We start from the raw sequence: 110,474 nt of genomic DNA on the forward strand, positions 1-110,474 counted from the left end.
GGTGCGCATGAACATGTTTGAGGGCGACACTCAAGACTATGAACTGAAGCTGGCCATGGCCTATCTGCAGGAATTGAAGCACGCAGAGAATATCCGCGCCATAGAAAAACGCGGATGGCGGACACGGTTTCTGCAAGCTGATGGGAAGGTGATATCAGGATAAATAAGGTCATCATCATCTCCGTAACCTAGGGCGCATTGCAATGCGCCTCCCGTTCCGGCTATGGTTACGACTACGCCTTTAGCATCATCACACCAAATCTCAAGAAGAGCTTACGGCACTATCGTCGTAAACAAATACACGGCAAAGATCACGCAATGAATAGTGCCCTGCATGATGGTGGTTCGTCCCGTCCCCAAAGACAAAGAAGTAATCATCAGCGACAACAGCAGCAACACCGTCGATTTCGCATCGATGCCGAGGTTCAGTGACCAGCCCGTGGTCAGTGAGATGACGGCCACTACAGGGATGGTCAGGCCTATACTGGCGAGAGCGGAACCCAGGGCCAGGTTGATGCTGGTTTGCAGGCGGTTGGCGCGGGCGGCGCGAAAGGCGGCAACACCTTCAGGCAATAGCACGACGATGGCGATGATAATACCCACCAGCGCCTGCGGTGCACCAGCGGCAGCAACCGCATTTTCCAACGTAGGTGCCAGGGCTTTGGCCAGCAACACCACCACGCCCAGGCATAGCATGAGCAGGCCAGCGCTGGCCCAGGCCACGCCATTGCTGGGCGGCTCTGCATGCGCCTCTTCATCACCGCTGGATGCAGCGGGCAGGAAATAGTCGCGATGGCGCACGGTTTGCACCAGTACAAAAGTGCCATACAAAACCAGCGACACGACAGCAATAAAAGCCAGCTGGCTGGCGCTATACACCGGCCCCTGTGCAGTCGAAGTAAAGTTAGGCAAGACCAGGGTCAGTATCGCCAGCGCAGCCAGGGTCGCCAGTGAAGTGCTGGCACCGCGCAGGCTGAAGCTTTGTTCCTTGTGCAGGCTGCCTCCGGCCAGCAGGCACAAGCCGATGATACCGTTCAGGATAATCATGATTGCCGCAAACACGGTGTCGCGTGCCAGGCCAGCCGTGACTTCACCACCGGCCAGCATCAAAGAGACGATCAGCGCCACTTCTATGAGGGTTACGGCCAGGGCCAGCAAGAGCGTGCCAAAAGGTTCGCCAATTTTATGCGCGACTACTTCAGCATGATAGACAGCCGTCAGCACACCACCAAACAGGGCGATGGTCAGCAAGATTGCATATAAGGGTGCGGTGATCAGCATGCCGCCGCCAAGGATGACCCAGGCAGCAAAAGGCATGATGATGGACCAGCGTGGCAAGATGTTGGAGATAGTCATGCTTTTCCCTTTGATAATGATTTACTGGCAGTCTAACCCAGGTTTGCCCGTATCTGCTTCGCCATAACGTGTTTGCACTACATGCATGTTCGGTCCCGCAGGCCGTAAAACCAGCATATGACTGAAACTGCTTTCACAAAATTCTTTCATCGCAGGCGCACCCAGCGCAGTGGCAATTGCGGGTACGGTATTGCCATGCCCCACGACCAGCACGGTGCCGCTGCTGGCACGCACGGCATCAGCCACCTCTTTGATATGTTCGGCCCCACGTTTGGCAGACAGCACCTGCGGCGTGATATTCCTGGCCTGCGCCAGCGGCTGTGCCGTTTCGCGGGTGCGCTTGAATTGGGTAGTGAAGATGCTGCTGACACCTGCATGCTGCAAAGCCAGCACCAGTGCCTGCGCACGCGCCTGCCCTGCTGCTGACAGGCTGGGGTCAGCAGGATTTTCTACTGCCTTTTCTGCATGGCGCACGAGGATGATGAGTTCAGGCTCGGCACTGGACATCATGGGGAATAACATCGTACAGAAAAAAGAAAAAGCGATCAGGGATTTTTGCATATAGGTTTCATGAATAAAAGAGGCTCTTCGTCTGCGTCAGTACAGCCATGGGGATTTTACTATGCTGTCATGTTCCGCCAGCGAACAGTACAATAAGCAACAGAATAAGCAACAGAATAAGCAGCACAATGCATAGAGTTCATTGCTCAACATATTGAGCAACATGTTGAGCCACCATCCCCATCACCGCTGCCACAGTCTGCTCTACGTTCGCCGCATCATCACCCAGCATTGCCCATAAGTCTGCAGGCACAATTGCTGGCTTGCTGATCTGGACATACGCATCACGGGCGCAAGCGCCTGATCTTGCAATGGGGATGACGAGTGCGCCGTTGCTCAGGGCGATCTGCACTTCATCTGCCGTCGCTGGCCCGCCTTCGATGACGATATACACAGGTGCCATGCGCGCCAGCACGGCGCGGCGTTCCTGCATGTCCTTGCCTGCATGCAGGGTCTGGCCATAATCCCAGGCAGGCATGCCTTGCGGCAGGATGTGGAATACCTGAGGCTGCATTTGCAATTGCAGGCGGCGCTGGTAAAAACTGCGGCCACAGGCCTCGCCTATACCACTGACGCCACCAGTTAATAACACCAGACCGGGGACAGATGCCAGAGCCTGCCCCAGTAATTGACAAGTCTGTTCACTGTCGGTATGCCAGAAGGCCGTGCTGCCTATGATGGCAATACGCGGGCCAAGTGGCAATGTGTGGAGCAGGGTTTGCAGGTTTTGATCTGTTTCGGTTTGCATAAATTTCTTGTCAGCGTTTATTCGGCATGAGCATAAAGCTGTATTAGAACACCTCACTGCGCCCCTTGTCCACGCTGCACAAATACATGCGCCTTGCCATCTGCCAGTCTGATATGCGATGCTCTCGCTTTATTCTGCCTGCCTCTTCGTAACACCCATGATCAAGTTCACGCGCTTTGCCAATTTGTCCCTGATGATATTGCTGGTTCTGATCTCACTGCTTGAGGCAATGGGCAAATTACCTCAGAGACTGGCGGCACTATTTGTCTCCTGGCCCGGATTGCTGGTGCTGGTAGTCATTTCCCTGATCCCCTGGTACGCTCTCCAGGATACGGCTAAACCGCGCTATCTGCGCTTTGCCAGAGGCTTCGCGGCCATCAACCTGATGCTTGCCATCATTTTCTGTACCCGCATAATAATGAGCCCTGAGCTCCTCAAAAACCAGAAAATAATGACGGGTATGTTGCTCATAGCGCTGCCCGCGCTTTTGAATTTCCTGGCATTGAATCAAAAGCAAAAACAATTCCAACTAGCTGCTGGCGTCCTACCGAAACAGCCTGCCAGGCTAGCGACCTGGGGTGCATATATGATGGCTCACTGGCGTGGCCAGTTGCCGCTAGCGCAATCATTCTGGGTCAATGGCCTTGGCATAGGTAATCTGCTGGCGGCATTGATGGTGACAGGCTTATCGAGATTGCTGGAAGTGACGGATGCCAGTTTGCGCATGCTGTCGGCGATCAGCATAGTGGGTTTCGTGATTTTTGGGATGTTATGGCTGTGGGCCGTCACTGGCATCATACGCTCTGCCGGTAAACATGCTGCACGCGGCGGTTCAGGATGGGTCGCAGGCTTGACGATGCTGATGGTTTTTTTCAGTGTGCTTGCCATGCTGTTCAGCGCCCAGTCGTATTATTTGCCGCAAATGAAAGAGTATGCCTTGCTGGCAACCGGGCATGACAGCATGAAAGCCGTAGAAATCAGCAGCCAGCCAAATGGCCATGTGCTGAACCTGCGCGGTACTCTGGGCGAAGGCAGTATGGCACGCTTTGCCGCTGCCCTGGAAAAAACACCGCAGTTGAAGACAATTTCGCTGAACTCCCCCGGCGGACGATTGCGCGAGGCCAAACAGATGGCAGCCTTGCTCAAATCGCGCCAACTCAATACCTATGTCGAAGGCGAATGCAGCAGCGCCTGTACTTATGTGTTTTTGGCAGGCAAAGACAGAGCTGCGACACCAAATGCACATATAGGATTTCACCAGCCCAGTTTCCCCGGCATAGGCAGCACTGAGCTGGCGATCGCTGCTTCTGGTATGGAAAAATACTACAGGGCAGCCAATTTGCCGGAAGATTTTATACGAAGAGTCTTGCAGATTCAGCCTGAGGGCATGTGGTACCCAAACCGCGAAGAATTGCTCAAAGCGAATGTCGTTAACCGCGTTTCACTTGGTAATGAAGGCCATACCATGTTTGACCTGGAGTCACGTGAAGAAGTCTTCGCCAGCCTTAATAACAGCGGCATCTGGCGTTATTACGAAAAACGCTCACCAGGAAAGATAGACGAAGTGACAGATCTGATCTGGAACATGAAACTGCAGGGTAAAAGCCGGCCGGAAATACAGGATGCAGTAAAAATGGCTACCAAAGAAGTCTATCTGCGCGCACAAAAAACTGCGCCCGATGATTTGCTAGATGAACACGCACAATTACTCACAGAAATGCTCGAAGCCGCCCGGAAAATCAGCCCACAAGCCTGTGGTCAGTTGATCAAGGGTACGCTGAACACACATCGCACCATGCCGGAAGAGCTGGTCAAGCGTGATACAGCCCTGATGGAAAAAATACTGGCGAGCAGCCCGCGCAGCGTCAGTCATTACATGGGGTCAAAAGAATTTTCCAGGAGCGCCAGCAAACTGCAGGAGCGCCTGAGCCCACTGCAGCGGCAAGTCACTGCCAATCTGGCTGCCTATGACGACCAGCCCATGTTCCAGTGCGATGCCATCCTCAGCATGTACCGGAACATCCTGCGCATGCAGGATACTGACCGGCATATCATCCTGAGCGCACTGATGCAGGCGAAGTAAAGGCGATTTCCGACATATCCCCGACATAACTGCCGGGGCAGATGTTGTGGCCGATGTTGTAGCAGTTGTCAGAGCAGACATCTGGCTTCAGCGCTACAATGTCGGCAGCCATCGCCAAATCTTAGAACTCATTCAGGAGCAGGTGTAAATGAAAACCGATACTACTGTCGCGCAAAGAACAGAGCGCGATACCTTTGGCGAAATCGCCGTCCCCGCTGCCGCCTTGTGGGGCGCGCAAACCCAGCGCTCGCTGCATCACTTTGCCATCTCTACAGAAACCATGCCACCAGAACTGGTGCTGGCACTGGCGCGTGTCAAACGCAGCAGTGCGCAAGTGAATAGCGACCTCGGCCTGCTCGACGGCAAAGTGGCTGGCGCGATTGCCCAGGCCGTGGAAGAGGTGCTGGCAGGCACGCATGCAGCAGAATTCCCGCTGTCGGTATGGCAGACTGGCTCCGGCACGCAAAGCAATATGAACATGAATGAAGTGCTGGCCAACCGTGCTTCTGAATTTTTGGGTGGCACGCGCGGCATGAGCCGGGTCGTGCATCCGAATGACCATGTCAACATGGGCCAGTCATCGAATGATGTCTTCCCTACGGCCATGCACGTGGCGGCCAGTATTGCCGTCATCAACCAGGTATTGCCATCACTGGCCAAATTGCGTGCCACGCTTGACGCCAAGGCCAAAGAATTTGCCGACATCATCAAGATAGGCCGCACCCATTTGCAGGATGCCACACCACTGACGCTGGGCCAGGAGATATCTGGCTGGGTCGCACAACTTGATTATGCAGAGCGCGCCATACGCCACACCCTGCCCGCCCTGCAAGAACTGGCCATCGGTGGTACGGCAGTTGGCACTGGTCTTAACACCCATGCAGATTTTGGCAAGCTGGTTGCTGCCAGTCTGACTCTCGATACCGGCATTGCCTTTGACGCTGCACCCAACCGCTTTGCCGCACTGGCCGGGCATGATGCCATGGTCAGCAGCCATGGTGCACTCAAGACCCTGGCTACCGCACTGATGAAGATTGCCAACGACATACGCTGGCTGGCATCCGGCCCGCGCTCTGGCCTTGGTGAATTACAGATACCAGAAAACGAACCGGGTTCATCCATCATGCCGGGCAAGGTCAACCCCACCCAGTGCGAAGCAGTGACCATGTTGTGCTGCCAGGTCATGGGCAATGACGTAGCACTGAGCATAGGTGGTGCCTCCGGCAATTTTGAATTGAATGTTTTCAAGCCGCTCATCGTCCACAACTTCCTGCAAAGCTGCCGCCTGCTCGCCGACGGCATGGCCAGCCTGGAAGAACACTGCGCCCGTGGCATGCAGGCCAACCGCACACGTATCAAAGAATTGCTCGACAATTCCCTGATGCTGGTGACCGCACTCAACCCTTACATAGGTTATGACCGCGCCGCTGCCATTGCCAAGCATGCCCACGCCAAAGGCACGACACTGCGCGAAGCGGCACTGGCTTTGGGTTATGTGACAGCAGAAGAATTTGATGGCTGGGTCAGACCTGAGGATATGGTGTAATCACTGTTTTAAGTATTGTTTTTGATGACCATGCATCGGACTTAAAATCCGATGCGTAATTTTGTAGGGTGCGCCGTGCGCACCGCATTGATTTTCGCATGCCCTAATTTTTGCACACACGACGGTGCGCACGGCGCACCCTACTATCCCCGCCCAACACGAAACACAGAACGGAACCCGCATGTCCGAACAACTCAAACTCGTCATCCTGATACAGACCAAACCAGGCCAGGCTGCCGAACAGATCGCCACCTTCACCAGACTCGCGCCGCTGGTGCGTGCCGAAGCAGGTTGCCTGCAATATGAAATGCATACCGTTGCTGGCGATGAAAACAAATTCGTCCTCATAGAAACCTGGACATCCCAGGCAGCGCTGGATGCACATGACGCCATGCCTTATATGATAGAGGCCGATGCCAATAGCCCCAGCTTTCGCGCCGGGCCAGCGACTGTGCTGTTTTTAGGACCTGTCATCGCGTAGTAAGACACTGATCTTAGAATGCATGCTGCCGCCGCGGGCACGATACCTTGTGCCTGGCCCCTAGCTATTGTTTATACCAAGAGTCACCATGATGAAACCATCTTACAAAAAAATCCTGAGCTACGGCTTGCTGAGTCTGACCATCGCTGGTTGCTCTTCCACACCACGGCAATCTGTCAGCAACGCTGACGACAACTACCATCCCGTCATCCTGGTATCGATAGATGGCTTCAAGCCTGACTACCTGACGCGCGGTGTGACTCCGACGCTGAACGCGCTGGCAGCAGATGGTGTGCGTACCGAGGCCATGCGCCCTTCTTTTCCATCGATCACCTTCCCGAATCACTACACCCTCGTAACAGGCCTGCGCCCTGACCATCACGGCATCGTCGGCAACACCATGGAAGACAGCAAGATACCCGGAGTACGCTTCAAGCTCAGCAATAAAGAAGCCGTGCTCGACAGGCGCTGGTGGGACGGGGCTGAACCAGTCTGGGTCACCGCAGAAAAGAACAAGGTAAAAACCGGCATCATGTTCTGGCCCGGCTCTGAGGCCGCCATACAAGGCGTGCGCCCCAGTGAATACCGTCCTTTTGATGACAAGCTGCCTCCTGCCACACGGGTCGATACCATGCTGAGTTGGCTCGACAAACCTGTGGCAGACCGCCCAGGATTTTTGACCGTGTATTTCGACCAGGTCGATCACGCAGGCCATGATTTTGGCCCAGATACCAAAGAAGTGACGGATGCCGCCGCAGGTGTAGATGCAGCGATTGACCATTTGATGAAAGGCCTGCGCGCCCGCAACATCAAGGCGAATGTCGTCATCGTCTCTGACCATGGCATGGCAGCCACCAGCCCTGAACGCACCATACTGCTGGACCAGATTGCTGACCCGGCCAGCTATGAAGTCGTCAATTATGGCAGCTATGCAGGCGTCAATCCCAAACCCGGGCAGGAAGAAGCAGTGGCAAAAGCATTGCTGAAAAAGCATGAACACATGCAGTGCTGGAAAAAAGAAGACATACCAGAACGCTTTCACTTCGGCCAAAACGCCCGCGTGCAACGCTTTGTCTGTTCAGCCGATGTAGGCTGGCTGGTCGTGCCAGATGCCAAAGCTGCCACCAAGGCCAACAAGGGTTCCCATGGCTACGACAACCTGAGCAAGGAAATGCAGGCCCTGTTCATTGCAAACGGCCCGGCCTTCAAGAAGGCGACAGTCTTGCCACCGTTTGACAATGTCAATGTGTATCCGCTGCTGATGAAGCTCATCAAGCTGCCTGCACTGGCGTCCGACGGAAACATCGATGCGACCAAAGCAGCCTTGACGGATTGAAAATATCGCCTCTGGTATCCATGCTAAAAATTACTAAATGAGGACTTATGCAAAATTGGCCTTGACAGTTCTTTTGTCGGCCATGCATGTATAGCAATGAGCACAATAAGTGCAAGCCATCCTATGCACCCCAAACCGTCATTCCCGCATGCTTTTAGCGGGAATCCATCGTTGATCAACCGCACAGGCTTAAGACAGGTGTGGCCGATCAGACATGGATACCCGCCTGCGCGCACTGCTGTCCGGAATAGTGTGCTTAAAAAAATAATGAGCAGATTCCCTCCCTTTCAAGGGGAGGGTCAGGGTGGGGATGGAGTTCGGTCGATAGGCAGTAAATGATTTTGCTACAGAAACCCATCCCCATCCCAACCTTCCCCTTGAAGGGGAAGGAGTTTCAGGCATGACTGCTGGCAGAAAATATTCAATTACAAAATCAAGTCTCCGACACAGAAAAAAGTGCCAAGACGTCGGCTATATATTGATTTCAGAACAAGTCAATATAATTATTCCGGACAGCAGTGCGCCTGCGCGGGTATGACGAATTGAGAAGTACGCTGAGCTGCAAGCTTTGGGGTAGTTTTGCGTAAGTCCAATCAATGAAACTGAACCCCGCCAATGCACTCTTGCTGATTTAGACCAGCAACTTCAGCACGGAGTCGAGAGAATTCATGTGGAAATACAAGCGCTTCACAAGAGGCCAGATATTTCTCGAAAACTTTCTCGCTTTTACTCGAAATCAATTTCAAAAGCTTCAGGCTTTCTTTCGATAGCACTTTACATCTCCCTCCTTTCAAAAAAAACCGTTGCTAATTTCCGTCATTGTTGTTTCGTAAACAAACTAAACTGAAAAGCACAAATAAGCTCTGATTGACTGAATTTTCCAGACAAAGTTAGGATGAGTTATCGCCAGGGCTTGCCTTTCATGATCCTGTTTAGTGAATTTTATCATTAATTATTTATATTATTTACATCATTAATTTTTACATAAATATGCCTGGACTTGATTGGAGCAAAGGGCTTCTCACTTGGCACTGTATCGAGTGTATGCAAAAGGCAGTTTGACACGACGGAAACAACGCACGCAATGGTATTTGATACTGCTCAAGGCATTGCTGATGCGCTTAAAAAATTGAAATACGGTCGAATACGGGCACTCGCCATATTCAAAGCCTGAAGCTCGCTTGCAAGGACGATCAGGTGCTGCGCTTGCCCGCCGCGCCGGCCTGGTGACGCGAACGACAGACAACACAAATTTGAAGCAGCCGGGCACGGCAATGGTTGGCACAAGGGTGTGCGCCGCCGTTAATCCGACCTCGTCAAAAAATCACGCATCAAGGAATTGGTCTGGCCATCGTTGCCGAGCGATGGCTGACCTGCATAGGGAGTAAACACGGAGACTCGAATAAACAAAAAAGGAATTGATATGACGAACAAATTGAAGGTATTACCCCAGGCAATTGCAACACTCGTCGCAGCCGGAGCATTTTCCGCTTCGTTCACCGGCGTCGCATTTGCACAAGAAGCTGAACCCAAGGCAAGCCCTGTAAATCGCGTCGAGATCACCGGCTCTTACATCCGCCGCGCTGACGCTGAAACCCCGAGTCCGGTGCAAGTGATTAATGCAGCGGATCTAAAAAATTCCGGTTACACCTCAGTATCCGAGGTATTGCAGCATATAACAGCGAACGGGGCGGGAACGCTGAGCCAGACATTTTCGGGCGGGTTTGCGGCTGGCGGCAGCGGCATTTCGCTGCGCGGTTTGAACAACAACGCTACTCTGGTACTGATCGACGGTCACCGTATGGCGGGCTACCCGCTGGCCGATGATGGCTCGCGCTCGTTTGTCGATATTTCGAATATTCCTTTTGATGCTGTGGAGAGAATTGAAATCCTCAAGGATGGTGCCTCAGCGGTGTATGGCTCCGACGCCATGGCTGGCGTGGTCAATGTCATTCTGAAAAAGAATCTGGTCGGCACTACGCTGTCAGCCGAGACAGGCACTACCAGCCAGGGAGGCGGCAGCACAACTCATGCAACGTTTAGCCATGGCATCGGCAAACTGGACCAGGACGGTTTTAATTCCTATATCAGCGTGGAATATCGCAAGCAGGACCCAATTTACTATACGCAGCGACGTGACGCAGGACTGTGGCAGGCCCTGGATATGTCAGCCTATGGCGGCGCGAACAAGGCGCTGGGTGTCGTGACCCCGCAATCAACGGCACCCACGGTGCTGTCGCCTTATCTGTTGAATCCAAACGTGAAGCGGGTAGCTGGCGCTGACAACAGTGCTGCTTTCGCCTTCTTCCCCGGTACGGTTTGTGGCAGCTATTCCCAACTGGCATCCGGTGGGTGCGCCTATGATGATCCGTTTAAACAACTACAACCGAAGACGGAAAACATCAATATCCTGGGCAGTTATACCAAAAATCTGGGCCAGGACTGGAAGGTCAATATCAAGGCCTCCCTGTTCGAAAGCAAGGCTACCTTGCCACAGGGTTTCAGCAACTTCCCGTCGTCCTATGCCACTCAATTGGAAATGGTGTCCGGCGTGGCACCTCATTATGTCGCTGGCACAGCCATTCCTTCCATCCGCGTGCCCGCCGACTATCCGGGAAATCCGTTTGGCGTTCCTGCCATTGTGCGCGGCCCCATCCCGGGTGCGCCGGCACGTAACATCACCACCGATTCCAAGGCTTACCGCCTGGTGGCAGATCTTAGCGGTACCTTTGGTGCGTGGGACATCGACGCGTCGCTCGGCTATACCCGCAACAACCTGAACCGGGTAAGTACAGGTAATGTGAATGTGCCGGCGATGAATGCTGCCTTGAATCGCAGCAGCAATCCATATTCGGTGATGGGAACAAATAGCGCAGCCGATATGGCAAGCATCTTCAGGACAGTTTCCTCCTTCGACACCTCAGAGCTCACCTTTGGCGAGCTGCGTGCCGCGCGTGCGCTGACAAAACTTGACGGTGGCGATCTGATGGTAAGTATGGGCCTGCAGTCTTTCCATACCAAGTTGTCGGCACCTTCGATGCCACAAGCAGATGGGTTGACCAACGGCGCGTATGCCTTTGGTTCTGAGACGGCTACGTCTACCTATGCGGAATTTATCGCGCCGGTATTGAAGGGCCTGGAAATCGACGGCGCCGTCCGTTTTGATCATTATGGCCTGGCTGGCAATTCGAGTACGCCCAAGCTGGCGTTCAAATGGACGCCAAGCAACGCTTTTGCGCTGCGCGGCACAGTGGCTAAAGGATTCCGGGCGCCAGGTCCGGCCGAGAACGGTAATTCGGCAAGCAGCGGCGGCGTCGGTAATGCGAATGATCCTGTGCTGTGCCCAGGCGGCTATCTGGCCAATGGCATGTATCCTAAAGGCACTGTCGTCGCCTCTTGCAACGAGTCGCTGATCGGTTTGACGACGACCAATCCGGCGTTGAAACCAGAGAAATCGACATCGGCCACCCTGGGCGTGATACTGGAACCAATCAAAGGCTGGAGCACGGCGATCGATCTTTACCAGATCACCGTCAAGGATCAGATTATTGGTGGCCCGCTTTCTGGCACACCAGTGCGCAACTCCCCTGAACTCAGCGACTGCGCTGACGGTAATGGCGGCACCACTTCGTGTACGCCCCCTGTTGGCCGGATCGCCTACTATCCAGCTACCCCGGTCAATGCCAACAGCACGCGCACCCGCGGTATCGAATTCGACACCCGCTACACATTCAAGCTGGGGGAATATGGCAGCCTGAAGGCCGAGTTTCAATATACGCACGCCTTCAGCTATGCCATGACTATCGACGGCAAGACCTACGAACTGGCAGGTACCCACGGGCCGGCCGGTATTGGTGCTGATACCGCCAATCCAAAAGACCGGGCGCAGGTGGACCTGACATGGAATATGGGCCAACTGGAGGTCGCTACCAGCCTGCACTGGATATCTGGCTACGACCTGACTGATCCTACCCTGGGACAGACCACATGTAGTGAGGGTGGCAAAATGAATGGTGTATTCCCAGAAGGAAACACACCTGCACGTTTCTGCCGGGTATCACCCTTCCTGGAAACTGATTTGTCGCTTAACTATAAGATGAGCAAACAATGGACCTTGCATGCATCGGTCTCTAATTTGTTCAATCAGGCCCCACCTGTTGACGTCAGCACCTACGGCAGTGGGCGTCCATACAATCTGTCCTTGCACTCGGCAGGCGCGGTTGGCCGTTTCATCAATATTGGGGCGATTTACAAGTTCTGATTTGATCAACACTTTGCATGTTGAAGTGGTGTAGAAGCTAGCGGGTGTCCCGGATGATCGTGACACCCCTTGGTTTTAGCTCGTGCTGACCATCTTGCTGCCCAGCGCAATGCGATTCCACGCGGGCCTCATGCGAGCGTCGTACACGGCAAATTTATTTCTCCCGGAAATCCGATCGCCTCATACTGCTCAAAATGCTCTTTACTTAAGTACATCCTGTTTTTTGCGACGTGCTGCATGTATGCCTGATGCCCGACACTGATGTTTATAGCGGGGATTTGGCAGCCTCATGCGGCGGATTACAATCCGCCCTACGTCACAGCTTTGTTTTAAAAACATCCCCACTGCGGCAACTCCCTACCCCACCGGCACAGACCAGACCGGCAAATCTGTCTCATTAATGCAAATTTGACAAAACACCTTACCTTTGACTATTATCATATAGTAAATTCAAATTATTAATTTATTTGACTTCTGTAGCCGCCGCAATCAGGGGGATGCTTCCTTTCAACAACATGGTGCTGTGGGCTGATTCTGTGAAAGCCTGCCGCCATGTCCCGCCTTACTGTATGCCGGTTGCATGTGGCAAAGGCCAGCCTTGATCACTCTGGCCTTGTTTTGATCATGTTTGCGCATTGCCTGTGGCCTGCCTCATCTGTATCGCCTGTATTGTCTGCCGTAGGAAAAACCGGGGATTGCCAGCGGGCAGTTTCACCCGTCGTTTGTGTTTGTTTGTCCATGTTTGTCTACACCAAATCACTTCTTGCCGAGGAGAACAGCAATATGAATACGCAATTGACGCTTGCCTGCCACCATGCCTGCAGGGGGCAAGCATGATATTACTCAAACTTTCGCCCATCACCAGCGTGGCGCAGGCGCAGGCCATGCTGGAGACTGCCATCAATGTAGAATTTGGCACACTGCCGCCCTACCTGTATGCGCAACTGACGATACTGCCGGGCAGCAATGCACCTGCTGCTGCGCGCCTGCGCTCCATCACACACCAGGAGATGATCCATCTGTGCCTGGCGGCGAATATCCTCAATGCCCTCGGTGGCAGCCCTAAGCTGCAGCCGCCCACATACCCAGGCCCATTGCCCGGTGACATAGGTCACGACGGCAAGGTGCTGACCCTGCACATACTGGCGTTTGGCAAGCCCGCGATGCAGCAAGGCATGAATATAGAAATGCCGGTTGATCCTATCGAATTCCCGCAACTGAAGCTATTGGCTGCTCCTGCGGTCAAGGCAGTCACCATAGGCCAGTTTTATGATGCGCTGGATGCGTATCTCAAAACCCTGCCCGCCACTGCCTGGCAGGCCAACCGCAACCAGATCGATGACAAGCAGTTTTTTGCAGGCCAGCTGTTTGCTGTGAATAACTATGCAGATGCTCACAGGGCGATACAGGTTATCGTCTCTGAAGGTGAAGGTGCCAGTACCAGCCCGCTGGACTTTAGCAACGAACTCGCGCACTTTTACCGCTTTGAAGAAATCTACCGCAACCAGGTGCTGACAGCCAGTGATTCGCCACAGGGGTTTTCCTGGGGTGGGCCGCTGGGTGTGGATTATGCCAAGGTCTTTCCGGCGATTGCTGATCCACAACTGCATGATTTTTCCAAAGAACCGGCGGCAGCGAGAGCAGCGCAGGATACCTGCACCAAGGCCTATAGCGCCATGGTCGATGCACTGAACCTGGCTCTGAATGGTGATGCGGCACAACTCGGCATTGCGGTGCGCAAGATGTTTGATTTGCGCATGGCTGCGATTGAAGCCTTGCATACGCCCCTGAACGACAAGCACAAAGTCGCCGGGCCGGCCTTCGTCTACAAAAAAATCTGAATCGGGAGAGAACAGCATGAGTATCCTGCAAACGCCGCGCATCCATTTCAAGGGACAAATTTCCTGGGACCCCATCGTCACCAATAACTACCCACGTTTTTATAACGAGAACACTTCCCAGAGCGTCATGACACCGACCGAGACCATGCAACAGTTTCGCCAGAGCGCGATTGAATCGGTCAAGACCGGTGCTGGTGGCGGTAACTGGAACCCGCATGGCACCCACCGTGTGCAATTCTTTAATACCGAAGTCTCCAGTGTCGATCTGGGCAAGGGGCCGGTCACCACAGACAAACTGGTTGGTGCCCCCGCCAAGCTCAGCGCCATGCTGATCGACCTGGAACCCTATGGTGCCTGCACTTCGCAATTATTCTTTGACGGCATCAGCTTTGGCATAGATGGCGGCTGCCGTGTTGCCGCGCCATGCAACCAGCGCTTTACGGCACGCTATATCAACTTTCAGCGCAATGCCGAAGGCATCATCGCTGGTATAGCCTCGGTCAACTGGCAGACATCCTTTTCCAAGCACGGCCTGCAGATTGATGTACACAAGAGTGATGCGCTAGCCGCCCTGCACCATGCACTGCAAGACAGTGATGCACAAGGCATCGTCGTCAGCTTCAATGCCTATTGCACCGTCTATTTTGATGATGCGGACCTGGCTACCGCAGGCGCAGCAGCCACGACGGCACAATTCCAGCAACTGCGTGACAAGCTAGGCAAAGGCGGCTTCCAGCCCAACCCTGCACGCAGCCAGGTGGTCGGTACCATAGGCATCTGGCGCAAGGACGAACCCATGCACGAACCAGGTGACCGCGCCCTGTTGCCAGTCGATAATGACAAGGCCTTTGTCGCTGCTGCCCATGCACGCCAGGGCAAGGGCATCATGACGGTGGATTTGTCGAACAGCGTCAGCGAAACCGGCATGGACCTGGCCAAGCAAGACCTGGGTACATTGCAGCTCTATTTGACTGGCAAGGCTGACGCCATCGCCAGCATCAACTACGACAAGTATGACCGCAAGGCCTATGAGGCAGGCGCAGGCATCGTCACCTTTGACATCAGCAAGGTCAATCCTGTAGATATAGAAAAAGGCCAGCTTGAACTGCACAGCTCCAAATATGGCATGCTGTTGCAAGAGAGCGTCTTGCGCCTGATACCACACACACCCAACCTGTATCTGGATCAAGGCCCTGCTGGCAATGTCAAGTTCACGCTGTATTCGCGCGGCAAGCCGCTGCATCAAGTCAGCGATGTTACCTTGTTCCAGCTGTCGGCCAGCGGCGGCCAGGTGACGGGTACACAAAACCTCAAGACCGATGCGCAAGGGGTGTTAAACATCACAGCCAGCGCCACCAAGGGCACGGTCTATGCCTACCTGCCGGTCCCTGCAAAAAGCGCCCCGCCGCCAACCCAGGGCCTCGATACCCAGAGCAATACCTATGCCTATGTACGCGTGCGCCAGGCAGACAGCAATATCGCAGCCATGGCCCCGACCTGGGACAATGTGTATAAATACGTGCTCATCAACTGGAATGCCATGGCCCCCTGCATGGACAACTGGCTGGACCTGGCCAATCCGGCCCAGGTGCATCAATATGCGAGCATCCTGCACCGTTTAACCGCACCAGCCGCATTTGAAAGCTATCTGTTCATGCCGGTAACACGCGACATGACAGCCGGGCAGCGCAGCCTGTTGTACAAGTTCCTCGACAAGCCACTGACTGCCCTGACCGCCGCCGAGCAGGCCGATCTTGCGGAGAAAGCACCTGCCATGGCACTCAAGGCAGTGCAGGTAGCCGCTGCACCCACTGCACAAGCAACACAAGCAGCACAAGCAGCACACGCAGCAGCCGATGCCGAAGAAACCGCCCTGCCTCACTTCACGCAACTCAGCCGCTCATTACGCAATCCAAATAATGAGTAATCCAAACAATGAGTAAAGCGATGGGGATATTGATTGGCAAATAAAAAGGGTGTGGATATCTGTTTGATTATCCACACCCTTTTCAAGTCAACGGCTTATCTGTTTATTATATGTTTACCGCCTGTTTACTGCCTGCTGATCTGGTTATCGTTACCCGAACTCTGCACCTGCGGCTTAGCCCCATTCAGTCCCTGCGCCCACTTGACCTGATTATCGTTACCCACCACCTGCACCTTGCCCAGTTGTTCTATCGTGATCTGGTTTTCATTACCCTTCACACTGACCTGAGGGCAAACTCCGCTGAGGCTGATCTGGTTGCCATTGCCCTGTATGCTCACAGGCTGGCCATTGCATTGCGTAGATTTGCTCATGTCATTGCCCATGATGCGCCCACCATCGGCGCGTCCAGCCTGCTTGCCAGCGCCATTGCCGTTGCCGTTGCCGTTGCCATTACCTTGCACGGCATTCACGCTCACACCGGGCATCTGCACATTTGCCTTGCCCCCATTGTCCTGCGCCTTGACGCTGATGCCCGGCATATTGACCGACACATCGCCTGCATGGACAACACATGTGCTGCCTGCCAATAATAAAACTGCCAATATATGTTTTTGGATAGTCATCATACTGCCTTTATTTATCTCAACGATTGATCATGCTGTCTGTCTCTCCCTTGAAAAACCGGTACCAGCAGACAGGTGGCCTGTGAGTGATATAAAACACTGTATTTAAAACACTATATTTGCATTTTGCTCACTCTGGCAAGTAGGATGCTAACATAATGCCAACACCACCCTCGAAAAGTGCAAGGACAGGCAAGGACAAACGTAGATGATCCTAGCAAAATCAGGCTGTAGCGAGCTTCTTGTCACCAGCCGCAAAGGCCTGCAAACCGTCACCAGCAAGGCGATAACGCACCCATTCATCCTGCGGCTGCGCACCTATCGATAAATAAAACTGTATCGCCGGTTCATTCCAGTCCAGCACACTCCATTCAAGACGGCCACAGCCACTCTCAACCGCCACCTGGGCCAGATGCCGCAGCAAGGCCTTGCCCGCGCCACTGCCACGCTGGCCGGGTGAAATATACAAGTCTTCCAGATACATGCCCTTGCGTCCCAGCCAGGTCGAATAGCTGAGAAAATAAACCGCATAGCCAACCGGCACACCATCCATGCTACATATCAGGCCACGCGCCGGGCTGTCAGCCGCAAACAGGCTTTGCCTGACATCATCGACACTGGCAATGACTTCATGCTCGGCTCTCTCATAAATCGCCAGCTCGGTGATATAGGCATGGATCAGGGCGGCATCTTCGGGCTGGGCTGGGCGTATTTCTATATTCATGAATATCTCATTCTGTATCCCTCGTCTCAATGATCGGGGGAGAAGTTTAGGGTGGAACAGGCTTAGCTCAATGAGCGTAGCAGCAAAGTAACAGCAAAAATTGAAGGACATCTACCTCGCATTTGCCACATCCTAACAAGCCAGCCTACAATGCGGCAAGTGCAATTACTTCAGACTATCATGCAGAACATGCATCTTGACCTGCGCAAGCTCGACCTCAATCTCTTGCTGGTATTTAATGCCCTGTACCAGCAACGCTCGGTCACATCTGCCGCACATGAGCTGGCACTGAGCCCCTCTGCCGTGAGTCATGCACTGGCCAGGCTGCGCACCGCCCTCGGCGATGAGTTATTCGTGCGGCTTGACAACCAGATGCAACCAACCTTGCGCGCCGACCAGATCGCTGAGCCCATCAGCTCGGCGCTGGCGCAATTGTCTGCGGGGCTCAGTCTCAGACTACGCTTTGACCCTGCCACCAGCCAGCGCAATTTTGTCATCTCCGCCAGCGACTACACTGCCTTTGCGATACTGCCGCGCCTCATCAGCAAAATGCAACAGGTCGCACCTAATATTACCCTGCGCATCATCAACACCAGCCAGAAAATCGCGATCGCAGAACTGGCCGCAGGCCATATCGACTTCGCCCTTGGCTATGATGAAGAACGCACTCCATTACCTACAGGTCTGGAAGAATTTGACTGGTTGCAAGATGACTACGTCGCCATCGCCCGCCAACACCACCCGCATATCAAACGCAAACTCACATTAAAAACCTATCTGCAGGCTCGCCATGCCGTCGTCACGCCGTGGAATGAAAGCCGCGGCGTCATCGACTATGTACTCGACGGCATGGCCCTGCAAAGACAGGTCACCGTCCAGCTACCCAATGTCCTTGTCGCCCCCTTCATCATCGCCAGCAGCGACCTCATCATGACCCTGCCCCGCCATGCCGCCAATACCCTGGCACAAGCCGCAGGCATCGCCATCTACCCCGCCCCATTTGCGATACCGCCCTATACTTTGAAAGTCTATAGCCACAGCAAATATGCACGCAGCGATGCGCATTTGTGGTTAAGGGGGCTGATGATGGAAGTGGCAGAGAGTACCGGGTAGTGGTAATTTATTTCTTTACCGTGCTCACTCGGGACTGTATGAAAAAAACAAGCTTAAAGCGCAGCCGTAACGTAGGGCGCATTGCAATGCGCCGTAGACGGCCTCAAGTTTCTCGGGGGAATATTTTCCACCACGTATAAAACACGCAGAGTATTTTCTTGTTTAAGATGTATTCTATTTCTCACAATAATACCCAGCTACATAGCAAGAAAATTTCAAGTCATGAAAATAATTTCATCTTCAAAATTACCCAAGCGTGATTATTGTCGCGCTGCTGAATGCAGATTCGATTTCGATCAGATCGCTAAAAAACTCCGGGCAATACCAATTCAAGGAAATTTTCATGATGGATTACCGATTCCCAATCAATATACAGGTATTTGCATTGAGTTGTCTTCAGGAAGATATGCAAACTTGCTGCAAACAGAGATGCGAAAATCCGTTATCGAAATCGGTTTAGAGATTCTTGATGATGAATTTTTTTATGAAGAAGACTTGCTGGAAATTATTGCTGAGCTCGAAATAGAAGAAGACTATGTAAAGAGAATTCAGGGAGATTTCACATGGATACCGCGATCCTGAACAGTGTACCGGCAGCTAGTCCGCACATCATCATGGAAATTGCACTACACTAATTTCACATCTGCCGAACGCCTTTAATCAGCGCCTTAACGTAGGGCGCATTGCAATGCGCCGCATGTTGCCTCAATTTTTCAGAAAAACATTTCTTCCATGCGTTAGGCAAGCAGATATGAAAAAGAATTGGGAACTTGCCTGGTGCAGTTGAAATAGCGGAACCCGTCAATTCACCGTAGGTATTCTGAATGGAAACACGCCAGAAAAATAATACACCATCAGCGAGCAGGCTATCGACATAATCAAAGAAAAGAAGACGAATTTTTTAAGTGCATCTACTTTATTTGATTTCAAAAGTAGATAGACAACAAAAATCTGCAGCGGAGTAAAGATCAGGAAGAGCATCAGAAATACCATCGCATTCTGCGTTTTCTGATAAAACTCAGAACCCACTGCCATACCATTCAATATAACTGATGAACTTTCCAGGTTAAAGGAAACGAAGACCAGGAAACAAAATATCAAAAAGAGAAATACCCCTAAAGCTTTGATAAATTTTTTCATTGCATCCTTTTCAGTTGTCTCATGTTTTCCGGAAAGATATTTTTGAGTGTAGGGTCTGGCCCAGCTACTTACCGCTCCCGATAAAACCAGCCACTGGTAACAAGCTTATCTCTATAGACCTTCTCCGCATCAAATGGCTGCCTTATATCAATACCAATGATTGCGTCAATGTACTCGGCCGGGGGAAGATAATGATGCACTTCCATGTAATGCAGGATAAGGACAGGAGACGCGAAAATAATGTCTTCGTATGGTATCCACAATTCAGCATCCCGGATTAACTCACCGCCAGAATTGCAGATTTTGACTGGTCCGCAGACTTCGCAGAATGGAAAGCCTCTACCAGGTTCCACCGTTGGCTGAAAAATTTCATCCTGTCTGGCGACATCTTTGAGTTTTCTTAGAAGGGAGCTTCGCAACTCTCCTTTCTGAAAATCAGATTTCAAGTTTAACCATCCAACATTATTCACGCCAACAAATGTGTAGGGACTGATTAAATGCGAATAATCAGTAAAATCTTCATAAGCAAATAACTCTTGCATCGATATTGCCCTGGAATAGATGGATGGGAATATATGACTTGAAATAAACTCTCGATATTTGGTTCATCAGCTACTAGCGAAGTAACATAGCGTACGTGGCAATGCGCCGCATGTCGGTCAGAAGCCACAGTGAGAAATAAGAGACTATCACGTCTTACATATCATCTTACTGGCACTGACAAGCTCAGCTTGCTTCAGAGGGACTTTTTCTCTGCCAGATCACGGTTTTTTCAAGACCGAAATATATGGTCTCTACCGTTGCCGGAATAACGATCTCAGACGAAAAACTGCCAGATGAATTTGCATGCGCTGGTGCCAAATGCACATAAACATGCAATGCTTTTCCCTCTGGTATTGTTCTTACTTCTTGCACGGCTAATGCACTATGAAATGCAAGACCAGATATTGTAATTGAAGATGACTTCGCAGTTAAGTGCTCAGCAACTTCGAAGGCTTGCACGTCTCGCGATTCTAATATCATCTTATCCCGTCCGGCGCACGCTGACAGGAAAAGCAGCATCATCACTATGGCTAATTTCTTCACGGCATCCTCACAAATTAAATTATTTCCATGCGTGTTCAGATCTTCTTGAGACTATACACACTCAATGTCAGCCTGCATCAAGCCGATCTGGTCACGCAACATCACAACTACCGCGATAAATGCAATTCCATTTGTTTTGGCTTGTATTCACCTCTAGCATCAAGCACCCACTCTTCTATCAACAGATGGTCACTCTTTATTTCGCGGACATTTCCAAAATTTCTCGCAATAAGATCATTCTTTCTGACTATGCGAGCGATGCCTGATTCATCGACAATTATTGCTTGTCGCTTGCGAGAATCGACTGAAATCAGTTTCAGATTTTCGATGTCGCCTACAAATCGAAGGCTTTTCAATAATGTTACCAACTCCCTGTTATCTGCTTCAGACAATCCAGAGATGGCAAAAATAATTAATCCAAAGTTAGCTTCGTCTTTAGGATCTTTGATTGAAATTTTTCGTTTTATTTTTTGATGATGCCGCTCTGACGAAATACACTTCAGGTCATCCAATCTGGTCATCACAGACATGTCAGAAATTTCACAATCAAGCTGGTGATATGACACACGTAATCCATAATCAAAAGTAATGAGCTGTGATCCCTTGCTCAAGCTAAATGCCTGACTATCGGGCGATGTGTTTTTTTGTACGTGCCAGCCAGGTGGTACATCCAAAAATAACGGCGGATACCAAACAGGCTTTCCATAGACAGAAATCTGCAGAACAAGCAACATGCAAAATAAAAAAGCTCTATTCATGGAAAAATTTTCTCAATTTTATCGACCAGGAAAATTTATAGCGTCTTACCATCACTTGTTTTCCATCCACAGGAATAAGAGAACCAGCGGCACAAGCGATCTCCCCGCGAAGACTACTTACGAAAAGCCCCATAGGCATCCAGTTGAAAAGAAATCTCCAAATCAGACATCCTGCGCAATGTTTTCCAGTCCATTACCATGCCCGCAGTTCCCTCAAAAAACCATCCTATAAAAAAATGCATCTCACCGCCTGACGAGGTCATCTCAGCGATCTGCTTTCTTTTCAACTCCAGCAGATCAAGCGTATCATCGATGGCAGCTTCCAAAGAAACATCTTCATTAAACTCAAAACTGCAAGTACAAAAGGAGTCTTTATACACTCCGCCCAATAGCCTGCCGTCTGGAGTCTGTCTCACTTCCCCGGCCAAATTGCATTTCCATGGTATCAGCTCTATCAAATCGCAAAATGCCTGTAAATCCATTTCTGGATGCGTCATCCTTAAAGATAGTGCAAATTCCCTTTGCTTCTTTGTCGTCATTACATTCATTCCGCTGTTTTGTTATTGAGTCCGGCTTTTACCTGCATGCGTAGCTTACCTGTCAGCCAAACCTCCAAGCGCATGCTCCCACGCAGCCGCATAGCCAGGCACAGTTTGCAATACACCTGCACTCACATCGCTATCTGCCGCTGCCAGCTTCACTGCCTGCTGGCGATCTTTAGTCTGCAAGGCCGGTTGCGCTTCGGCCAGCGCGGTCAATAGCTGTGGCGTCAGTTTGTCGAGTGCCGGTCGGATTGTGGTCTTCAGATCAGGCGGATTGTCAAACGGGGCCTGCGCTTTGCTCACCCATTCTGCAAACAAGGCCGTCTGTATCATCTTGCCCGCCACTATCTGTGCACTAAAAAAGTCCTGTACCTGTCTGGGCGCCAGACCATATTGAGGTGCCTGCTGCGCCAGTGCATCCAGTATCTGTTGTTCACGCACGGGGTCGTCAATCGCTGCTTTGGCGTTCCACTTGTACATGGCGACATCCTGCGCGAGATTCAGGCGTTGCTGCATGAGCCCCATCAAACGCACGAGACGCGGGTCGCTGGCATTCTGGGCCTGGGCAGGATGTGGCAGCGACAGTGCAGCACATACCAGGGCCACATAGGCCACATAAAGCAGCCATGGCAAAAATGCTTTTTGCGCAGTGCGCTGTGCTAAAGTGGAAAAAGAATGATCTGTCATCAGTAACCGCCAGCCTGTTTGTGAAATCGATAAATGACATTGTAATGTCCTGGCTTAGAGCACGCATCAAAAAAGCCAGCAGTCCAGGATAATGGAGTACGCTCATGACAGTAAAAATCGCATACATAGAAGAAGCCCCCTTCTAATGGACACGCGAAGACGGCAGTGTAACTGGTGCAGACATAGAGCTGGCAGAGACAGCTTTGCACGCCATCGGTGTCACCGACATAGAATATGAACTGAAGCCTTTCGCAGAGCTTATTCCTGGCCTGCAGGCTGGTTTATGGGAGATGAATGTCCCGCTCTTTGTGACTCTGGGCTCAGATGCAGACTAGAATCGCATGAAAAAGCATGGGCTGGTGTGAAAAGTGAGCGCTGTTGCAAGCATATTTTTTGTATTGGCGAGGCCCCCAAGGTAAAATTGCAGCAAAAAATCTCCCGACACAATCAGAAATGCCTCAATTAAACCTACAAAATCCTCTGCTCTTGCCGTGCAAACTTGCTGGACTATTGATTTGCTCTTCAAGCTATGCAGCAGCACTTGAATTCTGTGACGCCGACGATGCGAGGGGGCTTGCCAAATGGGGCCAACCTCAAATGGTCATAGAAAAAATAAAGGATGAAACTCTTTGGGTATATTCCGATCAGGTGCTGACGTTTAAAAACCATCGTCTGATCAAGCGGGTAAATTCCAAAGGACAGGAATTGATCACAGCACCGTGTCAGGAAAATAGTGTAGCAGATCGCAGCCCTGCATCTGCATCTGCGTCTACTTTTGCGCGAGCTCCTGTTACTGCTCCTGTGCCTCTGCCCTTACCTGCTCCTAAGGCAGTAATTGTTTCTGCTCCTGCATCTGTGCCTGAAACCAAGTTGCAGCAGCAAACGGACAAAGAATGGGAAGCGGATCGCATTTTATATAAACGTGCCGTAGAAATTTTTGTCAATACCAGGACTGACGAGTTAGTAGCTGCGATCAAGATAGTCCATGAAGTTATAGACACTGGATATAGTCAAAAATCAATTTATCAGCAGGCAATTGACTTGTACGAAAAAAAGCAGCAGGATTACCATAAACTCTCAGCAATGAAAGCAACTGGTGGCTACGTCGACGTAAAATTGAAAGATTTCATTGCAGCCTGGGACGATGCATTAATCCTCACCGCCCCAAAATCCTTACGTAGCTTAAATGGTAATGCACTGCACTTTGCTATGGCTACAGTCAAAAAAGAAGCAAAACTTGTGCTGTCAGAAGTGAAATGAATGACGCAACAGTTGTCATCAGAAATTTGCATGCATGCGCGCCCTAAGACATCTTTTAATACCTGGCCCTACTTGTATTGCAAAGCCTCATATCACGGTACGTTCACTAAAAAATTTGGACATCCATTTTTTTCACAAACAGATTCAGGGATGATCATATTTTTTCCAGTTTACTTCAGTATTTTTGAAAATTGATTCCCCAGGTGAGTCCCATTGGTGCACCAGCCTGTCCCATTACAAAAAAATCCTGGCTGCTTACAGTTTAGCCCGCCAGACTAGCTGTGAGCTGTATTGATAGCTCCGTCCTGCCTGCTCGAGCAAGCACCTTGTAAGGCCTGGCGAGTTCGATGAAGTTTGCGAATCTTTTTTTGCGATGACAATATCAAAAAAATCAGTGACAGGAAAATGATCGTGTGTAACCAGTCAGGAAATCTCCAAAAGAGTAAAGTGAATATCAGCACTGCGCAGCGCAAGATGCTGCCCTTGTGGTAATCAATACTGTCAATGCTGATCTCGCCAGTGCCATGATTAGCCCACCCCAGTACATTGTTCCAGTCATTTGGCATATCAAGAAACACACTTACTATTGCACCCTGCTGTATATCTGGTCGTCCAGGAACAGTAATCGGATGTTTTTTGATGATTCCTGTATCAGTGTCTGCTTCAACACCGAATACGGTTATCTCTTTGCCAGCTTGCACTTCGCGCCTGATATCCCAAACACGGTTTAAGCGCATGGTAAACAAAGGCATGATCTGGCTTTCTGTGAAAAAATTAATGGTGATACCCAGGCATGTAGTGCAAAGTCTGGATTTAAATGCGAGCGACGGGCCATTACCTGCACCTTGGTAAGCTCACCTGACTAATAACGACGGCAGACATGGCAGGAAAAATTTAGTTTGGCAAGCAAGGGAAATGCTTCGCCAAAATCATACCTTGCCTGATCTTCACTGGCAATGCGGGGCCTGATCATCCACCGTGCAGTTGAATTCGCATATTCTGAAACTGTAGTATAGTTACCAAGAAAAACCACCGATCCGCTGCTTACTATAAAAGGTGCAGACAAATCCGGGCTGATGACCTGATGCTTGGACGAGCGATCGCGAGAAAGTGTGCCATAGGTGTACCAATACTTGACTACATATTTACCGGGCGGTACTTTAATCGTGATCACACGATTATTTGTGTCTTCAGATAGAAGTCCATCTTCCCCCAGCGATATGGAGTATTCAGTTTTGGTAGTCTGGTTAACAAGAACAAAGGCGAAGCCAGCACTACTTGAGCGCATGAATTTGCCGCTCACATACCCCGTTCCTTTTTCTGGTGCCATTGTCGGTTTTATTGCTGGTTCTATCACGGCGCAACCAGACAGCAACAGGTATACGGTTGCAAGTATAGAAATGCGTTTGAGATTGTTCATGTATGTATTTTTTAGCGGCAAGTCAACCCGGCACTGATGGCAATGCCAACAGTGCGTCTGATGATATGGGCCTGTCCTTTGGATGTATTAATCGACAATTTCTGACGAGCGATGATACAGACAACTTTTTCGCTCAGATTTTTCGGGGATTATAGTAGAACTTACTCATCAATAGATAGTGATTGTACGCGACAGATCAAGTTAATACCTCAAAATCAATCCCAGCTATGATTTTTTTGCGCAAGAACTGGACAGCCTTTGACCAAGGCTCCTGGAAGAATAATTCCCGGCTTCTGATCGAACTCAGTGCCAGCAAAGCAATTGTGCCAGGCTGCGACATTCATGACTAAAAATATATAAAGTAGTATTCGTTTCATTCGCATTCCCTAGGCGGCCTTGCAACTTAAGGCACCAAACTAAATTCAACACTGCCACTGGAACCCGGCCCAAATCCAATCGCCATATACGCTACGCCACGTTCCAGTTTTTTTGCTTTGACGGTCTCAACATAACCTGCGGGAAGGCTGGCATAGCGGAGCTTTTCCATATCCAAGGTAGCTCCTGGTGGCAATCCAAAAGCCCATATTGGATTGTCATGATCCCAGCGATCATTTTTTTTCTGCACGATCTTAAAGCTATTCAAAGGAACTATCCTCATTTCCCCTATCGGTGATGCTGTGATTGGTTTTGAGAAAATGAATATCGGTTTTTCGGCATGCAGTTCAAGAAGCGTAATTTCAATCTTATAGGAGCATCCGGCTGCGCAGAATAAAATGAGCACAAAAGACAGGAAGAGAAATTTTTTCTTGATGAGCAATTCGGGCATGATATCCGTGGAAAATGAATGGAAATAAAAGAAAATAAATGAGCAAGGCAAGATCGCGACTATATGCGAGCAATCAAATTTTCTGCATTTCACGCATGCGCAAATATATACGTATGGATGCATACGAAAAGTAGAGGCAGGCGGGTATGACCATGCCGAAGATGATAATGTACGCCGCCAGACTATTATCCCATTGCCTGAGCATGGCCGGAGGATAGATCGCGGTTGGGAACAGCGCGAAATTGAAGATGCACATCTCCAACAGGCGTCGCTTGTATTTGGATTTTTTGGAAGCAGTGTCCGTGAAAATTTCTGGCACTTTGCCATTGTGCACAGGTATGCGCCAGTATTGCCATCCCAGCGATGCCAGCACGTGCTCCCAGCCAGCATCAATGATCAACTGGTGGTAGAACTTTTGGTAGTGAATATCCGGCTCTAATCTTGATGCAAATTCCATATTCAGGCCAGGTATGTAATCCAGAGCGTAGGCAATATCGGCAGGTTCACCCTGGACGAAACTATAGACGCCAAAAAAACTGCGTGCTTTCAAATGCCATCCCTGGCTGGCCATTTCCCGCAGCCATTGCTGTTCTTGTTCAAGTTCCCACGACCAGAAGCATTTGAATTTCTTGATCACTGTCTCACTCACTTTGCCTCTCCCCTTGTTAATTGTGGCAGCGCCACTTGCGCATTGCGGTACATGATTTCCAGACGGCGGATATGCTCGGCCAGTACCAGCCGCCCCTTATCGCTGAGCTGGTAATACTTGCGCCGCTCTTCTTCCCCAACCTTTTTGATCAGCCCCTGTTTTTCCAGAGTTGAGAACGCACCATACAAGGTACCGGGACCAATGACGACATTGCCCTCGCTGATGTCTTCTACCTTTTGCATGACGGCATAGCCGTGCAGAGGCTCGGTCAGTACCAGCAGCACGTAAAAGGTGGCTTCTGACAATGGCAGGTATTTTGAATAATTAATTGCTTCCATCCGCGCCTTTCAGGCTTGCTGGTTTGTTGATGTCGCTCAGCCTATATCGGGCGATGCTACATCGCTTAACGATATATCGACTATCGATATAGTATCAGACGAAATTTGGATGTCAATAAAATTATTTTCTGTGGCATGAGTTGTTTGATGGCGCGAATGCGCACGCAGTATTCCTGGGATGGGTGCCCATTTTCTGAACCAAAGAAGTTTTCCCAATTGCTTTCGCTGCAAAGTTTCTTTACAGCGAAATTTGCCGCAATGTACAGATACCTTACAGCCGTCTGTTCATCCGAAAAAATAATATTATTTAAAAACAATAACTTAGAAGATTAATTGAAGTGGCACGCCCATTGCATAGTTCAGGGTACGAGTCCGGATTGCGAATTCCTTTCCAGGTATCTGGGTCCCGACCATCTATTTATAAGAGACACGCATGATGAGCACCATTACCAGCAGAACGACCGATGACGGGGTTCGCATTTACAGCAGGCTTTTGCTCCAGTGCTATGACATTCTGATTTACCGCTTGTTGGCACCTTATGTCTGGCGCTGCAAGAGCAGATATTTTGCTGACCTCTATCACCTCATGATGTCGCGCAATCACGCGGATATTGGCGTTGGTACTGGCTATTTTCTGGACCGCTGTCACTACCAGCCCGGCGAGGTGCGCATAGGTTTATTCGATTTGCAGCAAAACTGCTTGAATTTTACCGCCGCAAGAATTGCGCGCTTCCAGCCAGAAACTTATCTCTGCAATGCGCTGGAACCAATGCCAACTTCTGCCGCACGCTTCGACTCAATTGCGCTGGGCGGCATTCTGCACTGCATTCCTGGTGACATGCTGGAAAAAGGCGCGGTGTTTGATGCCATCAGGCCGCTGATGCATGCCGGCACTCAGGTGTTCGGTTACACCATACTGAATCAGGACATTACAAAAACCATGCTCAGCCGCTGCGTTTATGCAGTATTGCACAGGCTCAAAGTCATCAATGGTGATCAGGATTCGGCGGGCCAGTTGAAGTCAGCATTAGAAAAACGATTCCAGAACGTTGAAGTCAGCACCGTCGGATGCATAGCATTGTTTAGCGCAAGTACCCCGTTTAAATGAAGCAGGTATTTTCAAATAACATAAATCAACAAGCGAGAAAAATCATGAAACAGCAAACTACCAGCAGCGCAGTGACCAGCAGCATCATTAAGGCGAATAAAGCCGATGTCTGGCAAAAAGTGGGCTTTTATGAACATGTCAAAAAACCGGCATCATGGTTGTTGAAATTAAGCCTGCCGGTGCCGCAGGAAGTCGAAGGCAAGTATGCGGCAGTAGGCGATACCTGCCGCTGCAAATATAGTGATGGCGGTTACCTGACCAAAAGAATTACCAATATTGTCGATCAAAGCCGTGTCGAGTTTGAGATTATCGAGCAAAGTATCCGTTATAAAGACACGATCAAACTATTGGGCGGGTATATAGAAGTGGAACAGCTTGACGGTGAGCAGAGTATCGTCCGCATGCTTACCTACTATGACAACCGCATTGCCCCAAGGCTGATTTCATCTTACTTTATTGAAAAAGTGATCAAGACCATGCATGAGTTTGTGATCGCAGATATGCAATTGCAATTGGAAAATACGGCTCACGGCAGCCGCCCCGCTTATGCAAAAGGATAGATCTGGTCTGTGCTTTTGATCCGCTTCCATGAGATGGGTTGATCAATAGTCAGAGTAGCCTGAAAAGCGTTGCTGAATAAGGCGTGAGTATCCACACGCCCCGGTTTTTTCAGATTAGTTTTCACAGATTAAATATGATTATTTGCAAGCAGCTTTGTAGCTTCTTCAATTGCCCAATTTAATTCTTCCTGCAGGTTTGCCTCTTTGGCGATGTCGTTTAGCATAAGCAGGACGGTGTCATCTGGCATGCGCGGTTCTGGGCTATCGCCTATGCCACGCAAGCACTGGAAGATACGGTGGAAACATTCGTTGATGGCGCGGTATTCGCGGTCTTCATGCTGGGCATGCAAGCTATATTTACCACGAATCTGCATCGAAAAATAAAACCCGGTATTGATAAAAAACTGCAGACGTTCTGCGGTGTTAAGGCCGGAAATGTTAAGGCGGGAAAGCTTATTGCCCATGATGCTCCTGTCTAATTTTTAGCATTCAAATTATAGGAGCATATCATCGGCAATACCACAGTCTGCATTCTGATTCTGCATTTTGATTTTGCTTATGCCACCCGCCAAAACCGCACCGCCAAAGCTGCCAGCGAGGTGACTGTTGCCATGCCCGTCACGCCTATCCAGCCCCATTGCGCCAGCAGAGCGCTGCCGAGGGTGGCACCGGCTGCCATGCCGATGAACATGCCGACGAACAATACGGCATTGAGGCGGCTGCGGGCGGCGTTGTCTATGCCATAGACTATTGTTTGATGAGCGATCAGCGTGCTCTGCACACCAAGATCAAAGCCTACCGTGCCTATGCCCAGCAGCCACAATTGTGCGGTGGGTGGGAACAGCGGACTCAGGTTCATGAGGGCGAACGATACAGTGCTGATGCCGGTACCGACCTTGGTGACGAGCTCTGGCCCATGCTTATCTGCCAGGTGACCAGCCAGCGGTGCTGCCAATGCACCTGCGGCACCGGCCAGGCCAAAGGCACCTGCGACTGCGCTACCCATGTGGAAGGGTTCTGCATGCAGCATCACTGCCAGGGTGGACCAAAAGCCGCTGAAGCCCATCGCCAGCAAGCCTTGCGCCAGTGCTGCGCGGCGCAGTTTGCCGTGGCGGCGGATGAGATCAAGCAAGGAAGCCAGCAAGGCGCGATAGCTCATGGTGGTGGTTGGTGCAAAATGTGGCAGACCACGCCAGACCGCCACGGCAATCAGGGTGACACCTACCGCTGCCAGCACGAACATGCTGCGCCAGCCAAACTGCTCAGCCACAAAACCACTGACAACACGTGACAACAGGATGCCCATGAACAAACCTGTCATGACCGTACCCACGACCTTGCCGCGGCGCGATTCATGCGCGAGAGTGGCCGCAGCTGGCACAATATCTTGCGCCATCGTCGCTGTCAGCCCTATCGCCAGGCTGGCAAGCAGCAGCAGACTCAGGGAATGGGCAGCAGCCATCACCAGCAATGCAGCTACCAGCAAACCGGCCTTGATGAGGATGATATTGCGGCGGTCATGCTTGTCGCCCAGTGGGGCCAGCAGCAAGATGCCGAGTGCATAACCGAGCTGTGTCAGCGTGGGCACATAACCCACTGCGACATTGCTGATACCCAAGTCACTCGCCAATATGCCCAGCATGGGCTGGCTGTAATACAGCGACGCCACCGACAAGGCAGCGCCACAGGCCAGCAAAAATACCAGTGCGGGTGATGGTTGCTGATGTACCTTGGTATCTGTTGCCGGAGTTATGGCAGTTATATGATTATGCGAATTTTGAATGGAAGACATGACTTTCTCTCTGCTTTAACTGATGTCTGGCAGTGTAAGACTGTCGCATTTCAAACGGTAGTGGCATGTCACGCAGATTTGTTATACATTTGACGTATGACCAAGACCCTGACCAGCCGCCCGGACAACTCTGCCACCGCCTCCCTCATGGCAGGCGCGGGCGACCGCATCGAGCTCATGCAGACCTTTGTGCGCATCGTCGAGGCGGGCAATCTATCTGCTGCTGCGGCACAACTGGGCACGACCCAGCCGACAGTCAGCCGCCGCCTGCAGTCGCTGGAACAATTCCTCGGTGTGCGCCTGTTGAACCGCTCCACCCACAGCATGCGCCTGACTGCCGATGGCGAGCGCTGCTATGAACATGCGCGCAATCTGCTGGCAGGCTGGGCCGCCTTTGAGTCTGACTTGCGTGGCACCAATGACGAGCCTGAAGGCGTGCTGCGCGTCGTCGCCCCGCACGCGTTTGGCCAGGAACGCCTGGTCAGGCCACTGGCAGATTACCTGCGGCGCTACCCGCGTGTCTCGGTAGAGTGGCTGCTGCATGACGACACCTCCTTGCAGGATTTTATTTCTGAGGGCATAGACTGCGCCATACAGATAGGCGAGCTCAAAGATACCAACCTGGTCGCCATCAAACTGGCAGAGGTGCCACGCATCGTGGTGGCGGCACCATCCGTCCTCGCTGGCAGGCCCATGCCGCAACAAGCCATCGACCTGGTCGGCCTGCCCTGGCTGTCGCTGCGCACCTTTTACCGCGGCGAAGTATTTTTGCACCATGTACAGACTGGCGAAATCCAGCGCGTGGCCTTCACCCCGCGCCTGAGCACTGACAACCTGTATGCGCTGCGCATCGCCACGCTGGAAGGACTGGGTGCCGCCATCGGCTCTACCTGGATACTGGCCGACGACATCGCCAAAGGACACCTGATACAACTGGCACCGCAATGGCAGGCCACGCCACTGCCGGTAAACCTGGTTTATCCATATGCCCGCTTTTACCCGGCGCGGCTGCGCAGGTTTATTGAAGTGATACGGGCCAGTGTGGCTACGGCTTTGCATGTATGAGCCAGCGCCATTTATAATGACAGCCGGGAACGGTGGTGTAATGGAAGCATGTCTATCACCAAAGAAGAAGGCGCTGGTTCAAACCCGGCCCGTTCCCTTTGATGCCGTTGTCCCCAACAGTTTGCATTCTCCAACCTTCGCCAACCTTCGCCAACCTTCTCCAATATCGGTGCAAGAGCAAAACCAGCCTGCGGCTTTTTGAGCACGACGGGCGTGTGCCCCGCTATAATCGCAACCGGGAACGGTGGCGTAATCGAAGCGCACTTTCTAGCTAAGAAAGTGGTGTTGGTTCAAATCCAACCCGTTCCCATTTAATTCCACGGTTTCCATAAGCCCTCTCTCCTTCTCTATTGGCGCAGGCAAATCCTGTCTGTAATTTTTTGACCATGTCATGCAAGCTCCGCTATAATCGCCGCCGGGAACGGTGGTGTAATGGAAGCGCATTTTCTCTGCAAGAAAAAGGTGTTGGTTCAAGCCCAACCTGTTCCCACTGATTTTTGCGTGGATGCGCAAGCGCATTTGACCGGTAAGGATAGCCGCCGTGGTATACACAGATGAAGAATTGAGCATCGCCTTGCGGGTACTGCACACCATTGCAAACGATCCATCGCAGATGGATGATCACCCGCAGTTCAAGACCCTGATTGCCAAAATCCAGAAAACCGCCAAGCGTGGCCACCGCCAAGCGCGCGCCAATGCAGCCAAAGAACAACTACAACATGCACGCCTGCAAACTGGCCTGGTGCGTGCGCAGCTTGCAGCATCATTGCCGCTGACGCTCAGCGATGCAACCGCAGGTACATTGCGTTCACAACGCTGCTATGTCTGCAAGCAGGGTTTTCAGCAACTGCATCATTTCTACCATTCCCTGTGCCCGGTGTGTGCGGACAAGAACTGGCAAAAACGGCACCAGCAGGCTGATTTGCGCGGGCGTTATGCGCTGGTCACTGGCGGCCGCATCAAGATAGGTTTTGAAACTGCCCTGCATCTGTTGCGTGCCGGTGCCCACGTCACGCTGACCACGCGTTTTCCACAAGATGCAGCAAAACGTTTTACTGCCATGCAGGATTACTACGACTGGCAGGAGCGACTGAACATACAGGCACTGGACCTGCGCTGCATCCCTGACGTCGAACAGTTTGCCGACAGGCTCAATGCAGAGCTGCCACACCTCGACATCCTGATCAATAATGCGGCACAGACCATCAAGCGCCCCGGTGATTTCTATGCCGCACTGATGTCTGCCGAAGCAACCCCGTGGCTGCTGGAAGCCAGGCAGCAATATCTGGGCAATCAGCCCGGCTATGCGGATTATTTTCCGCGACATGAAGTCGATATGTATGGGCAGGCGCTGGATAAACGGCCCGCCAATTCATGGTCGCAACGGCTGCATGAGGTATCGACCTTTGAACTGCTGGAAGTGCAACTGGTCAATGCCATCTCACCTTTCATGCTGACGGCCCACCTCAAACCAGCCTTGTTGCGTTCACCACATACACGCCGCTTTGTGATCCAGGCCTCAGCCATGGAAGGGCAATTCAACCGCGACAGCAAGACAGAATTTCATCCGCATACCAATATGGCCAAGGCAGCGCTGAACATGATGGTGCGTACCAGCGCCCAGGACTGGGCCCGCGATGGCATCTATATGAATGCCGTGGATACCGGCTGGATCACCGATGAAAAGCCCTATCCGCAAGCCATGCATGTGCGGCAGACCCAGGATTTTTACACGCCGCTGGATGTGACGGATGGCATGGCGCGTTTGCTCGATCCTGTCATCCGTGGCGTCAATGAAACGGATGACCCGCTTTATGGCCATTTCCTCAAGGACTTTGAACCCTATGCCTGGTGATACTGCTCAAGCATCTCTTGCCTTGCCTGATGACGCAATCACTGCTGTCCAGTGCCCGGTACACCGCGTCAGCATCACGCCTTGTGATGCTGACGAGCTTGATTCCTTGCTGCAGCATCTGAGCGCCAATCTTGCTGCCCAGGGCAACCAGCAATTTCCCCGTGGCACGCTGACCGCCGATGGCCGTCTGGATTTATGCAAGCAAAGCCTGGGAACCAGCCACTGTCTGGCGATCACAGAGGCATTGCAACACAATACCCGCGTCCGCAGCCTCATGCTGGGCACCGATGCAATAGGCGATGCCGGTGCAGCAGCGGTGGCTGGCCTGGCCAGCATCAATCCTCAGCTTGAAGTGCTTTACCTGGGTTGCAACAATATCGGCCCGGCAGGGGCGCATGCGCTGGGCACGACGCTGGCAGGCGGCGCGCAAAACATTACCGGCTTGTGGCTCAAGCGCAATCCACTAGGCCCGGATGGCGCAACAAGCATTGCCAGCATGTTACGCAGCAACCAGCACTTGCGCGTGCTGGACATGGTCAATACCGATTTGCGTGCAGAAGGCGTGCGCGCTATCGTTGATGCCCTGTGCAGTGATAACAAGAACCTGCAAAGCCTTTACCTCAGCGGCAACGGTCTGAACGCAGCAAGCGCAATTGACCTGGCACGCCTGCTGCGCGAAGCGCCGCATATCAAGGCACTCTACCTTAGCGTCAACTGTCTTGGCGATGCAGGTGCAGCATGCATCGCCGATGCGCTGCGCCACAACCACAGCCTGCAGACCCTGGAACTGGCAAGCAATGGCATAGGCCCGCCGGGTGCGTCTGCCCTGCTGGACGCAGCCAAGTATTCAGCATTGCAAAACCTGAACCTCGGTTATGCACCATCCACAAGGGTGCTGGGTGCGCAGGCCAATTGCATGGGCGATGAAGGCGCCATGCTGGCGGTAGAACTCATCAATCATTCGTCCACACTGCGCAGGCTTAACCTGGCCCGCAATAACATTACGGCGCAGGGAAATGCGGCCGTTATCGATGCAGCAAGACGCCATGGTCAACTCATACAGTTGACGCTTGATGGCCGTCTGCCTGGCGATCTGGCTGAGCAATTGAAGCATAATCAGGATGTATCTGATGGTGGCGATACTCTAGGTCAGGCGATGATCAAGAGTGTTTATCGTTGAAAAAAACCTGCGAGTGCGATAAGAAAATTTCATTTTCCAAAACGAATATGCGGTGAACCATGTTACCCAGTTTTTATATTTGTACTGCTTGCAATGAAAAGCTCTCTTTTCCGTTTTACCAGGCTTATTACTACCTTGGCTCAAACGCCATGGGGCAATTGGTAAGGGATGAAGATTTGCTCGCAATACCAGTCCGCCCGGCCTGGTGCAAGACTTGTACAAGCCTGTGCGCGGCGGAAGATATAGCAAGCTTGCGTGATTTTGAAAATGCCTGTGGTGCTGTGCGTAGTGGTAAGCCAGTGGAATACCCGCTGGAAACAGAGCATATGGATCAGGACATGGCAATCAGCAAAATCCAGAGTTATCTGCGCTGGAGAATGTCGCGCCGTCATAAACCAAGGGCGCTGTGCTGTGGTGGCCATGATTTTCTGTACACCGACGTGGAGCAACCACTGTTCAAGCACGCAGGCTGTGATTTTGGCAGCATGGAACCCCAGTATTGGCTCCCGGGTTCACATAACTGGCAAGGCCCCGGCATATCCAGCCCCGCCGATATCCGCATATATGATGCTGAGGGCGAACTGTTAGGCCAACTGACCTGGCACAAGCGTGAAGAAAACAAATGGGATACTGAGAAACTGAGCTATCCTCGCGCTGTCGAGGAGTAAGTTTCATGTGCCATACATTCAAACCCTGATCACAGTAATTCCGAAAAAAAAGGACGCAATATATTGCGTCCTGTGCTTGCATCTTGCACCGCTGGATATCCACTGCAAAATTTTCACACCGTGCGGCGCATTCCAATATGCCCTGCATCACGGTAATGTTTGAAAATGATATCTGTGCCAGGGCAAAGAGCAACGCTGGCGGGCCTATAAATCTAGTTTCTGCATCAGGCGTTTCATATCGATTGCATAAAATTGCGGTATCTTGAACTTGCCTTTGCACGGCACGAACAGCGTTTCACCACTTTGCAAACCCAGGTTGACTTTGCCTTGTGAGGTACAGGCTAGTATCATTTCATCAGCGACCAAGGTTGAAGCAAATAAGTTCTTGCCTTCCATTTTCTGGATTTTCATACCTTCTTTAAAGACATTACAGCCCTTGATTTCACCTACCAGGAAGGCATCTTTGTCAGTGTAAAAACTGGCGCTGCCATTGCAGTCTTCTTCCATTAGAGATGCAAATGCCATGCGCTGGATATTGGCGTATTGCGCGGGCGGTGGCGGGGCCGTTTTTGCCAGCTTTGTACTGGCAAAAAAATCAGACCAGGCGATTGACATCGCTTGCTCACCCATGAGTTTGGGGAGCCATTGCGGTGTGCAATTTTCCTTTTTCCCGCATTCCATCGCCTGCTCAAAGCTGGCAACTTTGCCAGTTTCAAATCCGTGGTAATAATTATTTATTTGCTGCAATGGGCTGGCATCGTTCTGCCTTACTGCCAGACCCATGACATGTAAAGCCAGGCCGCATTCATAAGGTACAGAACCACTGTTTGCCAGGTTTTTGGGTAATGTTTTCCAGCTATGTCCAGCTGCCCTGTAGATGCAATTTGAAATGGCGGTACTGAGTTCTGTTGCTGCATCATCAGGGTTCGACCATTTGGTCTGCAAGCTTGCTGTCCAGCGCAGATATTCTGCGCCACCTTCACCAATAAAGGCTGCACGCGGCTCGCTATTTTTGGCGGTGGGCGCTTGAAAGCGATGGGCAAATTCATGCCAGACAAATTTTCTTAGCCGCGCGTCACTATCAGGCGTGGGATGCTCTGGCCAGTTATACAGCGCCAAGCGCAGAACATCGCCAGCATCGCCCCAGAAATTGGACGTGCCGCCGTCTTTTTCCATGCTTGCTGCCAATATGGGCTTGCGAAAAGCAACATCCGGTAATGCACGATGATAAAAATCTACCGCCTGATCGGCCATGTTCTGCAACAACTGAATATTTTCTGCACCCAGCGCTGGATTGAAATAACTGATGGTTCCAGATTTTGATGCAATCTGTTTTTGCAATAACAGCACGGCCATGTAGTTGCCGCCATCAGCATCGTAAGACGCATTCTCCTGAAAGAGCTGGCCCTTGAAAGCAATGCTGCCGGGTGCTGAAAACCGGTAGCCTACACTGCCGCACTTGTCGCTGAGTGCATAACTGGTGGTATGGACATACATGCCCTCGCCCATAGGGAAAGAACCGGGCGCTACACGATCATAAAATTTGCTCGTTGCGGGCACATTAAAACGTATGTTTGAACATGCTTTGTTGGTTTTGGTGAGTGCCGTTCCATCGGCAGTGCCACAATCATCAACGGCTTGCCATGCTACGCGGATTTCATTGCCAAACTTGGACAAGGTTTCTTCGTTCAAAAATGGAATGGCATCACATGTCTTTGGCAACTGGTAAGAGACTTCCAGCGTTTGTGGAGAGATCAGTTTAAGGTGGACGGTGACGTCAGCAGCATGGCTTTGTTGAGCCAACAAACATACGCTTATTGCAGCAGCGAATAAATGAAATTTCATGAGGAAGATTTTTATTGGCCTGTTTTAAAAAAACGTAAATAGGGTGCGCCGTGCGCAGCATTCTAATCACGAATATCACAAGAAATTTACCCAAAAAACCGGTGCGCATGGCGCACCCTACAATATATTTAGCTTTGGGATGTTATCTTATATTGTCGGTATTTCCCTCATTTTTTCGCCTTGACTGCCTCCTTGATCAAAGTCTCCAGCACCTTGATATTCACATCATTTAATTTCCGTATATACAGGCAGCCTTTGCCGGATTTTGTTTTACCGAGTTCAGACAGTAATTGTGCATGGTTGGGTGCGGCATTGAGACCATACAGACTGATGTCGCCCTTGCGGGATGCAAAGCCGATGAGGCACATATCACCTTCACGGCCGCTTTCATAGACATAGTGGTAGTTACCAAAGCCGACGATGCTGCTGCCCCACATGACGGCGGGCTGTTTGCTGGCCCTGGACATGAGTTTGATCAATATTGCGCAGTCATTGCGGCGCGTCTCGTCCCCTATGGCGGCGAGATATGCATCGACGCTGGAGTCTGTTGCTTTGGTTTTGTTTTCAGCCATGACATTCCCTCTTTTAGAAAGTAAATCGGCAACGCAAGCATAATAACAGCGGCACTGCTTCGCGCCCACCAGGATGAAACATATCGTCGGTTTGCAGCAACTGAGCATGCTGCCAGACGAGCCCCCCCACCTGTTGTGGCATACCTGCAATGACATAGCGATCTCATTGCAAGTGACTTATAAATCCGTCTATACTCCCTGACACGTCCCATACTGAGAGGTAGCAGATTATGATTTCCCGTCGCCAATTTGCCTTGTCTTTGTCCGCATTTGCCCTCTCACCTTTCAGTGCGCATGTGCATGCTGCGGTCAGGAAAACACCCACGCCCTTGCTACCACCCTTGCCACCGCTGGCACGCGAAGAGGCGGTGACCGACAGCTTGTGGGGCAAGAACATCGTTGATCCTTACCGCTGGATGGAACAAAAGCCGGACACTGCCGAGTTCACTAACTACCTCAAAGCGCAAGGCGCTTTTGCAAGGCAAGTGCTGGACAAGTTGCCAGGGCGGCGCGCCATAGAAGCATCTCTGCAACGATTCAGCGCGGCGACGACCACGCTCGCGATACGGCAAGTCACGAGTACCCAGCTGATTTTTGCACGCCGCTCGCCAGACCAACAGGTACTCAAAATTTACGCTATCCCACACGCGGGTGGCGCGGAACGTCTGTTGATTGATCCGGAAGCAGGTAACAAGAGTGGCCAGAGTGCTCAACCCAGGCGCGTGACGGAAGTGCTGATGTCTCCTGACAACAAACATCTGGCTTACGCCATCGACAAGGGTGGTGACGAGATGCATGAGTTGCATGTGCTGACACTGGATAGTGGCAAGGACGTGCTGATCACCCGTTTGAATGGCATGCCGGCAAGCTGGCTGCCCGATTCCAGCGGCCTGTTTTATGCACGCCTGCGCGATGGTGCAGTCAAGGGCAAAGTCGATTTCTCCTTCGACACGGCAACATGGCTGCACAAAATGGATAAAGACCCGGCGCAAGACACACTGGCCTTCCGCTGGTCAGATGGCCCCGCCATGGGCCAGACAGAACGTGAAATGCCGGTCGTGCATGTAAATACCGCCAGTGACTGGGCACTGGGTGCGATCTACAGCAATGGTGAATGGCCGGCCTATGGCATGGTCGCACGCCTGAATGACCTGCTGGCAGGCAAGCCCGGCTGGGCAGAAGTGTTCCGCAAAGATGATATCGCAACCCACGCGCTGACCGCGGGTGACGATGTGTATGTGCTGGCCAAAGGCAAGTCTGAGCGTGGGGAAGTATTCAAAGTCAGCCTGCGCGAGGCAGACAAAGGCAAGCGCGTCGTGGTGGTACCGCAAGGCGATTATGTCATCGACAGCTTGAGTCTCGCCAAGGATGGTTTATACATCCATGAGCTGCGCGGCCAGGTCGGGGCCTTGCGGCGTTACAGCTTTGCCACCGGCAAGGTGGAAGATGTGAAATTGCCTTTGACAGGCGCGGTATGGAATATACAATGCCACCCTGCCATAGAAGGTGCCTGGTTTGGCATGGACGACCTGACCTGGTCTGCACGCACTCTGCAAACAGGGCCCAACCTGGTCGCCAAAGACACTGGCTTGACACCCAAGGCAGCATTTGACACATCCTCGTTCCTGACTACCCGTCAGGACATCAAGGCACGTGACGGCACGGCTGTGCCGGTAGAAATACTGCACAAGAACAATACCAAACTGAATGGCAAGAACCCTCTGCTGATTATTGCCTATGGTGCTTACGGCATCATACTTGACCCTGGATTTCAGGGTTCCATGCTGGCTTTTCTGGATCAGGGTGGCGTGATTGTATATGCCCATGTGCGCGGTGGTGGCGAGAAAGGCGAGACCTGGCACATCGCCGGGCAAAAAGCCAATAAATCAAATACCTGGCGCGACGTGATAGATGTGGCAGAATCGATGATCAAGGACGGCTGGACTGCACAAGGCAAACTCGCTGTATGGGGTACCTCTGCCGGTGGCATCATGGTGGGCCGCGCCATCACAGAAAGGCCAGACCTGTTTGCCGTGGCAATCGGTGAAGTCGGGGTATTCAATACCCTGCGCTTTGAGCTGACATCGAATGGCCCTGGCAATGATGAAGAGTTTGGCACGGTCAAGAAAGAAGATGAATTCCGCGCCCTGCTGGAGATGGATGCCTATCACCATGTACAAGCTGAAACCAGCTACCCGGCAACGCTGCTGATGACCGGCGCCAACGACATGCGGGTAGAACCCTGGCAAATCGCCAAGATGGCTGCCCGCATGCAAAAAAACTATAACGCCAAATACCCGGTATTGATGCGGGTTGATTATGATTCAGGGCATTTTTCCACGACCAAGAAAATCGGCATTGCCAAGCATCTGGATATGTTTTCTTTTATTCTTGCGTATACGCGGGCTTGATATTTCCAGAATTGAAATCCGGCCATCCCATACATGGTGGCTGGTTTTTTGATTCATTTTTTAAAGCGATTAATTTATTTTGAACGACAGTAAATCAAGCACAACTCCAGACGCAAATTCAAACACCACCATCAAATTCTATTCTGTCGAAGATGAGTTTGGAGAGTTCTCCAACTTCGCACGCTATTCCATCTCCATCAAAGGCAAAACCTGGCCCACTTCCGAACACTATTTCCAGGCGCAAAAATTTGTGGATGCGGCATATCGAGAAAAGATCCGCAAGGCCAACACGCCTGCCATTGCGGCCCGCCTGGGACGAGCGCGCACAGAAAAGCTACGCCCGGATTGGGAGTCAGTCAAAGTGCAGGTCATGCGGGATGCGCTGATGGCGAAGTTCCAGCAGCATGCAGATTTAAAAGCCTTGCTGTTAAGTACAGGCGCAGCAAAACTGGTGGAAGACACTAGTGACGATGACTATTGGGGCTGTGGCAGTGATGGTCGTGGCAAGAATATGCTGGGCAGGATATTGATGGAGATAAGGACCTCCATCAATATCTGAAACGGCAGCTTGGTCTCAGTCAATAAAGCAGATCAAATCCCCTGCCCGCCCGACACCTCTATGCGCTGGGCATTGACCCAGCGATTATCGGCAGACAACAGGCTGGCTATCATGGGCCCTATATCGTCAGGCAAGCCGGCGCGGCCCAGAGCTGTCATGTCGGCAAAGATTTTATTGATTTCAGGGTTGTCGCGCACTGCGCCACCACCAAAGTCGGTTTCTATGGCGCCGGGGGCGACGGTGTTAACAGCAATGCCGCGGCTACCAAGTTCTTTGGCCATGTACACACTCAGCATTTCCACCGCCGCTTTTACCGCAGCATAGGCGGCATAACCGGGGTAGGATACCCTGGTCAACCCTGTCGATAGATTGACGATGCGGCCACCGTCTGCCAGCAGAGGCAGCAATGCCTGGGTCAGGAAATACACGCCCTTGAAATGTACATTGACCAGGCCATCAAATTGCGCCTCGGTGGTCTGTGCTATGAGTGCATAGTCGCCATGGCCAGCGTTATTGACAAGATGATCAAAGCTGTCGCGCTGCCAGTGATCACGCAAGGCTGTGCGCACTTTGCCTGCAAAGGCGGCAAAGCCCGCGCTGTTGCCTACATCGAGTTGCAAGGCAAGTGCCTTGCGCCCCATGGCCGTAATCTCTGCCACCACCGCCTGCGCCTCATCGCTGCGGCTGTGGTAAGTGATGATGACATCACCGCCCTTGCGGGCAATGCTCAATGCGGTATTGCGGCCCAGGCCACGGCTGGCACCAGTAACGATGGCAATCTTGTTTGTTTCTGTGCTCATGATTGAACTCCTGCTTGTCTGTGTTGAGGGAAGTTCATGATAGGAGCAGAGGACGCCGACAGCATTGCCAAAACCTCGACATTCTTTGCCTGATCCTCCAATTGCTGTATGCGTCAAAACTAGAATGCATTAAGATTGCAGCATGATCACTCCCCTGCTCAACGCCGTACGCCGCTATACAGATGCCCATGCTGACGATAGTGGCCTGGCCCAAACGCCGATACCGGGTTTGACGACGATACGTTCATCCGTACCTAGCGGGCTGGAGCATGGCATACCCAATCCTCTGATCTGCCTGGTGCTACAGGGCAGCAAACAAGTGACGATGGGGGCGCAGACTTTTAACTTCCATGCGGGTGACTCTTTGCTGATCACCGCAGATGTACCGACCGTCAGCCAGATTACCCAGGCCAGTATTGTTGCACCGTATATCTCGCTGGTAATGGACCTGGACCCGGCCATCATCGCCGACCTGATTGGACAAATGCGCGGTGTGTCTGGTTTGCCTGGTGTGGCTGATGTGGCTGATGTGGCTGATGTGGCAACCACACCACTGCATTTTGAAGCCACCGAGGCTGAAGTAGCCGATGCCGCCTTACGCCTGATGAATTTGCTGGAGCGCCCAGCCGCCCTGGCAGTGCTGCATGCGCAACTCGTGCGTGAGCTGCATTACTGGCTGCTGGCTGGCAAGCATGGTGCAGCCATACGCAGGCTGGGCTGGCTGGAGGGGCATAGCCACCGCATCGCCCGCGCAGTTGCCTTGCTCAGGACAGAATTTGCGCAGCCCTTGCCGGTTGAGCGTCTGGCTGCCACGGCGGGTATGAGCCCATCGTCGTTCCACCATCACTTCCGCGCCATCACTTCACTGTCGCCGTTACAGTTCCAGAAGCAACTGCGCCTGATCGAGGCACGCCGCATGCTGATGGCAGAAGGCATGTCGGCCAGCAGTGCCGCCTTTGCCGTCGGTTATGAAAGCGTGTCGCAATTCACGCGCGAATATGGCCGCATGTTTGGTTTGCCGCCAGCGAGGGATATGGAGGTGGCTAAACATCAGGCAAATTCCACAGCTTAACTTGCTTGTCCAAGCAAATTTAATCTGCATGTGCTGTGCCTGGCTGATTCTGCCCTACAATTAAGGCATACATTTTTTGCAGCTCCATGCCGTCCAATCTCCCTACCTGAAGGATGTTTCATGACTAATGCCCTTGTTGCCTTGCCACCTGGTTTGTTTCGCGCCAACGCCCTGCGCTCGCATGCGCCGCGGCCTGCGCTGGGGTTCAAGACAGGTGTCAGCCCGGCATTGTCTTATCCACAAGCAACAGAAAACCAGGGCCTGGCAGTGGCTGCAGACGGCAGTATCTGGACACTGACCCGTGACAGCGTTTCTCAATTCAGTCACAGTACTGGTGAGTTGGTAAAAATTGCTGATTACGCCCTTTATAATCAAAGCACATTTGGCTTTCCACAACATCTGGCACCGGTAAATTTTCAGCGGGCGTTTTTTATACGCAGCAAAGACAATCGCCCTGTCGTCATGGAATATCACAAAGATGTCATCACGGAGCCCGGTTCAGTCAAGATGCTGGCAGCCTTGCCCGAAGGTGATTCTCCGTATCTCATTACAGCAACATCTGATGGCAATATGTGGGTGATGGCACGTAGTGGCAATGCCTGGCAATACCTGAACAATGCCTGGAGCAAGATCACTACTCCTGCGGGCACCAGCATCCGGCAGATTAGTGCGGGCGCGGCCAATTTTTTATTGGCGTTGGCAAAACAGCAGGGGCAGGATGTGTTGCTGCGCCTTGAAAATGGCGCATGGGTCAAACATAATGCATTACCGCATCAGGGCATACGCTGGGTAGGTGCATGTGAAGACAAAGAATATTGGTATAGCACTGCCGACATGCAAACAGATGGCAATCTGTTTCTGATACGCGATGGTGTTAGTGTGCAAAGCTTTAAGCTGAACAAGGGTGCAGTCGGCCTGACGGCTGCCAGTTCGCGCTCCTGCTATTTCTTTTCCCTCGACAAGATGAGTTTCCAGCGCGCAGCCTTCGGCGTGATTGGCCAGCCTGCACAAACATGGCCAGTGATGACGACTGCGCAGAAAGAAATCTATAACAGCATCTCGGCCAGCCTGGGCATTACCGATGTCAATGGGCTGCGTTCACAATACACGAATATCAATGCCGCGTTTTCTATCTGGTCCAGCAAGCTGGATAAACTCGAACGCCCCGTCAAGTTCAGCGCAGAAGACTGGAAAATTATCAAAGACCAGTTACTCGATGAGCTGGAATACGTACAAAGTGTCACGACGCTATCGACCAATGTGGCCCTGCTCAACGGCATCATGGGGCAAATCTATACCAACACCTATAACCAGGTGGTACAGATGCTGGGCTTGCCAGAACATAGCGAAAAACAACCCAAAACCCTGGTTGAGCTATTGCTCAATACCCTGGTTGATAAACTTGAAGGTGCACTGATCAGCAAAGCCAAGTCCGTCATCACTTCAGAAGCCGTGGATATCTCGGTTGCCTGCTTCAAATATGCGATCAATGAACTGAACAAACAGCACAAGCTGCCTGATGGTAATACCCCTTTGATTATCGCCTGTTCAGAACTGGCAGGTACGCTGACTGAGTTGGTCGTACAAAGCGAAAAAGCCCGGGGCGAATACCAGACCGCCATCCTGCAAGACTGGGGCCGCCTCAGCGGTTGCGGTGAGGCGATACGCAGCGGTGTCTGGTTCTGGACACCTGGCACCACCTATGAAAAAGTCAAAGGCGCGGGCGACGCCATACGCCTCAATTTTTATCAGACGCTGATGCCGGTCAAATGGAAAATCCTTGTCTGCCAGGGTATACAGTCCATCATCATGCCAGGCGATCCCTTCATGCATCACATCCCACGCTATGCCTTGATGTGCAAAGTGCTGGCGGGCGAGGGTAACAGCATCTACTGGTGGTATGCCTGCGTGGAAGTGGGCGCGCCCGTCAAGATGCAGAGCGAAGGCCCGGTGCCCGACCAAAAACTGCTGGAGGCCATCTTCGCCCTGGAAACCACCCCACTCGATTTTTTCAGTGGCGCAAACGGCTGGAAGTTAAGCGTTGCCCCCGTCTCGGGATACCGCCCGCCAGAACCTGCCGCACAATGGCGCCCTTATCTGAACTTGCCAGGGCCGTTTAGTTTTTCGTGATAGTCGTAATTATCATGATCATGGGGATTCATTGGAAGATTTTTACCGACTGCGATAGTGGGTGCCTTATAAGGTATTACTTTTTGAGACATCCATAAAAGAACTGATCGCGCAAATAATGTTGATCATATTAATTACTAATAGTGGTCGCAACGTCGCTGCAGCGCAGGCTCACTGCTGCCCGGAATAATTATCTTGACTCATTCGGAGCGTCAAGTACGAACAACGTCCCGGCGATTCTTCTACGTCGGCGACTTAATTCTGCAATTGAATAATTTTTGCCAGCCATCATGCTTGAAGCTCCTTCCCCTTCAAGGGGAGATTTGTGGGAATTCGCAAAGCACAGCTTTGTGCCACAAATTTCTAAGCAGCTTGCAAGCTGCGCGGTGAAATGGTTGGGATGGGGATGGGTTTCTGTAGCAAAATCATTTGCTGCCAATCGACCGAAACCCATCCCCACCTACCCTCTCCTTGAAAGGGAGGGAATTTACTCGTTATTGTTTGTCAAGGACATTATTCCGGACAGCAGTGATCGCAGGCTGCGAGCCTGACGGCGCTTGCTGATCAATGCCACCCGTCAAGAGCAAGATAAACCTTAATTTCCTTGCTATTTCTCACCATCTTGCTCCCAGGCCGGATTCCACACGACTTCCCACAGATGCCCGTCCGGGTCCTGGAAGTAGCCCGAGTAGCCACCCCAGAAAGTATCGTGCGCAGGCTTGACGATCCTGGCCCCGGCTGAGTCCGCTTTTGCCATGACGGCATCCACTTCTGCTTTGGATGTCACATTGTGACCCAGCGTCATTTCTGTTGCGCTTGCGGGTTGCACTGCAATGCCAGTGTCATGCTCAATACTCTTGCGCGGCCACAGGGCCAGGCGCAAACCCGCTTGCAGCTGAATGAAAACAACAGCGCCGTATTCAAACTCTTTACCGATGATACCTTCAGTGGCAAAGCCCAAACCATCGCGATAAAAATGCAAGGATGCTTCCAGGTCATCGACGCCCAAGGTGATGACGGTGATTTGCGGTTTCATGGCAGGCCTTTATTAGAAACTTTGTCAGAAGCGGTTATTGTCAGCGGTTATTGTCAACATATATTGTAAGCGGCAAATCATCAGGCAAATGCCATGAATTCTTCAGCAGAACACAATTGCCGTCTTGTGTTCCACGCTGAGGCGAGCTGCTTCAAACAGCGTGATCCATGTTTCCAGCTCGCGGTAGCAGGCAGCTTCTTTTTCGGTTTGCTCTTGTATGCGTGCCACTTCGGCATCTGACAATTGCCCGTTGTCGAGCTGTATGCCCAGCGCCGGTGCAACCAATATCAGCTCGTCCATCAGGCGGTAAGAGGAGCCGAGCATGCCGCCTGGCAAACCGGCTTCTTCACTGTCGAACAGGACTTCATCAAAATCGACTGGCACATAATAGCCTTCTGCATCTGAATGGCAGACGAGATGGCTATCAAGATTGTCATATTCTGCCTGCAATGCCTCGTCCTGGCCCGGGTCTTCATTGTCTGCCAGCGGCGTTGCCAGCCATGCAGGGTTTGCCTTGCGGTGTGCATAAGCACGGCGCAAATAATGCAGGAAGGAATAGGGAAAACCATCGAGCTGCGCACGGGATTGCAGTGCAGGCAAAGACCTGGGCTCTACGTGCGCAGGCAAACCGGCTTGTGCCAGCACGGTGTTAATTGCCGCAAAATCCTCCTGTGACCATTCAAGCTCTTCATCATCGCAATCTGCCAGAGTGCCTATGCTGATACCCAGTCCCATTACTTTCTCCTGTTAGCGCACCATACGGTGCAAAGACGCATTGCCTTAAAACCGCAATGGTAGCTGCTCAACCGGGGAGATGCAACGTGAAAAAAAACCAGAAATGCATGGTGGCATATCTGGTTCTTTTTGAATGACATAGACCTCAATATCAAGGCGTGCGTACCGCCACAATCTTGACGGGATGCTGCATTCTCTCGGCATGGGCCTTCACATAGGCCTGCCATTTTTCATTGCTGTTATAAGGGCTGGCCCTGTCCCAGGCTGCCCCTATGTAATAGCGCAGGGGCTTGCCGGATGAAACGGTAGCCAAGATCATGTCATTGAGCTTGTCTTCAGCATAGCCCTCAGCACCTGGCAAAATAATGGCCGTGCCTATTGAACCATTGCTGGCCTGATCTACCCATTGGGTGATGGATGGCGTAGCCTGGTTTTTGCTGAGCTTGATGACGGGGTTCTGACCTTTGTCTGTCGGCGTCTTGTTCAGGCCAAGAGCAACCTTCAGTTGTGCCGGGCCGCTGAAGGTGAAGGTGCTTTCCATCTGGTCAAACAAATGTCCTGCATCGACGGTGAAGCGTTTGACTTCAGAGACCTTGACGCCAGCCGCATCCCAGTTATCGTAATTGAGTTCAAACACGGTGCGTATGGGGCCGTTGGCGATGATTTTCCAGGTAGCGTAGTTGGCGCTGGTATACAGGGTCTGGCCATCCCAGATACCGGTACCGCCGCAGCCGCGTGAACGGCCGACATTGTACATGTCCATGCCCTCACCTTCATCCTTGTGGTAATGGTCATGGCCCTTGTTGTACCAGCGATCGACGATGGGGTAGGTCACACGTTTGAACCAGATGTCGAGACCACTGCTGCGCAAGACTTCTTTATTGCTGCCTGCCGGTGCGGGCGCTTCCAGTGCCGGGCCATAGGTGCGGTGGCCTATCTTGTCATTCTCCCAGGCGAAGTCGTCCAGACGTTCTGGTATGTAGCGGGCAAAGGCCTTGGTTTCGAATACTGGTATCAGGGTATCGATTTTTTCTACGCTGAAGATGGCCTGTTTTTCACCTGGCGCAAAGTCATATTGGAAAATCAGTTCTCCATAAGCGACGCCTTCACCCTTGGGGTCTTTCGACAGGGGAGCAACATTGGTGACCTGGTGCGCCAGCACTTTGCCCTTGGCATCCTTGACGGCGATGCGCTGTATCAGTGCACCGGGCAAGGCCTTGTTGACTTCTGCCCAGGGCAGCGTAATGGTTTCAGACGGGCGCGCGGCCTCAAGATCATGGCTGACCTGGATAGTGAGCTTGTCGGCAGCGTGCGCCGTTCCCACACCAAACAGGCTGAACAAAACGAGGGGAAGTATCTGATAGCGCAGCGAGAGATGCAGAGTCTGTTTCATGGCGATGGATTTCATTGTTGGTGTCCTGTTGGTGTCCGTAAGATGTAATGCATCAATGGTGTTCGCGATAATCTGTCTTGCTGTTGCCAGCAGGCAGATAGTGGTAAGTGCGCACCTTGTGCTGGATTTCAATTGCCGGATTTTTCAACAATTTGATCATTTCAGCACCAGCGAGCAGCATGGGGCCGTAGCCATGCAGGGCATCAACACTGGTCGGGCGGTTGTAGTAATACACCTGATCACTCGCAAAGGTGGTGCCTACGCAAGTGCCTTCGACCTGGCCTTTGGCATTGATGCGCGGGTACAGGGCATTCCAGCCAGCCTGGGCAATGGAGCCATAAGTCGTGGGACTGATCCAGCCCTGGTTGATTGCATGGGCAAATACATACACATACATGGCGCTGGCCGAGGTCTCAAGGTAAGAGTCGTTGCGGTCCAGCATCTGGTGCCACAGGCCCTGGCCAGACTGCAACTCGGCTACGCCATTCAGGGTGGCACGCAGTTGCGCCAGTACTTTGGGATAACCCGGATGATCCTTGGGCAGCACATCGAGCAAGTCAGACATGGTCAGCACTGCCCAGCCATTCGCGCGCGCCCAGTAAAAACGCGGCGCGTCAGGGTTATTCGCATTCCAGCCGTGGGTGTAGATATTCGCCTGCTTGTTGAACATATAGGCAGACATTTGCAGCACATTGTTGACAGCATCATCAAAGTGGCTGCGGTCTTTGGTGTAATGCCCTATTTCACCAAGCGGCATGACACCCATATACATATCGTCAGCCCAAAGGGAAGATGCCTGCGGGCGCTTTCTGGCGAGCGTGCCGTCGGCCAGCCTGTACTGTTGTTTGGCGACGAAATTGCTGCACACCTTGATCATGTTACTGAGGTCTGGGCCGATATTGGCAAACCTGGCCCTGATCAATGCCGCACACATGGAACCGGCATCATCAAGCGAGCGCGGGTCCAGGAAGCGGGCAAAGCTGTTGGCGCGCTCAAGGTGGAACTGCTTTTCCTGCGCATCAAAATAAGGCATGGTCTTGGCAAAGAACTGGAAATGGCGCTCAGTCATGGCGGTGAATTTTTTGTCGCCCGTGACTTCTGCCGCCTTCATCAAACCTGCATGCACGACCCCCATTTCATAGACCAGGATGCCAAAGTCACCCTTGCTTGGCTCAAAAATCGCATCGGCAACCGGTGGCTTGCTAAAGTCTGTGATCTCGGCACCCGTATTCTTCTGGATCACGCGGGTAGGCGTGACTGATTCCATATAGGCACGTATGCGGTGCAGGGCTTCGGTGATTTCTGCCACTTCCGGCTTTTGGTAAGGCACAGGATAAGTACCCTCGCCTGCATCCTTGAGGTCTTTATTGTCCCTGTTACGGTAACCGCCATCAGCATAGGCCGTACCGCACAAAAACAAGGATGCGATGACCGTGGTCAGTAGGTTTCTGGTCAATAAGTTTTTAAGAAGGGTAGAACTTGGTTTCATGTGCGCCCGCCTGGAAGATTTGTTGGTTTGTCTCGTTTGCGTTTTTATTGAATTCATTACCTGAAGCGATATTATTGCTCTTAATTGGTCAGACCATTCTAAATTGGTCTGTCCAATAATGCAATGTGGACTAGCCGCTTATTCTGTGATTATGCGATAATTCTTGCGCCTGCCTGCTACAAGCAAGCAGTAATATTGATATAAATACATGAAGGAGCAGCGCTTGAAGCCAGCCACGATCACCCTGTTTTCTTCTGTATGCATGGCAGCAAGCCTGCTCACGGCATGCGCAAAGCCAGCTCAACCCCAGCCGGCTGACAATGCCTATACAGCCGAGAGCACCTATAAAAAGCTGGCGAGTACTTACCCATACATCCACATCGCCAGCAAACAGCTACCTGCGACTGTCAGGGTCTTGCGCAATATCAGCTATGTCAGCAATCAGGGCCAAGCCCTGCAACTGGATGTGTTCATGCCAGCTCACAGCAGCAGTAGCAGCCCACCCTTGCCAGGCATAGTCCTCGTGCACGGTGGCGGCTGGCGCTCAGGCACGCGCGACAACCTCGCCCCCATGGCGATACGCCTGGCAGAATGCGGCTATGTTGCTGCCACCATCAGCTACCGCTTGTCAGATGAAGCGCGTTACCCCGCCGCCATCCATGACGTGAAGGCAGCGATACGCTGGCTGCGCACGCATGCGGTTGAATACCAGCTAGACCCCACGCACATAGCCGTGGCCGGTGGCTCGGCAGGCGGCCAGATCGCCGCACTGGTGGGTGTCACCAATGACAGGCCAGAGTTTGATCCACAGGCACAGCACAGCGCGGCTTCCAGTGCTGTTTCCAGTGCAGTGCAAGCCATCATCAATATCGATGGCCTGTCTGACTTTACCTCAGAAGAAGCGCGCAAGTATGAAGACGACCCGCGCAAGCAACCATCTGCGGCGGGTGCCTGGTTTGGCGGTACCTATGCTGAAAAAACCGAAGTATGGAAAGCAGCATCACCACTGACGCATGTCAGCAAAAATACCCCACCCATCCTGTTCATAGGCAGTGCACAAAGACGCTACAGCCTGGGGCGGGATGAGATGATGGAGAAATTAAATGCTCTTGGCATCGCCAATCAGACCGTGCTGCTACCGGATACACCGCATAGCTTTTGGTTGTTTGATCCATGGCTGGGGACAACGGTGGAGGCGATGGCAGTGTTTTTGGCGGGCGTGTTTGAAAAGCCCTGAACCTGCCAATTCATTGCCACACTGTTTCACTTAGGAAGGCGAATATCGATATTCTTCAGTTTTACCCAGGCACAAAATGCCTCGGGATCTTTGGGTGTAATCAATACTCGCCGCGTAAACCATCCATGCTTTTTCTCAAGCATGAAGCTACGGCCAAGAAAGCGATTTTTGAAATTATAGGCATTCCATGCACCAGGCAATAATGGATGTGTTTCTACCACCGCCTTGATGTTATCAACATCAAGGTGATGAACCTTCCATATTCTGAAGAGAAAAAAACGTATGCCGCTTTGATCGGGCTCCACATCGTAGAGCCAGGAGAACAAGCTGATCGGTTTAATCATTTGCGCCTTGAAAATTAACTGCCCACCGCTTAGATAATTTTACTTAAATGCTATATCTGCCTGGGCATCTGTGACCTCGCATGCTCTTCAAAACCGAGAAGACGGCTCAATTCAAAGCATAGCAAGCCCAGCACGCCGATGCCTCCCAATGCGACCAGGATCATTCCTGCCACAAAAAACTCAACGCCAGATTCAGTTTTTTGTGTCAAGAACAAGGCCATCAGCGGTCTCGACAGCAAATTCAGCATACCTACCGCAGCACCAATATACAAGGCAAACACACCTGTCATGCGCAATACGCGCGCAACTCCTTTGACAGGAAATGAGATCAAGGCCTGTGGATTAGCAATGACAGTAATCACGCGGTAAGCACCAAGCAACAGCATGACAATTGGCCCGAGATAAGGGATTCCCACACCACCGCCCATAGCAAGAGCAACCCAGCCAGAACTCGCCAGCCCCATAGGAAGCACCGCTGCGAGCAGCGCAATTGCATAGGCAATTTTAAGTTTACGTGAAGCGACCAGTTGCATGACAATGACTCCAGATGTGAATTCGACCCGCATGCTAGCATGCCTGTTCTGGGATTAGAATTGATTTTATCTAAAGAGATGTGTATGGAAAAATTGATTCAATGTGCATGAACATCATCGCCATCCCCGTTTTCATCAATGGCATTGGGGCCAATAGAATACAAGCTATACAGCAGCAAGCTATTGTTATTGCGTTTGTACACAAGCGTATTTCCCCATGCATCACGTGGCGGAAATTTCCTGAGTTCTAAGACACTGATCCCTTCGCTTTCTTCAGGCATCCTGCCATTTTCATCAATCCATGTTTTCAAGGCATTATCGCAAAGTTTCAGCATTGCCTGAGTCCGCGCAAGATTCACAGCATCCAGATCTTCGTCAAGTGAGCGCGACATCAGCCAGGCAATCAAGCCAAAAATACTTATTGAGATCATCAATACAAGGACATATATTTTATTCCTGCCTTTGTTGATGAATATCGCTGAGAAAGCATTCGTTTTTTCATTCATACGATTACTTCAGATTGAATCTTGTGCCCGCTGCCTTTAAAAAACATGACAATGATCGCTAACAGAAGCAACGGAATAACAAAAATAAAAAAGATGAAATTCAATGAATCAGCAACCCAATCTATTGGCAAGACATAGCTAAAAATTTTCTCAATAATGTCAGTCATCGCCATAAAGCGCACGAGCGAGAGATAAATGCCGATCAGACTGCCCCAGACTATGGTTGCAAGTGGCATTGCTTGCAAATGCTTACTCAGTGAAATGGCAAGCAGGGTAAATCCCGTCACTGTCACAACTATCAGGAAAACAGGAGTGCCGATTATTTCTTTCCCAAACAGCTGAATAATATCCAAAGGCGACAATACTGAACGCACTTCTTCTGGAAAAAATTTTCTTAACAGGATTGCGATGATAACTTCAGAAAATGCATTGCCAATGGCTGCACATATACATGACAGCAGTAGTAGCTTCCCGTAAGTGCGGATGGTTTTCATGCTTTGCCCAAATTACTATAGTGCCGGAATTAGTGTGGCAGCTCGAGCTTGCGCTTATGCCCGCAATGGATGATTGCACCTTGCTGCTGCACGATAAAATCGTTTGATGAGTTCAGGTAAATTTGCATATAACCATCTTCTCTATACATGTCCAGTTCAGTTTCTGCGCTATCGCAAATGATCTGGATATCATCTCCCGGCTCCAGCGTAAAATCGTGGGCCCACGGCTCTATGCAGACAACTAGATCATCTGGTCCATTATTTGTAACAGTAAATTTAAATGGGAGGGTCATGCTAAAGAGGTTGCCCGGGGAATTTTCACTCAGAGTGGTTCAACAGAAAGTCGGCATATTCTACCGCATAAACAAGTGATCATTTTCCAGGGTGCGCCGTGCACGGACTACATACGGCAGTTCAAATTGATCATCCGAATCCCATCCCTAACCCAGCCTCTCCCTTGAAGGGAGAGGAGTTTACGGCAGTTCACCAGCAAGAAAGTACCTGCAATTGCCAGAACCAATCCACAGGGAATGCCCGGCAATGCCGAATCAAAGCCGTGACGTAGGGCGCATTATAATGCGCCGCATGGGAGCATCGCACTCCCAAATCGAGTTTTTACTGCACAAGAAGATCACCAGCAGTAGGGTGCGCCGTGCGCACCACTCCGCAAATACTTCAAAAACATCAAATCAACATCCGGTGCGCATCACGCATCCTGCCAATTCAAGCTTCAGCTCGGTGCCTGCCCATCTGTCACCGTGCCCATGTCCTGCATGTTCTGCGGCGTATAACCAGCTTTGATCAGCGCCAAGTTCAGCGCCTTGCGTAAATAAGCGAGGTCAAATTCTGTCTGCGCCAGGTTCAGCCCCAGTTCAACAATCTGGCCTGAGCGTAGCATAGGCGCACCTGTGCTTTTGTCCCATTGCAGCAGGTTGTGGTTTTCATTCGGGTCGGCATCGAGGTTATACAATTCCCACTGGGTATTCGTGGGATTTTGCGGTTCCCAGTAACGCACGAGTTTCCATGGTTTCTCAAAATACGATTGTATGTGGTTGGGTTGTACGACCGGGCCGGATGCTGTCAGTGGTTGCTTTTCGGTAGGCTTGCCAGTAGGACTGGTCATGCGTTCTGTGATATCGACATACCATTGATATCTGTCAGGCAGATAGTTGGTATCCAGCGGTGCAGTGATATTGTCGTCAGAGACAAACAGCACGCCACGGCGCTCTGTTTCATTTGCCGTGCCGCGGATGACGGGTGACAGGTCTTCGCCCGCCAGGGGTTTGACATCATGGCCCTGCATGAAGCTGGCCAATGCCTGCCTGTCGCTTGCGTCATAGCCTGCCAGACCCAGCAGGGTTGGCACCCAATCGACATGCGTGGTGTGGCATTGCACGGTGCGCATGGTTTTGTCAGCATTGACCAGAGGTGAAGAAATAATGGCGGGTATATGCGTGGCCTCCTGGTAGGCACCACACCATTTTTCTATCTGCCCGCCATGCGCACCTGCAAGCTCACCATGATCCGAGGTAAAGACGACTATCGTGTTCTGGTCGAGACCACTTTCATACAGGCGTTCAAGTATGGCGCTGACTTCGATATTGACGAGGTATTGCAGGTACAGGTAAAACGCCAGATAGTTGCGGTACCAGTCCTCGGCATTGCTTTGCATCTTGAACGGATAAGGCGAAGGGATGACCGCGTGCTGACCACGCAAGGTCGTCAGTGCAAGCTGGAATTTATAGGAATAATCGTACTGGCAATCCGGCTTGCTGGACAGGTCACCGCGCCAATTGGCAGGCAGCCTGACATCACCGAGTTTGAAGCCATCAGGATTCAGCGGCACGCGGTAGGTGGCAACAAACTGATTCGGTGCCTTGCCATAAGTGGGTGGCTGGCTCAGCGTGCCTTTTACTGGCGCACCATAAGGTGCAATGATGTCGCCCAGTGTTGGCGGCGTAGCTGGTGTCTCTACCGCCGGTTGCCATGGAAATGGATAAGCACCGATGTCATGTGGATTGACAAAAGACGCCACCGCCAGCCAGGGCCGCAGCTTGAAACTGGCATTGGTAGGATTATTACTGTTGATCATATTCGCCTCCACACCCACGCCCTTGCGGCGCAGGAAGGTGGTGACAAGGTCAGTATAAGTCTTGTCGCGATATACGCCGAGATTGGGCGTACCGAAGCGTTGATCAGACGGGGTTGAATATTCCCAGTCGCCAAAGCCCCAGTTCTCCAGGCTACCATCCGGCGGGTTTGATAAATCCCAGCGGCCAAAATAATGCGTCTCATAACCCGCTGCGCGGAACCAGTCACCCATGGTTGGCACACCATCTTGCGGCAACCATGGAAAGGCTGGATCAGTATCAACCTTGAACATGCCCTCGGTCTGCGTCACGCCACTATGCGCACTGTATTGCCCCGTCATGATGGTGGCGCGGCCTGGCACACAGGCAATGCTGGAGCAGGTATGGTTTTGCAGCGACACCCCATTCTGACGTAGCTTGACGAAACCGGGGAACTGCTCTGCATACGGATTGTCCGCCAGGCTACCCTCTTCAAATCGCAAAATCTGGTACAGCGGATCCAGCGGGTCATCTGCATAACGTGGTGGGTAACGCATCTGATCAACCATGATGAACAGGATATTCGGTCTGGCTGCCGGCGCGCTGCTGTTGCTGGCATTGCTATTGGAATTACCGGAGTTACTGGCATTGCTGGCATTGTGGCTTGCTGTGCTCATGATCATCCTTTTTGCGGTAAGGGCTAGAACATCGCGGAGGGATTGCGGCAAGGAGAAGACGGTTTATGCTAGCATTAAAATTATCTAATTATTAATTCTAATGCGACTTGTCGAAAAAACAAAGGCATAAGTTGTGCAGGCACAAAAATTTTCAATTGGTGCATGGCAATAGGAAAATTTATGCATCGCAAGTGGGGTAATGCGTCTGCACGGTACATGGCACTGCGCCTGTTCAGACACAGCACCAGTTCAGGCATTGCGATCAATGTGATGCATGTCAGGATCTCAATCAGTATCTTGAATATAAATATTTCAAATTTTTCTCATACACTGCTTCTGCATCAATACGTGTAATCAAATCCAGGGCAAGCAAAGTATGCTTCCTGTCGCGGTTTTCTCTGGTTCCATATTCGTGCAACACCAGAAAATCCTGATCCAATTCTTCTACTTCACCAATAAAACAGACATCATTGCGCACGCGCTCTGTATGCAGGGTCACATGCCCAAACTGCTCCTGGATTGAACTCAGTGCATCATGCAGCGAATTGATGGCAATCCCTGGCATGAATGGAACGACCTGGTTGCGCTTGATTAATGCGTCCAGTGATTCAAGGAAATTGCCACCCCAGCGTATTCGGGTAATATCCTCGCCATAGACAAGGCTGAATCCATTCGCCACACCTTCTTCGCTAAACAGGCTTAACAGTACAAATTTGTCCGAGTAATCGGCAATGATGCCCGTTAATGCATTGCTATCAAGATCGTCGCGGTACAGGTCTATCAGCTCTTGCGTCTCTTTTAGTTTGTTTATCGTCTTGTAATGCACACTCATTTTTTTCCTTTCAACTGTATGCGCTGTCCGGCATTCATCTTGAAAATGCTAAAATGAATCGCCGGAATTAGGCTGGAAAACGACCATAGCACGAGACGAGGCCGCATGATAGAAAAGCTGGAAATAAATCATCTCAGAACCCTTGATGCCTTATACAAGTTTGAGAACCTGTCGGCAGCGGCAGAATATCTGAACGTCTCGCAACAGGCCGTCAGCCTGCAGCTTAAAAAGTTGAGGTATATCCTCAGTGACCAGCTCTTTGTCAGGACAGGTCACGGTGTTGTCGCCACGCCGTACGCAAAACTGATACAGCCGCATGTCCGCCAGGTATTGATGCATCTCAATGACATCCCCTTACCTGGCTCAGTCACTCCGGCAAATACAGCAAGAACCCTGGTCATCTCTGCCACTGACTATACGCAAAAAATCATCGTTGGCGAGCTCATCAATGAACTGAGGACTTCTGCACCCGGGGTAAAAATCATCGTCATCAATATCGAGAGTGCGAACCTGATCCAGAAAATGCATCAGGGTGAGATAGACCTGACGCTGACATCGAATGGCTATGTGCCTGAGGGCCTGGTGTCAGATGCGATTTTCACGGAAAGATATGTCTGCGTATCCGCCAACAAAGACATTGTCTTTCATGACTATTTACCGCTGGAACGCCTGGTCGAATATGACTTTGTCGTGACATCACCCGGCATCGCCAGCTTCCAAGGTTCGGCAGACAGCTGGTTTGAACAACAGAAGCTGCGCCGCAAGGTGCAGGTATCCGTACCTTCTTTTTTCATGGCACAGGAATATTTAAAGCAATCAGGCATGGTCGGTTTTTTACCATCGCGCCTGATGCCATGTGCTGGTCTGTTTGAAATACCACTCAAGAAATATCCACCGGGGTACGAAGTCGTTGCCGCCTACCATCCCAGCGCGAGGAAAGATGCATTCATGATATGGCTGCTGGACAAGATAAAGCAAAAATTCCCGCCAGCTACATAAATCGCTTGTATCGCCTACAAGCCTGCCTTGATGGTCAAGCGCAGCCAACTCCTTCAGACTCTCTGCATGTTTATTCAACAGAGAGCTCATATGACCATCAAGAAAATCAATCCTGCCAGCTTGTATGACGGTGCGCCATTTGGCATGTCGCAGGCAGCAATAGACACAGACAGCGGCCTGGTTTTTATCTCAGGCCAGGTCGATTGGGACAGCAACTATCAGGTTAAAAATAAAGACATCGCAGCACAGGCAGAAGGGGCAATCAAAAACCTGCTGAACGTGCTGGAAGCATCAAATTCTTCGGTCGCCAATATCCTGCAACTACGCGTCTATGTCAGGGGTGAACTCGCTGATCACATGGAGAAGGTGGTACCTGTGCTGCTAGCATACCTGGGCACATCACGCCCTGCATTAACCGGCATCGGCGTCGCATCTTTGGCGACGGTGGATACGCTGATAGAGATTGAGGCCGTGGCTAAATTGCGGCCTGCGCTGTAGCCTGCGAATAATCAATACCTGGCGGTGATATCGGCGTAGATCACTGCAAACATCTTAAAAATGCATATTAACTGCAAGTAGCATTTGCAATTTAATAAAATATCGACAGTTTGTAAAATTCCCAATAACCTTCAAATCTTGAATAAAAATATTATTTTTTTAAATAGAATTTAACACTTTATAAAATTTAATTATGGTTAATTAAATAATATTTTTAAAAAAAATACTGATTCATGATTTAAATTACCAATATAAATCATAAGCATATAAGTTTTCTTTCATAAAAACAACTATATTACTTTTGTGAAAAGTTGACATCATAAAAATACTAAAGCACAATAATATTTCACCAACATTCCCGGAGGGAAATATGTTTCGTCGTTTAGGTTTTGTATTCTTATTTTTTGCAAGCATTTCTGCCACAGCGTATGCTTGGGATGGATCAGATGATCCTGAGGAAAAAATCAATCCAAATTGCGACTACGGCTGCTTTGGCCGGTGTGGATTGGCTGGCGTTGATATTGACTCATGCAGAATGATATGTAATTGCTGATTTTAAAATCGTCCCCTTCATTTGTAGTGCTGAGGGGGATGTGAACAGGTGCAACAGTAGAAAGATATAAGTTTGATCAAGCATCATAAATTCTGGGTCGTGCCATTGATAGCAGGATGGAGTTCTGGGCTGGCCCTGGCGCAAGAAACACCGCAGAAAAATCCTCCTCAAGAAGTGACAGTGACCGGTAGCCAAACCGACATAGAAGCTGGCCGGGATTTTATTGCTGGCCGCATCATCATAGGACGCAAACGCATTGACGACAGTGGTTTGTATAATGTCGGCGAACTATTGAAACAGGTACCCGCTATCAGCATAGGCAAGGATGGCCGCATAGGTTTGCTGGGCTTGCCGGGATATACGCAAATCCTGATTGATGGTGAAGCCGGTGTCAGCCAGGGGAAAAGCCCGACTGAACTGGAACTGGTCCGCGTAGAAAAAATAGAAATCATCAAATCCAGTGTTGCCGAATTTGGCCCTTTTGGTATCGCTGGCACCATCAATATCGTCACCCGCAAAATTGACCGCAAGAAAACCGAACAATTGCGCCTGGGCGCAAATAACCTTACAAGCGAACTGGGCGGAGATCTGTCATGGGCGTATAGCCAGACAGAAGCGGGCTCACCACTAAGCTTTAGCCTGCAATTCTCAGCCAATGAAAAAACCAGTACAGAAGATAGTCAGCGGCAATTGACCAGCCTCGCGCCGCTGACCATGCCGGGCACAACCAGATTGTGGGCAGGCGACATGCAATCTGAAACGAAGTCTTCGTCCCTTAGCCTAAGCAGCACACTGAACTGGCAGATAGATGCCAAGAATAAAATCAGTTTTTCACCCAGCATCAACAGCATGTTGGGTGAACAAACCAATATAGAACGCAGGCGCTGGGCTGACGGCAATATACTTGATGCTGTGCAGCGCAACCGTACGCCGCTGGATTCATTCTGGTCGGGCCTGACGTGGACACATACGCCCGACAAACAGCAACGCCTGGAATTGAAATGGAATTCCAACCATTTTCATTCTCTGCTTGAAAACCGGCGCTTTGAATTACAGAATGCACAGACCAGCAGTCTGCGCATAGACACACAAAGACGGGATACTGATGCGGATGCACTCAGGCTGGATTACAAAGCTGGATTGCCCGGAGGGCATGATGTCAAAGCAGGTGTGCAACTTAACCTGAGCAAAGAACAAAGTGACTACACTTATCTTATCAACGGCGCTACTGACAGCAGCCTGGCCTATTTAGGCAAGCAACGCAGCGCCCGCCAGGAAAAACGCCGCATTTTCTTGCAAGACGACTGGCGATATAGCGAAGCCCTGGCGTTCAATGCAGGCATCTCTACGGAAGACAGTGTGGCTGATATCCATGAAGGCAGTTATTCCAGCCAATCCAGATATCGTCTGTGGTCGCCGTCATTTCATATCGCAAAGAAATTTGATGGTGACAGTGATCGTAGCTTGCGCATCAGTCTGGCACGCAGCTTTAAATCACCCTGGCTGGACCAATTGACGGCGCGGCCACAAATCAATCCGCTGGCCCCCTGCCCTGTGAACGGTTTGTGTGCAGCCAATAGCCTCGACACTGCGGACAGCGCAGGCAACCCGGCCTTGCAGCCTGAACGTTCACTGGGCTTGAATATTTCGTATGAACACGGATTTGGTAAAGATAGCCAGGTCAGCCTTGAAATGTATACGCGCAAGATAGAGCGCAAGATAGGCATCGATATTGCGCGAGAAATTGTGGCTTGGGCGAATGCACCCCGCTACGTCAGCCGACCAGTCAATCTGGGAGATGCAAGTGTACGCGGACTGGATCTGGAAATGCAACTGGCTGCGCGCGATGTCTGGCCTGATGCCCCAAAACTGGATGTGCGCGCCAGCATAGGCCTGAGCCAGTCAGAAGTATCTGCCATTCCCGGTCCGGATAACCGTCTAGACAAGCAAACTCCTTGGCGCGCCAAACTGGGTGGTAGCTATGCTTTCAAAGACCTGCCCTTGAAAATGGATATCGATGCCAACTGGGCACCTGGCAACTGGGTGCGCAATAGCGTCAGCCAGCGTGTTTTCCAGGACAGGACTTTTGGCCTCAGTAGCAATGCTGCCTGGACAATCAGCCCAAGCAAGCGCCTGTTTGTCAATCTTGACAATTTGGGGGCCAGAAAATCACGACAAATCAACGAATACATCAGCAATGAGATTGTACGCCAGCAAATTGATACAGATTCACATCCAAGACTATCCATCAGGTTAGAAATGAAGTTATAGATCAGCCGACAGCAGCCGACAGCAAAAGTAAAACTCTTATTTATATGAAAAAAAATCTCAAAAAAACAGCAACTGAAGTTATCCTGATAGTGCTGACTATCGCAATTGCGATTGCCATTGGCAGCCAACTACCCAAGTTATATCAAAAGTGGCGAGGACCATTTAAAACTGGCGATTATTCCATGCATGTTGCCACATCAGGAAAGCCGATTACCCTGTATGGCACATCGACTTGCCCACATTGCCAGACAGCCCGTGAATACCTGACTAAAAACGGCATCCCTTTTAATGATGTACTGGTGGATAAATCCAAGTCAGCAGAAGAAGCATACAAGTCACTCAATGAACGAGGCGTTCCCGTCATCGTCTCTGCGCATAAGCTGATGGTGGGTTTCAATGCCAAAGCCTATGACGAGTTGATCAGCAGTGACGTAAAAAAATAAATTGAAACAAAATAGCCCATCAGGCTATATTGAGCATTATCTTTATGATCAGGAGAAATTAAATGAAAAAATACCTAATCCTCTTCCTCGGCGTCACCATCTTTGCCGCAGTAAGTGCAAGTACCACGGACTATAAAGCATGTTACAAACGCTGCATGGAAAAAATCGACGACAAAGAAAAATGCGAAAAAATCTGCAAAGACGATTAAGCTGAATTAGCTTACCGAAACACTGTCGCAGCGTGTTTCAAAACAGACTAGCTGACAACTTGCAAACACCCGTCAAACCCGCTTAGAATGTGGGAATCGCGGGTGTAGTTTAATGGTAGAACGGCAGCTTCCCAAGCTTCATACGAGGGTTCGATTCCCTTCACCCGCTCCAGCATACTCCAAACTTAATCAGTACTTATCCAGTATTGTCGCGCTGCAGTCCGGCTTTGTAGGCAGCATTGTCCTGTCGTTTGCCAACTGACAAAACGTATACCATAACTGTTTGATCAATCACCTTATAAACTAGGCGATAGCCCAAAGCAGCCAGCTTGATTTTATACAGATCACTGCCGCCACTGACAGGCGCTTTAGGAACGCGTGGCTGCACCAGTCTTTCGCTCAATTTCTTCTTGTGCTGGGTCTTGATAGTCTCATCCAGCTTGCGCCATTCCTTCAGGGCATCTGGATGGAATCGGGTTCATAAGTCATCCAGCTTTACCCTGATGGGCTTTTTCCGGTCTTTTAGCCTGGACTCGACTATCTTTAGTATTTCCTTGTCTTCCAGCAGTTCGTTTACTTTTTCCCAGGCAGCGGCTGTCACCATATAACCAACCGGCTTATTGCGATTCAGAATGGCTACTGATTGATCGCCTGATGCCTCAAGAACAGCAGTAGGATTTGCTTTGAGTTCACTGATGCCGACGCAACTTGGTGCGAGTATGGCTTCCGTGAAAAGCCCCTTTAACTAGTCTTTTAACAATGCCGATATTAATACTACTCAGTAAATATTGCTTCATGTACTGTGAATACACAGCTTGCTGAAGATACAATAGAAAGTAATTTCGCACTTTTTGCGTCATAAATACACTAAGCCGCTGTCACCAGATGATAAAAGGTAAAAATTGACATGAAACAACTGAGATCACGCATCATCGTCGCGCTTGTATTGCTGATTACGGCAACATTCCCTGCTCATGCCAGCGAACCGGTGAATGGCAGCTTTACCGCCGGCAAATCTTGCGAGCTGTATTCGTCTTTCAACAAGCAAAGTAACCCTGGTGCTGTGCATGCGGTGGTCGGCAAGAGCTATGCGGTGAAAGAGATCAACAAGCCGGGTGACTATGCGTGGTTGCGGGTGGATGTGGATGGGGCCAATCCTAATTTACGCTGGGTGGCGCGGGACTGCGGAACGGCACAGCTGGACCAGGTGCCGCAAGACAATCCGCCAGCAGGCCGGGCCAAGGCGAACCGGGAGGCTGACCGCCAGACTATGTGCAGCACACCGAATCTTGAAGACAGCTATGTGCTGGCGATCACCTGGCAACCAGGCTTTTGTGAGCACTTTGCCTATCGCGGCAAGAAGCCTGAGTGTGATGCTATCAACAGTGGCAAGCTGAAAATCAATAACCTGACCCTGCATGGCCTGTGGCCAAATAAAAAAGAATGCGGCATCAATTACGGCAGTTGCTCTACCGAGCCGATGAAGCTGTCTTCTGACACGATAAAACGCATCGCCAAGTGGATGCCGAATTTTCAGTTTGAAAGCAAGTTTGGTGAATACGAATGGAGCAAGCATGGTACTTGCCAGGCACGCGATGCGGATACTTACTTCAAGACTGCAGCGGCAGCCGTCGAGGAAGTCAATAATTCAGCGGTAGGCAAGTTCATTCTGGATCACGCTGGTAAATCGTTCGCGGTGAAAGATTTTTTTGAAATGCTCAAGAAACAGGAAGGCGAAAAAATCGCGCAAAACTTCATGCTCAGTTGCGCTGATGGCAAATACCTGCAAGAGATACGCCTTAAGTTGCCAACAAATTTTGAGACGGGCAAGGGCCTGACAAAACTGATTGGCGATGCAGAGGGATTTAACCGCCAGACCGACAAGTGTGACAATGAAATTATTGTCGAAACGAGTGGCCGCGGGCGGTGATCATTTTGCAGGATGCGCCATACCCACCGTTTTCATATGCATGTGAATTGGTGATGGCGCGCCCTACGTCATCTTGGATTGACAGCACAATAAAATCAGATTTCGCCGCTGAGGTTATCATAAGGAAATAGAAGGCGCGATAGTTACATTCAGTTGCGCACTTTATTGTTTGGTGGTTTCTTGAAGACAAGACAATATCATTACTTAAGCAGACAGGAATTTCATGGGATTCTTCGATTTATTCAAGTCCAAGCCATCGACGCATAAATTTGCCCAGATCGTCATCAAGTATGCCCGCAACCAGGGCATTGCCCAGACCATGCATTTTGATGAGGCAGAGTTCCGTCTGGTGGTCGGTGAAAATGGCTCGCACATCCTGAATCTGCACAATGCCTACCGTGATTATTGTGCTGCGGCCAAAAGTCAGCGTGACCATGTGCTGCTGAAATATACCGCAAGCCTGCAAGTGAATGGCATACCCGACGATTTTGCCAGTGCCAGCAAACATCTGATGCCCAGTCTCAAACCCTGCGGCCAGGGTGAATACCTGCGCCTGACTTCGCTGATGCAGGACAAGCCCATGTCTTATCAGCAGGCTGCCCTGCCCTTTGGCGACGATGCCATGCTGATGCTGGCCTACGATACCGAGCATTCAATGGCGCTGGTCAACCAGAGTAATTATGAAAGCTGGAATATCAGCCTGGAAGATGCCTTGAAAGTGGCGCTGGATAATTTGCGCGACCGTACTGAAGACAAGTTTGTCAATCTTGGTGAAGGTGTCGTCGCCGGGGTGTGGGAAGACGCCTATGACTCTTCACGCATATTGTTGCCTGACCTGATTTACCGCGCCGGTTGCGGCAGTGACCCGGTATTGATGGTGCCCACCCGTGGCAGACTGTTGCTCTGCAATGCCAATTCCAGCACCTCGCAATTAGCAATGCTGGAGCACGCACAATCCTGCATGGAGCAGGAAGGTCGGGTAGTCTCCGCTGGCATGTATAAACTCAGGGATGGCAAAGCCGTCAGCTATGTGCCTGAGAATGCTGATGTACTTGATCGCCTGAAGAACTTGCAGACTGCGCAAAGAGCAGAAGATTATGGCTCGCAAAAAGAATTGCTCGAAGCCCTGCATGACAAGACCCAGGAAGATATTTTTGTCGCCAGCTATACCGTGCTCAAGAACAATGACACCGACAAACTGACTTCACTCTCAACCTGGACCCAGGGCGTAGTATCGCTGCTGCCCAAAACCGACCTGGTCGCCATGGTGATCCCCGGTAGCCAGGAGGGTGAATACACCAGCAAGATACTCAGTTGGGATGACTTGTGCAGCACGGCGGGTGAGCTCATGCAAAAGACGGAAGGCTATCCAGAACGCTATCTGGTGACAGAGTTCCCGGCGCAAGACAAGCTGCATGCGGCGACGGAATCGACTTTGTAAGACAGCACATAAGCGTCTTATGGATCATGGCGATTTGCAGGGTGCATAGTGCGCATCGATAGATTTGCCACGTAGCGATAAACGGTGCGCACGGCGCCCCCTGGCCTATGCTTTTTAACCAGCTTTCATATTTCTCTTTTGCTGAAGCTCCTCTATGAAAATGTATATCCTCGTCAAAGAAGACGTTTCTCTTGGTTTTGCAATGGTGGCCGTGGCCCATGCCTCCCTGGCGGGCTACCTGCGCTTTCAGGATACCCCTGAAGTCAAAGCATGGCTGGCAGGGCCATTTTTTAAAGCGGTATGCCGTGTCAATGCCAAAGAATTTGAGAATGCCAAGCTGGTTGAAGATCATGTAGTGCTGACAGAATCTGCGCTTGATAACCGGGAAGTTGCGATTGTATTCAAGCCGCGTGAAGAATGGCCGAAGATGTTCAAGTTTTTGAAATTGTACCGAGATTTGCCTGTGCAAGAAACCGTGGGTAAGCTTTGAGAGGTGCGCACGGCGCATCCTACCCCAATTTTTCAGCAATAAAAGTGTCGTTGCTTCTCACGGTTTAAACCACAACTCCGGCCTGTTCAACGGCATCTTTTCCGGGCTCAGCAAGGGGTTGCGCAGGCTGATGATGGTGCGGGATTTGAGGTTGATGTTTTTGATCGTGGCTTGCTGGTAGCGCTGGAATATTTTTTCAAAGCTGCCATTCCTGATCATTTCTTCCAGTCCGTTCTGTATGTCTTCAGCCATTTTTTGCTCGCGCGGACTGACAAAAAAATACAGGGCCGATGGATAATACAGAGCAATGTATTTGTCGATGACCAGTTTTTGGCCTGGACGGCCATTGAGTTCTACCTGCACTTCAAAAACAGAACGCGGGAAATAATCAAAGCGCCCTGCCTTGATCATATTGAACAGGGGTTCATAGGATGCCGAGGTTTTTACTGGCAGGCCATTGCTTTTCAATATAGGCCCATCGGGCCAGTCCAGTTCTTGCCCGGCGGTGAAGGCTGCCAGGTCTTTGAGGCTTTTTACGTCCTTGAAAATATTTGCATTCGCTGCTGTCAACAGGGCGATGCGCCAGCCTATCAGGCCCTTGTCTATGGGGATGCGGATGGGAATAAGCTGCGCCTCCCTTTCATCTGTCGTCATGGTCCAGAGGACATCGACATTCCCCTGCGCCGAGCTGAGCTCATAAATACTGCGCGCCTGTTGCATGGGTGCCTCGCTGGCCTGCAACTGATAAGGCTGGCCACTGGCCTTGATTGCTTGCCTTAAAATTTCCAGTACATAGTCACTATGTGGATCAAGTTGGGCAGACAGGCGCGGATAGCGTATGAGTTTGCCCGTATTGCTGGTGGCATTACTGGTATTGCCGGGAGCATCACTGGCGTGCGCAGGGTACAGGCAAGCCAGGGTCATCCATAGCAGTGTCAGCAGTCTGAGCAATTTCATCTGATGTCCTGGATACAAAGATTTTCGGCAGCGCCCGTGCATCATTAAAGTGTAATGCGCGCTGCCCTGTCTGTGTCAGGAATCCGCTGGTCAACTGCAACTTAATCCTCAGGATTGGCAGGAAGCAGACAAAATACAGGGATTTGCAGTAAACGGCATGACCGGCCGCTGGCTAGCAGCCTGGTGGGCTCTCAATTCCGAGCTTGCTTTTTATCGCCGTATTTTCCCATTCAATCCCTGTTTTTTACACTTGGTCTTATCGGGGATGTAAATAGTTTGTCATCTGTTTATAGTGCCAGCCAGTCATTCATATGCTTATTGCAGGACATTGCTAGGCGTGGCTGACGCGGACTATACTCACAACAAAATCCATGGGGATATTTATGACCACAGCAGAAATCAACGCCAGCCTGGACAAGCCAGTCTGGCATCAAAAACTTTTGCAATATACCATCGTCAAATTCCTGCTGGCGGTACTCATCGTCGGTGGCGTGCAATTTATTTCCCGCAAGGCCATGTCGCATTTTCTCGCCGGGCCGGACTGGATGGTATTTCGCAATATCGCAGCCATGCTGCTGGGCTGGCTGAGCTATGCTTTCTATGTACGCATCATAGAAAAACGCAAGGCGACTGAGCTGGCCTTATTCTCAGCCTGGAAAGAATGGCTGATTGGCCTGGTGCTGGGTGCCATGCTGTTTGTGCTGGTGCTGGGCAGTTTGTCTTTGCTGGGCGTGTTTCATGTCGATGGCTACAATGACCCCAGGCTGATGCTCAAATACCTGCCCATCTTTGTGGTAGTAGCGGTCATGGAAGAGCTGTTTTTCCGCGCCATGATCTTTCGCATGATGGAAGAATCCCTGGGCAGTGCCGTTGCCATCCTGATCTCTGCCCTGGCCTTTGGCTTTGCCCATGCGTCCAACCCGGGTGCCACCATCTTCAGTTCAATTGCGATTGCGCTGGAAGCAGGCATCGCATTCGGTGCTGCCTATATGCTGACACGTCGCCTGGCGCTGTGTATCGCCATGCATTTTTCCTGGAATTTTACCCAGGGTGCGGTGTTTTCTGTTGCGGTATCCGGCACAGATAGCAAGGGCTGGCTGCAAACCCATATGACAGGTTCTGAATGGCTCAGCGGCGGTGCTTTTGGGGCAGAAGCTTCAGTGCTTGCGGTTTTTCTGGCGACTTTGATGGGTGTGGTATTCCTGTACCTGGCATGGAAGAAGGGTGAAGTCAAATCAGGCTTCTGGAAAAAACCGCGCCAGCTTGCGGCGGCATGATATCTGTTCTGCATTAAGTCTCCGGCACCAGCTCCCTACTGTTCCAGGTAGTTTTGCATCACGGTCATTTCGTCATGCAGCCATTGGATGAAATGACCGACCTTGGCAGTTGTGCTGCTGGCAGTGACGATGCGGTAGCAATAGCGCGAACTCAGTCCTGCAGATTGCAGAACATGCAGGCGCCCCTGCTGTATATCTTCACAGGCAATCGCCGCAGGCAGCAAGGCCACGCCCTGGGCTGCCACAGTGGCTTGTACCAGCAACCCGGCATGGCTGTAATTTTGCGCAAAGTCATGTGACTTGCCCAGCAAGCCATGGCTTTGCAGCAGGCGTATCCAGTTCTCCGGGCTGCCTTCATACAATAGCGGGTAGCGCAACAAGCGCTGCAAATCAGGCGGCTGGCGTGCGCGCCTGTCCTTGTCGGTCAGCATGGCAGGGCTGTATGCCAGCAGCAATTGCTCGCGCCACAACAAGCTGGCCTCACTCCCCTGCGCATGCAATTGATGACGGATGGCGATATCACATTGCCCTTGGGTGGGATCAACCACGGCATCGTTGGAATCTATGCGGATATCCATATCAGGATATTTTTGCGTATAGCGATGCAAGCGTGGCACCAACCATTTCATCGCGAAGGAATGGGTGCAGGAAATGCGCAGGCTGTCATTGGCACTGTCTTCACGCAAGGCAGCGACCTTGATATGCAAGTCGCGCAGCAACTGGCTGACGGTGCTGGCAAAATCCACGCCCTTTTCTGTCATGCTCAGATGCCTGGCATGGCGGGTAAACAGGGCAAAACCCAGTTGCTGTTCCAGTTGCCGGATATTCTGGCTGACTGCCGCCGGAGTCTTGTGCAATTCATGTGCAGCGAGCTTGAAGCTGCACCAGCGCGCCGCACATTCGAAATCGACCAGGAGTGACAAGTTGCGTAGAGGCTCTTGCATAATGAGATAGTTTTACTTGTTCATGACATCAGTATTAAGCGTTTGTCGCCATTCTTTTCAAAGAGCATGATCTTCCTTGATTATTTTAAAAGGAAGATGTCATGCGCAAGAATATCTTGATTATAGGCGGCACGCGCTTTTTTGGAAAACACTTGGTCAGACGCCTGCTGGCACAAGGCCACCGTGTCACGATCGCTACCCGTGGCCAGACTCCGGATGACTTTGGCAATACCGTACAGCGCCTGCAAGTCAACAGGCGTGACGAAGCGGCCATGCATGCCGTGTTTGCGCATACCAGCTACGACTTGGTATATGACCAGATGTGTTACAGCCCGCTGGATGCGGCGATTGCGCTCGATGTATTTGCTGGCAAGGCCGGGCGTTATCTGATGTCATCGACCATAGAGACATATCGCCATCTCGTTGGCACTATCCAGCGGCCATTGAGTGAAGACGATCTCGACCTGGGCCAGGTCAGCATAGACTGGCACTATCCCTGGCGCGACCCGGCACTCGCAGATGCCAGCTATGCTGCCGGTAAATTGCAGGCAGAAGCGGTGCTGCTGCAGGATGGCCGCTTGCCCTTTGCGAGCTTGCGCATCGCCCATGTATTGGCGGCGCAGGATGATTTTACCGGCAGGCTGGCCAGCTATGTCCGGACGGTGCAGCAAGGCTTGCCTTCGCATCATCTGGCAGGTGTCGGGCGTACTTCGTTTTTGAATGTTGAGGCCGTTGTCGATGCGATGTTGTGGGCAGGCCAGGCTGACTTTCTGGGGCCGCTGAATCTCGCTTGCGCAGGCAGCCTGTCAGCACCACTGCACGCACGTATCGCGCAATTGCTGGGTAAACCCGCACTATTGCAGGCTAGCTTTGATGCAGAGACAGCAAACAGCCCCTTTGATTACTCCCATGATTACGTGATGGACACGACACGAGCACACAGCCTGGGCCATACATTTCCCGCCATCGATAGCTGGCTGGATAAGCTGATCCTGGATTTGCATGCACACCTGCAGGCAACAGATGCGGAGGCAGCATGCCTGAGTTGATATCCTTACCTGGCTTTATCCTGGCAGCCAGCCTGGTCATCATCATACCCGGCCCGGCCACCTTGCTGGTAGCCGGATATGCGAAGCAATCTGTCAGGCGCGCTGCAGCCGCCGTGGCAGGCATCATCTGTGGCGATGTCTTGCTGATTACCCTGTCGGCAGCAGGATTTGCTGTGCTCATGCAAAGCCTGCCCTGGCTCTTGCCCACCATGCGCCTGCTGGGGGCTGCGTATCTGTTGCACCTGGGTATAATGCTGTGGCGCTCCGGTAGCAGACAAAATCAGGAACAACAGCAAGGTGCTGCCACTCCACAGCAAACTGGCTTTGCACGCGGTTTATTGATCACGCTCGGCAATCCCAAGCCTGTGCTGTTTTTTTCTACCTTTTTTCCTTTATTCATCCCAAGCGGGCATGGCAATACCGTGCACAGCTTTGTCGCGCTGGGCATCATCTTTGAAATATTGAATCTGCTGTATTTTTTGCTCTTGTGCGGCCTGCTGAAATTGGCGATCAAGCTGCTGAAGCATCACCGGTTTGCCTGGCTGCCAGATGGTGGCGTGCAAAAATTCTGTGCCTGCGGATTGATATTGTGCAGTGTAGGCATGCTCTGGTATCAATGACATAAAAGATAATATAAGAGTCTGTTGCAATATCCCGCTCAGGCAACTTGTGAGCAATTAGGTGTGGCCCTGAACCAGCGCGGCAACGCTTTGTTGGCAGAGGCCGCGTTGCTCGACCGCGCATACGATGAACAAACCCAGCACGGCAAAACCCAGGGAGCAGATCTGACTGGACGCTGAACATAAATAGTCCATGATTGAGTATCAGAACAGTATCTGACTGACATGCATCAATAATAATGAATGATAAAATTCCTACAATAAAAATAATGCATCCACGATGTGCATGACATTCGCTTCAAATTTGCATGAAATTTGCATTGGGGCGCATGCCATCGTCTCATAAAACTTTGAAGGAGTTTTTTACATGGCTGTAGTAACGATCACGCAAAGCATGGAAGCCGGCAAGTTGGTCATTAAATTGTATTCGGACGGATTGGCTGCGACCAATTCAGTCAACCTGAAATTTTCATATACCGCATCACAACTTTCGCTGAAGGATGTGTCCTTCAGTGGCACCTCCAGCACATCACTGTCCAGCACTGTCGTTGGCAGCACAGGCAATGCAGAAATCAGCGGGCAATTTACCGGCGTCAGTGGCAGCCAGCCATTCGCCACCCTGGTTTTTACTGGCACAGGCAGTGGAAATTTTGACCTGGACTTCTCCAGCCTGAGAATCAATGGTGCGCAAGCCAGCTTCATTGATCCACCGGCTTACGCTTTTTCTCTTGTCAATACAGCGGGGTCTCTGAATATCAGCCTCAATGAAGACTCGTCATATATGGATACTTATGATCCATTCAAGTCCGGTTTTGGGACCAAATTGCAAGTCCTGAGCGAGCCCAAACATGGCAAGATCCTTATCAGCAGCGGCTTTTCATTTCAAACTTACACCTATGTACCTGACGCGAACTACTATGGTACAGACACCTTCAGTATCCAGGCCAGGGACGGCATAGACACACAAACCGCTGTCGTCACGGCGACCATCAAGCCTGTCAATGATCCTCCTGTCGGCACAGTGACTGTCAACGGCGAAAAAGTCGTCGGTGGACAGGTCAGCGCAACCAGCAGCATTACCGATGTTGATGGCATGGGAACAGTACAGTATTCATGGCAAAAAAGCAGTGATGGAACAAGCTGGGTCGATATTGCCGGTGCCAAGTCTGCCACGCTGACGCTGCCCAATGACCTGGCCGGTTTGGCGGTCCGTGCAGTGGCCAACTATACAGATATGGCAGGCACCGCAGAAAGCGTCGTCAGCAGGCTGTATCTCGTCAATGCCAGTACTCCACCAAAAGTTGTCACTGGCACTGCTGCCAATGATATTTTACAAAACAGCCATGACGGCGAAATGGTCGATGGTGGTAACGGTCTTGACACCTTTGTCTATGCAGCACTGCGTAGTGACTACACCATCACCAAAACTGCAAACGGGTTCAGCGTTCTGGACAAGCTGGGCATAGATGCGAGCGACACCCTGAACAATATCGAGCGCATCCAGTTCTCGGACAGGAATGTGGCACTGGACATCAATGGTACTGCTGGCCAGGCATATCGTCTGTACCAGGCAGCATTTGGACGCAAACCCGACCTCGAAGGCCTGGGTTACTGGATCAAGGACATGGACAAGGGCTCCAGCCTGACCACGGTGGCGGCTGGTTTTTTTCAGTCGGCAGAGTTTCAAAAACTGTTTGGCAGCAACCCCAGTACCACGACACTGATCACCAATTTTTACCAGAATGTCTTGCACCGTGCACCGGATCAGGCTGGCTTTGATTACTGGAATGAACAGATCAGCAAAGGACAGATCACTGCCGCCGGAGCACTGGCCAGTTTTTGCGAGAGTACAGAGAACCAGGCGCAGGTCATAGGATCAATCCAGAATGGCATAGACTACAAGGTGTGGGTGGGGTAATCCCGGCATGCTGGCAGGTAGTATGGTGATATGCTCTGGCCGTGTTCATCCGGGTGAGCAAGGGCCTGCCAGCATGCTTTGTCTATGACTGCTGCTCCTTGTGATCCATTTTCACCTTATTTTTTCGTTTCATATGAATGCCATCACCCACCAGCAAGCCCTCGACAAACTCGCCGCCCATCAACTGGTACAAGTCATAGAAGATGATGTCGCCAGCCTGACATCGACTGCCATGAGCTATGCCAAACATGATCAACAACTGACCGTAACTGGTTATGTCTTGCCCCAGTTGCTGGCGCGCTGGAATTGTGTGCTCAACGCCAATGATGATGAAGCCACGCCCTTATACAGAGACAAGACTGTACTGGCACTGGCGCTGCTCTTGCACAAGCACGGTATGACCGAAGCAGCTATTACAGTGTGTGCATTGCAGGCCATAGACAACTTGAATGCTGCAGTGGCACTCAGTGACGCTTTTTTCAGGATTACCGATGCCATCAAGGCCTTGCTGAACAGCCCTGCCCAGGCTTTGAAAAAGCGGCCATCGACCAGAGACAACCTAACATTTCTGCGTGCACGAGATGTCATCGCCATCCAGCTTGAGCAATACTATTACGCCGCTTATGTGCATGAGATCAAGGGGTTTAATGAATACCCCGTCATTGAGTTTTACCGGGCGCGCTTTGAACACAGGCCGGACATCGCCGCCTTGCAGGGATGCACGGCGCAAGGTGAGACCTATAATGATGGCAAGACACGCATTTCATTATATGCAGTCTGTGGCATGCGCCATGTACCTGACCCGGCTAACCAGTTCCACCTGATTGCCACGGGCATTACTGACAAACCAGACCAGAGCCACCTGGCTGCGTCGGTAGGCCTGTATGCAATGAGTGACTTGTTCAGGCTACAGGCTATGATGCGAAAAACCGGTAACTGATTCAGAATGCCGGCTCACTGGTATTGTGCAAAGCGTGCGGCAAAAGTCTCCAGCTCTATTCTTGCAGCATTGGTGACGAAGGATACGGTGTGATAACTGCCCACCAGACTGATGATTTCGAGTAGTTGCACCTGGCTGAAATGCTGCTCCAGCTTTGCCCATAATGCATCAGTGATGCTTGATGTTTCATGCAATTCATCGACGGCTTTGAGCAATAGCAATTCGCTGGCTGACAAGGCGCTTAATGCTGGCGCATCGCTGAGCGTGGCAGCAATGTCTTCCTTGCTCAAGCCTGCCCTGGCGGCAAACAGGGTGACATGTACACCCCATTCATATTCCGAACCGCAACGGGCACAGGTGCGCAGGATGAGCAGTTCGCGCGCCCGCAAGGATATCTCGCCCTTGTCCAGCAGATTGCCGGCAAACATGCGCAGCAAGACACGCTTGTTATGTGCCTGGGTACGGAATAGCGTCAAGGGCGGCATGCCGGGTGGCATGATGCGAGTAAAAGCCTGCTCTACGTCGATATCATAAGGTGGCTCCAGCGGGGCAATTCTTGGCATGCTCATCGTGTTCTCCTGAAAAAAATCGCAATGAAATAGGGACCAATGCCAGCAAGGCATCGCCCGGTGTTAAAATCCACAAACCGCTACGCTATCAGTAGCAAACAGCATATCGCTACATTTAATGTAGCGCAAGGAAAAAATATGACGATACCAAAACCGGGGCAGGCAGTGCGGGGGTCGCAGACTGGCCGCCCCATCATGGCCTTGCTGGATTTGCTGGGCCGCCGCTGGACTTTGCGCATGATCTGGGAATTGCGGGGCGAGCCGCTGAGCTTCAGGGAACTGCGTGAGCGTTGCGACGCCATGTCGCCCACCGTGCTCAACCAGCGCCTGCGTGAACTGCGCGAAACCCGCATCGTCGAGATGGGTGCTGCTGGCGGTTACAGCCTCAGCCCATCAGGCTTGAACCTGGTCAAGGCAATGCTGCCCTTGCTGGCCTGGTCAGAAGAGTGGCAGCAGATGCTTGATGATACTCAGCAGCAGCGCTGATTTCACCTGCACAGAGCAAGATGAATTACACTAACACCCTCAATAGCAAACCTGAGCCGTGCGCCTGCAAGCCTATCTCATCATCCATGTACAAATCCACACTCATCGCTGCCCTGCTCTCTGCTTCGCTCTCAGCCTATGCACTGACTAACGCTGCCACCGCCACTGCTGTCACCGCACCAGCCAAACCTGCTGCTACAGCCGCACCAGATGTCGGCGCAGCCGCCTTCAGGGAGGGTAATTTTGCCCTGGCCTTTCAGGACTGGAGTACCCGGGCAGCAAGCGGCGAAGCCGCAGCCCAGCATAATCTGGGCACCCTGTACATGAGCGGCAAAGGGCCAGACAAGGATGAAGCCAAGGCCATGGAATGGTTTGGCAAGGCCGCTGCTTCTGGCTATGCCAGTTCACAATTCAATCTGGCAGAAGGCTATCGCCTGGGAATAGGTGTAGAAAAAGACATGGCGCAAGCCATCTCCTGGTATCAAAAAGCTGCTGCGCAAGGTCTGGCCAGCGCTCAGGTGACCCTGGGCATTTGCCATGAAATGGGGCTGGGTGTGCCCAAGGATATGGAGCAGGCCAACAAGTTGTACAGGGCTGCGGCTGATCAGCAAAATGCAGAAGCCCAGTTCCGTCTGGCGCGCATTTTTGCGCTGGGCCTGGGTACCGAGGTAGATCAGCGTGTTGCCAATATTTATGCAGCGCAGGCCGCAGACCAGGGTCACCCTCAGGCACAGACTTATCTGGCTACCCAATACCTGTCCGGTGTCAGCATGCCACGCGATGTCAATCTCGCCATCCACCTGCTGGCACAGGCTGCCCGCCAGGGCCACGCACGGGCGTTTGCCTGGCTGGGCAATATCTATAGTGAAGGCAATGGCATTGCAGCCGACCTGCCCCGCGCCTATCTGTATTTCTCTATCGCCGACAGGCTCGATACCAACAAGGAAATGCAGGACATGCCCAACAAACAAAAACTGGGCCTGGCCTTCCGCCTTAAAACAGAAGAAATACAGCAAGCCATGACACTGGCCAGTGAATGGAAGCTCGGCAATCTGCCACCGAGGCTGGTCTTGCCTGTCCTGAACACGAATCAAGCCAAACCCGAGATTTATCGTGGTGAAGTTTATTATCTAAAAAACTAAGCAAAATTTTCCAGATAGATCATGCCAGCGTCAACATCACTATTTCGCCTTCGCTCGTTCAATTCATACAATTCATTCGTATTGTGCAGTAGCGTTGCCGCCCTCGCCAGTGTCTTAATGCTGAGTACGGCGCTGGCGCAAAATGCTGCGCCAGCGCCTTCATCGGCTGCGGCTGCAGCATCTACGGCATCTGCGGTATCAACGTCCGCAACACCGGTCACTGGTATCAATGATGGCCCGTATGCGTTTTACCAGTCGCCGAACCAGCCCGACAAGGGTGGCCTGGATGTGAACTGGATATGCAATGATCAATTGCAAAAGCAAAGCTTCAGCACTTCTGCCAACATCAGCCTGCCTGCAGCTTGCGGTTACCCGCAGGCATTGACGATACGTCCCGCAGAAACTGCCTTTCCTGCGACCATCAAATTCAAGACCGACAAGTTCGCCGCCATCAGTGACATCCACGGCCAATTTGACCTCATGCTCAAACTCTTGCAGGCCAATGGCATCATCAACCAGGACTGGCAATGGACATATGGCAAAGGCCATCTCGTCATTACCGGTGATGTGCTGGACCGTGGCCCCAAGGTCACTGAAGCCCTGTGGCTGCTGTATGCACTTGAAGCCCAGGCCAGCGCCGCTGGTGGTGGCGTGCACCTGCTGCTGGGCAATCATGAAGCCATCTCCATGGCAGGCGACGTGCGTTATCTGAATAAAAAATATGCTGCCGTCGCCCAGCACCTGAATATCAGTTACCAGCAAATGTTTGACAACAGCAGCGTGCTTGGCCGCTGGCTGCGCAGCAAGCCTGTGATCGTGCAGGTCAATGACATGCTCTTCATGCATGGCGGCCTGCATCCTGATCATCAAAATCTCAACATGAGCCTGCAACAAGTCAATGAAAAATACCGCAGCACACTGGGTTTAAGCAAAGCACAAATCAAGACTGACGATGTGTTGAGCTGGCTGTACGGCAGCATAGGGCCACTCTGGTACCGTGGCTATTTCAATGCCCCCAAATTACCTGTTGCCGACCTTGATAAAATGCTGCAGCAACTCAAGCTCGAACGCATCGTCGTTGGCCACACCACCATGGATGGTGTGTATTCCCATTACCAGGGAAAAGTCATCTCCATAGATTCCGGCATCAAGGGCGGCGTCAAAGGTGAAATACTGTTCTGGGAAAAAGGCCAGCTCAGCAAGGCAGGCGTGGACGGACAAAAAGTCGCAGTGCCGGATGCACCGGAAAAACGCAAGGATGCGGGCGATTGAATTTACATAGCAAAAGATTTCTGGGTCAAAGCAATACTCTTGACGTACGGCGCATTGCAATGCGCCGTATGTTTGCCTGGCCAGCAGATACCCCTTATTTCTCGACCCCATGCAGCCTATTACGCAGCGTATTGCAAGAATAGCGCAAACAAGCTATGTGCTTACCATCACCTAAGAAAATCATGGAATTCAAAGATATAGGTACTGGAGACAAGTTAGTCCAATTCCTTGAAAACTGGAAAGCTTTTGATGGCGATGGCTATGATTACGATATGAATGGTTTGCTCTCAATATTGCGTGCATGCCTAAGGAATCTCAGCAAACATTCTATAGAAACAGATTTTGACGATCTGGATAATGTATTTGATGAGCCTGAAATTCAAATTTTAACAAAACTGCTTAACGGTACAAAGCGAGGTAGTTTTGACTGCAACACAAAATTAGATCAATAAATTAACGATGAATCCATGGCCATTTAGCGACCCGCCAAATATAGCGGTTATCGCGAACAAGAACTTCTTCACAGGTGACAACTGGATTGCCTATGTCTCGCACGATGAGGATGATGGTGGCTGGCAATTCCATGGGCCAGAATCTAATCCTTCCGAGTCTGATATGGTCTTAGTCAGCCTAGCAAGCATAGTGGAGCATGATCCCAATGTTTATGCTTTGGGGGACTTGCCATTGGGTTGGCGTGCATGGAGAGATACAAAAGAATCAATTTGGCAGCGAGCGCCTGCGTAGGGCACATTGCAATGCACCGCATGTTTGCCAGGTCAACGGTCGCCTGATCGCAGAATTAAAAGAGCAATGCACTCAATTACTTTGTCAAAGTGAGTTCATCCCTTGATTCCTGCGTAAGATTTCAAAATATTTAGCAAGTTTTTTCCATTTCATGAAAACAATCGTACCCATCTTCGCCTATGTCCCTCTTTTAACAGTGCTATTGAGTTCGTGCGCTTCAACGCCAATAGCATCATCGACGACATCGCGTCCGTTCAAGAATTCTAAATTTGAAGTGGAAATCAAAGGTGCCAGAGCGACGATGGTCATCGTCAACGATACGCCTTACCAGGTAAGCTTTCAAATGTACAAAAATGCCGACAACTGCTCTGAGCTAGCAGGAAACGCGATTGTATATGCGCCTGACAAACTCCGTCTTGCATTCCCGGCGGACGACAGCGTTGCATTTACAGCGTCCTATAGCTATCGCTCTGGCACCATGACTAACATTTGCACAGGAACCTATTCATTCAAACCACTTGCAGATGCCATCTATAAAACTGAAATCACAGCTATTCCTAACATCTGTATTTTCAAAACTTCAGAAAGTGTAGATAAGGGAAACCGTGAATATCGGGACATACCGGTTCACATCACCACGAGAACGGCAACTTCGTCTTTTCTTTCAGGGGGAGCATGCAAGTCGTTGAAGTCTGAATAAAAGTAAACCCTGGTCGGGTAGCCGAGCAAAAAATGTCAATACCGGATGCATCAAAGAAGGGTAAGCATGGGGGAGATTAACTTTGCATAGAGCTTGCCAGATTTAAGCGCCGGTCTGAACGTAGGGCGCATTGTAATGCGCCGCATGTTTACCTGATCAACAGATCGCCCTCATTTCACGATCCCATGCTGCGTATTACAATACGCCCTACGATATTCAAATAGCTGAAAGACCGAATAATTTCACTAAAACCGTTGCTGGATAATCACCTCATCAATATTTTTTTCACCACCGCACAAATCTCATCCACATCCCCCACCGTCAAACCCACATGCAAAGGCAGGGTGACAGTCTCGCGGGCGATGCGTTCTGCATTGGGGAACATGCCCTCGCCGTAGCCAAAACTCTTGCCCACGGTAGTAGTGTGACAGGCTTCATACGAAACACCTGTGCCTATGCCGGCATCATGCAAAGCTGCACGGAAGCTGCTGCGAGTGTGGCCAAAGTTTTCGTAAGGGATGAGTACGCAAAACATATGCCAGGTCTGCTCTGGCTGGCCCTGCGGTGGCAGCACGACACCAGGTAGCTGCGGGAAGCTGGCAAAATAGCGATCTGCCAGCACCTGGCGCTGGGCCATGAAGTCATCGAACTGGGTCAGTTGATGCAGGTCTATTACGGCTGATACGTCCGACATATTGAACTTACCGCTGGCCTCTACCACATCGCGGGTCTGGTCTGGCAGTTTGGCGATGCCGTGAAAGCGCAGTACATCTACCCGCTGTGCCTCAACCTCATCGTTGACGACAATCGCACCACCTTCTATGGTCGTCATGTTTTTGTTTGGATGGAAGCTGAAGATGGCGATGTCACCAAATGAGCCTACGGGTTTACCCTTCCACTTTGAACCCTGCACCAGCGCGGCGTCTTCTATGACCCGCAGTTTGTACTTCTGGGCCAGCGCATACAGCGCATCCATATCACCGAGCGCACCTGGGAAATGGGTAGGCATGATGGCTTTGGTTTTAGGTGTGATGGCAGCTTCTACCTGGACCAGGTCAATGGCGCGGGTGACCAGGTCACAATCGACAAATACGGGTTTGGCACCGCATTTGACGATCATGTTCATGGCTGAGAAAAAAGTCTGGGCAGACGTGATGACTTCATCACCCTCACCTATATTGCACAGTGCCAGCGCCACCTCCATCGCGCCTGTAGCCGAGGTCAGCAACCTGGTCGGACGATGTCCAAAAGTTGCTAACAGCGCCTGTTCCAGTTCACTGACCCTGGGGCCAGTCGCGATCCAGTTGGAACGCAGCACATCTACCACGGCCTGTATGCTGGCTTCGGATAATTGTGGCTGGGCGAATTTACGGTAGGCGGATGAAGTCATGGCGAAAATTGTAGGCTGAAAAATGAAAGCCTATTGTAGCTGAAGATTTTTTTAAACAGCTTTACGCCAGCAAATCAATCAGACTGAGCTACCGGCAAACAGTTTCAACCTCGCACTGGCAGCCACCAGCAACATCGCTACACCCAGCCCTGCAAATGCCATGTTGAGGCTAATGGCATGGGCAACAAAGCCTATCAGTGCCGGGCCAGCCAGCACACCGGCATAGCCTATGGTGGTGATGGCACCAATGGCCAGGCTGGCAGGCATGGCATTTTGCTTGCCTGCGGCGCTGAACAAGATGGGCACGATATTCGATGCGCCTATGCCTATCAAAATAAAACCCAAAATGGCAATAGCGGCTGAGCTGGCCAGTACGGCAGCAAAAAAGCCCAGCGCCGCACATACGCCCCCAGCCAGCATGACGAGCTTGCCACCCAAACGTGCTACTACGCGGTCCCCCGTCAAGCGACCCAGGGTCATGGCGACCGAGAATGCGGCATAACCTATGCCGCCCTGCCCGGCATCCAGCCCACGCCCGGCGGTCAGTAATAGTGCGCCCCAGTCGAGCAAGGCACCCTCAGCGAGAAAGACCACGAAGCACAGGACACCGATAAAAATCACTGCACCGTGCGGTATTACAAATTGCGGGCCATCACGCTCGGCTGCTTCCAGTTCATGCAGCAGATTCGGGCTGGCAATCAGCAACATCAATGCGACCAGCAAGCTCAGGCAGATACTGGCGGCCAGCACAGGCATGCCCAGCCATAACAGCAAGGCCATGGTGCCCGCCCCGAGAAAACCACCGGCACTGAACATCCCATGAAAACCGGACATCAACGCGGCACCACTGTTTTTTTCAACAATTACAGCCTGTATATTCATCGCCACATCGAGAGTGCCTACTGAAGCTCCAAACAACAGGAGTGTCAGACCAAACAGCAAGGGGCTGCCCACGACAGAGAGGCAAGGCAGGATCAGGCAAGTCAGTACACCTGCCGTCAAGATCACTGGGCGGCAACCAAAGCGTGCAGTCAGCATGCCAGTCACAGGCATGGCACACAAAGAACCACCACCGAGGCACAGCAAGAGCAGGCCAAGAGCAGCTTCATCAAGGCCTAGCCTGTCTTTGGCATAGGGCACTAGCGGCGCCCATGCAGAAACAACCAGGCCTGCGGCGAGGAAAGCAAGGCGGGTGGAGAGGCGGTGTGCAGAATCTGTTTTATTGATGAGACTTGTTTTGCTTGAATGTTCAGACATGAAATAGTTTGGATACTTACCGTTTTCAACGGCAAAGAGATTGTTTAATGATGGAAGCGCATCTTGCCGTTAGAGACGCAGCTTGCTGTTCGTTCATGGCTCCGGCCTGGCCCATTTCTTTTCTATGGCCGCATACACGCCGTTCGCCTTGATCTGGCGCAGACCTTGGTCGAGGGCGTTTGCGTATTGCTGAGATTCCGGGCGGCGTTTGGAAAAACTCACATACAGACTGTCTTCCAGCAGGATACCGGTTTGCTGGATTTTCCCTTTGAACTCATCAGGGTGGACGCTGTTCAGGTAATCTGCAATACGGGTATAGATGAGGGAATAATCTGAGCGGCCAAGCAAGAGTTTGCGCAGGTTGGACAAATCATTCGGTGCGGGTTCACGGACGATGCGCGTGTCGTTTTCAAACGCGCTGCCATAGGTATAACCATGTGTCACGCCGATCACATATTTATGCAATTCCTGCACATTGATCTTGCTGACTCTTGATTGCGGGCTGTCTGCGCGCGCATAGATGCCGACGCTGGCCTTGAAGATGGCTTCCTTGTGGAAGATAAAGTCCGGTTCCAGTGCAGTATCCTTGAGGCTGTCGAAACAACCGAGCTCCTGCCCGCTTTTGACCAGCATCAGGCAGCGTGAATACGGGGTGGCGATGAAGCGGACATCAATATTCACCGCCGCATAGGCAGCCTTGATGACATCAACGGCAAAGCCCCGGTTCTTGCCATCCTTGACGGCAGAATATGGATACCAGCTATCCTCACCAATGAGCGTGATGGTTTCTGCCTTGCCATTGGTGCTGCCTGCGCATGCGAGACAGCACAACAGGAGGCAGAGCAAGTTATGCAAGGATTTTTTGAGAAACACTGCGCGTATTCTGAAATATTGGAAACGAAACCACTTTCGTAAGTGTGCCACACATTCCTTATGCGGATGTTGATTGGGGGCAGAGGATAAGTAGTAATACCAATCATGCTATGCATGTGGATATACGGATATATTCGTTCTAATATAAATATATTCTTGATATTTTTCGGTCTTCATTCATTCCTGAGAAGACCCATGCATCAAAAAAACTATCCCCGCAAAGCTGCAAGCCAACCCGCACTGAAACCCCTTGCAGCCTGTTTACTGGCACTCTTTTACAGCCAGACCCTGAGTAATTCTGCCTTTGCCCAAACGGCAGAAGGTAAACCGGAAGCCGTCGTCATCACTGGTTCACGCATACCGCGCGCAAGTCTTGAAGGTCCTGCCGCAGTGACCATCATCACCGCAGAAGAAATCACCAGACAGGGCTACAAGAATGTCTATGATGCGATCAATAACTCGGTACAAAACTCTGGCTTTACCCAGGGTGAGGACTTTGGTAATACCTTCACGCCGTCTGCCAACACCATCAGCCTGCGCGGTCTTGGGCCTAACCATACCTTGATACTGCTTGATGGCAGGCGCATGGCTGATTTCCCTATCGCTTATGAGGGCACGGTCAATTTTACCAACCTGGCGAATATTCCGTCGAATATTGTAGAGCGCATAGAAATCCTGAATGGCGGTGCGTCGGCAATTTATGGCTCTGATGCGATTGCCGGTGTGGTCAACATCATCCTTAAAAAACAAAGCCAGGGCTATAACCTGAATGTCAAACTGGGCGATACTGATAGAGGTGGTGGCAGCAACAAGCGTGTGCAATTCTCTGGCACGGCCAATGTCGATCAGTTGCGCAGCCTGTTCAGTCTGGAATACAGCGAGCGTGAACCACTGCGTGCGACCCAACGCGATTTCATGGCGAGCCGCAGCACACCAAGTGCAACGCTGTACCGCAAGGATATCAAGTCTGGCAAATACCTGGACCTGGGTGATGCCTGTAGCCAGCTCAATGATCTTTTTGAAGGCACGCAGATCAGCTATAAAACCAGCAAGGGCAGTTATTGCGCCAGCCCCCGCCTGAGCCCCATGCACTGGAGTGTGCAAACCAAGAACAAGAGCTTGAATTTTTTCTCCAGCAGCAACCTGGACCTGGATGCAGACACTACCCTGTTTGCCGATATTTTACTCGGCAAGAGCAAGACAGAAAACGATACACGCTCGCCAAGCTGGGTATCGTCTTCGACCAACCAGAGCTATTTCTGGAACAAGAACAGCAATGCCTATGAAGCCTGGAGCAAGGTATTCGCGCCGGAAGAAATCAATGGCGTGAACCGCTTCAACCGCCTGTGGGATGACCAGTCTGCTGGCATCAATCTCGGCATCAAAGGCGTGATCCCTGGCACGCAATGGAATTATGAGGCTGCCTATAGCGCCTCTGCTTACCGCAGCGAGAACGTGGCACCGCGCACGCTGGCCAACATAGACCAGTTTTTTCTGGGACCCAAACTGGGTCTGGATGCCGCTGGCATCGCCATCTATGCACCTGACCCCAAACGACTGACGCAAAGGCTGACACCGGCAGAATTTGACCAGATCACCTCGGCATCTCGCAGCTCAGACAGTTCACGCACACAGACCCTGAGCCTCGCTGTGAATACCGAGTTATGGAAACTGCCCGCAGGCGCAGTCAAGACTGCGGCCATTGCCGAGATAGGCCGCCAGAGTTTTGATAACCTGCCTGACCCCAAGATCAACCAGGGCGTGTTCAACACCGTCACCAAATCAGATGATGTGCGTGGTTCGCGCCAGCGTTATGCACTCGGTGCAGAAGTATATGTACCGCTGCTCAAGGAAGTCACCGCCAGCCTGGCTGGCCGCTATGATGATTATCACTTCGCTGGCCGCAAGGATGGCAAGCTGACCTATAACGGCGGCCTTGAGATTCGTCCGACTTCTGAGCTTTTATTCCGAGCTAATTACGCCACCAGCTTCCGCGCACCGGACATGAACTACATCTTCAAGGCGCGTGGCACTGGCTATTATTCCAGCACCACCGACTATTACCGCTGCAAGGCTGAAGGCCAGGAACTCAAGGATTGCGACTACGCAAATTACTCGCCGGGCGCCAACTATGTGCAGTTTGGCAGCCCTGACCTGAAGTCAGAAAAAGGCAAATCCTTTGGCCTGGGTGTGGTCTGGTCACCAAGCAACCAGTTTGATATCTCGCTTGATTACTGGAATATCAAGATCAATGACATGGTTGTCAACCTCAGTGCTGATCAGCTCTTGCGCGATGAAGCTGATTGCCGCACCGGCAAGCGCGATATAGGCTCCAGCCTGTGCGCTGACACCATCAACCGCATCAAGCGTTATCCAAAAGATGCACTGAGCCATGCAGGTGAAATACAGGAGATCTGGGTCAACCCCATCAATGCGGCTTACCAGGCTACCAGCGGCATCGACATCAGTGGTAAATATCAGCTCAAAACCAGTGCTTATGGCAGCTTCAGCATCAAGGCCAATTACAGCAAGACCCTGAGCAAAAAATCCAAGCAGTTTGAAGGCGATGCCCTGTATGATGATTTGGCCGACCTTGGCAACACCGACTGGCGCGACAAGCTCATCACCAGCGTCAACTGGGTAAAAGGAGATTTTTCCAATACCCTGACAGTCACGCGCTATGGCAAGATACCGAATGGGTCAGGCCAGTATTACCTGTCACCGACAGGCATCGCCAACTGGAGCACAGTCTATCAGGCCAATAAAAACCTGAGCGTATCTGTCATCGTCAACAATGTCTTGAACAAGATCAAGTATGACTATAGCGGTGGCTGGCCTAACTACCCGGTCGGTTCATTCAGCCCGCTTGGCCGCCAGGGCTGGGTGGAAGTCAATTACAAGTTTGGCGCATGATGATTTAGTACTTATTGCTACTCTCCGGCCTGGAGAGTAGCAATCGCTGGCCGATGTACAGTTCCCCTTCAATCTCCCAATGGCATGCTGCATGGATACCCATGATGCAAGCACCTCCAAAGATAGACCGTTCACACCGTTAGCCCTATAAATATCGCATGCAGGAATGATGCAAGGAGCTCTGGACAATTTCGCACTATCAATGATATAAACATAAGAAATATTTAATATCGCACAGGGTGACACTTGAATTTACCTGAGGCAACTAATTAATGCACTCAATCTGGATGAAAGGCAGTGAGGCGAGTGATTAAAGTAATTTATTTCCACACTCTTTTTCCAGCCTCGCCTGATTCAAATCAGCATGCACTATCACGGTCTAATTGCAAATGTTAACGGTAAAAACTGACACTGTATCAAGAAGAAAAGTGCTGAAGTGGACGGCGTCTATACTGACTATTCTTTTACAAACACAAATGGGAAGCCTCGCCATGGCAGCAGAAGATGATGTTTTGAAATTCGATTCACACGACCTCAATCTCCAGGTCTATAGCGCTGGCGATTTCCGACTTGTTTATGCGGGCTTGCCGCACGAACTCGCGTTTGGTGAAACTGCCAGAGAAAAAACCCCTGCAGATGCAACCCGTTACCCTGGGTCTGGCTCAGGCCCCTATTTGAGTTTCGCGAGTTTGGTGGAAATGGAATGGCGTTCAAAAGATGGGACTCATTTTAAGCATACGCTTGATCTGGACAGCATTTTTAAAGACAGGAAAGTGCTGCATGATGAAAATCCTGCTGACATTTACAAACCCATGCCTATATCGGGCCGTCGCCCCACCCTTATTATTGAAGTAAATGACAGAACTGTGAATGTATATATGTTCACCAGCATACAGCTGATTCCCAAAGACCCAAATGCACTTCTGAGAGACGAGCGGGATCATCGCGTTCTTGCCTATTCCAAGACATTTTGACTGACTGAATTATGACGACTGCAGGCAACGACGGCGTGGACGTAAAAATCGCAACGCCTGAACAATTAGCCAGTTATACGAAAGCACAAGAACAGATAGATACATTTAAAGTACCCAATCTGTATGACGCCAAAAATCCAAACGCCAGAGTTTTCGTTGCACTATTTGATGGTACAGGCAACGATGCAATTAATGATCCGGCCCATATTACCAATGTGGGATTGTTCAGCAAGCAACTTGAAAATATCAACGGGAAGAACCCTAATATAGTAAGTCAATATGTTGCAGGTCCAGGAACGCAAAGCGGTGTAATGGGTACGGTTGATGGCGCACTTGGCGTGACATACAACGCACGCATAGAAATGATGTATGAGAAATTTGAACGGCAGAGTAACCGTTGGCTCCAGGAAAATCCGGATGCCAAAATCAGTGTCGTTTCTGTGGGTTTCAGTCGTGGTGCTGAGCAAGCTGCTGGCTTTTCCCGCATTGTTGCTGAGCGTGGTGTTCAGAACATTCTAGGCAAGGTCGATCACCCAGCAAGCAATAATTCTGAACGGTCAGATATCTCTTATACAGTTCCCCCATTAGTCAAAGGTAACACCATACCGCAAGCTCTGGGTTTGTTTGATCCTGTTGCCACCGGCGTGCCCTCATTGAATGACAGAAGGCCGCCAGATACCGTGATTACGGGTATCCAGATTCGTGCGGCGGATGAGCGCAGGCTGCAATTTCCGGCAACCAATTATGGCAATGACGGCTTGTCTGCGGACGGTAGATTCTTGAAAGTCATGGTCGCCGGTGCGCACAGTGATATTGGCGGTGGCTATGAAAAGAATGGCCTGCCTTACCGTAATTTCAATATGATGTCGCAGTTTCTGAATGGCACGCTGGACGACAATCTCATCAAGAAACTTGATGTACCTGCAGACCCTGGCATGAGCGTGATACATGATTCATCACAGCATAAAGTGTACTGGATCAAGATGTCAGAACGTGGGGAAAGTAATAGCCTGGATTTATTCGGTAAAAAAATGGAGCCCATGAACCCGGCAATGGAGCAGTACACAAAAAATGCCAAAGCCCTGGGTACCCAGGCGAATAGTGTAGACGACATCAGGCTGGACAGTAAGGACGCCGCCAAACCCTTGCCAGCCACGACACAGGAGGGCAAGAGTGGTGCCAAACCAGCAGCAGATACTGGCTTGCTGACGGTGGCAGACAGCCCTTCCAGCCGCATGCTGGCGCAATTCAGGGAAGTGCCTCGGACTCCGGCTCAACCGAAGTTGTAGGAATGTCTTCTTCATCTGGCCACATGTCTTGACCAAGAAAAACATGGCCTGCGTTTCAGGAAAATCAATCCAGAAAATTCACCCGTGCGAACTTGGCCTTGAAATCTTCCGGCATTTCCACCACGCGCCCGGCGCGGTAATCAAAAAACACAAAACCTGATTTCGCCATCGCAATGGCAGTCTGGTCTGCCGGGCGGCTGATGCGGAAAGTGATGTCGCCACCATATTTGTTAAAGTCCATGACACCAACTTCAAACAGCAACTGGTCACGTGCATGGGCTTCAGCCTTGTACGTCGTTGCCAGGTCGGTCACGATAATACCGCTGCCACCGGCCGCCGTTTCGCGTATGCCAAAGTCATACAGGAAGCGTGCCCGCGCTTCAGAAATCATGGAGATCATGGAATCATTACCGAGGTGGTTGGCGCCATTGATGTCAGTCACCCTGACTGTTAATTGGGTAGTGAAATAATATTGGTCTTCGGGAAAATGCAGTTGCAGGCGGGCCATGATAAACAAGAAAACGCGGTAAAAGACGTATTTTACCGCGTCTGCTGTACATCCTTTGCTTTATGCCTCAGCCAGCCATCCAATCCGTCACTGCCCGCCATTGCGGAATTTGCGGCAATACAATAAAACTCAGTTGCTGCAAGATCAGGATGCCCAATACCACCCAGTATGGCGTCTTGAACTTACCGAGACGCAGGTCATAAGCGATAAGGCCAAGCAGGATGATGTCAGTGAAAAAATAGCCTGCATGAAACGCTGCCGGGAATGAATTGATGCCAGGAATAAAATTACCAAACACCCTGGCAGCGGCAGGAGGGAAGGCCAGCAAAGCCGTACATGCCATCCAGCGGGAATGCAGTGCGCGGGTGCGGCGATAATGAATGGCCAGGCAATATGCGGTCGCAAAACCTATCAGGGTCGTGATATCGACAAAAGCCAGGCGACTGCCAAATGCCTTGGAAAAACCATTTTTCCCCGACACCATCACCTGCATGATGAGAATGCCAGAGATAATGAATAAAGGTGCAATCACCATCGACAGCTTGCCTATCGTACGGTGTATGTTCAATTGCCTGTGCGTGGCCAGCCAGCTTTGCAAAACCAGCATGAGCATCCAGACCGTGGCGACCATGCCGTGAAAATGATGCTTGAAATCCAGCTGCGCCAGGCGGCCAAAATAAGAAGGATAAAAACCAATCAGCACCAGCAGGAACAATGATGCAAAATAAATCGGTGACCTGGGATTATTGCTATTACTGATGGCTGTTTGCATGGGGCTTTACTCTTTCCGCGAAAAAAATCAGACAGGCAAAAACAGTGCGGCGTCCACTATTATCCCTCTCCAAATGAGGGATGAAAAGGAAATGAAATGCTTAAATTTTAAGCAAAATATCGCACCCCCGAACAGTAGTCCAGAATGCATTAGCTGTCAATTGAGCAAGCAAATACTGTGTAAGAAAATGCCTGAGCACAGCGCTGCCCAGGCATTTTTCATGCACGCTCAAGTGTGTTTTTGCAACACGGATCTCGGGAAGCCAAATAGTGAATATCCATTAGTGAATATCCAGTAGTGGATATCCAGAGCAACCTGGCCTGACTCAGGCATCCAGTATCTTTTCTCCCAGAGCGACGGACGCACTCTGTATCAAGCCATTTTTGATTTCATAGATGGCGATCATTTCCATGCGCCCTGTACCTTCTGGAAAAGTACGCGTGACTTCTTCATGATCAATGACGATGTGGCCTATCACTTCACGGCGTATGAGTCTTGCATGCAGATTGGGTTCTGCAAAGCGCACCGCCATGCGTGGGCGTATTTCTGCATGGCCAGTTGCCAACAACTTGCCCGGAAATTCAAATTGCTGTGCATCGACGGCATAAGTTTTGAGTATGGCATCAACATCGCGGGCATTATAGGCATCAAGCTGGGCCTGAACTACGGTTTCAGGAGTTATGTCGGTGGTAGCTGTCATAGGTTTAGTTATTCCTTTCAAAGTAGATGCGCGAGCCTGGCAGGCGTGGAATCGTTACTCAAATCGCCATCAGGCAAATGGGTCATCACCGCTTCTACCGTTGGCTGCGTCAACAATGACGCCAATACTGCTGCATGTGGCTCTGCCCAGATACCGGCGAAATCTTGTTCGCCTGGTGTGGTAATGGCAAAGGCCAGTTGCTCTTTTGGCGGACAAAATTCTGCATCCACACCAAGCTTGTTACCACGCGCGTCCAGCCGGTACCAGCCATGTTCTGGCAAGTAGGCGGCATTCAGACCATGCAGGCAAAATGGCGGTTCTGTACCTATGATCAGGCGCTGATAACACAGACCAGCATGAATGCCATTGGCACGCAACAAGGCAGCCAGCAAATGGCTCTTGGCATAGCAATAACCGGTACCATGCGCCAACACTTCAGATGCCTTGCAGGTCACGGGATTCTGGCGGTAATCCCAGCTATGTTTGATCTGGTCACGCACAAAATGAAAGCAACGTCGCGCGATATCAGCCTGCTCGCCGCCAGCGGCAGCCAGTGCTTGTGCCTGTGCCAGTACGGCGGGGTGTTGCCAGTCGATGTAGGTGGTACTTGCCAGAAATTCTTGCATGCGTGTTTCCGTAAAATAGGTTCTGAAATGGATTCCGAAATTGGATTTGAATCGCGTCAGATTTTATAAGCCATGCCCACCGAGGCGGGCGCAGTATGTTTGAAACCAAATTGCGCATACAGGTCTTGCGCCGGGCCGTCAGCGATGAGGCTGACATAAGCTGACTCTGGCGCATTTTGTTGCAGGTAGTGGGTGATCTCGCGCATGATCATCTTGCCCAGGCCCTTGCCCTGATGCTCTGGCAAGACCGCGATATCGACAACATGGTATGAAGTACCGCCATCGCCAACAACACGCCCCATGCCAACGACCAATTCGCCCTGCATGATTTGCACGGCAAACAGGCTGGCAGGCAAGCCACGCGCCGCCGCTTCTACTGTCTTGGTGCTTAAACCGGATGCCTTACGCAAGTGGCAGTAAGTGGCAATATCAGGAGTGGCGGCAACCGCCTGGTAAGTGTTTGTGCTCATGCTGTTCTTCAGATTAATTTTTACACTGGTTTGTTGATTTCAATGAGCAGAGAAATTTATCACAGATAGGCAAGGAATGTGTGCCAGCACCCAGCACCCAGCACGGTGCGCCATGCGCACCGGTTCGTATCAACTCCAATGTTCGCCCCGGACATCTACGCAAGCTAAAAGACACGGCAATGGTGCGCACAGCGCACCCTACAAAAATGCCAAATCCCCTTCAATAAGAAAAAATTAAACAAAAGACATATAAATCCTCACCAAAAACCCAAATAAAATCCCGCCCCAACCTGCCCACAGGCATAAAACAGGTTTACAATCCAGCCAAACCAAAGACTTTGCTTTCCTGGAATTTGCCTATGATTAATGTCTTCGTCTTGCATAACGGCCGCCTGAGCCAGATCAATGTGGAAAACCGCGCTGATCTTGAAAATACCCTGCCTATCTGGGTCGATCTGACTGACCCCAATGAAGAAGAGCGCGAATGGGTAAAGAGTATCTATGGCGTGACCTTGCCGGGGGAAGACGAGGTCAAGGATATCGAGGCATCAGCCCGCTATTACGAAGCTGATAATGGTGACCTGCATCTGCGCACCGATTTCTTGATTGACGATGACGATGAGCCAGCACGCACGGTGACCGTGGCCTTTATCCTGGCGCGAGATATTTTATTCTCAGTCCATACCATCGATTTGCCAGTGTTCCGCCTGGTGCGCATGCGTGCGCGTTCACGTCCCGGTTCTATTGCTGATTACAAGGATGTGCTGCTGGACTTGTATGCGACCGATGCTGAGTATTCTGCCGATGCGCTCGAAGGCATCTATCAAAATCTGGAAGACGTCAGCCGCAGTGTGCTGCAAAAAAACTTCAGCGATCAGGATGCTGCCGCCGCGCTGAATTCGATTGCTGTTGAAGAAGATTTGAATGGCCGCATACGCCGCAACATGATGGACACGCGCCGCGCAGTCAGCTTTTTGATGCGCGGACGTCTGCTCAATGCCGACCAGTTTGAAGAAGCCCGCCAGATTTTGCGTGATATAGAATCACTCGATGGTCATACCTCCTTCCTGTTCGACAAGATCAACTTTCTGATGGATGCGACCGTTGGTTTCATCAACATCAACCAGAACAAGATCATCAAAATTTTCTCGGTCGCCAGCGTGGCCTTCCTGCCGCCTACCCTTATCGCCAGTATCTATGGCATGAACTTCAAGGGCTGGTTCCCCGAACTGGACTGGCAACTAGGTTACCCGTTCGCACTGGCGCTGATGCTGGCTTCGGCGATTACGCCGTTCTGGTATTTCCGCCGTCGCGGCTGGCTGAAGTAATCAGTAACTATAGTAAGCAGATAGAAAGTACAAGCATATGCCCGCCATCGCTCTTGGCCACTACAATCTGCGCGGCGACCGTGCCACGCTTGAAAAACTGAAGGATTTTTATATCCACTATGTGGGCCTGACAGAAGGCCCACGCCCGCTGAAGAGCTTTGGTTATTGGTTATATGCCGGTAGCCGCGATGTCTTGCACCTGTCAGAAAACCGTCCGGGTGAAACGCGCCAGACAGCATTAAAAACCGGTTTCGACCATGTCGCTTTCGCCTGTACCGATCTGCCTGCCATGCTGGATAAATTGCAGGCCGCTGGCATTGTGTATCGCCATGCCACGGTGGAAGCATCAGCAGGTTTTGCAACCCAGCATCAGGTATTTTTCAGTGACCCTGAAGGCAATGGCATAGAGCTTAATTTTTCTGAAAATGTTTGAGTAATCTTTTGCGCTCGCCCGGCTAACACGCTTTCTGTAGGGTGCGCCGTGCGCACCGATTATGTACAAGATCAGGGTGCGCACGGCGCCCCCTACTTCCCTCCCCTGCACAATTCATCAAACAGGTTTAAGATAAGAAATCGCCACTACTGACGAATCTTAACCATGTTCAAGATACGCGAAATCGATCACCTCGTCCTGCGGGTAAAAGACCTGGACAGCATGTTGCATTTTTATTGTGATGTATTGGGCTGCACTATCGAGCGCAGGCAGGAAGAGATTGGTCTGACGCAGTTGCGTGCAGGCAGGTCACTGATAGACCTGATCACGGTTACAGGTAAACTGGGCCGCATGGGTGGTGCCGCACCAGGCAAGGAAGGCCACAATATGGATCACCTGTGCCTGCGCGTTGAACCCTTTGACCTCGCCAACATACAGGCGCACCTGCAAAGCCATGATGTCAGCGTTGGAGAAGTCGGCCAGCGCTATGGTGCCGAGGGTGAAGGCTTGTCGATCTACATCAGCGACCAGGAAGGCAATGTCGTTGAATTGAAAGGGCCGCCAGACAGCCCCTAAAGATCAGGTCGGGGTATCCACCCCGTCCCAGTCTGCATTCTCAAAGTTGACCAGCCAGTTCAGGGCATAGTGCCGCTCATAGATGACACCGGCTTCCAGGTTCAGCGGTAGCGCTTCTTCTTTGATCCTGTTCTGGCGTACCAGCCAGTGCAGGCGGTAATGCAGGTCCAGGGCATCGAGTATCTGGCTGGCCGGACGTGTTTTTGCCTTGGCCATGGCTGCTTCAAAATCCATGTTCATCATAGTGCGCGCCGTCAGCGGCACATCGCAGATGTCGTCGGCAAAGGGCAATTCTTCCTGCAAGCCCAGTGCCCATTCCAGCACATACAGGGATTCATAACGCCAGGCAAATTGCGGCAGGATATCTTCTGTCGGTTCTTCTGTCTCGAGAAATTCGCGCTCTACGAGTGACAACCACGCATGTACCTGCGGGAAGCGATCTGTCAATTCATAAGCAGGAATGGGCTGGTTAGTTGCCACAGATTCTGCGCGCAAGGCGACGACATACAAGGCCAGCGCCCGCCCCAGTATCTCAACCGCCGGACGTAATTGCAGCTCGGACTCGCTGACCAGTGGCGGCAGATGGGCTGGCAGTTGTATGCCCATTTCAGCCAGCAGGGTATCGGTACGCGCTTTTCTTTGCCAGGCCAGTGCCGGATAAGGGATGGCCGCGCCGGTTTCGATACCGCCATCAGCCGCCGCCAGCAAGACATAGCCATGCGGGTCGCGGATATCCCCATCAGGCATGAAGGCGATGGCATTTGCCTCCACGGCCCAGTCAGAATAGGCATCAAGCTGGCTTTCATCCAGCCACAGGCTCAGGTGCTGCTGCACTCGCTGGATATGGCGCATCACATGATAACGCTGATGTGTCATCTGCCCGTCACCACGCTTGAGTACATAGCCGATAAAGCCTTGCAGATGTCCATGCAGCTCCGGGTCACTCATATCGCGCTGGCTATTGAGCTTGTGCGGGAAATTCAGAGGTGGCAATTGCGCACAGGTGCAATAGGCATTGATCAGTATGCTGCTGGTGCTGTCAGTATCAATCTCGGTTTCTGCTACTGCAGTTGCGTTCGCGCTTGCTTCTGCAGTTGCTACCGCCGCTACCTCTGCCACGGCTGAACTTGCAGAGCCTGATGATGGCGCCTGGGCTACCGCAGAAGATTTTCCGGAAATGAGATTCTTTAATTTTTTCAGCATGACGCAAACAGAAATGGAGATTGATTTGCTGATTCAGGATTGACACTTGTTACGCAGCCAAAATCACTGTTCAGCATGAAAGCGTAACAGGATAAGGGCAATATAAAAGCTGTGGGCCAGCTTTTACATGTAGAAACAGAATTGGAAACAGGCAATGTTATGCCTGCATGGCCTGCAGGCAAATACAGATTGGCACGCACGCGTCTGATGCAGGAATCAATACCCACCCTCTACCCTGTGCACTTCCATCGGAGGTACTTCGCCGGGCAACCATTTCTGGTGTATTTTTTGAAAGCTGCCATCCTTCTTCATTTGCCGCAGCGCGTTTTCCCACAGATTGATGCTTGCTGCCGGGGTTTTAAGGGAAAACGCCAGATACAGTTCCAGGCTATCCAGCACCATGACTTCTTCTACATCGGCCACGCTGCGGCCACTTTCTTGCAGGATGGAATTCACTGCGAGGCTACCCTCAACCCACAGATCAAAACGGCGGGCAAACAGCATTCTGGAAGAATTGAGTGGTGAATCAGCCTGGGCCAGATTGATGAAGCCTTTCTTTTTTGCAGCATCGGCAAAGATGCTGCCGCGGTAGGCCCCGATTGGCAACTTGTAGATATCAGTATCGAGAGCCTTGAGTCTTGCTGCCTCCCCCTTGCGTGTATAAACCGCGGTCTTGGATACCGCGATCGGCCCCAGCATGTGCATGAGTTTTTCCCGCTCGGGCGAGCGGCCGAGGCTGAACAACAGCACGTTGTCATCTTCCAGCACAGCCTTGTAGCCACGCGCCCAGGGCACCAGTTGTATCGCTTCCTTATTGCCCGTGATGGCTTGCATGACCTGGACGATATCGACCGCCATGCCATCAATACCCGATTTGGTCTTGAAGTTCATTGGCGGCCAGTCTTCCGTGTAGATTGTCAGCTTTTGCGCTTGCGCCGCATGGGAAAAAACAAGACACAAGATGCCAAACATCAGCACCGGCAAGCACCGTGCGCACATCTGCTGCAAAAACAAGAGAGCCTGGCTGCGCATATTTCTCCTGAAGCATGGCATGCCCTTACTTGAGCATATTTTGATAGTACGCCCGTGCTCTCCTCTGGAAAATGTCAATATGAGGTTTTAAGAACTCAAGTAACGATTTTTAACTTTTGCCATTGGCATAAATTACATAGTTTTTGACAATGAATCGATAGCACTGGAAATCTCTACAGCACTGTGCACTGCGGGCAGGCGCAAATCGTTTTCACTTCATATTTCCTCCATATTTGGATCGCAAGCTACATCTATCGTGCGTCTATCACCATAAATGATGATCTGCGCCGCCTTACGCAATCAGGAGAAAATATGAAACAAACTCAGTTGCAAGCCCTCTTGCTCGCCAGCCTCATTTTCAGCATTGCTGCCTGCGGCGGCAGCTCTGGCGGAGCGACGGCAACAGGCAACAGCACTGCCACTGCTACTACAGGAACAACGACTGGAACGACGGGTACAAATACCGGTACGACTACGGGTACAACTACTGGCACAACTACCGGAGCAAATGGTGGCACAACTACTGGCACATCCTCTGGCAGCACCAGTGTTGATGCCAGCAAACTGCCTCTGGGCGATGGCAAGTTCAGCCGCACCACTCCGGCGATTGGTTATGTCTATGCCTGCTATACCGCAGGCTCGGGTGGTGCGAGCAGCAAGGGGCCATGGTTCAATGCCGATGGCATGACTTGGAATTCTCTAAGCAAGATCAGCGTACAGGGTGCGGTCAGTTGGGTATCGAGTTTCATGGTGACCCTGGGCAGCACCCTGGGTATTACCGGCAACGGCCTGCCACCCAATCCCACCGGCACTTTCCCCATCGCCAGCACTGATCCTGCCTATGGGTATGACCGCAACCCCAACAGCATCAGTCAGGCCAATATCGCCTGGGGCTTGCCAGCCAACCCTGTCGTCGCCGTACAGCCAACCTGCACCAGTCTAGGTGCAATCGGCGTGCTGCTGGATGGCGTGCGACTCTACAATGCCGACGATGGCGGCTACCGCGATGCCGTCGCCTGGGAAATCCAGGATACCTGCCAGGGTCACCCTGAGCGCACGGGTCAATACCATCATCACAACATCACTTCCTGCCTGACGCAAAAAGATGCCCCGGGCCAGCACTCGCCGCTGGTCGGCTACATCGCTGACGGCTTTGGCATCTATGGCAACCAGGGTGAAAACGGCAAGGCGCTGGCCAATGCCGACCTCGACGAATGCCATGGACATACCCATGCAGTAGAGCGCAATGGTGTCATGCTCACGCAATATCACTACCACCAGACCAGGGAATTTCCATACACCATTGGTTGCTACAAAGGGACGCCAGCGACTGTGCATTAGTGCAGCTCAAGTAAACCGGGAACAAGAGCAAGAGCCGAAGCAGAAAAACATCCTGAACTTGCTTGGCGCTGCGCGCACCGGGAAATAAAGACCACACAAAATTTACTCGGCCTCATTCAATATGTCCCTACTAAAATCATTGCTCTTGTCCATGCTCAGCTTCATCGCTACCGTCGTGACCATGGGCTGGCTGACTGGTGCGTTCGCCGCACCACAAAATGCCCTCAACAACGACAAGCTCCCCTACTACTATCAACAAGACCTGCAAGCGCATTGGGACACCTGGGCATCTCTGCAGCGCATTGCCAGGTTTGAACTCATCAACCAGCATGCACAAGAAGTCGATCACAGCCTGCTACGCGGCAAAGTCAGCTTTGCCGGTTTCTTTTACGCAGGCTGCGTCACACTCTGCCCCATTTCACTCGAAGTCATGCGTGAACTGCAAACACAGATCAAACAAAAATCCATCGCCACACCCCAGTTCATTTTACTGACTGTCACTCCAGAACAGGACGATGCCCAAACCATGGCCGCCTATGCAAAAAAACTGAAACTGCCTGCCGACTGGAATATGCTGACAGGTGATTCCAGGCAAATGCAAAAGCTTACCACCAGCCTGATGACCGATATCAACGCCCGCGCCAGCAATGGCGAACCCCTGCACGGTCAGCGCGCCTTCCTGATCGATGCGATGGCCCGCATCCGCGGTATCTATGATGCATCGTCGATGCTGGAAATGCGGCGTATGGTGGGGGATTATGAGAGGTTGATGATGGAGGAATAGAAAAAAATTATATTTTCACCTCATTGACGTTTCGCATTTAATTCATGCTCCCGCGTACAAGGCACCTAAACGCAAGCCTAGACTGTTATCGCAGCGAGCATCAGTTTTCAACAACAAAATCAAATCAATCAGGGTTGCTTTCCTTGTCTCAAAAAATCTCTCAGTCGAATTTAAGCTGAACAATCTTAATATTACAAGAACAAAAATATTGAAACCCTCGCTACTTACAGTTTCAAGATACAAGAAATCATGTCCCTCATTATCATAAACTTGGTAGATTTCATTCTTTAAATAAAATTCACTCTCCAAGTAAAGAGGACGCATTTTCTCAAGCAAATAGTCAAAGCTAATTGAGCTCAATGTAACTGACCTACCCTTTGATATAAATATCGTCCCGCTCATAAAATGATTTTCAATCCTTTTATCAATTGTATATGACTGTTTTCTAAGTTTTCTCTATGCAATCAATCAAAAAGCGAAAAAAATGCTCTAAAAACTTTTCGCCACTCTTCTATTTCTTGACATCGCTCACGCCGCAAAAAATAAAAACCGTGTGCATCAATGTCGGTAACTATCGCCTTGCTACCAATCTATGAAATGATTTCGGTCTTTTCATCTTCCGGCAAATCATGGACAAACCAATCTGTCACACCCAGCAATCTGACCTAATCAACGATATTCATCTTCTTTGCACTCATTCCTGTTTTTTCTGCATAGTCTAACCGAGAAAATGTTAACGAGTTTTCCAAGCCAGTAGGGTGCGCCGTGCGCACCATGCATGCCAAAACTTGGTGCGCACGGCGCACCCTACCAGTCTTTACATGCCCCGTCTGAAAATTACCTGCGTCTCAACTTAGTTAAAATAAAAAACTAACTTAGTTGCATTTTATATTTAAGTGGACTATTCTATATTCAAGCAAAGGAAAAGAATCATACCGAGATCAAAATAAACGATCCAAAAAAACCTCTGCGCACCTGAAGACAAGAAAAGGAATAGTCATGTTCAGCATCAAATTCATCAAGTTCCAGCCCACCACCTATGTGCTGCAATTCAAAAACGGCAATCTCAGGCGCGAGGGTGCCGGGCTGGCTTTCTTTTACTATGCGCCTACCACGTCCATGCTAGCGATACCCATGGCAAGTACCGACACGCCGTTTATCTTTGAAGAAAATACCGCTGATTTCCAGACGGTTACGGTGCAGGGCCAGGTCACTTACCGCATCAGTGATCCGCAAAAGGTCGGTGCCTTGCTCAATTTCGCCATCAATCCTGTGACCCAGCAATACATCTCGGATGACCCGCAAAAACTGTCGCAGCGCATCGTCAATCTCGTCAAGGTGTTAACCCGCAAGGGCTTGCAAAGCCTGGCGCTGCGTGATGCCCTGAAAGCGGCTGATACGCTTGGTGCAGCGGTGAGCATGGCAGTGCGCGACAGCAAGGAATTGCAGGCACTGGGGGTGGAATTGCTGGGCCTGAATTTTCTGGCCCTCAAGCCCACGCCAGAGGCAGCCAAGGCGCTGGAAGCGCAGGCGCGCGAGCAAATCCTCAAATGCGCAGACGATGCCATCTATGAACGCCGCAATGCTGCCGTTGAACAAGAGCGCCGCATACGCGAAAATGAATTGAATACCGAGATCGCCGTCGAAAGCAAAAAGCGCCAGATACGCGAAACCCAGATGGAAGCTGAAAAAAGCATACAACAAAAAGAAAGCGAACTTAAACTCGCCCAGATGCAGGCCAAAATCGCCGAAGAAAACCAGCAAACCACGCTCGTCAAACTATCGACAGAAAACGCCAGGGCAGAAGCCGACAGCCGCGCCTATGCTGCTCAAACCCTGATGAATGCCTATAGCGGCGTTGATCCCAAAGTCTTGCAGGCACTGGCCATGGGCAATATGCAATCCGGCCAGTTGATCGCCCTCGCCTTCCAGGAACTGGCAGAAAAAGCTGGCTCCATAGGCCAGTTGAATATCACGCCAGACCTGTTGCGTGAATTGATGAACCAGCCTGGATAGACCCGGGAAATGATATGAGCAGCATCCATAGTACAACAACGCGCCAGACAGAAAACAAGATCATCCTGATCACCCGCAAGACCAGACTCGAAGAACTTATCGTCAAGTACAACACGGTCGGCCAGGCACGCTTTTATATAGAACATCTGGGTGGCGACTTTGCCGCCTACCAGGCCGAGCATGACAATTACCTGGCCTGTGTCAGCGCGGCAGAAAGCAGTCTCACACAACTTGCGCGCCTGCAAAAGATAGATCGTAGCTTCTTGCCCAACATGATCTTTGGCCGTGACGATATCGTCATAGCTGTGGGGCAAGATGGCCTGGTCGTCAACACCATGAAATATCTGGATGGTCAGCGCCTGATAGGCGTCAACCCTGATGTGCAGCGCTGGGATGGCGTGTTGCTGCCTTTCCAGGTCAGGGACTTGCCCAAAATCGTCCCCGAAGTACTGCAACAGCGCCGCCCGGTGCGCGAAGTCACTATGGCCATGGCCAGGCTGAACAACGGCCAGACCATGCTGGGTGTGAACGATATTTTCATCGGGCCCAAATCCCACATCTCTGCCAGTTACACCATACAACTGCAAGAACGCCAGGAACGACAGTCATCAAGCGGCATCATCATCTCCACTGGCATGGGTTCCACAGGTTGGATGAAGAGCATACTGACAGGCGCAGCAGCGCTGCAAGAGAGATTTGATGATCCGCGTCAGATGATATACAACATCGCCGCCGAGCCGCTGACATACACCGCAGAATGGGACACCCGCGAACTGATGTTCGCCGTGCGCGAACCCTTCCCCAGCAAGACTTCATCTGCGACTTTAGTGCGTGGTCAGATACTGGAAGACAGCAAGCTGCAAGTCACATCCCTGATGCCGGAACATGGTGTCATTTTCAGCGATGGCATAGAAGCAGATTACCTGGAGTTTAATGCAGGCCTGACTGCCGAGATAGGCGTGGCCGACAGACGCGGTTATCTGGTGGTGTAGTCAACCAGATGCGTCACAGGTATCAAATTTTCCTCCCGCATTTACACCGCGTTTGTGCATATTAGTGCGCGCGGGACTCGCAACACGTTGATAGTTGTGCGCGAATCTCTCTTTTATCCAAAATAAAACTAAGATAGTTGCAATTAAATACTAACAAGATTAATATCTGTTGATCAAACTTCTTAACGCAAGCTTTGAGCATGCCAACAATGGAATAAATCATGGGTATCACTTTAGAACAACGCTATCTCGGTGCACTGGCTGGGCTGGCCTGCGGTGATGCCGTAGGTACGACGGTAGAATTCTCAGCGCGCGGCAGCTTCACGCCTGTGACAGACATGGTTGGCAAAGGCCCTTTTGGCCTGCTGCCTGGCGAATGGACAGACGACACCTCGATGGCACTGTGCATGGCAGAAAGCCTGCTGACGAAAGATGGCTTCGACGCAAAAGACCAGATGGGACGTTACCTGAACTGGTGGAAATGGGGTTACCTCAGTTCTACCGGCATCTGCTTTGACATCGGCAATACCGTGCGTGCTGCCTTGTCGCGTTATGCCAGCAGCGATGAACCCTACTGCGGCGCAGAACATCCCAGCACGGCTGGTAATGGTTCGCTAATGCGGCTTGCCCCTGTTGTGATGTTCGGCTATCCCGATATAGCCGCAGCCATCCACTATGCAGGAGAAAGCTCGCGCACTACCCACGCCGCGCCAGAAGCCATACAAAGCTGCCAGTTGCTGGCGGCGATACTGTGCAAGCTGTTTGCTGGCTGCGACAAGGCTGATTTATTTACAGAACTGCCATTCACACCGACGGAGCTAAAAATCATAGCTCTCAGCAAGGCTGGCTTCATTGATAAAGACAGTACACAAATACGTGGCAGCGGTTATTCGGTTGAATCCCTCGAAGCTTCGCTGTGGTGCTTTATACACACCGACAGCTTTGAAAGCGCCATCCTCACCGCCACCAACCTGGGTGACGATGCCGACACCACTGCCGCCATCACCGGGCAAATTGCGGGTGCCTATTACGGTGTGGAAGGCATACCTGCAAAATGGCTGGAACGCCTCGCCATGCGTGAAGAAATATTGCGCATGGCGCGGGACTTGTATGAGAGGTTTGGTAGCAGGGTCATTTCACCAGCAAGAGAGTCAGCATGAAAGAACGCACAGGAGACTTATTAGCACTCGCCCTGCAAGGGGAGTTTGACGTTATCGTCCATGGCTGCAATTGTTTTTGCAATATGGGCGCTGGCATCGCCAAGAGCATCAAAAAACAGTTCCCTGAAGCCTATGCAGCAGATCAAACCACCTTGCCTGCCGATCATGCCAAGCTGGGCAGCTATAGCCAGGCTCGGATACAGAGAGGCGACAGGCAGTTTGTCATCCTCAATGCCTATACCCAATTTGACTGGCGTGGTCAGGGGGGAAAGCCGACTATGCAGCAATACGCAATGCATTTGCCGCAATACGTAAAGAATTTAATGGCTTGCGCCTCGCTTACCCACTGATAGGTGCTGGCCTTGCTGGTGGCGACTGGGTAAAGATTGCAGCCATCATTGATGAGGAATTGGATGGCATGGATCATACGCTGGTGCGGTTTGATGCCATTTAATGCCAATTAAAATCCGGGTACTCGGCAAAATGACGATGACGCAATGCGATCCATAACTATCCAGAAAGAGGCTATGCCAGTTTCAGCATCTGATGCAATCGCGGGCTGCCTGATGGGCGGCGCAGTCGGTGATGCCATGGGCTTGCCGTTTGAAGGCCTATCGCCACGCAGGATAGCGCGTTTGCGTAAAGGGGCGCTGCAATACCGACTTTTCTGTGGTCATGGCATGGTCAGTGATGACACGGATAACGCGATCTTTGTGACGCAGTCGCTGATCAAGAGCAAGGGAGATGTCAGTAAATTCAAAAAAAGCCTGGCATGGAGGTTACGGCTTTGGTTGATATGCCTGCCTGCAGGCGTGGGGTTTGCTACCCTGCGCAGCATTATCAAGCTATGGCTGGGATTTAAGAACAGCGGAGTCTACTCGGCTGGCAACGGCCCCAGCATGCGCAGTGCCATGATAGGGGCCATACTCTCAAATGACGCGTCAGCGCGCCATGCCCATGTAATGGCATCTACCCTGCTTACGCACACTGACCCCAAGGCTTTTACTGGTGCATTGGCAATTGCTGAAATCGCAGCACGATTGGCTAATCAAGAATGGCAGACCAGGCCTCCTCTGAATGAATTGATTAGTATGCTGAGCAATTTGTCTGACGATGCAGAATGGCAGGCTGTCGTTAAAGGCATAAAAGAATCTTGTCTTGCACCCGACCCTGTATTAATTGCGCAAAACCATTTTGGCGGCAAGCATGGTATCTCGGGCTATACCATGCACACAGTGCCATTCGCCATCATTGCCTGGTACCTGTATTTTGGCAGCTATTACGACACGATAGACGCGGTGGTAAATGCTGGCGGCGATGTAGATAGCGTAGCCGCTATTGCAGGCGCATTGGCAGGTGCCAGTGTAGGGCTAACTGGGATCCCGCAAGAGTGGCGTGAGGGTTTGATGGATTGGCCACATAGTCGCCAATACTTACAGACATTGGCTCGCAAGGTGAATGACCCTGAAGTGAAAGCCTGGCTACATTTTTCTTTTTGGCTATTTCCACGCAATATTATTTTTTTTTTGATTGTCTTACTACATGGGTTCAGGCGCTTGCTACCACCTTATTAGCATAGGTTGGGCCGGACCTCGCCAGGCTACGCTTCACCAGTCCAACATTAAGCATATAAGTAACGTAAATTTTAATTCTTGGTAAAGCATAAATTTATTCAACTTCGTATTTCGAAACATACTTAATTTGAGGCCCAGTGTTGGGCTGGTGAAACGTAGCCCAACCTACGATACTATACGGAAGCTGGCCTGAATTTCTCTGCGATGCTATTCCCACGCAATATTATTTTTACGGTGATCGTTTTAATACACGGGTTACGCCGTTTGCTACCACCGTATTAAGCTACATCTTAGGGCCCTGCTTGAAATATGCAGCAACAGAAGCTCGCCTTTTTAAAAGGCATTTCCAACAGAAACTACCAGGTAAAAATAAACACTTTTACTTCATCATGCAGACAGGTGATATATGAAAGGCCTGCCCGTTCATAGTCATTCATGTCCACCGACCTCAGTCTTTCTGGCGGATAAGCTTTCTTTACATCTTTGGCAAAAATGTAGAGGAATTCTTTTTCGACCGCCTTGCCAAACATGACATGACCGTAGGGTCCGCCGATATGCGGCAGATCAAATGGCAACTGTTCAAGAATGTTTTTAGGTACAGGAACAAAGGGCCAATACACTTTAGCACCGGGATAGCTATGCCGCTCCATTTCTAAAAAGGGATCTATGACCGCCCTAAAGTCAAGCTCAAATCCCTTGGTGCAGGTCAGCTCACCATTGGCATGTTCAAAATCTACAGGTACCAGGCAGAGGTCAACTCCCATGGTTTTCCTATTTTAAAGCAATAACAATTGAGCTTGACTTAATCATACCCTGGCAGATCAAGCGAAGAAACATTGTCGCCCCAGCTAGAATCAAGCAAGCCTTTTTCTACAAATTTATGCAATGAAGAATAAGGCCAGTCGCTGGCGTTATCTACATAGCCGTGCTTAACTGGATTGTAGTGCAGATAATCGACGTGCTTTTCAAGGTCATCATCGTCTCTTATCATGTGCTCCCAAAAACGGCGCTGCCAGATTCCACGTTCACGCTTTTTCTCGCGGCTGGAGCTGATGTTTTCCTGTTTGGGCAAGGCTTTCGAAAATGCTGTCTTGATCAGTGACCAGCGTAAGGAAAAATCTACGTCGCCTTCGGGTAGTTGCCAAATGCTATGCAGATGTTCAGGCATGACAACCATGGCGATGATTTCGAAGGGGTATCTTATTTGTACTGTCCGGAATGCATTTCGCAACGCGTCTATGTGGTCTGTGAGGAGCTGACTCTGCCGGTCTTGCAGATTGACCGTGAAAAAGTAAGTGGCACCAGGGACATTGGCGCGGCGATAGCGCATGGTATTTTGGGTTTTATAAAATAAATGAATATTTGTATATTATCTCAAGATGATCGATAGTCGTAGGTTGGGCTACGCTTCACCAGCCCAACATTCGGCGTATAAATAACGTACGCCTTCACCTTGGTGGAATACAGATTTATCCTACATTTTATTCAGATACATACGTTAATTAAAGGCACAGTGTTGGGCTGGTGAAGCGTAGCCCAACCTACGAGATTGCAAACACATGATTAACTAACCAGGGGCACAAACTACCGCTGCCTCTCAATGCGCCTCTTCCCAATTCCCACCCACGCCTACTTCAGCAAATAGCGGCACATCCAGCTTTGCCACAGTCGCCATCAACTCTGGCAATTTTTGTTTGACGAGTTCCAGCTCTGCTTGCGGCACTTCGAGCACCAGTTCATCGTGTACCTGCATGATCATTCTGGATTGCAGTTTGTCTGTTTCCAGCCAGCCTTGTACGGCGATCATGGCGAGTTTGATGAGGTCGGCGGCTGTCCCTTGCATGGGGGCGTTGATCGCTGCGCGCTCCGCGCCTGCACGGCGGGGGCCGTTGGGGGAATTGATTTCTGCCAGCCACAGGCGGCGGCCGAAGACGGTTTCTACATAGCCGTGGGCCTTGGCCTTGGTGCGGGTGTCAGCCATGTACTGGGCGACGCCAGGATAACGCTGGAAGTATTTGTCGATATAGCTTTGTGCGGCGCTGCGTTCTATGCCGAGGTTGCCTGCCAGGCCAAAGGCGCTCATGCCATAGATGAGGCCAAAGTTGATGACCTTGGCATAGCGACGCTGTTCGCTGCTGACTTCATCAAGGGCTACGGCAAAAATCTCTGATGCCGTGGCGCGGTGAATGTCTTCGCCATTGGCAAAGGCGGCCAGCAGGCTGGTATCGCCAGAGATGTGCGCCATGATGCGCAATTCGATTTGCGAATAGTCCGCAGAGATGATGACATTACCCGGCCCGGCGACAAAGGCTTCGCGTATGCGGCGGCCTTCTGCGGTGCGCACGGGGATGTTTTGCAGGTTGGGGTCATTCGATGACAGGCGACCCGTCACCGCCACTGCCTGCGCATAATTGGTGTGGACGCGGCCTGTGCTGGCGTTGACCATCTTGGGCAATTTGTCGGTGTAAGTCGATTTGAGTTTTGCCAGGCCACGGTATTCAAGCAAGACCTTGGGCAGGGGGTAATCCTCGGCCAGTTTTTGCAAGACTTCTTCATCAGTCGATGGTGCGCCGGACGGCGTTTTCTTAACGACAGGCAGACCCAGCTTGCCAAAGAAAATCTCGCCCAGTTGCTTGGGTGAGTTCAAATTGAAAGGCTGCTCTGCCAGCTCATAGGCCTTTTGTTCCAGTTCCAGCAGGCGTATGCCGATTTCATGCGACTGCGTTTCCAGCAAGTCTTTGTTGATGTGCACTCCATTGCGTTCTACCTTTTGCAACACTACGGAGGTCGGTATTTCTATCTCGCGATAAACGCGCAGCAAATTGGCATCCGGCTCTATCTCTGGCCACATGGCCAGGTGCAGTTGCAGGGTGATGTCGGCGTCTTCAGCCGCATAGGTGGTGGCGCGTTCTATGTCTACCTGGTCAAAGCAGATCTGGCTTGCGCCTTTGCCACAGACTTCTTCAAAACTGATGGTCTTCTTGCCGAGATGGCGCATGGCCAAGCTATCCATGTCATGCGATTTATGCGATTCAAAGACATACGATTGCAATAGGGTGTCATGGACGATGCCGCGCAAATTCACGCCCTGATTAGCGAAGATGTGGCTATCGTATTTAAGGTTTTGGCCGACCTTGGCTTTGCTGTCGTCTTCCAGCCATGGCCTGAGTTTGTCCAGCACCAGCGCCTTGGGCAACTGATCTGGCGCGCCAGGGTAGTTGTGGGCGACAGGTATGTAGGCAGCATGCCCTACTTCGCAGCATAGCGAAATACCAACCAGTTGCGCCGTCATGGGTTCCAGCGAAGTGGTTTCTGTATCGACGGATGTCAGTTTGGCGGCATTGATGCGGGCCAGCCATTCGTCGAGCGCGGCTTCGGTCAATACGGTTTCATAATTCTGCTGGACTGGCGTGGCGGGCTTGTCCGCGTCTGCTGTTTCATCATTGAACAATCCACCCTGGACAGAATTACCTCCACTGGTGGCGGCTTTGGCGGCGGGCAGCGGTGTCGCGCCCGCGGTGGCGTCACCAGTCAGTTCGCGTAGCCAGGTCTTGAAGCCCCAGCGGCCAGCAAAGCCAACCAGTTCGGTCTTGTCTTCTTCCCTGGCGACCAGGCTATCCTGTATCGAGGTGTAATGCCCGGTCAGGTCGCAATCAGTCTTGACGGTGATCAGCACGCGGCCTTGGGGCAGCCATTCCAGCGCACTGCGCAGGTTGTCGCCGACCACGCCCTTGATCTTGTCGGCGTTGGCGATGACACCATCAAGACTGTCATATTCTGTCAGCCATTTGACGGCAGTCTTGGGGCCGCATTTGGCGACACCAGGGACGTTATCGACGGTATCGCCGATCAGGGTCAGGTAATCGATGATGCGGTCGGGCGGCACGCCAAATTTGGCCAGTACACCGGGTTCGTCGAGCTTTTCTTCGGTCATGGTATTGATCAGGGTGACATTGGCATTGACGAGTTGCGCCAGGTCCTTGTCGCCGGTAGAGACAATGGTGTTCATGCCCAGCTTGGTGGCTTCTACGGCCAGCGTGCCGATGACATCATCAGCCTCTACCCCTTCAACCATCAGGATAGGCCAGCCCATGGCCTTGACGGCGATGTGGATAGGTTCTATTTGCAGGCGCAGGTCGTCTGGCATGGGGGCGCGCTGGGCCTTGTACTCGGGGTAGAGGTCGTCGCGGAAGGTTTTGCCTTTGGCATCAAACACACAGGCGATGTATGCTGCCGGGTAATCAGTACGCAAACGGCGTAACATATTGATCATGCCGTGTATGGCGCCAGTTGGCTCTCCTTGTGCATTGCGCAGGTCGGGCAGAGCATGGAAGGCGCGGTACAGATAGCTAGAGCCATCAACTAACAAGAGAGTATTTTGCATATGAACGGAAACAGAAAAGATGTAACGAGGTTGCGCCAGATTATCGATCAGGAAAAAGCAACTTCGCTGAAAGCGCGGGAATCATGGCATATGTTCACGATTATGGCAGAATTTATCGAGTCCACCGAGCGGCTTTCAACAATCCGCCCTGCAGTGACGATTTTTGGGTCTGCCCGTACCAGGGATGACCACCCGGATTATGCCAAATGCGTGGATTTGTCGCGCCGCCTGTCGGACGAGGGTTTTGCTGTGATCTCAGGCGGTGGCCCCGGTATTATGGAAGCCGCCAACAAGGGCGCCTTTGAGGGAGCCTCCCCTTCTGTTGGCCTGAATATAGAATTGCCACATGAGCAACGTAGTAATCCCTGGCAAAACATCAGTCTGAGCTTCCGTCATTTTTTTGCGCGCAAGGTGGCTTTTGTCAAATATGCCGATGCCTATGTGGTTTTCCCCGGTGGCTTTGGCACTCTGGATGAAGTCAGTGAGGTCTTGACGCTGATACAGACTGGCAAGACCCGCAATATCCCCGTCATTTTGGTCGGCACCAGTTTCTGGCAAGGTTTGCTGGACTGGATCAGGATGCAAATGGCGGGCAATGGCATGATCAACCATGATGACCTCAATCTGGTACAACTCATCGATGAACCAGCAAATATCGTCGATGCAATTTTTGCGTTTTATGAGGCCAGGGATATCAATTTGTCTGAGGAGCAAAGGCAAAAGATGCTGTATCTGTAGGGTAAATTTGGTAGGGTGCGCCGTGCGCACCGCTCGTGCAGCTTACGCAAAACCGGTGCGCATGGCGCACCCTACCAAGGTTTTCACACCATCTATCATTCAACTTTTACTTTGCTTTCAAAGCCCCCTGCTCTGCCTGCGGAAAACTTTGTATCACCTCACCTTTGTCATCCAGAAAGTTCAACATGGCCTGGCCTTCTGGTGTCACCAGCATCATGATGCGCGGCTTGCCTCTGGCGTCGGCCATGATGATGGCAGATGATTTGCCACGGGTCTTGCCGATGAACATGCGGTTGGTTTGCTGGCCACCCGCATCTTTCCACTTCTGCAGCAACGCATCTTTCTCTGGGCCGGCCGGGGCTTTTTCATAAGCCTGGTACAAACCGTCGTAATCTTTTTGCAGGCCACGGTCATAGATTTTCAGGCCAGATTCCATCGTGCCACCGCTTTCATAATGACCGAGTGAGAGTTGCTGGTCACCGCCAAACCTGTCCATGGAAAAATGCATACCCGCGACAGGCTTACCCTTGTCGTCAAGCTTGCCGTCGAAGATAAAGCCACCGTTTTCATCCCCCAGTGCGTTATAGAAAATCATGCCTGGTCGTTGCGGCCCCATGCGTTTGCTTTGCTTGCCATCAATCACGGGCTCAGGCAGACGCAGGTGATTGGCGATGACCATCTCATGTTTTCCTTCAGGCGTGACGATGTTGATACGCTCTACATCGATTTCTGAAAATTTGCCACGATTCTCTGTATATGCGGCAGCCGTCAACAGCATGATGCCCAGACCTGCCCCGGCGACTGTCAGCACCTGTTTGAGCAAACGGTTCTGGCGGCTTAATTGTGTGATGAGTTCATCTTGCTGTGTCATGCTGTCTCCTTGATTGTCGTTGATCGTTATGGCTGCCTTCATGGTTTCTTGCAGCGCTTGCGCATGATAAAAGTTCGGCATTCGTGCAAGCCAGCATGCTGCGACTAGTGGGAAGACCGGAGGTTCGAATGGCAGATTAGAAAGATAAACGGGAGGGCAGACTTCTGTATATAGGCTGCGAATGGAAATCGGACTACTATTTGCCAACGACTTGCCTGCATGCCTTTGATCCTGAGCTGAAAACATGATACGTGCACTACTTTTATTGATTAGCTTGCTGGGAGTTCTCTTGTCCGGCCTGGCATTGCTACTGTCTTACAGCAATCCCGTCATGGTAGAAAACATGGCACGTGAAGTTGTGCGTCTGGAAGTGGAAAAACGGGTTCATGCGAAGCTGCATACGCTGCAAGACAGCAAAATAGCCGAGCTGGCAGGCCAGGTCCTTGCACGCCAGACGGCAGAGATAGAAAAATTAAAACTTCAGCTTGCCGCAGACCTGCCTGCCCGCATTGCAGGCATGGTGACAGACTTGGGCAAACTCGACTGCACTTGCCGACAGAAGATAGAGAAATCTCTGACAATAGGCATGCAGGAGCGCAGCCAGAAACTCGCACAAATCAATGATAGATTGAACGAGCTGATACGCAGCAAATACATGGAAGTGGCACAGTCATTGACGCGTGAATTCCGCATTTTCAATGCGGCCAATACCCTGATTTTTGTCTTGCTGGCGGCCACCGTGGCACTGCGCCCACGCGCCAGCGTGCAATTGCTGCTGCCTGCTGGCGTATTGCTGGGTGCCGCTGCACTCACCGCGTACTTCTACCTGTTCGGGCAAGACTGGCTGCACACCATCATTTTTGCAGACTACACAGGTTTGGCTTATTTTGCTTACCTGACGTTGGCCATTGTTTGCCTTGCAGATGTTGCTTTCAACAAAGCCAGGATATGCACTGCCGCAATCAATGCTGCGGCAAATGTCGTGGGTTCTGCGTTTCAGGTTTTGCCTTGCTGAGCCAGCTCAGCCTCATCAAACAGACGCAAGGCCAGCAGACCATGCCCGACAGCGGCACCAGCGCGCAATGCCGCGGCAATGAAAACCACCTCGGCAATCTCTTCCCTGGTCGCCCCAGCTTTTGCGGCATTCTTGCCATGCGCATCTATGCAGTAGGCGCACTGGGTAGTCAGGGCAACGGCAATGGAAATCAGCTCACGGTATTTTTCAGGGATGACACCATCGGCTCTTTCTGCAGTGGTCTTGAGTGCCAGAAAAGCCTGTGCTTCTTTAGGTGCGAGACTGATCAGCTCTTTGGCTTTGGCCAGGTCTTGCGGGTTTTGGTAAGTACTCATATTGATTCCTTTCAGGGCTGTTTGACATCTGCTTGCCATAACAAGAGTCAGCAACAAACCAAAAGGATTTATCAGAGGCGATCTTTTTTTGCGTCAGTGTATATATACAACGAAGGTATAATTATCAGAGCAGCGCGTGCAGACTCATGGCAGCATTCCAAAATTTTTTATCAATGCAGCTTTTGCAGTGCTCCAGAAACTACATGACTACCGGACAATGACTACCAACCAGTTCCCGCAAATTACTTCTACATTATTCGCCCATGAACGCCTGCTATGGTCAGGCCAGCCACGCCAGGGCATCATGTTCCAGCTCACTGATTTGTTCATGGTGCCCTTCAGCCTGCTATGGGGTGGCTTTGCGTTGTTTTGGGAATGCAGCGTCATCACTTCTGGCGCTCCCCTGTTTTTTTGCTTGTGGGGCATCCCGTTTGTACTGATAGGTTTGCACATGATAGGAGGCCGCTTCTTTCTTGAAGCAAGACAAAGAGCTGGCACTTATTATGCCGTCACCAGTGAACGTATACTGATAGTCTCAGGTCTGTTTAACAGCAATCTGAAATCACTGGACCTCAAAAACCTGGGTGAAATCAGCCTGACTGAGGCAAAAGAGGGTGAAGGCAGTATCGTGTTTGGCAATAACCCACTGGCAACCCTGTTTGGCGGACTCTCAGGCCTGCCTGGCAGGATAAATGCGAAGACGATGACGCAGTTTCAATCCATCGCCGGGGCGAAACAGGTATTTGAGTTGATACATCAGGCCAAGAGGATGGCTTAAGACTTTCACCAACTAAAGAAGTAATTGGCGTGTTCAGCAATATTCATCCTAGAGAATTTTCACGCTAGTCAATAGCCTTGTTGAGGATGATTGAGTGATGTCCATTTGCTATACAGGCCAGATAATAGTTGGTTGCCAGTATGGTCAACTAATTTCTTAAATGCGCTTTTCGCATCCTCAAGTAACCATCCAGGGCTATTTAATACCTCCCAAGCCAGCTGATAATCTCTATCACTGATTGCGTCACTGAAACTTGCACTGGGATCAAAGTTCAATTGCAGCCCGTTGCTGACTAAGAAGCTGTTGCGAAATTAAATTAAAGGTTTAAGAAAGTTCCAGCAAATGAGAGAACAAGCCAACGAAAGAAATGCTTCGTGTGTCATAGCTAGTTTCTCATAACGCATTTTTAGACGACGGTAAGA

112 protein-coding genes, 3 tRNA genes and 2 pseudogenes (1 of these 117 cut by a window edge) are annotated in these 110,474 nt (G+C 51.2%); 64 read left to right on the plus strand and 53 right to left on the minus strand.

Features of this window, described 5'->3' with window-relative positions:
• A protein-coding gene (locus tag ACO0LI_RS15450; protein WP_423033446.1) for an NIF family HAD-type phosphatase crosses the window boundary here: on the plus strand, positions 1 to 163 show its final stretch. It extends 404 nt beyond the left edge of the window; 163 of the gene's 567 nt are visible here — the last part of the coding sequence; the start codon falls outside the window, past its left edge; it ends in the stop codon at positions 161 to 163.
• 110 nt (positions 164 to 273) lie between these two features.
• On the opposite strand, the gene ACO0LI_RS15455 is transcribed toward ACO0LI_RS15450, so the two are convergent.
• The 3 genes from ACO0LI_RS15455 to ACO0LI_RS15465 all read right to left on the minus strand — a co-directional run bounded on the left by ACO0LI_RS15455 (position 274) and on the right by ACO0LI_RS15465 (position 2,665).
• Positions 274 to 1,356 (minus strand): calcium:proton antiporter, encoded by a 1,083-nt coding sequence (locus ACO0LI_RS15455; protein ID WP_422952981.1) that lies wholly within the window; start codon positions 1,354 to 1,356, stop codon positions 274 to 276.
• 21 nt (positions 1,357 to 1,377) lie between these two features.
• Complete coding sequence (locus ACO0LI_RS15460) at positions 1,378 to 1,917, minus strand: phosphoglycerate mutase family protein (protein ID WP_422952982.1); 540 nt, start codon at positions 1,915 to 1,917, stop codon at positions 1,378 to 1,380.
• Between the two features lie 139 nt (positions 1,918 to 2,056).
• Positions 2,057 to 2,665 (minus strand): hypothetical protein, encoded by a 609-nt coding sequence (locus tag ACO0LI_RS15465; protein ID WP_423033448.1) that lies wholly within the window; start codon positions 2,663 to 2,665, stop codon positions 2,057 to 2,059.
• Between the two features lie 157 nt (positions 2,666 to 2,822).
• Here ACO0LI_RS15465 and ACO0LI_RS15470 point away from each other — a divergent pair, with 157 nt between their 5' ends.
• From ACO0LI_RS15470 to ACO0LI_RS15490, 5 genes are all read left to right on the plus strand, one after another.
• Positions 2,823 to 4,748, plus strand: coding sequence for an ATP-dependent Clp protease proteolytic subunit (locus tag ACO0LI_RS15470; protein ID WP_423033450.1), 1,926 nt, complete (start codon positions 2,823 to 2,825; stop codon positions 4,746 to 4,748).
• A 148-nt stretch (positions 4,749 to 4,896) separates the two neighbouring features.
• A complete protein-coding gene (gene fumC / locus ACO0LI_RS15475; RefSeq protein WP_423033452.1) occupies positions 4,897 to 6,294 on the plus strand; it encodes a class II fumarate hydratase in 1,398 nt (465 codons plus the stop codon).
• Between the two features lie 181 nt (positions 6,295 to 6,475).
• A complete protein-coding gene (locus ACO0LI_RS15480) occupies positions 6,476 to 6,775 on the plus strand; it encodes a putative quinol monooxygenase (protein WP_423033454.1) in 300 nt (99 codons plus the stop codon).
• Between the two features lie 88 nt (positions 6,776 to 6,863).
• Positions 6,864 to 8,111: an alkaline phosphatase family protein gene (locus tag ACO0LI_RS15485; protein ID WP_423033456.1), complete on the plus strand. Its 1,248-nt coding sequence runs from the start codon at positions 6,864 to 6,866 to the stop codon at positions 8,109 to 8,111.
• A gap of 1,423 nt (positions 8,112 to 9,534) precedes the next feature.
• Positions 9,535 to 12,372, plus strand: a complete 2,838-nt coding sequence (locus ACO0LI_RS15490) for a TonB-dependent receptor plug domain-containing protein (RefSeq protein WP_423033458.1) — start codon at positions 9,535 to 9,537, stop codon at positions 12,370 to 12,372.
• Positions 12,373 to 12,974: 602 nt separating this feature from the next.
• Here the strand turns inward: ACO0LI_RS15490 and ACO0LI_RS15495 are convergent.
• Complete coding sequence (locus ACO0LI_RS15495) at positions 12,975 to 13,112, minus strand: hypothetical protein (RefSeq protein WP_423033460.1); 138 nt, start codon at positions 13,110 to 13,112, stop codon at positions 12,975 to 12,977.
• A 93-nt stretch (positions 13,113 to 13,205) separates the two neighbouring features.
• Between ACO0LI_RS15495 and ACO0LI_RS15500 the strand changes: the two genes are divergently transcribed.
• A complete protein-coding gene (locus ACO0LI_RS15500; RefSeq protein ID WP_423033462.1) occupies positions 13,206 to 14,213 on the plus strand; it encodes a ferritin-like domain-containing protein in 1,008 nt (335 codons plus the stop codon).
• Positions 14,214 to 14,229: 16 nt separating this feature from the next.
• Complete coding sequence (locus tag ACO0LI_RS15505) at positions 14,230 to 16,140, plus strand: hypothetical protein (RefSeq protein WP_423033464.1); 1,911 nt, start codon at positions 14,230 to 14,232, stop codon at positions 16,138 to 16,140.
• 125 nt (positions 16,141 to 16,265) lie between these two features.
• On the opposite strand, the gene ACO0LI_RS15510 is transcribed toward ACO0LI_RS15505, so the two are convergent.
• Together ACO0LI_RS15510 and ACO0LI_RS15515 are read right to left on the minus strand one after the other, a co-directional pair.
• Positions 16,266 to 16,763 carry a DUF3060 domain-containing protein gene (locus ACO0LI_RS15510; RefSeq protein WP_423033466.1) on the minus strand — a complete coding sequence of 166 codons (498 nt, stop codon included), beginning with the start codon at positions 16,761 to 16,763 and terminating at the stop codon, positions 16,266 to 16,268.
• 223 nt (positions 16,764 to 16,986) lie between these two features.
• Positions 16,987 to 17,487 carry a GNAT family N-acetyltransferase gene (locus ACO0LI_RS15515; RefSeq protein WP_423033468.1) on the minus strand — a complete coding sequence of 167 codons (501 nt, stop codon included), beginning with the start codon at positions 17,485 to 17,487 and terminating at the stop codon, positions 16,987 to 16,989.
• 189 nt (positions 17,488 to 17,676) lie between these two features.
• On the opposite strand from ACO0LI_RS15515, the gene ACO0LI_RS15520 reads away from it, so the two are divergent.
• A complete protein-coding gene (locus ACO0LI_RS15520; RefSeq protein ID WP_423033646.1) occupies positions 17,677 to 18,600 on the plus strand; it encodes a LysR family transcriptional regulator in 924 nt (307 codons plus the stop codon).
• Positions 18,601 to 18,822: 222 nt separating this feature from the next.
• On the plus strand, positions 18,823 to 19,182 hold the full coding sequence (locus ACO0LI_RS15525) for a hypothetical protein (protein WP_423033470.1): 360 nt from the start codon (positions 18,823 to 18,825) through the stop codon (positions 19,180 to 19,182).
• Positions 19,183 to 19,401: 219 nt separating this feature from the next.
• Here ACO0LI_RS15525 and ACO0LI_RS15530 read toward each other — a convergent pair whose 3' ends face one another.
• The 6 genes from ACO0LI_RS15530 to aroQ all read right to left on the minus strand — a co-directional run bounded on the left by ACO0LI_RS15530 (position 19,402) and on the right by aroQ (position 22,813).
• The gene (locus tag ACO0LI_RS15530; RefSeq protein WP_423033472.1) at positions 19,402 to 19,740 is read right to left on the minus strand and encodes a hypothetical protein; all 339 of its coding nucleotides are present in this window, start codon (positions 19,738 to 19,740) and stop codon (positions 19,402 to 19,404) included.
• Between the two features lie 68 nt (positions 19,741 to 19,808).
• Positions 19,809 to 20,282: a hypothetical protein gene (locus tag ACO0LI_RS15535; RefSeq protein WP_423033474.1), complete on the minus strand. Its 474-nt coding sequence runs from the start codon at positions 20,280 to 20,282 to the stop codon at positions 19,809 to 19,811.
• A 184-nt stretch (positions 20,283 to 20,466) separates the two neighbouring features.
• On the minus strand, positions 20,467 to 20,826 hold the full coding sequence (locus tag ACO0LI_RS15540; protein WP_423033476.1) for a hypothetical protein: 360 nt from the start codon (positions 20,824 to 20,826) through the stop codon (positions 20,467 to 20,469).
• Positions 20,827 to 20,933: 107 nt separating this feature from the next.
• The gene (locus ACO0LI_RS15545; protein ID WP_423033478.1) at positions 20,934 to 21,584 is read right to left on the minus strand and encodes a pilus assembly protein PilP; all 651 of its coding nucleotides are present in this window, start codon (positions 21,582 to 21,584) and stop codon (positions 20,934 to 20,936) included.
• 113 nt (positions 21,585 to 21,697) lie between these two features.
• Entirely contained in the window at positions 21,698 to 22,123 is a 426-nt protein-coding gene (locus ACO0LI_RS15550; RefSeq protein WP_423033480.1) for a hypothetical protein, read from the minus strand.
• Between the two features lie 54 nt (positions 22,124 to 22,177).
• Positions 22,178 to 22,813: a gamma subclass chorismate mutase AroQ gene (gene aroQ, locus ACO0LI_RS15555; RefSeq protein ID WP_423033482.1), complete on the minus strand. Its 636-nt coding sequence runs from the start codon at positions 22,811 to 22,813 to the stop codon at positions 22,178 to 22,180.
• A 203-nt stretch (positions 22,814 to 23,016) separates the two neighbouring features.
• Here aroQ and ACO0LI_RS15560 point away from each other — a divergent pair, with 203 nt between their 5' ends.
• Together ACO0LI_RS15560 and ACO0LI_RS15565 are read left to right on the plus strand one after the other, a co-directional pair.
• Entirely contained in the window at positions 23,017 to 23,148 is a 132-nt protein-coding gene (locus ACO0LI_RS15560; protein ID WP_423033484.1) for a hypothetical protein, read from the plus strand.
• Positions 23,149 to 23,191: 43 nt separating this feature from the next.
• Positions 23,192 to 24,073 carry a hypothetical protein gene (locus tag ACO0LI_RS15565; RefSeq protein ID WP_423033486.1) on the plus strand — a complete coding sequence of 294 codons (882 nt, stop codon included), beginning with the start codon at positions 23,192 to 23,194 and terminating at the stop codon, positions 24,071 to 24,073.
• Between the two features lie 275 nt (positions 24,074 to 24,348).
• Here the strand turns inward: ACO0LI_RS15565 and ACO0LI_RS15570 are convergent, their stop codons facing one another.
• The 5 genes from ACO0LI_RS15570 to ACO0LI_RS15590 form a co-directional block, all read right to left on the minus strand.
• Positions 24,349 to 24,825 carry a hypothetical protein gene (locus ACO0LI_RS15570; protein ID WP_423033488.1) on the minus strand — a complete coding sequence of 159 codons (477 nt, stop codon included), beginning with the start codon at positions 24,823 to 24,825 and terminating at the stop codon, positions 24,349 to 24,351.
• 110 nt (positions 24,826 to 24,935) lie between these two features.
• Complete coding sequence (locus ACO0LI_RS15575; RefSeq protein WP_423033490.1) at positions 24,936 to 25,493, minus strand: hypothetical protein; 558 nt, start codon at positions 25,491 to 25,493, stop codon at positions 24,936 to 24,938.
• Positions 25,494 to 25,896: 403 nt separating this feature from the next.
• Positions 25,897 to 26,319: a hypothetical protein gene (locus ACO0LI_RS15580; RefSeq protein ID WP_423033492.1), complete on the minus strand. Its 423-nt coding sequence runs from the start codon at positions 26,317 to 26,319 to the stop codon at positions 25,897 to 25,899.
• Between the two features lie 73 nt (positions 26,320 to 26,392).
• On the minus strand, positions 26,393 to 26,968 hold the full coding sequence (locus tag ACO0LI_RS15585; RefSeq protein WP_423033494.1) for a DUF2812 domain-containing protein: 576 nt from the start codon (positions 26,966 to 26,968) through the stop codon (positions 26,393 to 26,395).
• Positions 26,965 to 27,306, minus strand: coding sequence for a PadR family transcriptional regulator (locus tag ACO0LI_RS15590; protein WP_162043034.1), 342 nt, complete (start codon positions 27,304 to 27,306; stop codon positions 26,965 to 26,967). Before ACO0LI_RS15590 ends, ACO0LI_RS15585 begins: the two co-directional genes overlap by 4 nt.
• Before the next feature lie 433 nt (positions 27,307 to 27,739).
• Here ACO0LI_RS15590 and ACO0LI_RS15595 point away from each other — a divergent pair, with 433 nt between their 5' ends.
• Positions 27,740 to 28,414, plus strand: a complete 675-nt coding sequence (locus ACO0LI_RS15595; protein ID WP_423033496.1) for a class I SAM-dependent methyltransferase — start codon at positions 27,740 to 27,742, stop codon at positions 28,412 to 28,414.
• 44 nt (positions 28,415 to 28,458) lie between these two features.
• Complete coding sequence (locus tag ACO0LI_RS15600) at positions 28,459 to 28,974, plus strand: hypothetical protein (RefSeq protein WP_423033498.1); 516 nt, start codon at positions 28,459 to 28,461, stop codon at positions 28,972 to 28,974.
• A 128-nt stretch (positions 28,975 to 29,102) separates the two neighbouring features.
• Here the strand turns inward: ACO0LI_RS15600 and ACO0LI_RS15605 are convergent, their stop codons facing one another.
• The gene (locus tag ACO0LI_RS15605) at positions 29,103 to 29,438 is read right to left on the minus strand and encodes a hypothetical protein (protein ID WP_423033500.1); all 336 of its coding nucleotides are present in this window, start codon (positions 29,436 to 29,438) and stop codon (positions 29,103 to 29,105) included.
• A gap of 92 nt (positions 29,439 to 29,530) precedes the next feature.
• Entirely contained in the window at positions 29,531 to 30,766 is a 1,236-nt protein-coding gene (locus tag ACO0LI_RS15610; RefSeq protein WP_423033502.1) for an MFS transporter, read from the minus strand.
• 96 nt (positions 30,767 to 30,862) lie between these two features.
• On the opposite strand from ACO0LI_RS15610, the gene ACO0LI_RS15615 reads away from it, so the two are divergent.
• The 7 genes and pseudogenes from ACO0LI_RS15615 to ACO0LI_RS15645 all read left to right on the plus strand — a co-directional run bounded on the left by ACO0LI_RS15615 (position 30,863) and on the right by ACO0LI_RS15645 (position 35,534).
• Positions 30,863 to 31,831 (plus strand): LysR family transcriptional regulator, encoded by a 969-nt coding sequence (locus tag ACO0LI_RS15615; protein WP_423033504.1) that lies wholly within the window; start codon positions 30,863 to 30,865, stop codon positions 31,829 to 31,831.
• Between the two features lie 26 nt (positions 31,832 to 31,857).
• Positions 31,858 to 31,928 (plus strand): annotated as a pseudogene (locus ACO0LI_RS15620).
• Between the two features lie 141 nt (positions 31,929 to 32,069).
• Positions 32,070 to 32,140, plus strand: a tRNA-Ser gene (locus ACO0LI_RS15625).
• A gap of 109 nt (positions 32,141 to 32,249) precedes the next feature.
• Positions 32,250 to 32,320, plus strand: a tRNA-Ala gene (locus ACO0LI_RS15630).
• A 52-nt stretch (positions 32,321 to 32,372) separates the two neighbouring features.
• Entirely contained in the window at positions 32,373 to 33,686 is a 1,314-nt protein-coding gene (locus ACO0LI_RS15635; RefSeq protein ID WP_423033506.1) for an SDR family NAD(P)-dependent oxidoreductase, read from the plus strand.
• Positions 33,676 to 34,866 (plus strand): hypothetical protein, encoded by a 1,191-nt coding sequence (locus ACO0LI_RS15640; protein WP_423033508.1) that lies wholly within the window; start codon positions 33,676 to 33,678, stop codon positions 34,864 to 34,866. Before ACO0LI_RS15635 ends, ACO0LI_RS15640 begins: the two co-directional genes overlap by 11 nt.
• A 59-nt stretch (positions 34,867 to 34,925) precedes the next feature.
• Positions 34,926 to 35,534: a hypothetical protein gene (locus ACO0LI_RS15645; RefSeq protein WP_423033510.1), complete on the plus strand. Its 609-nt coding sequence runs from the start codon at positions 34,926 to 34,928 to the stop codon at positions 35,532 to 35,534.
• 204 nt (positions 35,535 to 35,738) lie between these two features.
• On the opposite strand, the gene ACO0LI_RS15650 is transcribed toward ACO0LI_RS15645, so the two are convergent.
• Together ACO0LI_RS15650 and ACO0LI_RS15655 are read right to left on the minus strand one after the other, a co-directional pair.
• Entirely contained in the window at positions 35,739 to 37,379 is a 1,641-nt protein-coding gene (locus tag ACO0LI_RS15650; RefSeq protein ID WP_423033512.1) for a hypothetical protein, read from the minus strand.
• 167 nt (positions 37,380 to 37,546) lie between these two features.
• Positions 37,547 to 37,951 (minus strand): DUF1801 domain-containing protein, encoded by a 405-nt coding sequence (locus ACO0LI_RS15655; RefSeq protein ID WP_423033514.1) that lies wholly within the window; start codon positions 37,949 to 37,951, stop codon positions 37,547 to 37,549.
• Positions 37,952 to 38,181: 230 nt separating this feature from the next.
• Here ACO0LI_RS15655 and ACO0LI_RS15660 point away from each other — a divergent pair, with 230 nt between their 5' ends.
• Positions 38,182 to 40,362 (plus strand): prolyl oligopeptidase family serine peptidase, encoded by a 2,181-nt coding sequence (locus ACO0LI_RS15660; protein ID WP_423033516.1) that lies wholly within the window; start codon positions 38,182 to 38,184, stop codon positions 40,360 to 40,362.
• A gap of 79 nt (positions 40,363 to 40,441) precedes the next feature.
• Positions 40,442 to 40,921, plus strand: coding sequence for an NADAR family protein (locus ACO0LI_RS15665; protein ID WP_423033518.1), 480 nt, complete (start codon positions 40,442 to 40,444; stop codon positions 40,919 to 40,921).
• 32 nt (positions 40,922 to 40,953) lie between these two features.
• On the opposite strand, the gene ACO0LI_RS15670 is transcribed toward ACO0LI_RS15665, so the two are convergent.
• Entirely contained in the window at positions 40,954 to 41,721 is a 768-nt protein-coding gene (locus ACO0LI_RS15670) for an SDR family NAD(P)-dependent oxidoreductase (RefSeq protein ID WP_423033520.1), read from the minus strand.
• Positions 41,722 to 41,863: 142 nt separating this feature from the next.
• Between ACO0LI_RS15670 and ACO0LI_RS15675 the strand changes: the two genes are divergently transcribed.
• The gene (locus ACO0LI_RS15675) at positions 41,864 to 42,793 is read left to right on the plus strand and encodes an AraC family transcriptional regulator N-terminal domain-containing protein (RefSeq protein WP_423033522.1); all 930 of its coding nucleotides are present in this window, start codon (positions 41,864 to 41,866) and stop codon (positions 42,791 to 42,793) included.
• Between the two features lie 120 nt (positions 42,794 to 42,913).
• The gene (locus tag ACO0LI_RS15680; RefSeq protein WP_423033524.1) at positions 42,914 to 44,923 is read left to right on the plus strand and encodes a hypothetical protein; all 2,010 of its coding nucleotides are present in this window, start codon (positions 42,914 to 42,916) and stop codon (positions 44,921 to 44,923) included.
• A gap of 607 nt (positions 44,924 to 45,530) precedes the next feature.
• On the opposite strand, the gene ACO0LI_RS15685 is transcribed toward ACO0LI_RS15680, so the two are convergent.
• From ACO0LI_RS15685 to ACO0LI_RS15700, 4 genes are all read right to left on the minus strand, one after another.
• The gene (locus ACO0LI_RS15685; RefSeq protein ID WP_423033526.1) at positions 45,531 to 45,959 is read right to left on the minus strand and encodes a VOC family protein; all 429 of its coding nucleotides are present in this window, start codon (positions 45,957 to 45,959) and stop codon (positions 45,531 to 45,533) included.
• A gap of 102 nt (positions 45,960 to 46,061) precedes the next feature.
• Positions 46,062 to 46,694 (minus strand): hypothetical protein, encoded by a 633-nt coding sequence (locus ACO0LI_RS15690; protein ID WP_423033528.1) that lies wholly within the window; start codon positions 46,692 to 46,694, stop codon positions 46,062 to 46,064.
• Between the two features lie 151 nt (positions 46,695 to 46,845).
• Positions 46,846 to 48,102, minus strand: a complete 1,257-nt coding sequence (locus tag ACO0LI_RS15695; RefSeq protein WP_423033530.1) for a DUF4861 family protein — start codon at positions 48,100 to 48,102, stop codon at positions 46,846 to 46,848.
• A gap of 37 nt (positions 48,103 to 48,139) precedes the next feature.
• A complete protein-coding gene (locus tag ACO0LI_RS15700) occupies positions 48,140 to 49,576 on the minus strand; it encodes a glycoside hydrolase family 88/105 protein (protein WP_423033532.1) in 1,437 nt (478 codons plus the stop codon).
• Positions 49,577 to 49,799: 223 nt separating this feature from the next.
• On the opposite strand from ACO0LI_RS15700, the gene ACO0LI_RS15705 reads away from it, so the two are divergent.
• Positions 49,800 to 50,813: an alpha/beta hydrolase fold domain-containing protein gene (locus ACO0LI_RS15705; protein ID WP_423033534.1), complete on the plus strand. Its 1,014-nt coding sequence runs from the start codon at positions 49,800 to 49,802 to the stop codon at positions 50,811 to 50,813.
• 26 nt (positions 50,814 to 50,839) lie between these two features.
• On the opposite strand, the gene ACO0LI_RS15710 is transcribed toward ACO0LI_RS15705, so the two are convergent.
• The 7 genes from ACO0LI_RS15710 to ACO0LI_RS15740 form a co-directional block, all read right to left on the minus strand.
• On the minus strand, positions 50,840 to 51,157 hold the full coding sequence (locus tag ACO0LI_RS15710) for a hypothetical protein (protein ID WP_423033536.1): 318 nt from the start codon (positions 51,155 to 51,157) through the stop codon (positions 50,840 to 50,842).
• 50 nt (positions 51,158 to 51,207) lie between these two features.
• Entirely contained in the window at positions 51,208 to 51,723 is a 516-nt protein-coding gene (locus ACO0LI_RS15715) for a hypothetical protein (protein ID WP_423033538.1), read from the minus strand.
• Between the two features lie 65 nt (positions 51,724 to 51,788).
• Positions 51,789 to 52,196 (minus strand): hypothetical protein, encoded by a 408-nt coding sequence (locus tag ACO0LI_RS15720; RefSeq protein WP_423033540.1) that lies wholly within the window; start codon positions 52,194 to 52,196, stop codon positions 51,789 to 51,791.
• Positions 52,193 to 52,690, minus strand: a complete 498-nt coding sequence (locus tag ACO0LI_RS15725; RefSeq protein ID WP_423033542.1) for a hypothetical protein — start codon at positions 52,688 to 52,690, stop codon at positions 52,193 to 52,195. Before ACO0LI_RS15725 ends, ACO0LI_RS15720 begins: the two co-directional genes overlap by 4 nt.
• Positions 52,691 to 52,719: 29 nt before the next feature.
• The gene (locus ACO0LI_RS15730; protein WP_422953418.1) at positions 52,720 to 52,983 is read right to left on the minus strand and encodes a hypothetical protein; all 264 of its coding nucleotides are present in this window, start codon (positions 52,981 to 52,983) and stop codon (positions 52,720 to 52,722) included.
• Between the two features lie 437 nt (positions 52,984 to 53,420).
• The gene (locus ACO0LI_RS15735; protein ID WP_423033544.1) at positions 53,421 to 55,436 is read right to left on the minus strand and encodes a sulfatase-like hydrolase/transferase; all 2,016 of its coding nucleotides are present in this window, start codon (positions 55,434 to 55,436) and stop codon (positions 53,421 to 53,423) included.
• A 289-nt stretch (positions 55,437 to 55,725) separates the two neighbouring features.
• The gene (locus tag ACO0LI_RS15740; RefSeq protein WP_423033546.1) at positions 55,726 to 56,268 is read right to left on the minus strand and encodes a hypothetical protein; all 543 of its coding nucleotides are present in this window, start codon (positions 56,266 to 56,268) and stop codon (positions 55,726 to 55,728) included.
• A 105-nt stretch (positions 56,269 to 56,373) separates the two neighbouring features.
• Between ACO0LI_RS15740 and ACO0LI_RS15745 the strand changes: the two genes are divergently transcribed.
• From ACO0LI_RS15745 to ACO0LI_RS15770, 6 genes are all read left to right on the plus strand, one after another.
• Entirely contained in the window at positions 56,374 to 57,267 is an 894-nt protein-coding gene (locus ACO0LI_RS15745) for a LysR family transcriptional regulator (protein ID WP_423033548.1), read from the plus strand.
• A 90-nt stretch (positions 57,268 to 57,357) separates the two neighbouring features.
• A complete protein-coding gene (locus tag ACO0LI_RS15750; protein ID WP_423033550.1) occupies positions 57,358 to 57,765 on the plus strand; it encodes a RidA family protein in 408 nt (135 codons plus the stop codon).
• A gap of 625 nt (positions 57,766 to 58,390) precedes the next feature.
• Positions 58,391 to 60,589 carry a TonB-dependent receptor plug domain-containing protein gene (locus tag ACO0LI_RS15755; RefSeq protein ID WP_423033552.1) on the plus strand — a complete coding sequence of 733 codons (2,199 nt, stop codon included), beginning with the start codon at positions 58,391 to 58,393 and terminating at the stop codon, positions 60,587 to 60,589.
• Positions 60,590 to 60,633: 44 nt separating this feature from the next.
• Positions 60,634 to 61,032 (plus strand): glutaredoxin family protein, encoded by a 399-nt coding sequence (locus ACO0LI_RS15760; RefSeq protein ID WP_422953411.1) that lies wholly within the window; start codon positions 60,634 to 60,636, stop codon positions 61,030 to 61,032.
• 62 nt (positions 61,033 to 61,094) lie between these two features.
• Positions 61,095 to 61,241 (plus strand): hypothetical protein, encoded by a 147-nt coding sequence (locus ACO0LI_RS15765; RefSeq protein WP_422953410.1) that lies wholly within the window; start codon positions 61,095 to 61,097, stop codon positions 61,239 to 61,241.
• Positions 61,242 to 61,339: 98 nt separating this feature from the next.
• Positions 61,340 to 61,413: transfer RNA gene (locus ACO0LI_RS15770), tRNA-Gly, on the plus strand.
• 24 nt (positions 61,414 to 61,437) lie between these two features.
• Here ACO0LI_RS15770 and ACO0LI_RS15775 read toward each other — a convergent pair.
• Positions 61,438 to 61,704, minus strand: a pseudogene (locus ACO0LI_RS15775) (type II toxin-antitoxin system RelE family toxin); the annotation flags it as partial.
• Between the two features lie 15 nt (positions 61,705 to 61,719).
• Positions 61,720 to 61,962, minus strand: coding sequence for a type II toxin-antitoxin system prevent-host-death family antitoxin (locus ACO0LI_RS15780; protein WP_423033648.1), 243 nt, complete (start codon positions 61,960 to 61,962; stop codon positions 61,720 to 61,722).
• Positions 61,963 to 62,148: 186 nt separating this feature from the next.
• On the opposite strand from ACO0LI_RS15780, the gene ACO0LI_RS15785 reads away from it, so the two are divergent.
• From ACO0LI_RS15785 to ACO0LI_RS15795, 3 genes are all read left to right on the plus strand, one after another.
• Complete coding sequence (locus ACO0LI_RS15785) at positions 62,149 to 63,171, plus strand: ribonuclease T2 family protein (protein WP_422953409.1); 1,023 nt, start codon at positions 62,149 to 62,151, stop codon at positions 63,169 to 63,171.
• Positions 63,172 to 63,394: 223 nt separating this feature from the next.
• Positions 63,395 to 64,612 (plus strand): hypothetical protein, encoded by a 1,218-nt coding sequence (locus ACO0LI_RS15790; RefSeq protein WP_423033554.1) that lies wholly within the window; start codon positions 63,395 to 63,397, stop codon positions 64,610 to 64,612.
• A 154-nt stretch (positions 64,613 to 64,766) separates the two neighbouring features.
• Entirely contained in the window at positions 64,767 to 65,102 is a 336-nt protein-coding gene (locus ACO0LI_RS15795; RefSeq protein ID WP_423033556.1) for a hypothetical protein, read from the plus strand.
• Between the two features lie 57 nt (positions 65,103 to 65,159).
• Here the strand turns inward: ACO0LI_RS15795 and ACO0LI_RS15800 are convergent, their stop codons facing one another.
• Entirely contained in the window at positions 65,160 to 66,059 is a 900-nt protein-coding gene (locus ACO0LI_RS15800; protein ID WP_423033558.1) for a substrate-binding periplasmic protein, read from the minus strand.
• A 383-nt stretch (positions 66,060 to 66,442) separates the two neighbouring features.
• Between ACO0LI_RS15800 and ACO0LI_RS15805 the strand changes: the two genes are divergently transcribed.
• Positions 66,443 to 67,336: a lysostaphin resistance A-like protein gene (locus ACO0LI_RS15805; RefSeq protein ID WP_423033560.1), complete on the plus strand. Its 894-nt coding sequence runs from the start codon at positions 66,443 to 66,445 to the stop codon at positions 67,334 to 67,336.
• A 35-nt stretch (positions 67,337 to 67,371) separates the two neighbouring features.
• Here the strand turns inward: ACO0LI_RS15805 and ACO0LI_RS15810 are convergent, their stop codons facing one another.
• Positions 67,372 to 68,280: a LysR substrate-binding domain-containing protein gene (locus ACO0LI_RS15810; protein ID WP_423033562.1), complete on the minus strand. Its 909-nt coding sequence runs from the start codon at positions 68,278 to 68,280 to the stop codon at positions 67,372 to 67,374.
• 101 nt (positions 68,281 to 68,381) lie between these two features.
• Here ACO0LI_RS15810 and ACO0LI_RS15815 point away from each other — a divergent pair, with 101 nt between their 5' ends.
• From ACO0LI_RS15815 to ACO0LI_RS15835, 5 genes are all read left to right on the plus strand, one after another.
• Complete coding sequence (locus ACO0LI_RS15815; protein ID WP_423033564.1) at positions 68,382 to 69,329, plus strand: NAD-dependent epimerase/dehydratase family protein; 948 nt, start codon at positions 68,382 to 68,384, stop codon at positions 69,327 to 69,329.
• The gene (locus ACO0LI_RS15820) at positions 69,317 to 69,949 is read left to right on the plus strand and encodes a LysE family transporter (protein WP_423033566.1); all 633 of its coding nucleotides are present in this window, start codon (positions 69,317 to 69,319) and stop codon (positions 69,947 to 69,949) included. Before ACO0LI_RS15815 ends, ACO0LI_RS15820 begins: the two co-directional genes overlap by 13 nt.
• A gap of 24 nt (positions 69,950 to 69,973) precedes the next feature.
• Positions 69,974 to 70,129, plus strand: a complete 156-nt coding sequence (locus ACO0LI_RS15825; RefSeq protein WP_423033568.1) for a hypothetical protein — start codon at positions 69,974 to 69,976, stop codon at positions 70,127 to 70,129.
• 187 nt (positions 70,130 to 70,316) lie between these two features.
• Positions 70,317 to 71,867, plus strand: coding sequence for a DUF4214 domain-containing protein (locus ACO0LI_RS15830; RefSeq protein WP_423033570.1), 1,551 nt, complete (start codon positions 70,317 to 70,319; stop codon positions 71,865 to 71,867).
• Positions 71,868 to 72,000: 133 nt separating this feature from the next.
• The gene (locus ACO0LI_RS15835) at positions 72,001 to 72,807 is read left to right on the plus strand and encodes a hypothetical protein (protein ID WP_423033572.1); all 807 of its coding nucleotides are present in this window, start codon (positions 72,001 to 72,003) and stop codon (positions 72,805 to 72,807) included.
• 14 nt (positions 72,808 to 72,821) lie between these two features.
• On the opposite strand, the gene ACO0LI_RS15840 is transcribed toward ACO0LI_RS15835, so the two are convergent.
• On the minus strand, positions 72,822 to 73,376 hold the full coding sequence (locus tag ACO0LI_RS15840; protein ID WP_423033574.1) for a carboxymuconolactone decarboxylase family protein: 555 nt from the start codon (positions 73,374 to 73,376) through the stop codon (positions 72,822 to 72,824).
• A 138-nt stretch (positions 73,377 to 73,514) separates the two neighbouring features.
• On the opposite strand from ACO0LI_RS15840, the gene ACO0LI_RS15845 reads away from it, so the two are divergent.
• From ACO0LI_RS15845 to ACO0LI_RS15870, 6 genes are all read left to right on the plus strand, one after another.
• Positions 73,515 to 73,862 (plus strand): winged helix-turn-helix transcriptional regulator, encoded by a 348-nt coding sequence (locus tag ACO0LI_RS15845; protein ID WP_423033576.1) that lies wholly within the window; start codon positions 73,515 to 73,517, stop codon positions 73,860 to 73,862.
• Between the two features lie 20 nt (positions 73,863 to 73,882).
• Complete coding sequence (locus tag ACO0LI_RS15850; protein ID WP_423033578.1) at positions 73,883 to 75,004, plus strand: tetratricopeptide repeat protein; 1,122 nt, start codon at positions 73,883 to 73,885, stop codon at positions 75,002 to 75,004.
• 21 nt (positions 75,005 to 75,025) lie between these two features.
• Positions 75,026 to 76,276 carry a metallophosphoesterase gene (locus ACO0LI_RS15855; protein ID WP_423033580.1) on the plus strand — a complete coding sequence of 417 codons (1,251 nt, stop codon included), beginning with the start codon at positions 75,026 to 75,028 and terminating at the stop codon, positions 76,274 to 76,276.
• 182 nt (positions 76,277 to 76,458) lie between these two features.
• Entirely contained in the window at positions 76,459 to 76,728 is a 270-nt protein-coding gene (locus ACO0LI_RS15860; RefSeq protein ID WP_423033582.1) for a hypothetical protein, read from the plus strand.
• A gap of 7 nt (positions 76,729 to 76,735) precedes the next feature.
• Positions 76,736 to 77,020, plus strand: coding sequence for a hypothetical protein (locus ACO0LI_RS15865; RefSeq protein WP_423033584.1), 285 nt, complete (start codon positions 76,736 to 76,738; stop codon positions 77,018 to 77,020).
• 151 nt (positions 77,021 to 77,171) lie between these two features.
• Entirely contained in the window at positions 77,172 to 77,720 is a 549-nt protein-coding gene (locus ACO0LI_RS15870; protein ID WP_423033586.1) for a hypothetical protein, read from the plus strand.
• 265 nt (positions 77,721 to 77,985) lie between these two features.
• Here the strand turns inward: ACO0LI_RS15870 and ACO0LI_RS15875 are convergent, their stop codons facing one another.
• From ACO0LI_RS15875 to ACO0LI_RS15885, 3 genes are all read right to left on the minus strand, one after another.
• On the minus strand, positions 77,986 to 79,110 hold the full coding sequence (locus ACO0LI_RS15875; RefSeq protein WP_423033588.1) for a DegT/DnrJ/EryC1/StrS family aminotransferase: 1,125 nt from the start codon (positions 79,108 to 79,110) through the stop codon (positions 77,986 to 77,988).
• Between the two features lie 78 nt (positions 79,111 to 79,188).
• A complete protein-coding gene (locus ACO0LI_RS15880) occupies positions 79,189 to 80,367 on the minus strand; it encodes an MFS transporter (RefSeq protein ID WP_423033590.1) in 1,179 nt (392 codons plus the stop codon).
• Positions 80,368 to 80,460: 93 nt separating this feature from the next.
• The gene (locus ACO0LI_RS15885) at positions 80,461 to 81,240 is read right to left on the minus strand and encodes a substrate-binding periplasmic protein (RefSeq protein WP_423033592.1); all 780 of its coding nucleotides are present in this window, start codon (positions 81,238 to 81,240) and stop codon (positions 80,461 to 80,463) included.
• A gap of 195 nt (positions 81,241 to 81,435) precedes the next feature.
• Between ACO0LI_RS15885 and ACO0LI_RS15890 the strand changes: the two genes are divergently transcribed.
• The 3 genes from ACO0LI_RS15890 (at position 81,436) to ACO0LI_RS15900 (ending at position 86,416) form a co-directional block, all read left to right on the plus strand.
• Positions 81,436 to 84,153 carry a TonB-dependent receptor plug domain-containing protein gene (locus ACO0LI_RS15890; RefSeq protein ID WP_423033594.1) on the plus strand — a complete coding sequence of 906 codons (2,718 nt, stop codon included), beginning with the start codon at positions 81,436 to 81,438 and terminating at the stop codon, positions 84,151 to 84,153.
• A gap of 491 nt (positions 84,154 to 84,644) precedes the next feature.
• On the plus strand, positions 84,645 to 85,127 hold the full coding sequence (locus tag ACO0LI_RS15895; RefSeq protein WP_422953391.1) for a hypothetical protein: 483 nt from the start codon (positions 84,645 to 84,647) through the stop codon (positions 85,125 to 85,127).
• Between the two features lie 11 nt (positions 85,128 to 85,138).
• Positions 85,139 to 86,416 carry a phospholipase effector Tle1 domain-containing protein gene (locus ACO0LI_RS15900; protein WP_422953390.1) on the plus strand — a complete coding sequence of 426 codons (1,278 nt, stop codon included), beginning with the start codon at positions 85,139 to 85,141 and terminating at the stop codon, positions 86,414 to 86,416.
• Positions 86,417 to 86,480: 64 nt separating this feature from the next.
• Here ACO0LI_RS15900 and ACO0LI_RS15905 read toward each other — a convergent pair whose 3' ends face one another.
• From ACO0LI_RS15905 to ACO0LI_RS15925, 5 genes are all read right to left on the minus strand, one after another.
• A complete protein-coding gene (locus ACO0LI_RS15905; protein WP_422953389.1) occupies positions 86,481 to 86,924 on the minus strand; it encodes a thioesterase family protein in 444 nt (147 codons plus the stop codon).
• Between the two features lie 67 nt (positions 86,925 to 86,991).
• Complete coding sequence (locus ACO0LI_RS15910) at positions 86,992 to 87,696, minus strand: hypothetical protein (protein WP_423033596.1); 705 nt, start codon at positions 87,694 to 87,696, stop codon at positions 86,992 to 86,994.
• A gap of 325 nt (positions 87,697 to 88,021) precedes the next feature.
• Positions 88,022 to 88,396, minus strand: a complete 375-nt coding sequence (locus tag ACO0LI_RS15915; protein ID WP_423033597.1) for a nuclear transport factor 2 family protein — start codon at positions 88,394 to 88,396, stop codon at positions 88,022 to 88,024.
• A gap of 17 nt (positions 88,397 to 88,413) precedes the next feature.
• On the minus strand, positions 88,414 to 89,022 hold the full coding sequence (locus ACO0LI_RS15920) for a transglutaminase-like domain-containing protein (RefSeq protein ID WP_423033598.1): 609 nt from the start codon (positions 89,020 to 89,022) through the stop codon (positions 88,414 to 88,416).
• 56 nt (positions 89,023 to 89,078) lie between these two features.
• Complete coding sequence (locus ACO0LI_RS15925) at positions 89,079 to 89,492, minus strand: GNAT family N-acetyltransferase (RefSeq protein WP_423033600.1); 414 nt, start codon at positions 89,490 to 89,492, stop codon at positions 89,079 to 89,081.
• Positions 89,493 to 89,851: 359 nt separating this feature from the next.
• Between ACO0LI_RS15925 and corA the strand changes: the two genes are divergently transcribed.
• From corA to ACO0LI_RS15940, 3 genes are all read left to right on the plus strand, one after another.
• On the plus strand, positions 89,852 to 90,820 hold the full coding sequence (gene corA, locus ACO0LI_RS15930) for a magnesium/cobalt transporter CorA (protein WP_162043097.1): 969 nt from the start codon (positions 89,852 to 89,854) through the stop codon (positions 90,818 to 90,820).
• A 37-nt stretch (positions 90,821 to 90,857) separates the two neighbouring features.
• Positions 90,858 to 91,253 (plus strand): VOC family protein, encoded by a 396-nt coding sequence (locus tag ACO0LI_RS15935; protein WP_423033602.1) that lies wholly within the window; start codon positions 90,858 to 90,860, stop codon positions 91,251 to 91,253.
• A 165-nt stretch (positions 91,254 to 91,418) separates the two neighbouring features.
• Positions 91,419 to 91,829, plus strand: coding sequence for a VOC family protein (locus tag ACO0LI_RS15940; RefSeq protein ID WP_423033604.1), 411 nt, complete (start codon positions 91,419 to 91,421; stop codon positions 91,827 to 91,829).
• Between the two features lie 3 nt (positions 91,830 to 91,832).
• Here the strand turns inward: ACO0LI_RS15940 and ACO0LI_RS15945 are convergent, their stop codons facing one another.
• Together ACO0LI_RS15945 and ACO0LI_RS15950 are read right to left on the minus strand one after the other, a co-directional pair.
• On the minus strand, positions 91,833 to 93,032 hold the full coding sequence (locus ACO0LI_RS15945) for a DUF4272 domain-containing protein (protein ID WP_423033606.1): 1,200 nt from the start codon (positions 93,030 to 93,032) through the stop codon (positions 91,833 to 91,835).
• Positions 93,033 to 93,248: 216 nt separating this feature from the next.
• Positions 93,249 to 94,064, minus strand: coding sequence for a substrate-binding periplasmic protein (locus ACO0LI_RS15950; protein WP_423033608.1), 816 nt, complete (start codon positions 94,062 to 94,064; stop codon positions 93,249 to 93,251).
• 312 nt (positions 94,065 to 94,376) lie between these two features.
• Here ACO0LI_RS15950 and ACO0LI_RS15955 point away from each other — a divergent pair, with 312 nt between their 5' ends.
• The 8 genes from ACO0LI_RS15955 to ACO0LI_RS15990 all read left to right on the plus strand — a co-directional run bounded on the left by ACO0LI_RS15955 (position 94,377) and on the right by ACO0LI_RS15990 (position 101,931).
• Positions 94,377 to 95,405, plus strand: a complete 1,029-nt coding sequence (locus ACO0LI_RS15955) for a YHYH protein (protein WP_423033610.1) — start codon at positions 94,377 to 94,379, stop codon at positions 95,403 to 95,405.
• 121 nt (positions 95,406 to 95,526) lie between these two features.
• On the plus strand, positions 95,527 to 96,189 hold the full coding sequence (locus ACO0LI_RS15960; protein ID WP_423033612.1) for an SCO family protein: 663 nt from the start codon (positions 95,527 to 95,529) through the stop codon (positions 96,187 to 96,189).
• A 999-nt stretch (positions 96,190 to 97,188) separates the two neighbouring features.
• Positions 97,189 to 98,205 (plus strand): SPFH domain-containing protein, encoded by a 1,017-nt coding sequence (locus ACO0LI_RS15965; protein ID WP_423033614.1) that lies wholly within the window; start codon positions 97,189 to 97,191, stop codon positions 98,203 to 98,205.
• 14 nt (positions 98,206 to 98,219) lie between these two features.
• Positions 98,220 to 99,197: a sugar kinase gene (locus ACO0LI_RS15970; RefSeq protein ID WP_423033616.1), complete on the plus strand. Its 978-nt coding sequence runs from the start codon at positions 98,220 to 98,222 to the stop codon at positions 99,195 to 99,197.
• A 221-nt stretch (positions 99,198 to 99,418) separates the two neighbouring features.
• Positions 99,419 to 100,357 carry an ADP-ribosylglycohydrolase family protein gene (locus tag ACO0LI_RS15975; RefSeq protein WP_423033618.1) on the plus strand — a complete coding sequence of 313 codons (939 nt, stop codon included), beginning with the start codon at positions 99,419 to 99,421 and terminating at the stop codon, positions 100,355 to 100,357.
• Positions 100,354 to 100,707, plus strand: coding sequence for a hypothetical protein (locus ACO0LI_RS15980; protein ID WP_423033620.1), 354 nt, complete (start codon positions 100,354 to 100,356; stop codon positions 100,705 to 100,707). Before ACO0LI_RS15975 ends, ACO0LI_RS15980 begins: the two co-directional genes overlap by 4 nt.
• Positions 100,686 to 100,811, plus strand: coding sequence for a hypothetical protein (locus ACO0LI_RS15985; protein WP_423033622.1), 126 nt, complete (start codon positions 100,686 to 100,688; stop codon positions 100,809 to 100,811). Before ACO0LI_RS15980 ends, ACO0LI_RS15985 begins: the two co-directional genes overlap by 22 nt.
• Positions 100,812 to 100,884: 73 nt before the next feature.
• Complete coding sequence (locus ACO0LI_RS15990; RefSeq protein WP_423033624.1) at positions 100,885 to 101,931, plus strand: ADP-ribosylglycohydrolase family protein; 1,047 nt, start codon at positions 100,885 to 100,887, stop codon at positions 101,929 to 101,931.
• Positions 101,932 to 102,287: 356 nt separating this feature from the next.
• Here the strand turns inward: ACO0LI_RS15990 and ACO0LI_RS15995 are convergent, their stop codons facing one another.
• The 3 genes from ACO0LI_RS15995 to polA all read right to left on the minus strand — a co-directional run bounded on the left by ACO0LI_RS15995 (position 102,288) and on the right by polA (position 106,315).
• A complete protein-coding gene (locus tag ACO0LI_RS15995; RefSeq protein WP_423033626.1) occupies positions 102,288 to 102,695 on the minus strand; it encodes a hypothetical protein in 408 nt (135 codons plus the stop codon).
• A gap of 38 nt (positions 102,696 to 102,733) precedes the next feature.
• On the minus strand, positions 102,734 to 103,261 hold the full coding sequence (locus tag ACO0LI_RS16000) for an REP-associated tyrosine transposase (protein WP_423033628.1): 528 nt from the start codon (positions 103,259 to 103,261) through the stop codon (positions 102,734 to 102,736).
• 267 nt (positions 103,262 to 103,528) lie between these two features.
• A complete protein-coding gene (gene polA / locus ACO0LI_RS16005) occupies positions 103,529 to 106,315 on the minus strand; it encodes a DNA polymerase I (RefSeq protein WP_423033630.1) in 2,787 nt (928 codons plus the stop codon).
• Here polA and ACO0LI_RS16010 point away from each other — a divergent pair, their 5' ends adjacent.
• Complete coding sequence (locus tag ACO0LI_RS16010) at positions 106,316 to 107,053, plus strand: TIGR00730 family Rossman fold protein (protein WP_423033632.1); 738 nt, start codon at positions 106,316 to 106,318, stop codon at positions 107,051 to 107,053.
• A gap of 106 nt (positions 107,054 to 107,159) precedes the next feature.
• Here the strand turns inward: ACO0LI_RS16010 and ACO0LI_RS16015 are convergent, their stop codons facing one another.
• Positions 107,160 to 107,924: a hypothetical protein gene (locus tag ACO0LI_RS16015; protein WP_423033634.1), complete on the minus strand. Its 765-nt coding sequence runs from the start codon at positions 107,922 to 107,924 to the stop codon at positions 107,160 to 107,162.
• A gap of 244 nt (positions 107,925 to 108,168) precedes the next feature.
• On the opposite strand from ACO0LI_RS16015, the gene ACO0LI_RS16020 reads away from it, so the two are divergent.
• Positions 108,169 to 108,939 carry a hypothetical protein gene (locus tag ACO0LI_RS16020; RefSeq protein WP_423033636.1) on the plus strand — a complete coding sequence of 257 codons (771 nt, stop codon included), beginning with the start codon at positions 108,169 to 108,171 and terminating at the stop codon, positions 108,937 to 108,939.
• On the opposite strand, the gene ACO0LI_RS16025 is transcribed toward ACO0LI_RS16020, so the two are convergent.
• Entirely contained in the window at positions 108,921 to 109,274 is a 354-nt protein-coding gene (locus ACO0LI_RS16025) for a carboxymuconolactone decarboxylase family protein (RefSeq protein ID WP_423033638.1), read from the minus strand. The genes ACO0LI_RS16020 and ACO0LI_RS16025 overlap by 19 nt on opposite strands.
• Positions 109,275 to 109,491: 217 nt before the next feature.
• Between ACO0LI_RS16025 and ACO0LI_RS16030 the strand changes: the two genes are divergently transcribed.
• On the plus strand, positions 109,492 to 110,052 hold the full coding sequence (locus ACO0LI_RS16030; protein ID WP_423033640.1) for a hypothetical protein: 561 nt from the start codon (positions 109,492 to 109,494) through the stop codon (positions 110,050 to 110,052).
• The last annotated feature ends 422 nt before the right edge of the window (positions 110,053 to 110,474 follow it).

The sequence above is a fragment of the Undibacterium sp. Tian12W genome (assembly GCF_049339405.1).
In the GTDB taxonomy this organism is placed as follows: domain Bacteria; phylum Pseudomonadota; class Gammaproteobacteria; order Burkholderiales; family Burkholderiaceae_D; genus Undibacterium.

What these genes read in the sequence shown, in the direction of transcription:
- ACO0LI_RS15455 (WP_422952981.1), bottom strand. Translation starts at nt 1,356, where the DNA reads ATGACTATCTCCAACATCTTGCCACGCTGGTCCATCATCATGCCTTTT.
- ACO0LI_RS15460 (WP_422952982.1), bottom strand. Translation starts at nt 1,917, where the DNA reads ATGCAAAAATCCCTGATCGCTTTTTCTTTTTTCTGTACGATGTTATTC.
- ACO0LI_RS15465 (WP_423033448.1), bottom strand. Translation starts at nt 2,665, where the DNA reads ATGCAAACCGAAACAGATCAAAACCTGCAAACCCTGCTCCACACATTG.
- ACO0LI_RS15470 (WP_423033450.1), top strand. Translation starts at nt 2,823, where the DNA reads ATGATCAAGTTCACGCGCTTTGCCAATTTGTCCCTGATGATATTGCTG.
- fumC (WP_423033452.1), top strand. Translation starts at nt 4,897, where the DNA reads ATGAAAACCGATACTACTGTCGCGCAAAGAACAGAGCGCGATACCTTT.
- ACO0LI_RS15480 (WP_423033454.1), top strand. Translation starts at nt 6,476, where the DNA reads ATGTCCGAACAACTCAAACTCGTCATCCTGATACAGACCAAACCAGGC.
- ACO0LI_RS15485 (WP_423033456.1), top strand. Translation starts at nt 6,864, where the DNA reads ATGATGAAACCATCTTACAAAAAAATCCTGAGCTACGGCTTGCTGAGT.
- ACO0LI_RS15490 (WP_423033458.1), top strand. Translation starts at nt 9,535, where the DNA reads ATGACGAACAAATTGAAGGTATTACCCCAGGCAATTGCAACACTCGTC.
- ACO0LI_RS15495 (WP_423033460.1), bottom strand. Translation starts at nt 13,112, where the DNA reads ATGGACAAACAAACACAAACGACGGGTGAAACTGCCCGCTGGCAATCC.
- ACO0LI_RS15500 (WP_423033462.1), top strand. Translation starts at nt 13,206, where the DNA reads ATGATATTACTCAAACTTTCGCCCATCACCAGCGTGGCGCAGGCGCAG.
- ACO0LI_RS15505 (WP_423033464.1), top strand. Translation starts at nt 14,230, where the DNA reads ATGAGTATCCTGCAAACGCCGCGCATCCATTTCAAGGGACAAATTTCC.
- ACO0LI_RS15510 (WP_423033466.1), bottom strand. Translation starts at nt 16,763, where the DNA reads ATGACTATCCAAAAACATATATTGGCAGTTTTATTATTGGCAGGCAGC.
- ACO0LI_RS15515 (WP_423033468.1), bottom strand. Translation starts at nt 17,487, where the DNA reads ATGAATATAGAAATACGCCCAGCCCAGCCCGAAGATGCCGCCCTGATC.
- ACO0LI_RS15520 (WP_423033646.1), top strand. Translation starts at nt 17,677, where the DNA reads ATGCATCTTGACCTGCGCAAGCTCGACCTCAATCTCTTGCTGGTATTT.
- ACO0LI_RS15525 (WP_423033470.1), top strand. Translation starts at nt 18,823, where the DNA reads ATGAAAATAATTTCATCTTCAAAATTACCCAAGCGTGATTATTGTCGC.
- ACO0LI_RS15530 (WP_423033472.1), bottom strand. Translation starts at nt 19,740, where the DNA reads ATGAAAAAATTTATCAAAGCTTTAGGGGTATTTCTCTTTTTGATATTT.
- ACO0LI_RS15535 (WP_423033474.1), bottom strand. Translation starts at nt 20,282, where the DNA reads ATGCAAGAGTTATTTGCTTATGAAGATTTTACTGATTATTCGCATTTA.
- ACO0LI_RS15545 (WP_423033478.1), bottom strand. Translation starts at nt 21,584, where the DNA reads ATGAATAGAGCTTTTTTATTTTGCATGTTGCTTGTTCTGCAGATTTCT.
- ACO0LI_RS15550 (WP_423033480.1), bottom strand. Translation starts at nt 22,123, where the DNA reads ATGACGACAAAGAAGCAAAGGGAATTTGCACTATCTTTAAGGATGACG.
- aroQ (WP_423033482.1), bottom strand. Translation starts at nt 22,813, where the DNA reads ATGACAGATCATTCTTTTTCCACTTTAGCACAGCGCACTGCGCAAAAA.
- ACO0LI_RS15570 (WP_423033488.1), bottom strand. Translation starts at nt 24,825, where the DNA reads ATGCCTTTGTTTACCATGCGCTTAAACCGTGTTTGGGATATCAGGCGC.
- ACO0LI_RS15575 (WP_423033490.1), bottom strand. Translation starts at nt 25,493, where the DNA reads ATGAACAATCTCAAACGCATTTCTATACTTGCAACCGTATACCTGTTG.
- ACO0LI_RS15580 (WP_423033492.1), bottom strand. Translation starts at nt 26,319, where the DNA reads ATGCCCGAATTGCTCATCAAGAAAAAATTTCTCTTCCTGTCTTTTGTG.
- ACO0LI_RS15590 (WP_162043034.1), bottom strand. Translation starts at nt 27,306, where the DNA reads ATGGAAGCAATTAATTATTCAAAATACCTGCCATTGTCAGAAGCCACC.
- ACO0LI_RS15595 (WP_423033496.1), top strand. Translation starts at nt 27,740, where the DNA reads ATGATGAGCACCATTACCAGCAGAACGACCGATGACGGGGTTCGCATT.
- ACO0LI_RS15600 (WP_423033498.1), top strand. Translation starts at nt 28,459, where the DNA reads ATGAAACAGCAAACTACCAGCAGCGCAGTGACCAGCAGCATCATTAAG.
- ACO0LI_RS15605 (WP_423033500.1), bottom strand. Translation starts at nt 29,438, where the DNA reads ATGGGCAATAAGCTTTCCCGCCTTAACATTTCCGGCCTTAACACCGCA.
- ACO0LI_RS15610 (WP_423033502.1), bottom strand. Translation starts at nt 30,766, where the DNA reads ATGTCTTCCATTCAAAATTCGCATAATCATATAACTGCCATAACTCCG.
- ACO0LI_RS15615 (WP_423033504.1), top strand. Translation starts at nt 30,863, where the DNA reads ATGACCAAGACCCTGACCAGCCGCCCGGACAACTCTGCCACCGCCTCC.
- ACO0LI_RS15640 (WP_423033508.1), top strand. Translation starts at nt 33,676, where the DNA reads ATGCCTGGTGATACTGCTCAAGCATCTCTTGCCTTGCCTGATGACGCA.
- ACO0LI_RS15645 (WP_423033510.1), top strand. Translation starts at nt 34,926, where the DNA reads ATGTTACCCAGTTTTTATATTTGTACTGCTTGCAATGAAAAGCTCTCT.
- ACO0LI_RS15650 (WP_423033512.1), bottom strand. Translation starts at nt 37,379, where the DNA reads ATGAAATTTCATTTATTCGCTGCTGCAATAAGCGTATGTTTGTTGGCT.
- ACO0LI_RS15655 (WP_423033514.1), bottom strand. Translation starts at nt 37,951, where the DNA reads ATGGCTGAAAACAAAACCAAAGCAACAGACTCCAGCGTCGATGCATAT.
- ACO0LI_RS15660 (WP_423033516.1), top strand. Translation starts at nt 38,182, where the DNA reads ATGATTTCCCGTCGCCAATTTGCCTTGTCTTTGTCCGCATTTGCCCTC.
- ACO0LI_RS15670 (WP_423033520.1), bottom strand. Translation starts at nt 41,721, where the DNA reads ATGAGCACAGAAACAAACAAGATTGCCATCGTTACTGGTGCCAGCCGT.
- ACO0LI_RS15675 (WP_423033522.1), top strand. Translation starts at nt 41,864, where the DNA reads ATGATCACTCCCCTGCTCAACGCCGTACGCCGCTATACAGATGCCCAT.
- ACO0LI_RS15680 (WP_423033524.1), top strand. Translation starts at nt 42,914, where the DNA reads ATGACTAATGCCCTTGTTGCCTTGCCACCTGGTTTGTTTCGCGCCAAC.
- ACO0LI_RS15685 (WP_423033526.1), bottom strand. Translation starts at nt 45,959, where the DNA reads ATGAAACCGCAAATCACCGTCATCACCTTGGGCGTCGATGACCTGGAA.
- ACO0LI_RS15690 (WP_423033528.1), bottom strand. Translation starts at nt 46,694, where the DNA reads ATGGGACTGGGTATCAGCATAGGCACTCTGGCAGATTGCGATGATGAA.
- ACO0LI_RS15695 (WP_423033530.1), bottom strand. Translation starts at nt 48,102, where the DNA reads ATGAAATCCATCGCCATGAAACAGACTCTGCATCTCTCGCTGCGCTAT.
- ACO0LI_RS15700 (WP_423033532.1), bottom strand. Translation starts at nt 49,576, where the DNA reads ATGAAACCAAGTTCTACCCTTCTTAAAAACTTATTGACCAGAAACCTA.
- ACO0LI_RS15710 (WP_423033536.1), bottom strand. Translation starts at nt 51,157, where the DNA reads ATGATTAAACCGATCAGCTTGTTCTCCTGGCTCTACGATGTGGAGCCC.
- ACO0LI_RS15715 (WP_423033538.1), bottom strand. Translation starts at nt 51,723, where the DNA reads ATGCGGGTCGAATTCACATCTGGAGTCATTGTCATGCAACTGGTCGCT.
- ACO0LI_RS15720 (WP_423033540.1), bottom strand. Translation starts at nt 52,196, where the DNA reads ATGAATGAAAAAACGAATGCTTTCTCAGCGATATTCATCAACAAAGGC.
- ACO0LI_RS15725 (WP_423033542.1), bottom strand. Translation starts at nt 52,690, where the DNA reads ATGAAAACCATCCGCACTTACGGGAAGCTACTACTGCTGTCATGTATA.
- ACO0LI_RS15730 (WP_422953418.1), bottom strand. Translation starts at nt 52,983, where the DNA reads ATGACCCTCCCATTTAAATTTACTGTTACAAATAATGGACCAGATGAT.
- ACO0LI_RS15735 (WP_423033544.1), bottom strand. Translation starts at nt 55,436, where the DNA reads ATGAGCACAGCAAGCCACAATGCCAGCAATGCCAGTAACTCCGGTAAT.
- ACO0LI_RS15740 (WP_423033546.1), bottom strand. Translation starts at nt 56,268, where the DNA reads ATGAGTGTGCATTACAAGACGATAAACAAACTAAAAGAGACGCAAGAG.
- ACO0LI_RS15745 (WP_423033548.1), top strand. Translation starts at nt 56,374, where the DNA reads ATGATAGAAAAGCTGGAAATAAATCATCTCAGAACCCTTGATGCCTTA.
- ACO0LI_RS15750 (WP_423033550.1), top strand. Translation starts at nt 57,358, where the DNA reads ATGACCATCAAGAAAATCAATCCTGCCAGCTTGTATGACGGTGCGCCA.
- ACO0LI_RS15760 (WP_422953411.1), top strand. Translation starts at nt 60,634, where the DNA reads ATGAAAAAAAATCTCAAAAAAACAGCAACTGAAGTTATCCTGATAGTG.
- ACO0LI_RS15765 (WP_422953410.1), top strand. Translation starts at nt 61,095, where the DNA reads ATGAAAAAATACCTAATCCTCTTCCTCGGCGTCACCATCTTTGCCGCA.
- ACO0LI_RS15785 (WP_422953409.1), top strand. Translation starts at nt 62,149, where the DNA reads ATGAAACAACTGAGATCACGCATCATCGTCGCGCTTGTATTGCTGATT.
- ACO0LI_RS15790 (WP_423033554.1), top strand. Translation starts at nt 63,395, where the DNA reads ATGGGATTCTTCGATTTATTCAAGTCCAAGCCATCGACGCATAAATTT.
- ACO0LI_RS15795 (WP_423033556.1), top strand. Translation starts at nt 64,767, where the DNA reads ATGAAAATGTATATCCTCGTCAAAGAAGACGTTTCTCTTGGTTTTGCA.
- ACO0LI_RS15800 (WP_423033558.1), bottom strand. Translation starts at nt 66,059, where the DNA reads ATGAAATTGCTCAGACTGCTGACACTGCTATGGATGACCCTGGCTTGC.
- ACO0LI_RS15805 (WP_423033560.1), top strand. Translation starts at nt 66,443, where the DNA reads ATGACCACAGCAGAAATCAACGCCAGCCTGGACAAGCCAGTCTGGCAT.
- ACO0LI_RS15810 (WP_423033562.1), bottom strand. Translation starts at nt 68,280, where the DNA reads ATGCAAGAGCCTCTACGCAACTTGTCACTCCTGGTCGATTTCGAATGT.
- ACO0LI_RS15815 (WP_423033564.1), top strand. Translation starts at nt 68,382, where the DNA reads ATGCGCAAGAATATCTTGATTATAGGCGGCACGCGCTTTTTTGGAAAA.
- ACO0LI_RS15820 (WP_423033566.1), top strand. Translation starts at nt 69,317, where the DNA reads ATGCCTGAGTTGATATCCTTACCTGGCTTTATCCTGGCAGCCAGCCTG.
- ACO0LI_RS15830 (WP_423033570.1), top strand. Translation starts at nt 70,317, where the DNA reads ATGGCTGTAGTAACGATCACGCAAAGCATGGAAGCCGGCAAGTTGGTC.
- ACO0LI_RS15835 (WP_423033572.1), top strand. Translation starts at nt 72,001, where the DNA reads ATGAATGCCATCACCCACCAGCAAGCCCTCGACAAACTCGCCGCCCAT.
- ACO0LI_RS15840 (WP_423033574.1), bottom strand. Translation starts at nt 73,376, where the DNA reads ATGAGCATGCCAAGAATTGCCCCGCTGGAGCCACCTTATGATATCGAC.
- ACO0LI_RS15845 (WP_423033576.1), top strand. Translation starts at nt 73,515, where the DNA reads ATGACGATACCAAAACCGGGGCAGGCAGTGCGGGGGTCGCAGACTGGC.
- ACO0LI_RS15850 (WP_423033578.1), top strand. Translation starts at nt 73,883, where the DNA reads ATGAATTACACTAACACCCTCAATAGCAAACCTGAGCCGTGCGCCTGC.
- ACO0LI_RS15855 (WP_423033580.1), top strand. Translation starts at nt 75,026, where the DNA reads ATGCCAGCGTCAACATCACTATTTCGCCTTCGCTCGTTCAATTCATAC.
- ACO0LI_RS15860 (WP_423033582.1), top strand. Translation starts at nt 76,459, where the DNA reads ATGGAATTCAAAGATATAGGTACTGGAGACAAGTTAGTCCAATTCCTT.
- ACO0LI_RS15865 (WP_423033584.1), top strand. Translation starts at nt 76,736, where the DNA reads ATGAATCCATGGCCATTTAGCGACCCGCCAAATATAGCGGTTATCGCG.
- ACO0LI_RS15870 (WP_423033586.1), top strand. Translation starts at nt 77,172, where the DNA reads ATGAAAACAATCGTACCCATCTTCGCCTATGTCCCTCTTTTAACAGTG.
- ACO0LI_RS15875 (WP_423033588.1), bottom strand. Translation starts at nt 79,110, where the DNA reads ATGACTTCATCCGCCTACCGTAAATTCGCCCAGCCACAATTATCCGAA.
- ACO0LI_RS15880 (WP_423033590.1), bottom strand. Translation starts at nt 80,367, where the DNA reads ATGTCTGAACATTCAAGCAAAACAAGTCTCATCAATAAAACAGATTCT.
- ACO0LI_RS15890 (WP_423033594.1), top strand. Translation starts at nt 81,436, where the DNA reads ATGCATCAAAAAAACTATCCCCGCAAAGCTGCAAGCCAACCCGCACTG.
- ACO0LI_RS15895 (WP_422953391.1), top strand. Translation starts at nt 84,645, where the DNA reads ATGGCAGCAGAAGATGATGTTTTGAAATTCGATTCACACGACCTCAAT.
- ACO0LI_RS15900 (WP_422953390.1), top strand. Translation starts at nt 85,139, where the DNA reads ATGACGACTGCAGGCAACGACGGCGTGGACGTAAAAATCGCAACGCCT.
- ACO0LI_RS15905 (WP_422953389.1), bottom strand. Translation starts at nt 86,924, where the DNA reads ATGGCCCGCCTGCAACTGCATTTTCCCGAAGACCAATATTATTTCACT.
- ACO0LI_RS15910 (WP_423033596.1), bottom strand. Translation starts at nt 87,696, where the DNA reads ATGCAAACAGCCATCAGTAATAGCAATAATCCCAGGTCACCGATTTAT.
- ACO0LI_RS15915 (WP_423033597.1), bottom strand. Translation starts at nt 88,396, where the DNA reads ATGACAGCTACCACCGACATAACTCCTGAAACCGTAGTTCAGGCCCAG.
- ACO0LI_RS15920 (WP_423033598.1), bottom strand. Translation starts at nt 89,022, where the DNA reads ATGCAAGAATTTCTGGCAAGTACCACCTACATCGACTGGCAACACCCC.
- ACO0LI_RS15925 (WP_423033600.1), bottom strand. Translation starts at nt 89,492, where the DNA reads ATGAGCACAAACACTTACCAGGCGGTTGCCGCCACTCCTGATATTGCC.
- corA (WP_162043097.1), top strand. Translation starts at nt 89,852, where the DNA reads ATGATTAATGTCTTCGTCTTGCATAACGGCCGCCTGAGCCAGATCAAT.
- ACO0LI_RS15935 (WP_423033602.1), top strand. Translation starts at nt 90,858, where the DNA reads ATGCCCGCCATCGCTCTTGGCCACTACAATCTGCGCGGCGACCGTGCC.
- ACO0LI_RS15940 (WP_423033604.1), top strand. Translation starts at nt 91,419, where the DNA reads ATGTTCAAGATACGCGAAATCGATCACCTCGTCCTGCGGGTAAAAGAC.
- ACO0LI_RS15945 (WP_423033606.1), bottom strand. Translation starts at nt 93,032, where the DNA reads ATGCTGAAAAAATTAAAGAATCTCATTTCCGGAAAATCTTCTGCGGTA.
- ACO0LI_RS15950 (WP_423033608.1), bottom strand. Translation starts at nt 94,064, where the DNA reads ATGCGCAGCCAGGCTCTCTTGTTTTTGCAGCAGATGTGCGCACGGTGC.
- ACO0LI_RS15955 (WP_423033610.1), top strand. Translation starts at nt 94,377, where the DNA reads ATGAAACAAACTCAGTTGCAAGCCCTCTTGCTCGCCAGCCTCATTTTC.
- ACO0LI_RS15960 (WP_423033612.1), top strand. Translation starts at nt 95,527, where the DNA reads ATGTCCCTACTAAAATCATTGCTCTTGTCCATGCTCAGCTTCATCGCT.
- ACO0LI_RS15965 (WP_423033614.1), top strand. Translation starts at nt 97,189, where the DNA reads ATGTTCAGCATCAAATTCATCAAGTTCCAGCCCACCACCTATGTGCTG.
- ACO0LI_RS15970 (WP_423033616.1), top strand. Translation starts at nt 98,220, where the DNA reads ATGAGCAGCATCCATAGTACAACAACGCGCCAGACAGAAAACAAGATC.
- ACO0LI_RS15975 (WP_423033618.1), top strand. Translation starts at nt 99,419, where the DNA reads ATGGGTATCACTTTAGAACAACGCTATCTCGGTGCACTGGCTGGGCTG.
- ACO0LI_RS15980 (WP_423033620.1), top strand. Translation starts at nt 100,354, where the DNA reads ATGAAAGAACGCACAGGAGACTTATTAGCACTCGCCCTGCAAGGGGAG.
- ACO0LI_RS15990 (WP_423033624.1), top strand. Translation starts at nt 100,885, where the DNA reads ATGCCAGTTTCAGCATCTGATGCAATCGCGGGCTGCCTGATGGGCGGC.
- ACO0LI_RS15995 (WP_423033626.1), bottom strand. Translation starts at nt 102,695, where the DNA reads ATGGGAGTTGACCTCTGCCTGGTACCTGTAGATTTTGAACATGCCAAT.
- ACO0LI_RS16000 (WP_423033628.1), bottom strand. Translation starts at nt 103,261, where the DNA reads ATGCGCTATCGCCGCGCCAATGTCCCTGGTGCCACTTACTTTTTCACG.
- polA (WP_423033630.1), bottom strand. Translation starts at nt 106,315, where the DNA reads ATGCAAAATACTCTCTTGTTAGTTGATGGCTCTAGCTATCTGTACCGC.
- ACO0LI_RS16010 (WP_423033632.1), top strand. Translation starts at nt 106,316, where the DNA reads ATGAACGGAAACAGAAAAGATGTAACGAGGTTGCGCCAGATTATCGAT.
- ACO0LI_RS16015 (WP_423033634.1), bottom strand. Translation starts at nt 107,924, where the DNA reads ATGACACAGCAAGATGAACTCATCACACAATTAAGCCGCCAGAACCGT.
- ACO0LI_RS16020 (WP_423033636.1), top strand. Translation starts at nt 108,169, where the DNA reads ATGATACGTGCACTACTTTTATTGATTAGCTTGCTGGGAGTTCTCTTG.
- ACO0LI_RS16025 (WP_423033638.1), bottom strand. Translation starts at nt 109,274, where the DNA reads ATGAGTACTTACCAAAACCCGCAAGACCTGGCCAAAGCCAAAGAGCTG.
- ACO0LI_RS16030 (WP_423033640.1), top strand. Translation starts at nt 109,492, where the DNA reads ATGACTACCAACCAGTTCCCGCAAATTACTTCTACATTATTCGCCCAT.